Here is a 114,813-nt window from a genome sequence, read left to right as displayed (position 1 = left end):
CATCTGTCCTTCGGCTACGGCGTGCACCACTGCCTCGGGGCTCAACTCGCCCGGCTCGAGATGCAGATCGCCCTGCGGACCCTGATCGAGAAGCTGCCGGACACCCTGCGGCTCGCCGTCCCGGTGGAGTGGCTGACCTGGAAGACAGGTCTCACCGCCCGGGCGCTGGCGAACCTCCCGGTCACCTGGTGAAGGCGGGCCGACCATGACCACGTCCACGCCCCAGTGGCGGATCGCGGTGGACCGCGCGTGCAAGCGCAGCGGCATCTGCACCGCGCAGGCCCCGCGCTACTTCACAGTCGACGCCTTGCTGCGCACCCGTCCGGTCGACGAACTCGTCGACCCGGACGGTGAGTTGATCGAAGTCGTCGAAGCCTGCCCGGCGGAGGCCATCTCCGTCACCGACCAGCACACCGGTCGGTCCGTCGTACCCAACGAGGAGTGACCATGTCCGGCAGACCGTCGACCACTCGACGCCGGCTGCTCATGGGCACCGGGGCGGTGACAGCCGCCGGCCTGACCACGGCTGTCACCGCACCGGACGCCGACGCCGCCGCGTACCCGAACGCCGGAGGCCCGGCGGGCGCGTGGGCCGTGCAGGTGAGCATCGACCATCGGCCCGGCGAGACCGAGCGAGCGCACTTCTCGTTCGGCGCCGACGGGCAGCTCGTCGTACAGACCATCAACGCCTCGCACACCGGGCTCGGCCTCTGGCGCAGGACGAGCGAGACCAGATTCGTCTTCGTACTGCGCCATCTGTGGACGGACGGCCTCGGCTCCTTCCAGTACGAGGTCAGGATCCGGCACGAAGGAAAACTGACCTCGCCGACGACCTTCGTCTCGGAGGGGTCAGGGACCGCCGTCGATGCCGACGGCAAGGTCCTGCTGACGGTGCGCGCCACGGTCAAGGCCACCCGCTTCGGCATCGACGACCTTTGAGGAGAGACCAAAATGTGCGGCATCGCTGGGTGGGTGGACTTCACACGTGATCTGCGCCAAGAGGCCACCGCCGTACGGGCGATGACCGACACGATGGCACTGCGGGGACCGGACGCGGGTGACGTCTGGATCACCGAGCACGCTGCCCTCGGCCACCGGCGGCTGTCCATCATCGACCTCGAAGGCGGCCGCCAGCCCATGGTGGCCGAGGAGAACGGCCGCGTCCTGGCCGCCCTCACCTACAGCGGTGAGGTCTACAACTTCCGGGAGCTGAGGGAGGAACTGGTCGGCCGCGGCCACCGGTTCCACACCCGCAGCGACACCGAAGTGGTCCTGCGCGCCTACCTGGAGTGGGGCGAGGGCTTCGTCGAGCGGCTCAACGGCATGTACGCCTTCGCCATCTGGGACGCCCGCAGCGAAGAACTACTGCTCGTACGCGACCGGGTGGGCATCAAGCCCCTCTACTACCAGCAACTGCCCGGCGGCGGCGTTCTCTTCGGATCCGAGCCCAAGGCCATCCTGGCCAACCGGCTCGCGAGCCGCACCGTCGACGCCGACGGCCTGCGGGAGATCCTCGCCGGCACCAAGGCCCCCGGCGTCGGCGCCATCCGCGACATGCCGGAGCTGACCCCCGGATACGTACTCAAGATCGGCCGCAACGGCAGCACGCAGCGCAGGTACTGGAAGCTGGAGGCGCACGAGCACGAGGACGACCTCCCCACCACGATCCGCACCGTGCGCGAACTGCTCGAGGACATCGTCACCCGGCAGATCGTCAGCGATGTGCCGCTGTGCACCATGCTCTCCGGCGGCCTCGACTCCAGCACCCTCACCGCGCTCGCCGCCATCGCCAAAGGGCAGGACGGCAGCGGAAAGGTGCGCTCGTTCGCCGTCGACTTCGCCGGATATCTCGACAACTTCGAGCCCGACCTCACCCACCCGACACCCGACTCCCCGTACGTCCACGAGGTCGTCGAGCACGTCGGCGCGGACCACAACCACATCGTGCTCGGCAACGACGACATGATCGAGGCGTCGGTGCGCCGCGAGGTGGTCAGGGCCATGGACTGGCCGGTCCTCATCGCAGGCCCCGGCAGCATGGACATCTCGCTCTATCTGCTCTTCCGCGCGATCCGCGGCCAGTCCACCGTAGCGCTGACCGGCGAGTCCGCCGACGAACTGTTCGGCGGCTACCCGTGGTTCCACCACCCGGAGTACGGGCGGCCCGGCACCCTTCCGTGGACCCTCGCCCACAACCTCGGGCTGCCCGCGCTGTTCGGGCCGCTCTCCGCCCACCTGGACGTCCCGTCCTACCAGGCGGACCAGTACCGCCAGGCCGTCTCGGGAATGCCGAACCTGCCCGGCGAGAGCGGCCGGGACAAGCAGTTCCGCGAATGCACCTACTTCTTCCTCACCCGCTTCATGCGCACCCTGCTGGACCGCAAGGACCGCCTCAGCATGGCGCTGGGCCTGGAGGTGCGGGTGCCGTTCTGCGACCACCGGCTCCAGGAGTACGTCTTCAACGCGCCCCGCGAGTTCAAGACCTTCGACGGCCAGTGGAAGAGCCTGCTGCGCGCGGCGGTCAAGGACCTGCTGCCCGAGTCCATACTGCACCGCCCCAAGACGGGCTACCCGATCTCCAACGACACCGCCTACGACGCCTACGTACAGGAGCAGTTCGGCAAGCTCCTGGCGGCCGGCGACGCCCCGGTGCTGCCGCTGCTCAACCCGACCGTCGTCGAGGACGTCCGGCGGGACCAGACGGTGGCCGGCAAGCTCACCCGTATCGAGGTCGACATGGCCCTGCACATCAACGAGTGGCTGTCCGCGTACGACCTGGTCCTCGACTTCTGAGCTCTTCACAACAGTGCCCCCCACCTGTGGGCGGGGGGCACTGTTGTACGTACTGGTCCTCACCAGGTCACGGGCAGCGTCCGCGGCCGCTTGAACGCCGAGCCTCGTACCCACTCCAGCTCCTCCGGGGGGACCGCGAGACGCAACCCCGGCAGCCGGTCAAGCAGCGCGCCGAGCGCCTCCTGCAGTTCGATCCGGCCCAGCTGCGCGCCCAGGCAGTGGTGCAGCCCATGCCCGAAGGTGAGATGCGGGTTGTGCTCGCGGGCGATGTCGACCTCGGCGGCCTGCCCGAAGACGGACTCGTCACGGTTGGCGGAAGTGATCGCCGGCAGCACCGCCTCGCCCGCACGGATCAACGCGCCGCCCAGCTCCATGTCCTCGGTGGCGATCCGCATCGCGCCGGCGCCGCCGCCCGCCAGCGAGTAGCGGAACAGCTCCTCGACCGCGCTGGGCACCAACTCCCTGTCGGCCAGCAGCCGTTCCCACAGGTCGGGCTTGCGCAGCAGGGTGATCAGCGCGCCCACTATCTCGCCGGTCGTCGCGTGGTACCCCGCCACCAGCAGCGTGTGCCCGAAGGCGAGCAGCTCCTCCTCGGACAGCCGGTCGCCCTCCTCCCGGGCGTCGATCAGCACGGTGAGCAGATCGTCGGCGGGGTTCGCCTTCTTCGTCTCGATCAGCTCGGCGAGATAGGCGTTGAGGCTGACGCGCGCCTCCATCACCGCATCGTGCTGCGCCGCGGAGACGCTGAGCATGACATCGGTCCACTCCCGGAACCGCTCATGGTCGTCGTACGGGACCCCGAGCAGCTCACAGATGACCGTGATCGGCAGCGGCTGCGCCAGATGCCCGATCAGATCCGCGGGCGAACCTTCGGCCGCCATGGATGCGATCAGCCGGTCGGCAGTCTGCCGCACGGCCGGGCGCAGCTGCTCGATCCGGCGAGCCGTGAACGCCTTGGTGACCAGCTTCCGCAGCCGGGTGTGCTCCGGCGGGTCCATCACGAAGATGGACTTCGAGCCCTTGGCGACCGGCAGCAGCCGCGGCGCGTCCGGCGCGGTCAGCGCTTCCTTGCTGAACCGGGGGTCCGCGAGCACATGACGTACGTCCTCATAGCGGGTCACCACCCACGCCCGGTGGCCCGTGGGCAGCGTCAGCGGCGCGACGGGCTCCGACTCGCGCAGTTTCGCGAACTCCGGCGCGGGCTCCAGGGGATCGGGCGCGGGGAGCGGAAAGGTGCGCGGAGGATCCTCAGCGGTCATCGCGTGACTCCTTCGTGGTTCTGGCTGCTTGGGTCGGTCGAAGGTTGAGGGTTGAAGGTTGAGGGTCTGCTTCAGGCGGATCGTGACAGCCCCGGTTCGACCCGCGATGGAGCCCGGCTCGATGGCGGTGGTGGCATCGAGTCCGCTTCAAGCACCTCGTAAGCACCCCGTGTCAGCCTGCGCGCACATACGCGTATGAGGAGGACCGATGACTACCGATGCCACTGCCCCGGTGGCCGGCGAGCGGCAGCCCGAACCCGTCCGGCGCGGCTTCCTCGGCTGGCCGCGCTGGTTCACCACGCTGTTCGGCACCGACATGTGGGAGCGGTTCAGCTTCTACGGCATGGCCGCGCTGCTCTTCCTGTACGCCTCGGAACCCAAGGCCGACGGCGGCCTCGGGCTCGGCAACAGCACGGCGGCGGCCCTGTTCGGCGTCTATCTCTCCACCGTCTTCATGGCGTCGCTTCCCGGCGGCTGGATCGGCGACCGGATCCTCGGCGCGCGCCGGGCTGTCCTGTACGGCGGGATCGTCATCGCCCTCGGACACGTCTGCATGGCGGTGCCGACCGTGCCGACCTTCTACGGCGGCCTTGGCCTGCTGGCCGTCGGCACCGGCCTGCTCAAGCCGAACCTCGCCAGCATGCTCGCCGCGTTCTACCCGCGCGACGCGCACGCCGAGCGCGACGCGGGCTTCTCCATCTTCTATATGAGCATCCAGATCAGCGCCGTGATCGCACCGCTGGTGACCGGGGCGCTCGGCGAACTCGTCGACTGGCACCTGGGCTTCGGCGTGGCCGCGCTCGGCATGGCGATCGGCGTCCTGCAGTACGTACGCGGCAGCGCGAGCTTCGGCGAGGTCGGCAAGGAGCCGACCCGCAGGGCGGCACCGGACGAGCGGCGGCGCGTGGTGCGCGGCGGCCTCGTCATCGTCGCCGCGGTGATCCTGATCCTCGGCGCCGACGCCGCGGCCGGCACGCTGAAACTGCGTCATGTGCTGATGCTGGCCGGGCTGTTCGCGATCGGCTCGACCATCGCCTGCTTCTGGTATCTGCTGCACAGCAGGGAGGTCACGCCCGAGGAGCGCCACCGAGTAAGGGCCTACATCTGGGTCTTCCTCAGCGCCGCGATCTTCTGGATGATCTTCGTCCAGGGCGGATCGGTCTTCACCCTCTTCGCGAAGGTGTCCACCGACCGCACGGTGGGCGGCTTCACGATCCCGGCCAGCTGGTTCCACGCCGCCGTCCCGCTGTTCATGATCGCGGTGGCCCCGTTCTTCGCCCGCCTCTGGATCCGCCTCGGCGACCGCATCGCCGCACCGACCAAACTCGCCTGCGGGCTGGGCTTCATGGCCGCGAGCCTGGTGGTGATGTCCCTGGCCACGATCGTCGCCTCGGACGGCCGGGATGTCACACCGCTGTGGCTGCTCGTCGCGTATCTGCTCCAGGCGTGCGGGGAGATGTCCTTCGCCCCGGTCGGCATGAGCGTCACCACGAAGGTGGCCCCGGCGACTTTCATCAGCCAGATGATCGGCGTCTTCTGGCTGGCGGCGGCGCTGGGAGCGGGCGTCGGGGGCCAGGCGGTCCGCTTCTCTGAGGACAACTTGCCGGGGCCGGGCTACTTCCTGGTGATGGCGGGGCTGGCCGCGGCGGTGGGCACGGCCCTGGCGCTGGGGGCGGGCCGCCTGCGCCGCCGACTGGGCGTCTAGGACGCGGCGGACGAGGAGCAGATGTCCGTGGAAGGTCACCGAGCGTGGGCGTGGCTCATGCGGCTGCCTCCTCCACACGGACGGTGCGGGCGCAGACCACGAACGGCCGGAGATGACGGTGATGGCAACGGAGACTGCGACGATGGCGGTGATCGTGGTGCCGGGGGCGAGGTGCTGGGCGACGCCGCCGGCGACCGCGGCGCCGAGGCCTTGCCAGGTCATCCTGCCGGCGGACTCAACGCCCTGAACCTGGCCGCGGACCGAATCGGTGTCAGCTCGAGAAGCTGCTCCTGCAGAGGCAGGGTGGCGGCGAACCCCACACGGGCAGCGAACACTGCGGCTGCCACGACCAGGACGGGCGGGTGGATCGCGAACAGCAGGTAAGGGGCAGCGAGAAGCAGCCGCAGGGCGAACGCGTAGCGGCTTCGCCGGCCGCGCCAGCAGGAGAACCCGGACCGGAACGCCACCTTGGTGTACCAGCGGCTCGCGCAGCAGCTTGCGCAGGTCCGGGATGGGCCAGCGTTCGGCGTAGTCCACTACCAGCAGGACCCCGGCCGGTGGTGCCGGCGGCGAGGTGGTGTCCATCGGTTCCGCATCCACCTCGTTGGCAGATGCCTGCCACACTGTCCACTGCTCCCGACGGCAGAGATCGGCGAAGTGCGCGGCCAAGCGGCTCTTGCCCTGTCCACCGGGGCCGTGGACAAGCCGGATGGCCAGCTTCTCGTCCGGGTCGTCACGCCAGTGCGCCAGCTGATCAAGGTCAGTGGTGCGGCCGGTGAACGGCACCACCTGCCCTGCCCGCAGCAGCCGGGAAGGTTGCTGGGCCAGGTCACGGGGGCGTATCCGACGCGGCGCAGCGGGGAAATCCTCAATCCGATACGCGGGCTTCCACTGATAGACGAAGTGGTTGTACTGGGTGCCGTAGGGCCCGGTCTGGATCGCCGTGGGGCCGTGGAAAGTGCTGCCGTGTATCCCGTCTCCACCAGCTGTACCGGGATCAGGAGTGGTCACGCTCCAGAACCGAAGCGGTTGTCCTGCCTGTTGTGGTCGCCAACCTGGACCGCGGTGGGACCTTGGAAGGTGTTGCCGGACACCGCCCCCCGACCACTGGCCCCCGGGGCCGACTGATCGATGAGGTCCTGGAGTTCCGCTGCGGCCTGGGCACGCTCGGCCTCCGGGAGTCGCTCCAACAAGGTCTCGAAGCGGGCCTGCCAGGCAGCTTCTTGACGGGCCCCGATCCGATCCGTCTCACCCTCGTCGGCGGCCGAAAGTTCCGATGCGCTCCGGTCCAGCCGCTCAAGCTCGGCCCGCTCCACCTCGACGTCCCCACGCCCGAACCAGCGTGCCACTCGACCGCGCAGGCCTTCCCACACATCCGTTCCCGCAGCCTGCACCACCGCGGTACCACCCGCCGCAGCCAACGAGATCAACGCCTCCGCCAGCATCCTGCCCCCATGATTTCGCATGTTCCATGCCAGTTCGTCTGAGGCCGGAGCGCCCTACTGGCACGTACGCAGCGTCTTCAAAGGAATTACGCTCAGCAACAGGGAGCCGAACCTGGGGTGGAGCCCCCCACGCGGCGGAGCCGCAAATCGAAACAGCGGGAAGGGGCGGGTAGGGGGAACACGCCCGCCGCCGACGCCACCCGCCGCACGCGCCACCGCCCCCGCGGGACGCCCTCGGGTACCAAGGGGTGCGACTCACCAGCCGACGACCGCCCCACTGCGGAAGAAAACCCCACTCGGCGCCCCGTCCGGCAACGTCGCGGCATACGCGATGTCCGCAGCCGCGTCCTCGGGGGAGCGCTTAGCGTCGGGGCGCATCCGGGTCCGGACCAGCCCCGGGTTGACGGCGTTCACCAGGACCCCCGTGCCGTCCGTCTCCTTCGCCAGAAGCACGGTCACCGCATTCAGCGCGGCCTTGGACGCCGAGTACGCCGGCGCCTGTGGGAAAAGGCCGTTGGTGAAGGAGCCCGTACCGCTGGAGACCATCACGACGCGTCCCCAGCCCTGCTCGACCATGCCCGGCACAAAGGCCTGGGAGACCCGCCACGCGCCCAGCACGTTCACCGCGAGCGTGGCCTCGACCAGCGGCAGCGGGACCGCAGACGGGGGATCACCGCGGTCGAGGAACGTCCCGGCGTTGTTCACCAGGACGTCGACGCGCCCCACCCGCTCGGCCGCGCGCTTGACCGACGCGTCGTCCGACACATCGAGGACGACGGCCTCCGCGCCGAGTTCCGATGCCGCCGTGGTCACCGCCTCCTCGTCGCGCCCGCCGAGCACCACACGGAAGCCGCGCGCATGCAGCAGCGAGCCGACCGCCAGGCCGAGACCCCGGTTCGCGCCCGTCACGAGGGCGGTGCGCCGCCTCTCCCGTCCCGCCATCACAGCACCGCGTCGGCGAGGAGTTCGAGCTGGCCGGAGTCGCTGCCGCACGGCATGAAGACGATCTCGTCGCAGCCGGCCTCCTCGTACTCCTTCACCGCCCGCCGCAGCCGGTCCGCTTCCGTGAAGGCCATGCCCACGATGGACTCGGCCCGCCCGCTGAAGGCGTAGTAGTCCAGCAGATACTCCTTGGCCCGGTCCGCGGCCGCCGTGCCCAGCGAGAAGTACAGCAGCGTCACCAGATGCGGCCTGTCCGTCCGGCCGGCCTTCTCCCAGGCGGCCGTTACCCGCGCCGCGTTGGCCCGGTAGCCGGACGGCGAGCTCCCGCCGGCGATCCAGCCGCGACCGTACTTCGCCGCGCGCCGGAACGCCGCGTCGGACGTGCCGCCGACCAGCACCGGCGGCAGCGTCTCGGGGGTGGGGCCGACCGGCCGGTCGAAGCCGAGACCGTCGCCGCCCCAGATCCGTTCCAGATCCACCAGCAGCGAGTCCAGCACGGGCCCGCGCGCGGAGTGCGGAACAGCCGACACCACGAAGTCGTCCTCCCGGTTCCCCGCCGCCACCCCGAGCGTCAGACGGCCCCCGGACAGGCGGTCGAGCGACGCCAGTTGCTTGGCCAGCAACGGGGTGTTGTTGCGGTACGGCGGGGTCAGCACCGTCGTCGCGAGCCCGATCCGGTCGGTCACCGCGGCGGCCGCCGTGAGCGCGATCAGCGGCTCGTAGTTGTCGTACACCAGGCGGTCGAGTACCCCGAGCGTCGAGAAGCCGAACTGCTCGGCCTGGCGCGCCCAGTCGATGATCTCCTCCCGGCGGGCGCCTGGGACGGTGGAGGGGAGTCCCACACCTATCAGCATCAGCGGCCTCCTTCGGCCGGGGGAGTGGCCGGGCCCGCTGCCTCGAGCCCGGTGAGGACGTCGACGATCCGGGCCGGGGACGGACGCGACTGGATCTCCTGGCGCACTTCCTGTGCGGCCTTGCGGTACGCGGGCTCCTGAAGGAGATCGAGCACCGCCGTACGGATCCGCTCCGGTTCGGCCTCGTCCTTGCCGAGGCTCAGTCCCGCCCCGGTGGCCGTGAACCGCTGGGCGTTGAAGGTGTGGTCGATCAGCTGCGGAACCACCAGCTGCGGCAGCCCGGCGGCGAGCGAGGTGAGGATCGTGCCGGCGCCGCCGTGAGCCACCACCGCGTCGCAGTGGGGCAGTACGGCATGCAGGGGAACCGATTCCAGCACCTTCACCCGCTCGGGCACCTCACCCAGCAGATGCCGCTGCTCGCGGGCGACCGCGACCACGATTCCGACGTCGAGCGTCTCGAGCGCGTCGACGACCCACGGGGCGAGATACATGTCGTCGTGCAGCCGGCCCACCGTGGTGCCCCAGGTGACGCACACCCGCGGCCGGCGGCGCTCGGCCGGGGGCAGTGGGACGGGCAGCGACCCGGAACCGTTGTACGGCACCGGACGCACCGGCTGCCGCACGATCGGACGCGATGCCTGAGCCGCGGGCACCTGCATGGCGGCCGGGCAGGGATCGAGGGTCAGACTGCCCAGCAGGTCGACGCCGTCGAGGCCGAAGCGCTCGCACAGCGGAGCCATGACCTCGCGCTCCAGCTCCACGGCGCCCGCCCGGTGCATCAGATCAGCGCCCCACGGAAAACGCACCGAAGGCACCCCGAGCACCTCGGCCGCCAACGGGCCCGCGTACGCGGTGGGTTCGAAAACGATCAGGTCCGGCCGCCAGTCGCGGCCGTACGCCACCAGATCGTCCGCCATCGCCGCCGCCAGATCCGCGAACAGCGAAACCGCCCGCGGCCCCTTGGCCCGTGTCGGCCGGTCGCCCGCGGCGTCGGCCGATACGGGCGCCCGCCCGGGTATGTAGTCGCGGATCCGGGCGACGGCGTCGACGCTGTCGTCCCCGACCGCCACGGCGGGCACCCCGGAAGCGGCGATCGTCGCGCTCAGCGCGGGCGAACTGGCCGCCCGCACCTCATGGCCGGCTGCCCGCAGCGCCCAGGCCAGCGGCACCATCTGGTAGTAGTGGGTCGGCCATGCCCAGCTCGTGAACAGCACCCGCATGTGTCGCTCGCCCCTTCCGGTGCGTCACTCGTCAGTCGCCGAGACCTGCCTGCCGGTGAGCCTCGGCCGCCGCGCGCACCAGGGCCAGCTGGCCCTCCAGGGTGGGCGCGTAGGGCGAGATCCCGAGGGTGGTGACACCCGCCGCCGCGAAGTCGGACATACGGCGGGCGATCCGGTCCGGCGGCCCCAACAGCGAGGTGCTGTCGATGAATTCGACCGGCACCGCCGCCGCGGCGCCGCGCGAGTCCCCGGACTTGAAACGGTCCTGGACCTCGTCGGCCGCCTTCTCATGGCCCATCCGCACGGCCAGGCGGTAGTAGAAGTTGTTGTCCTTGTCGCCCAGGCTCATGAAACGGGCGACATAGTGGCTGATCGCCTCGGCCGCGGACCGTACGTCCGAGCCGACCGCCATCGGGGCGGATACGAACGCGTCGAAGCCCTCCAGGTCCAGTCCCGCCCGCTGACGTCCCGTACGCAGCTGGATCAGCGCCTCCTTGGCGAGCTCCGGGGAGCAGAACACCCCGACCCAGCCGTCGGCGATCTCACCGGTCAGCTGCAGACTGCGCGGGCCGACCGCGGCCAGATACACCGGCAGCCGCGGCTGGGCCGGCTCGGTGGTGAGCCGGAACGCGCCGCCGTTGCCGCCGGGCATCGGCAGCGCGAAGTGCTCGCCGGCGTAGGTGACTTCCTCCCGTGCCAGCGTGCGCCGCACCACCTCCACGTACTCCCTGGTGCGGGCGAGCGGCTTGGCGAACGGCGCGCCGTGCCAGCCCTCCGTCACATGGGCGTTGGAGATCCCGAGACCGAGCCGGAACCTGCCCCCGGACAGTCCGTCCAGGGTGGCCGCGGTCAGCGCCATGCTCACCGGCGTACGGGCCGGGATCTGGATGACCGTGGAGAGCAGGCCGATGCGACTGGTGCGCGCGGCCACCCAGCCCAGCACGGAGACCGCGTCCGAGCGGAAGCCCTCAGGGGCCGCCGCGACGTCGAAGCCCAGCCGCTCCGCCTCCTGCGCGGTCTCCGCGCAGCCCTGGGGGACAAGATTGATCCCGAGTCGCATCGCGCGTCACTCGTCCTTGTAGGCGATGACGAGCGAGTCGGTGTTGCTCAGCACCTTCGACTCGGTGCGCGAGAAGCCGGCCTTGCGCATCCAGTCGGCACAGTCCTTCGTGCTGTACTCCGAGCCGGTGTGGGTGACCAGCAGCATGTCCAGGCTGATCAGCAGGTTGACCAGATCGGTCGGCTGGTCGGCGACCATGCGGTCGTACACCAGCAGCGCGCCGCCGGGACGCACAGCCTGGTACGCCTTGGCGATCAGGCCCTGGCGCTCCTCGGCGTTCCAGTTGTGCAGGACGTGCCCCATGATCAGCACATCGCCCTCGGGCAGCGGGTCGACGAAGAAGTTGCCGCCCACAAAGCTGATGCGGTCCTGGGTGCCCAGCTTCTCCATGTGCTCGTCGAAGGCCCAGCCCATGTGCGGCAGATCGAAGACGGTCGCCTTCGGCTTCGGGTGCGCCTCCAGGAGCAGCGCGGACAGATTGCCGCGCGCACCGCCGACATCGACGAACGTCTCGTACGCCGAGAAGTCGAACGCGGCGGCGAGCTTGGGGGCGACCAGGCTGTTGAGCGAGTCCATCATGCCGAGGAACTGCCGCAGATGCTCGGGGTCGTCGCCCATCTGCCCGACGATGTCCCCCTCCTTGCCCTTGACCTGGGGCTCCCCGGTGCGCAGCGCCTCGGTGAGGTTCGTCCACGCCGGGTACAGCATCGAGTTGGCGCGCTCCAGGAACCCGCCTGCGTAGCTCCGCTTGTTGCGGTCGAGGAACCGGTCGGCGGCCGGGCTGTTGCGGTAGCGGCCGTCCTCCAGCTCGACCAGGCCGAGCGTGACCAGCGCGGTGATGAAGTCGTCGGAGCCGCGCGGGTGCAGGCCCGCCGACGAGGCCAGCTCGTCCTTGGTGACGGGTCCGGCGGCGAGGGTGGAGAAGACGTCCAGTTCAAGCGCGCTCAGCAGGATCTTGGCCGTGCAGAAGGCGGTGCCGAGCCGGATGAGCGACTCCGGGCTGGACGTGTCCGTGAGGGAAGCGTGAGTCGTCACAGACGAACTCCTTTCTCGGTTACCGGACGGGCGGGGTCGTGGCGTGCCCGGGCCATGTTTTGGCACCGGCCTCGAAGTCCTCTTGAGCGGGGATCGGCCGCGCCCCCCGAGCGGGCCGGAGCAGGCCTCGATCGGGCGTTGAGCGGCGGCGGAGACCGTGACGCCGAATCCCCGTGCTCTTGGACCGTGCTCTTGGAGGCAGACACCATGGCCGACAATCCACCGATCCGCGTGATCCTGCGGATGGAGATCCTCCCGGGCGTGCAGGAGGAGTTCGAGAAGGTCTGGTGGGAGGTGGCATCGGCGATCGCCAGGCAGCCCGCCAACCGAGGACAGACCCTGGTGCGCTCCGTCGAGGAGGACCGTGTCTACTACGTCATCACCGACTGGGCGGACGAGCCCTCGTTCCGCGCCTTCGAGCTGAGCGAGGCGCATGTCGAGCACCGGCGCAGGCTGCGGCCGTACCGCGGCGCGGGCCATATGGCAGTGACGCGGACGGTGTACGGCCTGCCGCCCGCGCCGCCGGCCGCGGAGGTGCCCGCGCAGCGGACGACGGCCCCGGACACGAAGCCGGTGGCGTTCATCGGTCTCGGCAACATGGGCGCCGGGATGGCGCACAGCCTGATCGACTCCGGCCGGTCCCTCACCGTCTTCAACCGCACCGTCGCCAAGACCAGGACGCTGGCGGAAGCCGGCGCCATGGTGGCCGCGAGCGCCGCGGAAGCCGCGGCGGGACACTCCGTCGTCGTACTCAGCCTGAGTGACGAACCGGCCGTGGAGGACGTGCTGTTCAGGCAGATCGTCCCCGTACTCGCCCCGGGCGCCGTCGTCATCGACACCTCTACCGTCTCCCCGGCCTACGCGAAGGAGTCCGCGGCCCGGCTGTCGGCCGCCGGGCTGCGCCGGGTCGAGGCCTGCGTCGTCGGCAACCCCTTCCAGGCCCGCGAAGGCAAACTGCGCGTCTACACCAGTGGCGACCAGGACGACATCGACGAGGTCCGCCCCCTGCTCGACACCATCGGCAGCGAAGTCGTCCACCTCGGCGAGCCCGGCACGGCCGCCACCATCAAGCTCATCTTCAACCTGCTGCTCGGCGCCCAGGTCGCCTCGCTGGCCGAGGCCGTCGCGTACGGAGTGGAGGCCGGACTCGACCGGGACAGCCTGCTCGGCGCCATCGCAGGCAGCGGATTCAGCTCCGTCGTCATGAGGTTCCGCGCCGAGCTGATGCGCAAGTCCTCATACGAGCCCGCCTTCTTCCGCTCCACGCTGATGGAGAAGGACCTGCGCCTTGCCATCGACGACGCGGGCCTGGCGGGCGTCGGGCTCCCCGTTCTCGACAAGGTGCGCGAGAGCTTCGCCGCGGCTGTCGCGGCGGGCGACGGCGACAAGGACGCCTCCGTACTCATCGAGCACACCACCGCCGCCGGCAAGGGGAAAGCGGCGAAAGGGGGCCGGCCGTGACCGACGACGACTGGCACCTGCGGCTCCGGGACCTCGCCGAGGCAGCGGAGGCGTCGGGTGAACTGGTCGGGGAACTCCCCCTGGACGACGACGACCGGATGCTCGACCTGGTCTTCGTATGGTTCCGCGCCTGCTTCAGGCCCGAACGCACCAGGGGCAGGGGCGGCATCTTCCACTACGAGATCAACACCCCGTCGGGAGTACGGCACCGCTATGTCACCGTCGCCGACGGCCACTGCACATCGGCCCGCGACGCCTCCACCCCGAACGCGACCATCGGGGTCGACATGCAGGACCTTCTCGCACTGGCCACAGGGGAGTTGAAAGGCACGGACGCCTTCATCGGCGGACGCCTGAAAATCTCCGGCGACGTCTTCTTCGCCATGAACTGGATCGAGTGGTTCGGATCCCGCAGCGCACAGCCGACGGCCGAATAACCGTCGTTTAGCCGCCTTCGAGCCCCCTTGCAGGGCCGAAGAGCAGCCTGGCCGCAATGCGGCACCAGGACAGCAGGACAGCAGGACAGCAAGACAGCAGGACAGCAAGACAGCAGGACAACGCGGCTACCACGCCCGGCATTTGGAGGATTCGTGTCCCTTCGCCTGTTCACCTCGGAATCAGTGACCGAGGGCCATCCCGACAAGATCGCTGACCAGATCAGCGACGCGGTCCTCGACGCGCTGCTGGCGCAGGACCCGAAGTCGCGGGTCGCCGTCGAGACGCTGATCACCACCGGCCAGGTCCACCTGGCCGGAGAGGTCACCACCAATGCGTACGCCGACATCCAGCAGTTGGTCCGCGAGACCGTGCTGAAGATCGGCTACGACTCGTCTGCGAAGGGCTTCGACGGCGCCTCCTGCGGCGTGTCGGTCTCCATCGGCGCACAGTCGCCCGACATCGCACAGGGCGTCGACACCGCCTACGAGAAGCGCGTCGAGGGGTCCGCCACAGGTGAAGAAGGTGACGCGCTCAGCGAGCAGGGCGCCGGCGACCAGGGCCTGATGTTCGGCTACGCATCCGACGAGACGCCCGAGCTGATGCCGCTGCCCATCACACTCGCCCACCGCCTCGCCAAGCGCCTCACCGAGGTGCGCAAGAACGGCACCGTCCCCTACCTGCGGCCCGACGGGAAGACCCAGGTCACCATCGAGTACGACGGCGACGCAGCCGTCCGCCTCGACACCGTCGTGGTCTCCTCGCAGCACGCGCCGGGCATCGACCTGGACTCGCTGCTCATCCCGGACATCCGCGACTGCGTCGTACGCCCGGTGCTCCAGGAGCTCGTCGAGGACGGCGTGCAACTGCGTACCGAGGGCTACCGGCTGCTGGTCAACCCGACCGGACGGTTCGAGATCGGTGGCCCGGTCGGCGACGCCGGCCTCACCGGCCGCAAGATCATCATCGACACGTACGGCGGCATGGCCCGTCACGGCGGCGGCGCGTTCTCCGGCAAGGACCCCTCCAAGGTGGACCGTTCGGCCGCGTATGCCATGCGCTGGGTCGCCAAGAACGTGGTCGCCGCGGGCCTCGCACACCGCTGCGAAGTGCAGGTCGCGTACGCGATCGGCAAGGCGGACCCGGTCGGTCTGTTCGTCGAGACCTTCGGCACCGAGACCGTGCCCGTGCCGCGCATCCAGTTCGCCATCGACCAGATCTTCGACCTGCGTCCAGCGGCGATCATCCGCGACCTCGACCTGCTGCGCCCCATCTACGCGCAGACCGCGGCGTACGGCCACTTCGGCCGCGACCTCCCCGACTTCACCTGGGAGTCCACCGACCGCGCGGAGAAGCTGCGCCAGGCAGCCATCGCCGACTGAGCGCCGATTCAGCGGCGGCGGATCAACGCACCATCCACCGCAGAACCAAGGAGCAGTGACCGTGCGCATAGCCGTAACTGGTTCGATCGCAACGGACCACCTGATGGTCTTTCCCGGCCGGTTCACCGAGCAGCTGATCGCCGGCAGCCTCGACAAGGTGTCGCTCTCCTTCCTCGTCGAAGAGCTGGAGATCCGGCGCGGCGGCGTCGCCGCGAACATCGCCTTCGGCCTCGGACGGCTCGGTATCGGCCCCTACCTCGTCGGAGCGGTGGGCGCGGACTTCGCCGACTACCAGATCTGGCTGAAGGAGAACGGAGTCGACACCGACTCGGTGCACATCAGCGAATCGCTGCACACCGCGCGCTTCGTGTGCACGACGGACGCCGACAACAACCAGATCGGCTCCTTCTACCCCGGAGCCATGAGCGAAGCCCGAACGATCGACCTGGCCCCGGTGCGGGAACGGGCCGGCGGCCTGGACCTGGTGGTGATCTCGCCCAATGATCCCGGCGCGATGATCCGCCACACCCGTGAGTGCAACAGCCTGGGGCTCGCGTTCGCCGCCGACCCGTCGCAGCAGCTCGCGTTCCTGCAACGCGACGATGTGCGCGAACTGCTCGACCACCCTGCCTATCTGTTCACCAATGAGTACGAGAGCGTGCTCATCCAGGAGAAGACCGGCTGGACTGAACAGCAGATCCTGGGCCGGGTCGGCACCTGGGTCACCACCCGGGGCGCGGACGGCGTCCACATCGCCCGCCCCGGGTTGCTGCCGGTCGAAGTGGCGGCGGTGCCGCCGAACGGGACACTCGAGCCGACCGGCGCCGGCGACGCCTTCCGGGCGGGCTTCCTCGCGGCGACCGCCTGGGGCCTGGGCCTGGAGAGCGCGGCCCACCTGGGCAGCGCACTGGCCACGACCGTGCTGGAGACCACGGGCCCGCAGCCGTCCGAGCTGAACGGCGGCGAGCTGCTGGAACGCATCCGTGGCTCATACGGAGAAGAAGCCGCAGCCGAGCTGGCTCCGCACGTGGCGGCACTGGGATGAGCGAGACGCGTGCCGATGCCCTGCGCGAGGCCTTTGCCACCCGTGTGGTGGTGGCCGACGGGGCGATGGGCACGATGCTCCAGGCGCAGGATCCGACGCTTGAGGACTTCGAGAACCTCGAGGGTTGCAACGAGGTCCTGAATGTGACGCGTCCGGACATCGTGCGGTCGGTCCACGAGGCGTATTTCGAGGTCGGCGTCGACTGTGTCGAGACGAATACGTTCGGCGCGAACCTCGCGGCGCTGGGGGAGTACGACGTTCCCGAGCGGGTCTTCGAGCTCTCCGAGTCCGGGGCGCGGATCGCGCGTGAGGTCGCGGACGAGTTCACGGCGTCGACGGGGCAGCAGCGGTGGGTGCTCGGCTCGATGGGGCCGGGCACCAAGCTCCCCACGTTGGGCCACGCCCCGTATGTGAAGCTGCGGGACGCCTATCAGCAGAACGCGGAGGGCATGATCGCGGGCGGCGCGGACGCGCTGCTGGTCGAGACGACGCAGGACCTGCTTCAGACGAAGGCCGCGATCCTGGGCGCCCGCCGTGCCCTGGACGCGACCGGCACCAACCTCCCCCTGATCTGCTCGGTGACGGTCGAGACGACCGGGACGATGCTGCTCGGCTCGGAGATCGGCGCGGCGCTGACCGCGCTGGAGCCGCTGGGCATCGACATGATCGGCCTGAACTGCGCGACAGGACCCGCGGAGATGAATGAGCACCTCCGCTATCTGGCCCGGCATGCGCGCACGAAGGTCTCCGCCATGCCGAACGCCGGCCTGCCGGTGCTGGGCAAGGACGGCGCGCACTACCCGTTGAGCCCCACTGAACTGGCCGATGCCCATGAGGCGTTCGTTCGCGAGCATGGCCTGTCCTTGGTGGGTGGCTGCTGCGGTACGACGCCGGAGCATCTGCGGCAGGTCGTCGAGCGCGTCCGTGATCTCGCTCCGACCGAGCGTGAGCCGCGTCCGGAGCCGGGCGCCGCGTCGCTCTACCAGACGGTGCCGTTCCGCCAGGACACGTCCTTCATGGCGATCGGTGAGCGTACGAACGCGAACGGGTCGAGGAAGTTCCGTGAGGCCATGCTGGAGGGCCGCTGGGACGACTGTGTGGAGATGGCCCGGGACCAGATCCGCGAGGGCGCGCACATGCTCGACCTGTGTGTCGACTATGTCGGCCGGGACGGTGTCGCCGACATGGAGGAGCTGGCCGGCCGGTTCGCCACCGCCTCCACTCTCCCCATCGTGCTGGACTCGACCGAAGTCGACGTCCTTCAGGCCGGGTTGGAGAAGCTGGGCGGCCGTGCGGTCATCAACTCCGTCAACTACGAGGACGGTGACGGGCCCGAGTCGCGGTTCGCGAAGGTCACCAAGCTCGCCGTCGAGCACGGTGCGGCGCTCATCGCGCTGACCATCGACGAGGAGGGCCAGGCGCGCACGGTCGAGAACAAGGTCGCGATCGCCGAGCGGATCATTGACGATCTGACCGGGAACTGGGGTGTGCTGGAATCCGACATCCTCATCGACACGCTCACGTTCACGATCTGCACCGGCCAGGAGGAGTCGCGCAAGGACGGCATCGCCACGATCGAGGCGATCCGTGAACTCAAGCGCCGCCGTCCGGATGTGCAGACCACGCTGGGCCTGTCGAACATCTCCTTCGGCCTGAACCCCGCCGCCCGGGTCGTCCTGAACTCCGTCTTCCTGGACGAGTGCGTGAAGGCCGGACTGGACTCGGCGATCGTGCACGCCTCGAAGATCCTGCCGATCGCGCGCCTGGAGGAGGAGCAGGTCAAGGTCGCCCTGGATCTGATCTACGACCGGCGCGCCGAAGGCTACGACCCCCTGCAGAAGCTCATGGAGCTCTTCGAGGGCGTCAATATGAAGTCGATGAAGGCGGGCAAGGCCGAGGAACTCCTGGCCCTGCCGCTGGAGGAGCGGCTCAAGCGCCGGATCATCGACGGCGAGAAGAACGGCCTGGAGGCCGACCTCGACGAGGCGCTCCAGACCCGCCCGGCTCTCGCAATCGTCAACGACACACTCCTGGAGGGCATGAAGGTCGTCGGTGAGCTGTTCGGCTCGGGCCAGATGCAGCTGCCGTTCGTGCTGCAGTCCGCCGAGGTGATGAAGAACGCGGTGGCCTACCTCGAGCCCCACATGGAGAAGACCGACGCCGATGGCAAGGGCACCATCGTCCTTGCCACGGTCCGTGGTGACGTCCATGACATCGGGAAGAACCTCGTCGACATCATCCTGTCGAACAACGGCTACAACGTCGTCAACCTCGGTATCAAGCAGCCGGTTTCGGCGATCCTGGAGGCGGCCGAGGAGCACCGCGCGGATGTGATCGGCATGTCGGGTCTGCTGGTGAAGTCCACGGTGATCATGAAGGAGAACCTGCAGGAGCTGAATCAGCGCAAGCTGGCCGCCGACTACCCGGTCATTCTCGGCGGGGCGGCGCTGACGCGGGCGTATGTGGAGCAGGATCTGCACGAGATCTACGAGGGCGAAGTCCGCTATGCCCGTGACGCGTTCGAGGGGCTGCGTCTGATGGACGCCCTGATCGCGGTCAAGCGCGGTGTCCCCGGGGCCGTCCTGCCGGAGCTGAAGCAGCGGCGGGTGGCCAGGCGCGACACTGCGGTGCTGGAGGTCCAGGAGCCGGAGGGCGCGGTCCGCTCGGATGTCGCGATCGACAATCCGGTGCCGCAGCCGCCGTTCTGGGGCACCCGGGTCATCAAGGGCATCCAGCTGAAGGAGTACGCGTCCTGGCTGGACGAGGGCGCGCTGTTCAAGGGCCAGTGGGGCCTCAAGCAGGCCCGGACCGGCGACGGCCCGACGTACGAGGAGCTGGTGGAAAGTGAGGGCCGGCCGCGGCTGCGCGGCTGGCTGGACCAGCTGCACACCAGGAACCTGCTGGAGGCGGCCGTGGTCTACGGCTACTTCCCCTGCGTGTCCAAGGGCGACGACCTGATCCTGCTCAACGAGGACGGCTCCGAGCGCACCCGCTTCTCCTTCCCCCGCCAGCGCCGCGGCCGCCGCCTGTGCCTCGCCGACTTCTTCCGCCCCAAAGAATCCGGCGAGACCGATGTCGTCGGGCTCCAGATCGTCACGGTCGGCAACCGCTTAGGCGAGGCCACGGCCGAGCTGTTCGAGACCAATGCGTACCGGGACTATCTCGAACTGCACGGCCTGTCCGTGCAGTTGGCCGAGGCGCTCGCCGAGTACTGGCACGCCCGGGTGCGCGCCGAGCTCGGCTTCGCGGGCGAGGACCCGGCCGACGTGGAGGCTGCGACATTTTTGAACGACGTGTTCGCGCTCAAGTACCGCGGCGCGCGGTTCTCGCTCGGTTACGGAGCGTGCCCGGACCTGGAGGACCGGGCGAAGATCGCCGAGCTGCTGCAGCCGGAGCGGATCGGTGTCCAGCTCTCCGAGGAGTTCCAGCTCCACCCCGAGCAGTCCACCGACGCCATCGTCATCCACCACCCCGAAGCGAACTACTTCAACGCGGGAGGGGCACGGTCGTGAGGACTCTTCGGGACGTTCTGGCGGCGGGGGAGCGGTCGTACTCCTTCGAGTTCTTTCCGCCCAAGACCGACGCCGGCGAAGAGCGCCTCTGGGACGCCATCCGCCGTATCGAGGCGCTGTCGCCGGTCTTCGTCTCGGTGACGTACGGCGCGGGGGGATCCTCCCGGGACCGGACAGTCGCGGTGACGAAGAAGATCGCCGCACAGACCACCCTGCGCCCGGTCGCCCATCTGACGGCCGTCGGGCACTCGGTGGCCGAACTGCGGCACATCATCGGCCAGTACGCGGACGCCGGCATCCGGGATGTCCTCGCCCTGCGCGGCGACCCGCCCGGCGACCCGAAGGGCGCCTGGGTGGCCCACCCGCAGGGGCTTACGTACGCGATCGAACTGGTCGAACTCGTAAGGGAGTTGGGTGACTTCAGCGTCGGCGTCGCCGCCTTCCCCGAGCGGCACCCCCGTTCTGCGGACTGGGACAGCGACATCAGGCACTTCGCGGCCAAGTGCCGCGCGGGCGCCGACTACGCGATCACCCAGATGTTCTTCGACGTCGAGTACTACCTGCGGCTGCGCGATCTGGCCGCGGCGGCGGGGTGCGACACCCCGATCATTCCCGAGATCATGCCGGCCACCGACTACCGGCAGATCAGCCGCTTCGCCGAACTCAGCAACGCGGCCTTCCCGGACGACCTGGCCAGGCGACTGCACGCCGCCCGGGACAAGCCTGATGAAGCTCATCGGATCGGTGTCGACCATGCGATCGCGATGGCGGAGCGACTGCTCGACGAAGGCGCTCCGGGACTGCACTACATCACCCTGAACCGATCGCCTGCGACGGTGGAGATACACCGGGGCGTCCACAAGACGAGGAGTACCCATGCCCTCTCAGCCCGCCACTGACTTCAAGGTGGCCGACCTTTCCCTCGCGGAGTTCGGTCGCAAGGAGATCACTCTGGCCGAGCATGAGATGCCCGGTCTGATGTCGATCCGTAAGGAGTACGCCGCCGCGCAGCCGCTGGCCGGCGCGCGTATCACCGGCTCGCTGCACATGACCGTGCAGACCGCCGTACTGATCGAGACGCTGGTCGCACTTGGTGCGCAGGTGCGCTGGGTCTCCTGCAACATCTTCTCCACCCAGGACCACGCCGCGGCCGCCATCGCCGCCGCCGGCATTCCCGTCTTCGCCTGGAAGGGGGAGACGCTGGAGGAGTACTGGTGGTGCACGGAGCAGGCGCTGACCTGGCCGGGGCATGTCGGCCCGAACATGATCCTGGACGACGGCGGCGACGCCACCCTCCTGGTCCACAAGGGCGTCGAGTTCGAGAAGGCCGGGTCCGTTCCCGACCCGTCCACCGCGGACAACGAGGAATTCCGTCTCGTACTCGAGCTGTTGAGCCGCTCCACCCTCAAGTGGACGCAGCTGGCTTCGGAGATCCGCGGGGTGACCGAGGAGACGACGACGGGTGTGCACCGGTTGTACGAAATGCACCGCGACGGTGTCCTGCTGTTCCCCGCGATCAATGTGAATGACGCGGTGACGAAGTCGAAGTTCGACAACAAGTACGGCTGCCGACACTCGTTGATCGACGGCATCAACCGTGCCACCGATGTGCTGATCGGTGGCAAGACGGCGGTCGTGTGCGGTTACGGGGATGTGGGCAAGGGCTGCGCGGAGTCGCTGCGCGGCCAGGGCGCCCGGGTGATCGTCACCGAGATCGACCCGATCTGCGCGCTGCAGGCGGCCATGGACGGCTACCAGGTCACCACGCTCGACGAAGTCGTGGAGACGGCCGACATCTTCGTCACGACCACGGGCAACAAGGACATCATCATGGCCGCGGACATGGCCAGGATGAAGCACCAGGCGATCGTGGGCAACATCGGCCACTTCGACAACGAGATCGACATGGCCGGTCTGGCGCAGATCCCGGGCATCGTCAAGGACGAGGTCAAGCCCCAGGTCCACACCTGGACCTCCCCCGACGGCAAGGTCCTGATCGTGCTCTCCGAGGGCCGTCTGCTGAACCTGGGCAACGCGACCGGTCACCCCTCGTTCGTGATGTCCAACAGCTTCGCGGACCAGACGCTGGCCCAGATCGAGCTGTTCACCAAGCCCGAGGAGTACCCGACCGACGTCTACGTGCTGCCCAAGCACCTGGACGAGAAGGTCGCCCGTCTCCACCTGGACGCGCTCGGCGTGAAGCTGACGACCCTGCGCCCGGAGCAGGCCGCCTACATCGGCGTCGAGGTCGAAGGCCCGTACAAGTCCGACCACTACCGCTACTGACCGGCTGTTGAGCAGCAGCTGATCGGCCCCCAAGACCAGGCCCCCGCCTATCCCCCGGGCGGGGGCCTGACCCATTCAGCGCATGGACGCGACGGCCCACTCGGCGACGACGGCCACCGCGACGCCGACGCCCAGAACCGCGGTGGCCACCCGCGTACGCCCTTGTCGGCTGAGGACCAGCGCGCTGCCGCAGAGGATCAGCGCGATGCCGTAGAAGCCCATGGTCAGCACCGAGTGCGTGCTGCCGAGCCGCAGCACGAGGGTGACGCCCACGGCGATCATGATGACCGCGGAGAGAGCTATCCGTATGCCGCGTGCCTGACGTGGTGTGAGCCCCTGTCGCTCCGGGCTCGAATTGGCTTCTGACATGCTCGGAAGACTAGCCGTCCCGTCCCGGCGCAGACTGTCGGGGCCGACCTTCTGCCCGCTCGCGCTCATCTGCCCGCGCGGGCTCACGCGCCGCGGGCGCTGCCCAGGCCGGCCGTCCACAGCGGAGCGGTGCCGGTGATCTGGCAGGCCATCAGATAGAGCAGGATCGGCGGGGTGTAGGGGCTGGTGCCGTCGGGCCGGCGGATGAGGCGGGGGTTGGCCGCTGGTACGTACGCCCCGCGGGCGTAGTGCGACGGCAGCGGCCAGATCAGCTCCAGGTCCGAGCCGGCCGGCACGATCCACCACCACCAGTCGTTGTCGGCGAAGACACAGCCGTTCCGCGACAGCCGCCCGAGCAGCCTGAAGCCGTACCGCGCGGGGACGCCCACGGCGTCGCAGCCCAGATCGGCCACAAGCGCGGGCGGGAGTGCGAGCCGGGTCATCCGGGATTCGCCGGTCTCGCTGTGGTGGCGGCCGCCCCGCGAGAGGAGCGTCGCCAGGACCTTCAGCACAGCCTCTCCGGTCCCGGAAGCCCAAAGCCCGCCCCGTTCGGAAAGTCCGCCCCGAAGGGAAAGTCCGCTCCGAACGGAGGGTCCGCGGGCGGCAGTTCAGCCTGCGCCGGATCGGCCCGCACCAGCTCGGCCCGCACCAGCTCGGCCCGCACCAGCTCGGCCTGTGCCAGTTCCGCCCAGACGATGCGGCCGGGGCCGTGCTTCGACTCGTACGCGCCCCAGGCGCTGCTCACGGCCTCGACCAGCAGCAGTCCGCGCCCGCGCTCCTCCTCGACGGTGTGGCAGACGCGCGGGCCGGTGGGCGTGGACCCCTGGTCCTGCACGGTGATGCGCAGCCGCTCTGCGCCGTTGAGGAGTTCGCAGGCGACCAGGTGGCCGTCGGTGTGCACGACCGCGTTGGTGACCAGTTCGGAGACGACGAGCATTGCCGTGTCGTGAACATCTCCGCCTATGCCCCAGCAGTGGAGCCGCTCGCGGGTGAGCCTTCTCGCCCTGCTGACGAATTCGGCACGCGCGGGCAGCTCGAAGCCGTATCGGTGGTGGTCGGCCCCCGAGCACGGGTCCCGCCGCTGGGCAGTGAGCGCGTCACGGTTCACCCGACCACTCTCCCGCCGCGGTGGACACCTTGGCAAGGCCCACTCTGAAAGATTCAGAGTGGGCATATTCATCGCTGCGGGGCCGTGGCACACTGCTCGCAACAGCACGTGGGGAGGTTTCGAAGTGAGTGAACCGCGGTCCGCCCCCACTGTGGGGCAGGTCGTTCTCGGCAAGCGCTTGCAGGACCTGCGGGAGCGAGCCGGGCTCAGGCGCGAGGAGGCCGCAAAGGTCCTTCGCGTTGCCGCGGGCACCATCCGCCGGATGGAAACCGCCGAGGTCGCGTTGAAAATCCCGTATGTCCAGCTGCTGCTGAACGCGTACGGGATCACCGACGACGAGGCTCGCGGTTTCATCGAGCTGGCAGAGGAGGCCAACAAACCAGGCTGGTGGCAGCGCTTTCACGACGTTCTGCCGGGCTGGTTCAGCATGTACGTCAGCCTGGAGGGCGCGGCCGCCCTGATCCGCGCCTATGAGCCGCATTTCGTGCCCGGTCTGCTGCAGACGGAGGACTACGCCCGCGCGATCATGCTCGGCGGAGCCGTCGGCCAGACCGATCCGGGCGATATCGAGCGCCATGTGGCGCTGCGGATGGAACGCCAGGCACTGCTCACCCGCCCCGACGCACCCAAGCTGTGGGTGATCATGGACGAGACGGTGTTCCGCCGGCCCGTCGGCGGCCCCGGCGTCATGAGAGCGCAGATCGACCGGCTGCTCGAAGGCGCCCAGCTGCCCCATGTCACCCTGCAGATCGCGGAGTTCGCGACCGGACACCACCCCGGCACCTACGGGCCGTTCGTCCTCTTCCGGTTCGCTGTCCCCGAGCTCCCGGACATGGTCTACAGCGAGTACCTCACCGGCGCCGTCTACCTCGACGCGCGCCCCGAGGTCGCTTCGCATCTGGAGGTTCTGGACCGCATGGCGGCTCAGGCCGCGACTGCACAACGCACGAAGGAGATCCTCAGGGATCTCCGCGAGGAGCTGTGAATGGATTACATATACAACGGCATGCCGGCCGCCGAGCTGGGCAGCGAGGGCTGGCACAAGCCGTGGAGCGGCGGCAACGGGGGCAACTGCTTCGAGACCATGAAGCTGGCGGACGGCCGGGTCGCGGTGCGCCAGTCCGCGGACCCGGACGGCCCCGCGCTGATCTACACCTGCGGCGAGTTCGCCGCGTTCATCGAGGGAGCCAAGTCCGGCCAGGCGGACTTCCTGCTCAACTGACGGCACACCCGGTCCGCACCTGGTCCGCAGTTGACTGCTCAGCTGCCCCGCACGAGACACGTGGAGCGAGAGACGACCGGTCACGAAGCCGCCGCCCTCCGGACAGACACCAGCAAGCCGCATCGTGCTCAGAAGTCGAGTGTGTGCCCTGTCGTCACGTCGACGTTGTCCGGGATCTCGTCGTGGCGGTCACCGACCGTCTGTGTCCCGGTGGGCTCGAAGAGGAGGATCGCGGCGCCGGACGGAGCGGACGGCTTGTGCTCCGTGCCACGCGGGACCGTGAAGACCGAGCCCTTGGGGAGCGAGACCGTGCGCTCCCCGGCGGGCTCACGCAGGGAGATGTGCAGCTCGCCGTCGAGCACCAGGAAGAACTCGTCGGTGTCGTCGTGGACGTGCCAGAGGTGTTCGCCCTCGACCTTGGCGACGCGTACGTCGTAGTCGTTGACCCGGGTGACGATGCGGGGGCTCCACAGGGCGTCGAAGGAGGCCAGGGCCTTGCTGAGGGCGATCGGTTCGTTGCTCATGTGCTCAACCATCCGACGTTCCGCAGTGCCGGTGTGAGTGGTAGAAATGGCTGATGTCGCAAGAATCCTCGCACCCAGGCCGTGAGGGGGGTCCGCACCGGGTCGTCGTGATCGTCGACGAGAACTCGAACCCCTTCGAACTCGGCTGCGCGACCGAAGTGTTCGGCCTGCGCAGGCCTGAGATCGGCCGTGACCTCTACGACTTCACACTCTGCTCGCCCGAGCCCCGCACGTTGATGCGGGACGGATTCTTCACGCTCACGGGAGTCGCCGATCTGGAGGCGGCCGACTCGGCGGACACCTTGATCGTGCCCAACCGGCCCGACGTCGAGGTGCCCCGCCGCCCCGCCGTCCTCGACGCCGTCCGCCGGGCGCACGCCCGAGGGGCAAGGCTGGTCGGCTTCTGCAGCGGCGCCTTCACCCTGGCCGAGGCCGGGGTCCTCGACGGGCGCCGGGCCACCGCGCACTGGCAGTGGGCGGACTCCTTCCGGGCACGCTTCCCCACCGTCCAGCTGGAACCTGACGTGCTCTTCGTCGACGACGGCGACATCCTCACCGCCGCGGGCAGCGCGGCCGCGCTCGACCTCGGGCTGCACCTGGTCCGCCGCGACCACGGAGCCGAGATCGCCAACTCGGTGAGCCGGCGCCTCGTCTTCGCCGCCCACCGGGACGGCGGGCCAGCGGCAGTTCGTGGAGCGGCCGGTGCCCGACGTGCCGGACGAGTCCCTGGCCCCGGTACTGGCCTGGGCACAGGCACGGCTGAACGCACCCCTTGCCGTGCCCGACATCGCGGCGCGCGCGGCACTGAGTCCCGCAACCTTGCACCGCCGCTTCCAGGCCCAGTTGGGCACCACTCCACTCGCGTGGCTCACCGGGGAACGCCTCGCCCTCGCCTGCCGGTTGATTGAACGGGGCGTATCCCCTCTCGACGTGGTCGCACGGCGCAGCGGCCTGGGCACCACCGCCAATCTGCGCGCTCTGATGCGCCGCGAGACCGGGCTCACCCCATCGGCATACCGCCGCCGGTTCGGGCCCGGGGCGGACGACACGCCCTGGTGAGCCCTCGTCAGCCCGTCGCGGCCTCCGGCTCGAGCAGCGTCGCCAGGAACTTCTCCGGGGCCGAGACATTCCCCGCCGAGTCGATCGTCCGGTACTCGATCGTGTGGGTGCCGTAGTCGGGGGTGGCGTCGTCCCACGGCACCGCGCGGGTCTTGCCGAGCTTGCCGTAGACGAGATCGTCGATGACCGTGCCGCCCGGGGTGAAGCGGTACGGCGCGTCCGCGTCGGTCGGCCAGCCGTAGTACGTCTGCCAGCCGTCGCCGTCGACCCGGAACTGCGACACCACATGGCCGGCCCGGTCGTCACGGGCCGTCAGCCTCATCGTGAACGGCCCGTCGTAGACGTACTCCACCGGCCTCCCCGGCCGGTGCACCGTGCGCAGCGGCTTGGAGAGCGCGTACGCCGCCGTCGCCGGAGCCGCGTCCACCGTCCAGGTCAGCGTGGTCTGCGTGCCGGCGATCCGGGCGCTCAGGGTGTGGGCGCCGGGGCGCAGCCGCAGCGCGCCCAGATCGAGATCGCGGTCGTTGCCCGGGTTGGCCACCGGGCGGCCGTCGAGCGTCCAGCGGACGGCTAGGGTCCGGTCAGCGGGGTGTGTGGTGTCGGCGTGCACGACCGTCGCGGAGCCCACCGGGGTCTCGGTGTCGGTGTGGCCGGTGAAGGCGGGCTCGACCGGCTCCGGCCGGGTGCTGACAGCCGTGTCCACGGTCCAGGCGACGGTACGGGTCAGCGCTGCGGACGCGCGGATCGCCGGGTCGCGTACGAACGGCGTCTCATCGGTGACCGTGGCCGTCAGCTCATGTGTCCCGCGGGCGAGTTGGAGCCGGCGCAGATCCAGCGTGCGGGCATCACCCGCGAGCCGCAGCGGACGCCCGTCGAGATGCCACACGACATCGAGCTCACCGCCCACCGGATGCAGGGTGTCCACCCATACCGTCCGGTCGTCGCCGATCGGGGCGGCGTTCGGGGTGTGGTCCTGTACGAGACTCACCTTTGCGGAGATCTTCTGCACCATCACCTCGCGTCCGACCTGGTCGAAGGCGTAGCCGAGGGTCTTCATGATCGAGTGCTTGCTGGGCCGCCAGACGTTCTTGGTGCTGTACATCCCGCCCTCGAACCGGCCGATGACCCCGCCCGACTCGCTCTTCTCGCCCAGCCAGCGCCACCACTTGGCGCGCTGCCGCTTCATCTGCTCCTCGGTCAGCAGGGTGTGGTGGGCGGAGTCGGGCTCGCCGCCCTCGTACGTGCCACCCGGGACACCCCGTCCGTAGTAGTCGTACTCGTCCTGCAGGTTGCCCAGCGAGTGGCCGATCTCGTGCGGGGTGATCAGCGAGGACAGCGCATTGCCGCCGGACGCCGTGGCGAAGGTCCCGCCCGCGCCGCCGTATGTGTCGCTGTTGGCGAGCGCCACGATCTGCCGGTTGGCGCTCGCGGATCCGGGCACGAGGTCGGCGAGCGCGGTCGCCGAGCTCGTGTCGACGCTGAGGAGGCGCTGCACGCTGTTCGCGTTGCAGCCGCCCCAGAAGCCCATGCCCAGCGCGGTGTCGCGGCGCGGCGACTGAAGTCCCGGGTCGCAGTCCACACCTGACTCGGTGGAGGGGACCTCCACCGCCCACACATTGACGTAACTGCGGTACGAGGCGAACGGCTCGGTGGACCAGAGCACACTGAGGTGCTTGTCGACATCGGCGCGGAAGGCCGGCATTTCCTCGGCGGTGTAGCCGTCGCCGAGGACGATGATGTTGAACCGCTTGTCGGCGGGGCCTGTTGTCTGCACGGGCACGACGGTGGCCGCTTCGGTCACCGGCGCCGCCCCCTCCTCGGCGGTGGCGGAGGGGACCGTGCCCAGCAGGCAGCCGGCCAGCAGCGCGCCCGCGGTGGCGAGCAGCGACATTGTTCGGGGTCGTATGCCGGGTGAGGTCATGAGGCGGGAGCGTACGACCCGGCCCAACGTGACGTAAAGACAGCGGAGTTGGCCAGTGGGGCGGTGACTGTCGCCGTGGCGCAGCGCGACGCGCAGCAGCTCGGCCGCTTGCCTGTCGACCCGCGCCGACGGGCGGAGCCCACGGTGGATTGGCGTGCACACCACATTGCTCGTTCCGCACCCCTTGCCGCCCCCCGGCCCCGCTTTGTAACTTGGCGCAGGCGCTGCGCGGAAGCGCTTTCTATGCCGTCCGAGCCGACGAGGTGAGCGGGATGCCCCAGCCAGGAAGAGGCCGGTTAGCGATTTCCGCGGGGGTGCTGCTGATGGCGCTGATCGCGCCACCGGCACTCGCGCAGGACGAAGGGCCGATAGCCGACCCACTGCCTGACCCGGCCGTCTCCCGGCACGGTCTCGTGCTCGAGGAGTTCGCGACCCTCCCCAAGTCGGAGTCGGTGCCGCCGCCGACCGACGCCCGGCTCAAACGCTGGGCCCGCATCAACTACCTCGGCGAACTACCGGACCACTCACACCGGTTGTACGTCCCCGACCTCAACGGCAAGCTCTATCTGCTGGACCGCAAAGGCGGATCGCGCGAGTACCTCGATGTCGGCACCGCGATGGGACCGGACTTCTGGTCGCACAAGGGACTCGGCAGTGGCTTCGGATTCGTGGCCTTCCACCCGCGCTTCGCCCGCAACGGCATCTTCTACACGGTGCACACCGAGGCCCGTGACGCGCTCACCACCAAGCCCGTAGACCTGGCCGCCCCCACAACCACCCGCATCCACAGCGTGATCACCGAGTGGACCGCCGACAACCCCCGCGCGAACACCTTCAGCGGCACCCGGCGCGAAGTGATGCGCCTCGGCTTTCAGGACACGTACCACGACATTCAAGAGATCAACTTCAATCCGAACGCCCGCCCCTGGGACAAGGACTACGGCCTCCTCTACGTGGCGGTCGGCGACGGCGCGGCGGGCGCCGGCGGCACCGTCCCGCAGGATCTGACCGCGCCCCAGGGCAAGATCCTGCGGATCGACCCGCTCGGCCACAACGGCCCCGGCGGCAAATGGGGAATCCCCGCCTCCAACCCCTTCGCCGGTCAGCAGGGCAGACTCGGCGAGATCTTCGCGTACGGGCTGCGCGACCCGCACCGCTTCAGCTGGGACACCGGCGGCCGCCACCAGATGTTCATCGGCCACATCGGCGAGCACCGGGTCGAGTCGGTGTACGACGCCAAGGCGGGCGACAACTTCGGCTGGAGCAACCGCGAGGGCCCGTTCGCCTATCGCAAGGCCGACAACCCCACCTGCGGAGTGTTCCCGCTCCCGGCCGACGATGCCAAGAACGGCTACACCTACCCGGTCGCCGCCTTCGACCACAACCCGCCGCCGGACAAGCCCTGTTCGGACAGCGGTAACGCACTGATCGGCGGCTTCGTCTACCGCGGATGGCAGGTGCCCGCGCTGTACGGCAAGTACATCTACTCCGAGGGCGTGAGCGGACGGATCTTCTACTCCGACGTCCGGGAGATGCGCCGCGGCGGCCCGCTCGCCACGGTCCACCAGCTCCAGGTCTTCGACGCGGGCGGTGCACCGACCTCGATGCAGGCGCTGGCCGGCGACAAGCGGGTCGACCTGCGGTTCGGCACCGACCGCGCGGGCGAGCTGTATGTGCTCTCGAAAGCCAACGGCCGGATCTGGAAGGTGTCCGATGCGAAATAGTCCAGTCGGCCACCGCGGCAGAGGGCTTCTCGCGGCAGTGCTCGCCGTCGCCCTGCTGCCCCTGACCCTCGCCCCGGCAGCCGCGAGCGCCCAGCACGGCCCGGTACTGCCTTCGCTGAAGCGGAATCTCGTCGCGTACTACGACTTCGGTCATCCGGTACGCGACAAACCCGGCTGGGAGGGCGACCGCGGGCGGTCCGGCACCGACATCCAGCTCGTCAACGGCGGCGCCCGGATGCGGGCATGGGACAGGGACCGCGGCCATGTCCTCCAGACCCGGCAGAACACGCCCACCGCCCCGGGCAACGACGACTGGAAGGCGGGCGTCTACGGCCCCGACGGCGTCCCCACCCTGCACGCATTCAACGGCGTACGCGAGACGACCGTCATGGGCTGGTTCAAGATGACCGGGGAGAACCCCAGCCCCAATTCGGGCTCTGCCAAGCCGGACGACCGCTATGGAGCGATCGGCCTGGCCGGAGTCCTCTCCGGCACCTCGCAGGGCCACGATGTGCGTGCCCTCCTCGAACTCATCACGGTCAACGGCGAGATGAAGGTCGTCGCGCTCGGCCGCCGCGTCGACGGCGCCAGTTCGCAGACCTTCGCCGCCGACGCCGACTGGAAGACGCTGCTGCCGCAGGACACATGGGTGTTCCTCGCGGCAACCTTCGACTACGACGACGGTACGATGGCGCTCTACCGCAACGGCCGTGCCGTGCCCGGCTTCTACACGCTCACCGGCGACCCGTGGGCCGTCGAAGGGCCGCCCGAGCCGGACGCCGCATCGCCGAGCGACCCGCGCGGCATCAAGATCGGCGGCAGCTATCCGCAGAACACCAAGGAGGGCAACCCCTGCAACTGCCGGATGGACGACCTGATGTTCCTCGACCGGGCGCTGACCCCCGGCGAGGTCATGGCCCAGTACCGACGGACCAGGTAGGAAGCGCCTGCGGTTCGTGACGACGACGCCGCGCACGACGACGCAGTACGCAGCCGACGAGCACCGCGCCGGCTGCGACCGCGTACACGACGGTCCCCACGGTCTGCGGGTCGGCGTCCATCTTGACGGTGACGTACTTGGCCGCGCCCGCGACCGCTACCGCGAGCCACTCCCACCGCCCGTCCAGGGCCACCAGCGCGACCAGCAGCAGGGCGTACCAGGAGTAGCCCGGAGTCAGCAGCAGGAACGCCGTGCCGGTGACCAGCAGAGCGCCGCTCCATGGACGTTCCGGATCGCCGCGCCACAGGACGTGGATGGCGACCGCCAGCATCCCGGCGATCACGGCGGGTAGCGCCCAGTCGCCCGGCAGCACCAGCCGGAGCAGCGCATAGCGATTACTGGCCGAGGGGTCGTCGTACCCCTCCTCCTGCGTATAGCCGCCGAGAAAACCGAAGACCGAGCTGTCGGAGACGAGGACATAGGGGAGATAGCTCAGCGCGACGACCGCGGCGGCCGGCAGCAGTACGGCCGCCGCGTCCCGCACCCGCCGCACACCCGAGAGCGCGCCGGGCAGCACCACGGCGGGCAGCAGCTTGGTCGCGACCGCCGCGCCGAGCAGCGCCCCGCCCACGATGCGCCGCCGCACCAGCACACCGAGGCCCACGACCGCGAGGAGCGCCCCGAGCACATCGGCATGCGCGTTGTTCACCGCCTCGACCGGCACGATCGGACACCAGGCCCAGTACGCCGCACGGCGCGGATCGCCGCGCCGCCGCAGCACCAGCAGCAGCGCGGCGGTGGTGCCCAGCACCAGCAGCGCGCCGCCCGTCTGAAGGGCCTTGTGCCGTGCCCCGTCGGGCGAGAGCGCGTGGACGAGCAGGAAATACCCCTCGGCCACCGGCGGGTAGATGGTGTGCACCTGCGGCCGGTTGATCCGCGTGCAGTGCACCTCGCCCTCGGGGCCGGGGATCCGTGCCCGGCCGGGGCCCACGCACTGCGCCCCGGTGGGGAACAGCCAGCCGTCGCGCAGCCCGGCGAGCGCGGGATCGGCGGGGGCGTGGTCGTACGGCGAGATCCCGGCCGCCTGCACCCTGCCGTCCCAGGCGTAACGGTACGAGTCGGTGCTGGTGCGCGGCGGAGCGAGGAGCCCGGTCGCCGCCACCGCGACACCGCCCGCGACGACGAGGACCACGGCGTGCCGCACCGGGGCCTTGCGTACGGCGACGACCGCGGCGACGAACAGCGCCCAGCAGGCGGCGTACCACCAGGACAGCCCGAGGGCATCGGTGAAGTAGCCGTCCTTGCGGATCGTCACGGCGAGCACGGCCGTCAGGGCCGCCAGCAGGGCGCCGGCGGCGAGAGTACGCGGGTTGATCACAGGCTCAGCGTCGCAGCCGGAGGCGGCGCGGGCCGTGCGCCGCCCCCTGACGTCCGCATTCCGTAAGGTGTCGCGACCCTCCGCGGGGGCCGCCCGGGAGGTCTCATGGAAGACATGAAGCTCCGACCGCCACGGCTGCCGCGACCGCACCGGCTGCCCAGGATGATCCTGCCGCGACCGCCCAGGATGCCCCGGCTGCCGGCACCGATTCTGCCGACGTTCAAGGGGAAGCTGCACGACCCCCGTACGGCCACCTCCATCGGCCGCTGGCTGGGCGGGGCGATCGCCGTCTGCTTCGTGACCGGGGTGACCAGCCACTATCTTCAGCACCCGCCGGACTGGCTCGTGAACGTACTGCCGAGCCGGCCGACCTGGGGCTACCGGCTGACCCAGGGCCTGCATGTGGCGAGCGGTATCGCCGCCATCCCGCTGCTGCTCGCCAAGCTGTGGGCGGTCTACCCGCGGCTGTTCGTGTGGCCCGCGCTGCGGTCGGTGCGGCACGCGCTGGAGCGGCTCTCCGTCGCGGTGCTCGTCGCGGCGGCCGTCTTCCAGCTCTTCACCGGGCTGCTCAACATCGTGCAGTGGTACCCGTGGCCGTTCTCCTTCGTACCCGTGCACTTCGCCGTCGCCTGGCTCCTGCTCGGCGCTGTGGTCCTGCATGTGGCGGTCAAGTACCCGGAGATCAGGGCGCATTGGAGCCGACGCTCGCCCGGCACACTGGAGCTCCCGGCGGCGGACGGACCCGACCGGCGCTCCCTGCTGACCGGCATCGCAGCCGCGGTCGGTGCGGTCACGCTCACCACCGTGGGCCAGTCCCTCACCCCGCTGAAACGCTTCGACCTGCTCGCGCCGCGCCACCCGGACCACGGCCCGCAGGGCCTGCCGGTCAACCGCACGGCCGCCGCGGCCGGACTGGCGGGAGTGAGCACCGCCCACTGGCGGCTGACCGTGCTCGGCAGGGACTCGTACCAACTCACCCTCGACGATCTCGCGGCCATGCCCCAGCACACCGTGACCCTGCCCATCGCCTGCGTGGAGGGCTGGAGCAAGTCGGCCCAGTGGACCGGCGTACGCGTACAGGACCTGCTGGAACGTGCCGGAGCGCGCCCCGACGCGGCGGTACGGGTGGTGTCGCTGGAGCGGCGCGGCACATACCGAGTGATGGAGATGGGCAGCGGCTACACCCGCGATCCGCTCACCCTGCTCGCCCTGCGCCTCAACGGCCAGGTGCTCTCTCTTGACCACGGCTTCCCGGCGCGCATCATCGCGCCGAACCGCCCCGGTGTGCTGCAGACCAAGTGGGTCACCAGGATGGAGGTCCTGTGATGCGGATCGTGGCGGGCGCACTGGGCCTCGCACTGATGGCCGTCGGCGCGACGCTGCTGCTCACCGGCGGCCAGCTGAAGGACGTGGCGCTGTGGCTGGCGGGCGCGATCGTCCTGCACGACGGGATCATCGCGCCGCTGGTGCTCGGCGTCGGCCTGCTGCTGGCGGCAGTCCCGGCCCGCGGCACGGTCCGCGGGGCGCTGGTGGTGGCCGGCTGTCTGACGATGATCGCGCTGCCGCCGCTGCTGCGGCCGGGGGCGCCGACCAATCCGTCGGCGCTGCCGCTGGACTACCTGCGCAACTGGCTGCTCGTGCTGGGGGCGGTCGCGGTGGTGACGGGGGTACTGCTGGCGGTGCGGTGGTTGCTCCGCAAGGTGCCGCGGCGTTGAGCATCTGACGAACGCGTCCGGCGGGCCGGTCGATCCCCGACCGTGCGTGGGAATAGTGAGTTCGGGGGCCCGTCCATGGGGGGCCACGGGGCCACGGGGCCGAGCGCGGCAACGGCGACGACAAGGCCGACTACCTGGTGGTCTATGACGGCGGAGCCGTCCGCGCCTGGCTCAACAGAGGTGGAAACACCGGGCCTGGCTAAGCCTGTGAGGAGGCGGTCATCGTGATCTCCTGTCCGTCGCTGACCCGCAGGGCGTCGTAGACCCAGGTCTTCTCGGGCCCGCGGCCGTAGTCGACTTCGGACTTGATGCGATGACTGTCCATCGACCAGCCCGGCGCCGGCGGAAAAGTGTGTGGGTTCACCGGTCCGAGCTCGTCGGCGCAGACGATCGTCGCGCCGCCGGGCGGGCTGGTGTAGAGGCCGATGATCCGCGTCCTCTTCCCTCGAAGTCCGGATCCGTCGAGCGGGTCCAGGACTTGGTGCACCCCGCCACCAGGCACATACCCAGCGAGAGAGGAATCCAGCACTAGGGCGTGAGTCGCCTATCCCAGGAACGCCGCGGTGGTCGCCACGAACCGGTCGGGATCGTCGAGCCACGGGAAGTGTCCGGCTCCTGGCTGAATGACCAGCCTGGCGTTCGGAAGCAGCCCGGCGAACTCGGGCATCGCGCGAGGAGGAGAATTCAGATCGACCTCCCCAGCGAGCAGGAGCACCGGCGCTTCGAACCGTGCGAGCGCCGCACGGGTGGCGTCCGGGTCGAAGGCGCCTTCGGCGCCGAAGGCAGTCGCGGCCTCGTTGTTCTTCTGCCTGTCCTCGGCAGCCTGATGGGCTTGAGACACCTCGTCCCAGCGGCCATAGAAGAACGGCGCGATGGCCTGCCAGCAGTCGTCCGTCGCCTGGCCGGCAGTGATTGCTTCCAAGGCCGCGAACGCCGCCGGGAACCACGGCTCGTCCTGGCGGAGCTGCGCCGTCTCGCGCCGGACGTCTCCAGTGATCGCGATCCCGGCGGCCATGACGCTCGGCGTGATCAGCGCGAGTTTGCTGACGTGTTCCGGGTGGCGGCCCACATACAGCGCCGCCAGATTCGCGCCTGCGGAATGCGCGAGCAGGTCCATCCTTTCCAGGCCAAGGTGCTCGCGCAGGGCGTCAACGTCATCGACAAGTTGGTCGCAGCGGTACGAGGCGGCGTCCTCCGGAATCGCTGACCGGCCGGTGCCCCGAAGATCCAGCATGACCAACTGTCGGTGCGCGGAAAGGCCGCCGAGGTCGCCGAGGTACACGGAAGCCTGCATCGGCCCCCCGGGCAGGCAGACCACAGGAGGGCCGTCTCCGAACACGTGGTACGCAAGCTTGGTTCCGTCATACGCGGAGAAGGTAGGCATGGCCAAGACCCTGTCAGCGGCGTTCAGACAGAGCAACTGGGTTCCCCGGCATGCTCGAAGGACCCGTGCGAGGCAGCCTTGACGTGCCACCTTCTGGAGCAGTCGCTCATGTCCGGAGCCAGGCCCTAACCGGGCCCGGCCGCGAACGCGGACCTCGTGATTCCCAGCGTGTCGAGCTGCTGTAGGCCAACGCCTCCGCTGCCGGGCCCGGATCCGGTCTCGCGGCGGTGCCCGGCGCCGGCGCGGTGGCCCGCCGCCGTATCGCTCAGCAACAACGGAACCCCTCGCGCGGATCGGCTTCCCTGGCGTCCATGCGGCTGCGCTCGAACTCTCGGCGCGACATCACCTTCGCGCCCGGGTCGTGGGACCTGGCGTGCGTGACGTAGCGGTCGTACCCCGACTCGCCCGAAACCTCGCCCACGTACCAGCGGATCCAGTCCACCGCGCGTCGCACGCCACTCACCGCTGTCATACCCGTCACGGTACTCACGCCTTCCCGCTTCCCGCAGCCGCGCGGTCCGCACCGCCGGGTCCGGCCGCCGCCAGCTCGGCCTTCTCCTCCTTGGTGGGAATCAGCCCGGCCGGTGCGACCAGCTTCGACTCGACGTACGGGACCTCGGCGAGACGGATGCCCTCCGGGGCGCGGATCGACTTCACGCAGACCCTGGCCGCATCCGCGAGAACCACCACGATGAGGACGGCGAAGAGGGCCGAGAGAATGCCGTCGACGGTCGAGTTGGTCACGATGGTCTGCATCTCCTCCATGGTCTTCGCCGGCGGCAGTACCTGGTCGGCGTCGATGCCCGCCTGGTACTTGTCGCGCTGGGTGAAGAAGCCCACCTTGGGATCGCCCGAGAAGATCTTCTGCCAGCTCGCGGTGAGGGTGACCGCGGCGTCCCAGGCGAGCGGAACGGCCGTCACCCAGGCCCACTTGAGACGCCCGGACTTGATCAGCAGCGTGGTGCAGACGGCGAGCGCGACGGCGGCCAGCAGCTGGTTGGCGATGCCGAAGAGCGGGAAGAGCTGGTTGATGCCGCCGAGCGGGTCGTGCACACCGACCCAGAGGAAGTAGCCCCAGCAGCCGACCACGACAGCGCTCGCGAACCAGACACCCGGCTTCCAGCTGACCTGCTTCATCGGCTTGTAGACGTTGCCCAGCATGTCCTGGAGCATGAAGCGCCCGACCCGGGTTCCCGCGTCGACCGTGGTGAGGATGAAGAGCGCCTCGAACATGATGGCGAAGTGGTACCAGAACGCCTTCAGACCGGCGCCGCCCACGACCGCCGAGAAGATGTCCGACATACCCAGGGCGAAGGTCGGCGCACCGCCCGTGCGCGAGAGCAGAGTTGCCTCCTCGACGTCCCTGGCGGCCTGTGTCAGCTGATCCGGGGTGATGGTGAAGCCCAGGTTGGCGACCGCCTGCGAGGCGGATTCCACCGTGGTGCCGAGGACGCCGGCGGGGGAGTTGATCGCGAAGTACAGGCCGGGGTCGAGGATGCAGGCGCAGATCATCGCCATGACCGCGACGAAGGACTCGGTCAGCATCGCCCCGTAGCCGATCATCCGGATCTGGGTCTCCTTCTGGATCATCTTCGGGGTGGTGCCCGAGGCGATCAGGGAGTGGAAGCCGGACAGCGCGCCACAGGCGATGGTGATGAAGACGAACGGGAAGAGGGATCCCGCGAAGACCGGCCCCTGGCCGTTGCCCGCGAACTCGGTGACCGCCGGCATCTTCAGGGTCGGCGCCGCGATCACCACGCCCACTGCGAGCAGCACGATGGTGCCGACCTTCATGAAGGTGGAGAGGTAGTCGCGCGGCGCCAGCAGCATCCAGACCGGGAGTACGGAGGCGAAGAACCCGTACACCACCATCCAGATGACCAGGGTGCTCGGCTCCAGGGTGAAGAAGTCGGCGAGTGAGGACTCGGCGACCCAGCCGCCCGCGATGATGGCGAGCAGCAGCAGCGCGACACCGATGAGCGACACCTCCGGGACCTTGCCCGGCCGCAGCACCCGCAGGTAGAAGCCCATGAAGAACGCGATAGGGATCGTCATGCCGATGGAGAAGACGCCCCACGGCGAGTGGGCCAGCGCATTGACGATCACCAGCGCCAGCACGGCCAGCAGGATGATCATGATGACGAAGACCGCGATCAGGGCCGCGGCGCCACCGAAGGGGCCGATCTCGTCCCGCGCCATCTGACCGAGCGAACGGCCGTCACGGCGTGTGGAGAAGAACAGCGTGATCATGTCCTGGACGGCGCCGGCGACGATGACACCGACGATGATCCAGATCGTGCCCGGCAGGTACCCCATCTGCGCGGCGAGGATCGGGCCGACCAGCGGACCGGCCCCGGCGATCGCCGCGAAGTGGTGGCCGAAGAGCACCCGGCGGTCGGTCGGGTGGAAGTCGATGCCGTTGTTCAGCCGCTCGGCGGGGGTGGCCCGCGTTCTGTCGACCTTCAGTACGCGGTTGGCGATGAAGCGGGAGTAGAAGCGGTACGCGATGGCGTACGAGCCGAGAGCGGCCGCGAGCATCCAGACGGCGGAGACCTGCTCGCCGCGGGCGAGGGCGAGCACGCCCCAGCCGGCCGCGCCCACCAGGGCGACGATCACCCAGACGACGATCGATTGCGGACTCATCCTCCGCCGGGAGGTGGTCGGTGGTGCCGGCTCGGCCATGGTGTGGCTCCCGTCCCGTCGTGATCACCTGTGTCGCGCAGGAGATTGTGGGGACCGTGTCACCAGCGTACCCGCGCGCCCGGCGAAGCTCTTGCCGGTGACGAGATCTCTTCCCCGGGCGCGTGGGCACGATCGACTGGACCACCGGCATGGCCTACCTGGGCCGGATTCGGCCGTCGCCTGACGGTGCTGCGGGACGGACCTGTGAAGGCTGGAGCGATGGCTTCAGGCTGTCCGTCGGCCAAGACGACGAGTACCCCGACGAGGACACCGTGCCGCTCGTCGAGGGACTCCGGATCGTCCGTCACATCCTCGCGGTCGCCACGCCGCCGGCCGATGCGGCTTGGAAAGTCGATCGCTGACTGGGCAGGCTCTGACACCGGGCCCAGACGAGGATGGCGGCGAGATGGAGTGCGGCCTGGTAGGCCATGGCAAGTTTGTCCGTTCGCATGGCCAGGCCGCGGCGACTGAGTATTCAGTTGGTTCTGGCCAGTCTGAGCACTCTCGTTGGCGACTATCCGCTGTCGGCGTCGCTCGCGCCGTCCTCGACATCGCCACTGTCGCCGTCAAGCCCCGCCCCGGCACCCGCCCTCCCGTCCACCGAGCCGCCCGCGCCGCCCCAATCCGGGGCCGCGCGGCGTTTCATGTCCGCCGTGGCCGCGGGCAAAGGGGAACCGATCGCTGTATTCGACGTACCCGTGATCAGCGAAACCCACCCGCTCCGCTAGCATGTTCGAGCTCGCAACGATCACGTTGAAATATCACAAATCGGCTGAAAATTGATATCTACGATAACGCGAGGGTTTTCGCGAATAGGCGGCAGCCTTCGGTTGGCTGCATGGCGTCAACCACGCGTCATGCTGTGGGTCGCGGTGAGTGTGGTGGGCCTCGGATTCCTCATTGCACTGGAGATCGCCGCGCGTCGGTACGGCGTGCCGGGGCCGATGACCAACCAGGTGCGAGAGGTGATACTCGCCCCCAAATCAGGGCCGCTGCTGTACGCCGGTATGGCGTTGATGATGGTGGCGCTCACCTGGCGGCAGCGGTTCGTCGCGGTCGGCGCCGCGATCGGCATCGACGTCGTGTTCTGGCTCGTGCGGTGGGCGGTCGACGCCGAGATGATGGCCGGCAACGGCGCGTTGTGGGTGGTCCTGGCCCATGCCGTCATTGCTTTCACGCGCCGCACCGGCCGGGACCGTGTCCTGCTGCTGAAAGGCGTCGGACTGGGCCTGCTGCTGGTGGCCGGCCGCAAGACCGGCGACACCTGGCTGCTGATCACGTCGAAGACCCGACCGGTGGTGCTCGACCAGTACATGGCAGCCGCCGATCACGCGTTGGGCAGCCCGTCGTGGCTGATGGGCCGGATCGTCGAGGCAACCGGCCCGGTCGGCGCCCACGTTCTCGACTGGGTCTACGTTCAGCTGGGGGTGGCCGCGGTCGTCGTCGCGCTGTACCAGTTGCGCAATGTGGCGGTCGAGCGCCGCTTCCCCGGCCATCACCTGGTGCGCACGTTCCTGGTCATAGGTCTGCTCGGGCCGGCCATCTACATGATCTTCCCGGTGGTCGGACCGGTCTTCGCCTACGGCGCCGACGGCGGGCACTGGGCGGTGGCCAACCTGTGGCCGGACACGCCGCCGCCGGTCACTACCCCGCACCCGATGTTCTTCGACGGGATCACCCCGCGCAATTGCATGCCCAGCCTGCACACGGCGTGGGCCACCGCGATCTTCATTCATTCCCGCAAGGGCCCACGGGCTCTGCGAGTCGCAGGCGCGTTCTGGCTGATCGCCACGCTCGGCGCAACGCTGGGCTTCGGCTACCACTACGGCGCGGACATCGTCGCCGGTGTGGTGTTCACGCTCACGATCGAGACGGCGCTGCGCTCGCTCGACCGCGGCTGGGACCGGCCGGGAATCCAGCTCGTCGTCTACGGCGCCGCGGTCTTCGCTGCCCTCTTGGCGTCGTATCGCTATCTGTCGATGGAGATGGCCGAACATCCGTGGGTGTTCGGGCCGCTGCTCATTCTGGCGATGACCTCAGTGGTCTACGGCTACGTACGGACCACCAAGCTGTGGGAACGGAAGCCCGCGTCGGCGCATCTGCCGGAACCGCGACGCGAACCGCAGCCCGAACTGGTTTGAGTCAGGTTGCAGGGCACCGGCTCTTCTCGCACATCACCATGAACTGGCGCGGCCGCCCGCTGACCAGCCACGAAGTCATCGTCCAGTCCATCGCCGCGACCACCACCCGCACCGGTCTACGCGTGAGTGCCGCACTCGACACCACCGCCTGTCCCACCGGAGTCCGTATCGGTGACGCCGAGATGGCGGCAATGCCGCTGACCCGGCACGCATTCCATGGCGAATGGAACTACGCCCCGCACCCGCAGCCATGCCCTGACGTCCCGGCGGCCCGGGCGCCGGCCCCGCAGTGGGACCAGGCCCTGCTGTCCGATCCCGCCCTGACTGGGATGTCCCGGCAACAACTGGACGCCCTCAAAGAGGCTTTGGCGCTCAACGGCGATACTCGGCGCGGCCGTCCGCCCCGGCTCGACTTCCCCGAACAGGTCCTGGTCACCGTGCTCCATCTGCGGGTCGCCCTGGCCGCGGAACCTCTCGCCGTACTGTTCGGCAGCAGCCGGACCACGATGCACCGCACTCTACCGTCCGCGCTTTCACCTGCCCTGGAAGGGCGCCCGCAAGAGCTTCGCCTGGACCGACTACCGCGACCTCGCCGTCCGCGCTCACCTGCAGCTCGGCGCCCCCATCGTTCTGGTCTGGGACAATCTGAACACTCACCGGGCAGCTGGGATGCGCCAGTACGCCGCCGACCACGACTGGCTCGCCATCTTCCAGCTCCCCAGTTACGCACCCGATCTCAACCCGGTGGAAGGGATCTGGTCGTTACTTCGGCGCGGAGCCCTGGCCAACGTCGCCTTCACCGACCCCGACCACCTCACCCGCACCCTGCGCCGGGCACTGAGCCAGATCCAGCACCGCCCCGACCTCATCGACGGCTGCCTGACAGAGACCGGACTGACCATCACCCCAAATCTGACGCTAATACGAAAAGCTCAGTACCCGTGAACCGGCCGCCCGCGAGGGCATGACGGCCGCACACAAGACACAGGGGCCGGCCGGCTCAGGGAGCGCATCCCGTCGGCCGGCCCCTCACCCATGTCGCGGGCGCGCCCCGGCCAGGCCCTGTCAGGCCATCGCATGCGGGACGACCCGAAGGGCGCACTTCCCGCGGGTTGCCAACTCCGAGCGCTCCACCGTTCGGGTGACGTGCCGTCAATATGCTTGTCAACGATGTGGTGCAAATGGGTTACTGTACGCATCCGAACAGGTGGGCCGCCCATCCCTCCACGGGAGAGTGGCAGCTGGCCCACCGTCGGCCCCAGGGACAGCGTTCCAGGACGGTGTGCCGGGCCGGGGTTCGGCTGCTGTCCTGACCGTTTTCCTGAGTGCCCGCAGAGGCAGCGGGCCGGCGTGTTCCCTCACCACTGTTTCGATCGGCCTGAGCGGGAGGGCCGTCCGCGTTCTCGGCGACAGAGCGCTGGCCCCTTCCCAGGCCCATAGGCCGATGTGGCCACGTCGGCTGATCGGGCTCCCGGGCGGCTGTGAGCCGCCGACTCCAGGCCCCGGCAAGAAAATCCACGGCAGCGCCCACTGATCGCTGACGAGCGTCGGTGAAGCACGGGTCGCCGAGGACAGACCGTTCCTACGCACATCCAGTCCGTCTGAGCAGGAGGCACATCATGCCTTTCATCCAGCAGAGCACATCGGGCCCAGTGGCAGGCTCCGCCGAGTACTTCGTCCCCATCACGGTCACCGGCGAGCAAACCGCCACACTGCTGCCCGGTGAAACCGCAGACGTCACCCTCACCTTCACCAACCCGAACAGCAATGTAAGGGCCCAACTGATCTCCATTGCCGCCGGCGATGTCGTTGTCGACACCGTTGCGAACGCCGACGACATGACGTACTGCCACGATCAGATCGAACTGTCCACGGCCGGCGTGGGCCCCCTGCCCACGCTTGACCTCAGCCAGGCCAACCTGCCATTCGTGCTGGCTGGCGCTGTGAAGTTGAAGGAAGACTCCGACATCCGCTGTCAAGGGATGACGTTTCACACCACGTGGACGGTCCAGGCCCAGGCCGTCCGCTGAGCGCGGTCCTCATCACCTACGCCATCGAATGAGCCGCGCGATGGACTGCGTCCCGGCGTAAACCGAAGGTCTGGCGCACGCCGTCATTCCCAGTAACCAGCGACAGGCCTGTTGATCGTCCTCACGAGATACGTGCCTGAGCCCGGTTCAACCGCCGCCGAAAGGGGTGCGGGAGGCCCCCACAAACGCCACCGGCAAGGACCAGCCGTGGTCCGCAGCGCGCTGCTGGAGACTGCCGTCGCGCTGCGCGGGCGGCTGCGTTCATGTCGGAAGTCGCTTTCGCCGACGGTTCCACCGACCGCTCGCTCACCCGTAAGTCCTTCGCGATCACCGAGGTCTTCTCACCCCGCGCGAACCGCTCGCCGGCCTCCCGCCGGACACCCTCACGAAAGGCCCGCCGCTCAGCGGTCAGGACCCCTCCCTGCGCGTATCGCATACAACCGGCGTAGCGCAGGGATCACCCCCGACGCCAACCCGAAAACGTCAGTAACTGCCACGGGCTAGGCGCGGCGTAGTGCCACGAACGGGCGCCCCGCCACCATCCAGTGGTCCGCCTCTTCCGCCTCCCAGCCCGCGGAGTGCGCATAGTCCAGCAGCGCGGGGGTGCCGACGCGGGCCCAGGGGAAGGCCGAGCCCTGGGCGCTGCCGCCGTCGAAGACGCGTACCTGTACGCGCTCGTCCACGTCGAGCGGGGAAGTCTCGGCCAGCAGCACGCCGTCGTCGGCAACCAGGTGGGCCACGCGGCCGAGCAGCGCGCCCGGGTCCCCGCCGATGCCGATGTTGCCGTCGATGAGCAGGGCGGTGCCCCAACTCCCCTCGCGGGGAAGCGGATCGAAGACGGAACGGTGCAGCGCGCTGCCGCCCGTCCGCACCGTGCGGGCCACCGCCTCCGGGCTCACATCGATGCCGAGCGTCGGCCGCCCCAGCGCGGCGAGGGCAGCGACCAGGCGGCCGGGGCCACAGCCGATGTCCAGCACTGTGCCGCGGCAGCGCTCCAGTACCGTCAGATCCGCGGTGTCCGGCGCCGCGCACCACCGCTCGACCTCCAGCGGCAGCAGCCAGCCGTCGGGTCGGCGCAGGAAGAGCGGGCCGTGGCCGGTGCGCAGTGCGTCGGTGTACGGATCGGCCTGCCAGGCGGGCGCGGTCATCGTGCCCCTGTCCCGGCGAGCGCGGCAAGAGCCGCGGCGAACCGGGTGCCCGGCGCCTCGGCCGCGACAAGACGCGCGTCGGCCGCGGTGTCGACGTCCCGCAGCACCGGCAGCTCACGCACCGTCAGCCCGGCCCGGACGAGCCGGTGCCGCTGCACGGCTCCGGTCTCCGGCACGGACATCGGCACGCCTCGCAACAGCGCGGGATCCGGCTCGGCCATTCCGAGCGCCCAGAACCCACCGTCGGCGGCGGGCCCGAGGGAGGCCTCGCCGTCGCCCAACTCCAGCCCGGTGCGGAGAAGTTCGGCCGTGATCTGTGGTGTGTCCATCCCGACCAGCAGCGCAGGCCCCTCGCAGAGCCCGAAGGCATGCGCCAGCCGCGCATCGAGCCCACCTGCGCACTGCGGCACGACCTCGAAGCCGTCCGGCAGCCAATCGCCGGGTACACCGTCGAGTACGAGGACCCGGCGGCGTACGGGAGTGGCCAGCACGACGTCCAAGGTGTCGCGGAGCGAGGCCTCGGCGAGCCGAGCGGCCTCTTCGGGGGAGTACGCGGGACAGAGCCGCGTCTTGACCCGCCCGGGCACGGGCGCCTTGGCAATGACGAGCAGTGTGCCGTGGCTCTGCGCCGCCCCGGGGATTGCCCGCTGCCGCGCGCCCACCGCGCCCACCGCACCCGTCGCACCCGTCGCACCCGTCGCGCCGGTTGTGCCCGTCGCACTCGTCGCGCTCATCGAACACCGCTCCCCACCGGCCGCCCCGACAGCACCGACCGCATGTCCCGGACCGCCTCCCACGTGCCCCGCCATGTGCCCGTCACCTTCGACTTTCCCGACCTCGGCAGGTACGGGACGTCCACCTCCGTCACCCGCCAGCCCGCGTCCGCCGCGCGGACCACCATCTGGAGCGGGTAGCCGCTGCGGCGGTCGGTCAGGTCCAGGGCCAGCAGGTCGTCGCGGCGTGCCGCCCGCATCGGGCCCAGGTCATGGAGCCGCAGGCCGGTGCGCCGGCGCAGCATCCGGGACAGGGCCAGATTTCCGGCCCGGGCGTGCGGCGGCCACGCGCCCCGGCCCTGCGGACGTCGGCGGCCCAGCACCAAGTCACTGTTCCCCTCCGCGACTTGGCGTACGAAACCGGTCAGCAGCCCCGGATCCAGCGAGGCGTCGCAGTCGCAGAAGCACACATACTCCGCCTCGGCAGCCAGCAGCCCCGCATGGCACGCGGCGCCGAAGCCGCGCCGCTCCTCGTGCACCACCGTCGCGCCCAGCTCCCGGGCGATCCGGTCCGAGCCGTCCGTCGAACCGTTGTCCACGACGATCGCGCGCCAACCGGGCGGGATCCGCTCCAGTACCCACGGCAGCGCCTCGGCCTCGTCCAGACAGGGAAGGACGACGTCCACGTCCGCGGTCATGACGCCGCACCCCGCAGCCCGCTCGTGGCGAACTCCGCCATGCCCTCCACGAAACCGACCTGCGCCTTCCAGCCGAGTTCGGCCCTCAGCCGCCGCGAGTCCGCGGTGATGTGCCGTACATCGCCCAGCCGGAACTCCCCGGTGACCACGGGCGCGGGACCGCCGTGCGCCGAAGCCAGCGCGGCCGCCATCTCGCCGACCGTGTGCGGCGTGCCGCTGCCCGTGTTGTACGCGGTGAGCACCCCCGGCTCCCGGTCGCGCACCGCCTCCAGGGCGATGGCATTCGCGTCCGCGACGTCCCGTACATGTACGAAGTCCCGCCGCTGCCGCCCGTCTTCGAAGACCCGTGGCGCCTCGCCCCGTTCGAGCGCGGACCGGAAGAACGAGGCCACGCCCGCGTACGGGGTGTCCCGGGGCATCCCCGGCCCGTACACATTGTGGTAGCGCAGGGCGACGGCCCGTCCGCCGCTCGCCCTGGCCCAGGCCGCGGCCAGATGCTCCTGCGCCAGCTTCGTCGTCGCGTACACATTGCGCGGGTCCGTCGGCGCGTCCTCGCCCACCAGCCCCGGGGCCAGCTCCGCCCCGCACTCGGGGCACAGCGGCTCGAAGCGCCCGGCCGCGAGATCCGTGGCGGCGCGCGGGCCCGGCCGTACCCGGCCGTGGCGCGGGCAGTCGTAGCGGCCCTCGCCGTAGACGACCATCGAGCCGGCCAGCACGAGGTTCGCGACCCCCGCCTCGGCCATCTCCGCGAGCAACACGGCCGTACCGAGATCGTTGCAGCCGACGTACTCCGGTGCGTCCGCAAAGTCCTTGCCGAGGCCGACCATCGCCGCCTGGTGGCAGACCGCGTCCACGCCGCGCAGCGCCCGCGCCGTCAGCACACGGTCCCGTACGTCCGCCAGGATCCACTCGGCGTCGGGCAGCGGCGGCGGTTCCGGATGTGCCGCCGGGAGCAGGGCGTCGAGTACGACCGGGTCATGGCCGCGCGCGGCAAGGGCCGCGACGACCTGCGAGCCGATGAAGCCCGCGCCTCCTGTGACGAGTACACGCATACTGGCGACGCTATGGCCGCAAACCCCGCTGATCGTCGTCGCGCGCCGTGCCGTCACAGGTACGTAAGGACTTCAGCCACACGGAGTCGTCGTACGGAGTCGTCGTACGGAGTCGTGGGCCGCTCGTCGGCCATGGTCCGGCCGGCCTCGTACTCTGCTACTTTCCTGGGGCGAGAAACCGGTTTCTCAGCCGTGCGTGCCAAAGGAGAACGTCCTGATGGTTGCCTCGAAGCGTGCGAAAAGGGTCACGATCGCCGATGTCGCACGGGAAGCCGGGGCCTCCGTCGCCACCGTCTCCCGCGTCCTGAACGGCGTGGACACCGTCGCCCCCGTCCTCGCCGAGCGGGTCAGGACGGCCATCGGCGACCTCGGCTACCGGCCGAGCGCCGCCGCGCAGGGCCTGGCGCGCGGCCGCTCCGGCACCATCGGCGTGCTTGTCCCCGATCTCGCGAACCCCTACTTCCACGACATCATCAAGTCGGTCTCCATCGTGGCCCGCGAGGCCGGCAGCCGCGTTCTGGTGATGGACTCCAACGAAGACCCTGACGTGGAACGGGAGCTGACAGAGGACCTGATCCGTTACGCGGACGGCCTGCTGCTCTGTTCGCCCCGGATGCCGCGCGCCGACCTCGCCGCGCTCGCGGGCCGCGGCACCCCCATGCTGGTCACCAACCGCCAGGTCGCGGGCCTGGCGCTGCACTCGATCACGGTGGACTTCTTCCGCGGGATCATGGCCGTGTGCGGCCATCTCGCCCAGCTCGGCCACCGCAAGGTCGTCTATCTCGAGGGCCCGGAGCACGCCTGGGCCAACGGCGAGCGGCTGCGCGCTCTTTCGGGCGCGGAGGCCTTCGGCCTCGAAGTGCACGCGGTGCCCTGCGGGTCCACCACCGACGAGGGGTACGCGGCAGCCCCCGCGGCCCTGGAGAGCGGCGCCACGGCCGTGATCGCGTACAACGACTTCGTCGCGCTCGGCGTCCTCGCCCGCTTCTCCGAACTGGGCGTGAAGGTGCCCGACGACATGTCGCTGACCGGCTTCGACGAGATCGACATGGCCCGCTTCTCCGCGCCCCCGCTGACCACGGTAGCGGTACCGCGCGACCGGCTGGGGCAGATCGCGGGTGAGGCACTCGGCCGCATCATGGGCGGCGACGAGGACATCGAGCCCGCAACTGTCCCCGTTGAACTGCGCGTTCGCGGTTCCACCGGCGCACTCTCTTGACACGGCTCCTGGCGGGGTGGACCTTGTTCGGGCACAAGGCCGAGTAAGCGCTATCTCACCAGAGGGGTGCGAGTCGCCATGTCCCGTCAACTGCGCCACCGTTCAGCAAGGATCGCGCTCGCGGGACTGCTGCTCGCGGTGGCAGCCGCCGGCTGCGGTGCCCCCGACTCCGGGAGTACGGAGTCCAAGGACAAGACCCCGCAGAAGATCCCGGCGAAGCCGGGCAAGCCGGTGACGCTCGACATCCTGGATGTCGCCGGGAACCTCCAGCTGACCCAGGGCATGATCGACGAGTTCGTCGAGGAGCACCCGGACATCATCGGCAAGGTCACCTACTCCAAGGCCCCGGCGCCCGACCTGGCCGGCAAGATCAAGGCGCAGCAGCAGGCCGGCCGTGTCCAGATCGACCTCGTGCTCACCGGGACGGACGGTCTGGCCGCCGGACTCTCGCAGAAGCTGTGGAGCTCCATGGCGGAGCACCAGTCGCTCATCGGCACGCCGGACTATCTGGAGCCCGCCGCCGAGATGCAGAAGCTCGCGCAGGGCCAGGGCACCGCGATCGTCTACTACCCCTCAGGCCCGCTCATCGAGTTCAACCCGGACAAGGTCAAGAACCCGCCGAAGTCCCCCCAGGAGCTGCTCGCCTGGGCCAAGGAGCACCCCAAGAAGTTCCAGTACGCCGACCCGGCCAACTCCGGTCCGGGGCGCACCTTCCTGATGGGCCTGCCGTATCTGCTCGGCGACAAGGACCCCGGCGACCCGGTCAAGGGCTGGGACAAGACGTGGGCGTACCTCAAGGAGCTCGACAAGTACGTCGGCGTATACGGCTCCGGCACCACCGAGACCATGAAGAACCTGGCGTCCGGCCAGCACGACATGGTGATGTCGACGACCGGCTGGTACATCAACCCGCGGGCGCTCGGCACCGTTCCGAAGAACATGAAGGCCGGGCACTTCGACAAGATGACCTGGGTGACCGACGCGCAGTACGCGGTGGTCCCCAAGGGCGTCGACGCCGACACCATGTCCGCGACGCTCGCGCTGATCAAATGGATGCTCACACCCGAGCAGCAGGCCAAGGCGTACGACGACGGGTACTTCTACCCCGGTCCCGCGATCAAGAACGTGCCGCTGACGATGGCGCCGGAGAAGTCGCAGAAGGTGCTGAAGGAGTTCGGCGTCCCGGAGTTCGACCAGTGGATCGACCAGTTCCCGAAGAAGCCCTCGCTGCCGGCGGAGCAACAGGTCAAGGCGTTCGACATGTGGAACCGCGAGGTGGCGGGTCGCTGATGTCCCGGTTCTCGACGCTCAGGCTGGACAAGGTCTCCCGCAGCTTCGGACGCCACGCGGCGCTGCGGGATCTCGAACTCGAGGTCAGGGGCGGCGAGTTCGTCGCCCTTCTCGGGCCCTCCGGCTGCGGCAAGTCCACCGCCCTGAACTGCCTGGCCGGCCTCCTGCCGCTCACCGGCGGCGCGATCAGGCTCGATGACGAACGCATCGACCATGTCGCGCCGGAGCGCCGCGGCTTCGGCATGGTCTTCCAGAACTACGCGCTCTTCCCGCACCTCACCGTGCGCGGGAACGTGGCCTTCGGCCTGAAGATGGCCAAGGTGCCGAAGGCGGACATCGCCCGCCGGACGGACCGTGCGCTGGAGATGGTCCAGTTGACCGAACACGCCCACAAGCGGCCCGGGCAGCTCTCCGGAGGGCAGCAGCAGCGCGTCGCCATCGCCCGCGCGATCGTCCTGGAGCCGCGGCTGGTCCTGATGGACGAGCCGCTGTCCAACCTGGACGCCGCGCTCCGTCTCGAGATGCGCACCGAGATCCGGCGGCTGCACCAGAGTCTCGGGCTGACCACGGTGTACGTCACCCACGACCAGGAGGAGGCGCTGTCGCTCGCCGACCGCCTGGTCGTGCTCCGCGACGGGCTCATGCAGCAGGTCGGCACGCCCGAAGAGGTGTATGGCAGGCCCGCGAACCGCTATGTCGCGGGCTTCATGGGCTACCGCAACATGCTCAACGTCACGGTCACGGCGACGGCCGGCGGCGAGCTCTCGCTCCGGCTCGCGGACGCGCGGCTGACGGGCCTGGACCGCGACTCGCTCGCGGCGGGCGGCCCCGGCATCGCGGCGATACGTCCGGAGGACCTGGACGTCGCCGGCGAGAACGCCACCGGGCGCATCCCGGCGGACATCGAGGTCGTCGAGTACCACGGCCGTGAACTCGCGGTCCAGGCAAGGCTGTCGGACGGCCAGCAGGTCCACTTCCGCACGGCGGGCAGGCTGGCCCCGGGCGACCGGGTGGACCTCGCGGCAGCGCCGGAGAGGGTGCTGGTCTTCGCCCCGGAGGGCACGCAACCGCCGACGCCGGTGAAGGACGTACCGCGCCAGAAGGCGGTGACGTCGTGACCGCGCGGGTTCTGCGGGACCCGGTCCGCTGGTGGGGGCGAGGTATCCGTCTCGCCACCGGACGCTTCAACGCCCGGTGGCGACTGGCGTCGACCCACCGACGAGTACCGAGTGCCGGTCCGTGCGGGCCGGGCCCAGCCGCATCGGGCCCAGCCGCATCGGGCGCAGCCCGGTCGACGCCCGCCGCTGCCCGTCGGCATGTTCGGCCTCGACGAGGCATCGTGACGTCGGCTCAGTCGGCCCTGCGGCCCAGCGCCGTCGCGGTGGGCGGCCCCGCAAGGGGGACCCCATGACCACCACCCGCGCACCTGCGCCGCCCGTCGGTCGAGGCGCCCGGCCCGCGCTGCGGCACCGCCTTGCCGAACGTGGAGTTGACCGGACGCTGCTCCTCCTCACTCCCGGTGCGCTCTTTCTCGTACTGCTCTTCTGCTACCCCTTTCTCTACGGGCTCCAGCTCTCCTTCCAGCCCCAGGAGGGCGATGGCGCGCTCGCCAACTACCGGGAGTTCTTCTCCGACCCGTATCTGCGCGAGACGATCTGGATCACCCTCGAACTCGCCGTGCCCGTCGCCCTGGTGAACTGCCTCGCCGCCGTCCCCGTCGCCTTCCGCACCCGCGGCCCCTTCCGCGGCCGACGGCTGATCACCACCCTGCTTGTCATGCCGATCACCCTCGGCACGGTCCTCACCGCACAGGGCCTGCTCGGTTACCTCGGCCCCAACGGCTGGCTCAACAAAGCTCTGTTGGGGATCGGCCTCATCGACCAGCCGCTGAACCTTGTGCACAACTACTGGGGCGTGTTCGCCTCGCTGGTGATCACCGGCTTCCCCTTCTCGTATCTGCTCACGCTCTCCTATCTCACCGGCATCGACCCAAGCCTCGAGCACGCGGCGGCGACGCTCGGGGCGAACCGGCGGCAGCGTTTTCGCCATGTGATGCTGCCGCTGCTCGCCCCGGGGCTTGCGATCACCTTCTGCCTCTCGTTCGTCCTCGCCTTCGCGGTCTTCCCGTCGGCGCAGCTCGTCGGCGACCCGCGGGGGAGTACGCACGTGATCTCGATCGAGGCCTACCAGGCGGCCTTCCAGAAGTTCGACTACTCCCTCGGCTCCGCGATCGCGATGGTGATGGCCGCGGTGATGATGGCGGTCGTGATCCTGGTGCTGGCCTGGCGCTCGATGCTCTACCGCGGCTCCACGGGAGGCAAGGGCTGATGGCCGACGTCCTGGACACCCGCGACCAACGCACCGCACCTGAAGACCCCGAGCGCACGAAGCACCGTTTCGGACGGCCCGTCACCTGGGTGACAGCCCTCGTCTTCGGCTTCTTCTTCATCAACCTCGCCGGGGTCATCGGCGTACCGCTGGTCGACTCCTTCGGCACCCGCTGGTTCACCAGCTGGCTGCCGGACGGCTGGACGACGAAGTGGTACGGATCGGCCTGGCGGGAGTTCTCCCTCGGCCAGGTCTTCTGGACCACGGCCCTCGCTTCCGTACTCGTCGTCGCCGTCTCGGTGGTCGTCGGCGTGCCCGCCGCGTACGCACTCGCCCGGCGCGACTTTCCCGGCAAGCGGCTGGTGCTGCTGCTGTTCCTGCTGCCGATCCTGGTCCCGCCGATCACGTACGGCATTCCGCTCGCGACCGTCCTCTACAAGTTCCAGCTGGCGGGCACGCTGACCGGCGTGGTGCTCGCCAATCTGGTGCCTTCGGTGCCCTTCGTGGTGCTCACGATGACGCCGTTCATCGAGCAGATCGACCCGCGGATCGAGGCGGCGGCCCGGATGTGCGGGGCCGGGACCAGCGCGGTCCTGCTGCGCATCCTGGCCCCGCTGCTGGTGCCGGGAATCCTCGCAGCCTCCGTCCTCGTCCTGGTCAGGACGGTCGGCATGTTCGAGCTGACCTTGCTCACCGCGGGCCCCGACAGCCAGACCCTCATCGTGGCGCTGTACTACGCGGTGTTCTCCGCCGGAATCCGCACACAGCAGTCGATCGACGCGATGGCCGTGATGTACACGCTGTCGATGCTGGTTCTGCTGGTGATCGCGCTGCGTTTTGTGAACCCGACGCAGTTGGTGACCCGCGTGAAGGAGGACCGGACCGCCCGCTGACCTCGCCCGCGCCCCTTTCCCCACCCCCCTATGGAGAGGTGATGTGCCATGCATCCGCACAATGCAGACCACTCGCGCCACTCGCAACACGCGCACGACTCGCAACACGCGCACGACTCGCACGATTCGCACCACACGCGCCGCTCGGCCCTCAAGGCCGGCGGAGTGCTGGCAGCGGGCACGCTGCTGCCCACCGCCGCCGCCGGTTCCGCCGGGGCGGCACAAGCCGCCGCCGACGGCTGGAGACAGGTCCCGCGCATCCTCGCCCGTATTCGCCCGCCGAAGTTCCGCCGACGCTGTTTCGACGTCACCGACTTCGGCGCGGTGGGCGACGGGCTGACGAAGAACACCGCAGCCATACGCGCCGCCATCGCCGCCTGTCACCAGGCGGGCGGCGGCCATGTCGTGGTCCCGCCGGGCACCTTTCTCACCGGCGCGATCCATCTGCGCAGCAATGTCGACCTGCATGTAGGCGAGGGCGCCACCCTCGCCTTCAGCCCCGACCCGGCCGACTTCCTGCCCGCCGTGCTCACCCGCTGGGAGGGCACCGAGTGCTACAACTACTCGCCCTTCATCTACGCCTACGGACAGCACGACGTCGGCGTCACCGGCCGCGGCACTCTCGACGGCCAGGCCCGCCTCGGACCGTGGGAGAGCTGGTACCGCACCAGTGGCCTGCAGGGCCCAGATCAGAAGCTGCTGCGCCAGATGGGCTCCACCGGCGTACCGGTCAAGGACCGGGTCTTCGGCGCGGGCCACTATCTACGGCCGAAAATGGTGCAGTTCAACCGCTGCCGCAATGTGCTCGTCAGCGATCTGACGATCGTCGATCCGCCGATGTGGACCGTGCATCCGGTCCTCTCCACCAATGTGACGGTGCGTGACATCACCGTTGAGAGCATCCTCTACAACACCGACGGCTGCGACCCGGAGGCGTCCAGCTACGTCCACATCACCGGCTGCCGTTTCAACACCAATGACGACTGCGTCGCGGTGAAGTCCGGGCGGGACGAGGACGGCCACCGGGTCGGTGTGCCGAGCGAGAACATCGTCGTCCAAGACTGCGCCTTCTCCGGCCGATGGGGCGGCATCACGGTCGGCAGCGAGATGTCCGGCGGCGTACGGAACGTCTTCGCCGAGCGCTGCTGGGTCAACCCCCTTGATTTCCCGGGCCATTACCCGGTGAAGTACCCGCTCTACGTCAAGGCGAGCAAGAAGCGCGGCAGCTTTGTCGACGGCGTCTACGTGCGTAAGTTCACCGGACGCGCGGTGGAGCGGGAAGTCGCCTTCGTCAATATGAACTACAACAACGGCGAGGGCGGCACGCTGCCCGTCTCCGTACGGAACATCCATCTCTCCGAGATGGAGATCGACGGCGCACGCGCGGTCCTCAATCTGGTGGGCCTGGAGACGGACCGGCTGCGCGGCGTCCATCTCTCCCACTGCACCTTCACCGGGGTCCGCGGCCCCGACGCCATCGCCTTCACCGACGACCTGACCTTCCACAAGGTCTCCGTGAACGGGGTTGAGATGTCATGATCATGACTGCTCCGACAGGCCGGGCAACGGTTCGGCGCTTGGTGACCCTGCTCGCCGTCCTCTGCCTCGCCCTGGCCGGCGCCGTCCAGCCCGTGGGCGCCAAGGGCCGTCCCGATCCGCAGGATCACAGCGTCTCCCCGGTCCGCGGCTGGACGATCCTCTCCGACAGCGACAAGGGCGCAGACGAAGTCATCGCCGCCGCCCCGAAGTACGACATCAGCCACCTCCAGATCAGCCATGAGATCGTGCACGACCTGCGCGAGGTGCGGGAGGAGAAGAAGCGCGTCCAGGCCAACCGCATCACCGCCGCCGCACACCGGGCGGGCATCGGCGAAGTGGCCATCTGGGACCACGCGCTCTACAAACTGGACTACTATCCGGCCGAGTTCCGCACCGGCCCCGACGGCACCATCGATCTGGACAACCCCGCCTTCTGGGAGTGGTTCAAAGACGACTACCGGCAGATGCTCGACATGGTCCCGGACGTCGATGCCGTCGTCCTGACCTTCATCGAGACCGGGGCGCGCGTCGAGCGGCAGCACTCCACCAGGCTCAGGACCGAGGAGGCCAAACTCGCCTACCTCGTCGACCAGGTCGCCGACGTGGTGAACGAGGAGCGCGGCCTGGGCCTCTATCTGCGGACCTTCGGCTATTTCCCGCAGGAGATGGAACGCACCATCAAGGCCATCGACCTGGTCACCAACAAGGCCGCCCGGGTCATGATCAAGGCCCAGCCGCACGACTTCTTCCTCACCCACCCCGTCGACACCACCGTCACCCGCATCAAGCGCCCGGTGCTCGTCGAGTACGACACCACCGGTGAGTACAACGGCCAGGGCAAGATCGCGAACGCGTTCACCGAGGAACACGTCGACCGGATGCGGTACTTCCAGAAACAGCCGAACGTCATCGGCTATGTGGCGCGCACCGACCGCTACAAGGAGTCGAGGATCGTCGGCACCCCCACCGAGATCAACCTCTACGCGCTGGCGCGGGCCGACAAGGACCGCCGGGCGCGCCCCGAGGACATGTACCGCGAATTCGCCGCTCGCACCTACGGCAAGAGAGCGGCGCCCAAGGTCGCCTCCGCGCTCTCGAAGTCGTACGACATCGTCACCTCGACGCTGTACACGCTCGGCACCAACAACGCCAACCACTCGCGCCTGGACTACGACCCGTACTGCTCCAGCTATGACCGGAGCATCTCCGGCAAGTGGATCGACCCGCCCGTGACGTATGTACGCCACACGGTGAACAAGAAGTTCCACTTCTGGACCGGGGTCATCGAGCATCTCGCGCCGGCCTACTGCAAGACGTCGGCGACGATGAAGCGGGAGAACCCGTACGTCCTTCAGAACGGCTGGCTCACCGACAAGAACACGATGAACCAGGAGTACCTCCGGTATGTGCTGAAGGAGAAGGCGTACGGAGTGCGGCTGGCGCGCGCCGCGCTGCGCGACATCCAGCGGGCCGAGCCCCAGCTGTCCGCCGTCCACTACCGGCAGCTGAACGCCTACTTCGAGCGGACCCTGCTCACCGCCCGCCTCCATCTCGCCATCACCTCCGCCTACTTCGGCTACCGCGTCTACGTCCAGGGACCCGAGCAGCAGACCGAGCCGATGAAACGGCTGATCTGGAGCGGACTCGACGAGTCCAAGAAGATCGCGGACGAGATGCGTGCCTACCCGGACAAGGCGGAGACCGGCGAATGGGACTGGATCCGCGACGCGGCCGAGGCGGACAAGTACTACACCCGCATTTCGCAGGGCTGGGACCGCTACGACCTGATCGCCGTACCCCGCCCGAATGCCTGAGAGGTGACATCCGTGCAGCCGTTCCCCACCAACAGACGCTCCTTTCTCACCTACGCGGGCACTGTGGCCGCGGCCGCGCTCCTCCCGTCGGCGATCTCGGCCGACACGGTCGCGGCGGCCGAGGCCACCGTCTCCCGTCTCGCCCGCGACCCGTGGGAAAAGGTCCCGCAGATCCTTGCCCGGATCCGCCCGCCGGCCTTCCCCAAGCGGCGCTTCGACATCACCGACTACGGCGCGGTCGGCGACGGCGTCATCAAGAACACCGAGGCCTTCGGCGCCGCGATCAAGGCCTGCAACCGATCGGGCGGCGGCCATGTGATCGTGCCGCCCGGCCGCTTCCTCACCGGCGCGATCCAGCTGCGCAGCAATGTGGACCTGCATGTCGAGGAGGGGGCCACGGTCCTGTTCTCCATGGATCCGGCGGACTATCTGCCGGTCGTTCTCACCCGCTGGGAAGGCACCGAGTGCTACAACTACTCGTCCTTCATCTACGCCTACGGGCAGAAGAACCTCGCCGTCACCGGCAAGGGCACCCTCGACGGCCAGGGCATGGCCGGGCCCTGGAAGAGCTGGCGCGACCCCGGCGGCCACGCCCTGGTCGACCAGGCGGAGCTGCGCCGGATGGGCACCGAGGGCGTCCCCGTCAAGGAACGCGTCTTCGGTGCGGGGCACCATCTGCGGCCCAACATGATCCAGTTCTACAAGTGCCGCAACATCCTGCTGCGCGACATCACCGTCCTCGAACCGCCCATGTGGACCATCCACCCGGTCCTGTGCCGCAATGTGACGCTCAAGGACGTCGACGTCATCGGCCGGATCAACAACAGCGACGGCGTCGACCCCGAATGCTGCTCGGACGTCCTGATCACCGGCTGCCGCTTCCACACCGAGGACGACTCCATCGCCGTCAAGTCCGGCCGTGACGAGGACGGACTACGGGTCGGCGTGCCCAGCGAGAACATCGTCGTACGCGACTGTGTCTTCTCGGGCCGCTGGGGCGGCATCGCGGTCGGCAGCGAGATGTCGGGCGGCGTACGCAACGTCTTCGCCGAGGACTGCCGGATCAACCCGCTCGACTTCCCCGGCCGGTTCAACCCCCGCCACCCGGTCTTCATCAAGACCAACAAGAAACGCGGCGGCTATATCGACGGCGTGTACGTACGGAGATTCACCGGCCGCGCCATCGACCGGGACTGCATCTACCTCACCACGCGCTACAGCAACCAGGAAGGCAGCCGGCCGGCGGTCATCCGCAACATCAAGGTCGAGGACATGGCCCACGACGGGGCTCGCCGCGCCATCAACCTCGAGGGCCTGGAGTCCGATCCCTTCGTCGGCGTCCATATCGAGCGCTGCGAATTCACCAGCATGGCGAGCCCCAACATCATCGGTCCCGCACGGGACTTGACCATCCGCAAGGTCTTCGTCAACGGAACCGAGGTGACGTACCCATGAGACGCCGCACCGTCTGGGCGGTCTTTGCAGCGGTCCTTTCGCTCCTGTGCGGGCTGCTGCTGTCGGCCCCGTCCGCCGCGCAGCCCCAGCCCCGGCCGGAGCCGGCCGCCGTCGATGCTGCCGCGACCTCAGCCCCCAGCCCGCCGCGCGAAGCGATGCTGCGCAATGCCACCGCCGGACTCTTCCTGCACTGGGGCATGTTCACCCGCCCCATCCACAAGGACTGCCGAGAGTGGGAGAAGGCCGTCACCGACGGCGGCTGGAGCGCCGACTACTGGGTCGACGAGGCCAAGAAGCTCAAGGCGAGCTACATCGTCCTCGCGACCTTCCACTCACGCCTCGGCTACGCCCGCCCCTGGCCGTCCAAGATCCCCGGCAGCTGCTCCACCCAGCGCGACATCCTCGGTGAGCTCATCAAGGCCGCCAATGCCAAAGGCCTCAAGGTCATCCTCTATATGACCGACGACCCGCAGTGGCACAAGGAGCAGGGCTTCGAGACGCTCGACTCCCAGGCCTACTCCGCCCACAAGGGCAAGGACGTCGACCTCACTCAGCGCCCGGGCTTCGGCGAGTTCAGTTACGACAACTTCTTCGAGGTCATGACCAACTACCCGAAGCTGTCCGGCTTCTGGATCGACAACGACAACGCGTACTGGGAGGAGCACAAGCTCTACGAGCAGATCCGGGAGCAGCGCCCCGACATGACGCTCAGCAACAACAATGAGGACACCCCGATCATGGACATGGTGTCCCATGAGCAGAAGACCGGGATGACGCCGCCCTACGACCAGCCGTCGGCGATCTGGACCCCGATGCCGCGGCTGACAGAGTCCTGCTACAAGGTCCCGGACACCGGCTCCTGGTGGTACGACGGCCAGGACCGGCCGGTCACCACCTCACTCAATGTCGGCCGCTATGTCGCCAACGCAGGCACCTCCATCAAGTCTCTGATGAACCTCACCGCCATGGTGAACGGCAAACTCCCGCCCCAGCAGCAGAAGTTCACCGACTTCATGCAGGGCTACCTCCCGCCGATCTGGAAATCCCTCTCCGGCGTCGAGGGCGGCGGCTATATGTACGGCGGGATGCAGCCGGGAGCGTGGAACAGCGGCGCGTTCGGCTACCTCACGATCAGCAAGACCGACCGCACCCGGCAGTACGTGCATGTCACCACCCGGCCGACGAGCGGTGACGAGGTCAGGATCCGTGACAACGGCTATCGCGTCAAGCGCGTCACGGACCTGCGCACCGGCAAGCGCATGGCCTTCGACCAGCAGGGCGGCAGCCTCACCATCAAGGGCATCAGCGCCTGGGACGCGTACGACACCGTCTTCACCGTCGACACCGGCCGGCATCGCCAGGGCGTCTACCCGACGGGCTCGGTCAGTGCAGGCGTCCCGGCCCTCACCGACGGCGACTTCACGACGTACTACGACAACGCAGGCGCCCTGCCCGCTTCGCTCACCCTCGATCTCCGCAGGGTGCGCAAGGCTCAGTACCTCGCCCTCAACCAGCGCGAATGGTCGCCCACCTACAACCGGGAGACCTTCGGCAGGGCCGAGGACTCCGCCCGCATCAAGGACTACACGGTCTCGGTGAGCAACGACGGCGCGACCTGGCGTCAGGTGAAGGCAGGCGTCCTGGAGAGCGCCCGCGGGACCCGCTTCCTCGACCTCGGCGTCCGTGCGCGCTACATAAAGCTGGAGATCGACAGCACCTGGGCGAAGGAGACGGTGCCGCGGTTCTACAAGCAGCTGCAGATCGACGAGATCCAGGTGGGGTACGCGTACCCGCGCAGCCACGGCCACCACTGAGGGGGTGGGTGCCGGTGTGCCCGGGGGTGGGTCCCGGGCACACCGGCCGTCTGGATTTCTCCCGCTCGATGAACGTCTGCCGGCTCACCTCGGTGTGTGCGTACATAGGGGAGTGGATCAGCCCAGGTCGAAGGCGTTGCGCAGCCCCAGCCGGTAGCGGGTGCGGTCGTGACGCTTCATCAGCTCGACCTCGGGGGCACGGAAGAGCGGCTTCACCGTGCAGCGGGCCGCCGGTGAACCGGTCCGGTCCAGCAAGGCGTTGACGGCCGCGCGGGCCGAGGCATTGGCGCCCTCCATCGTCGCCAGGTCGATGTCGACGGCCACGTAGTCCCCGGCCAGAAAGAAGTTGGGGATCCGGGTGGCGGCCTCGGGGCGGTTGTGGAAGGTGCCGACCGGGTGGATGAGGAGCTCGTCGTCATTGGTCGGATTCGGGGTGCCGAGGCCGTCCACGCCCGGATCGAGGAACCAGGAGTGCAGCGCGCTGTCCTTGAGGACCGTGCGGCCCGTGTCGTTGACGGCCGCCTTGAGCTGGGCCCACACCTCCCGCGCGACCTCTGTACGGGTGCACTGCTTGGCGGTCTTCCCGTACAGGATGCCGGTCTTGTCCCACTCGGAGATGTCGACCGACAGGCAGTCCACCGCGACGCCGTCGCCGTAGTCGGCAGGGAAGTTGTGGGCGGGCCAGTGCCCGGCCTGCTGAATGGCAGTCAGGGACCAGGGCGAATCGATGCAGTTGAGGTGCCCGTGCAGCAGCGGCGCGCTCTCGGTGAGATAGAACTGAATGCCCGTCATCCAGTCCGTCCGAAGGTTGTCGCACCGCCCCAGCTGCGGGTCCGCCGCGCGCAGTTCGGCGCTCCAGGTCCGCCGGGCATGCTCCACCGGCATCGCGGAGACGTACTGGTCGGCGCTCACCGACTGGCGTACGCCCTGCGGGTCCTCGATCACCGCCGCGGTGACCCGGCCGGTGCCGTACCTCACTTCCCGTACCGTCCAGCCGATACGGAACTGGACGCCCAGCTTCTTCAGATGGTGGACCCAGGGGTCGATCCATGCCTCGTTGGTGGGGGCGTTGAGAATCCGGTCGAGCGGTCCGTCGGCGCCCCGTCCGAGCGCGTTGAAGACGAAGGCTTCGAGGAGGGTGGCGACCGTACGGGTGCTGGCCTCCTCGGCCTTGGTCGCGACGATGTTCCGGGTGAGGCCGACGGCGAGGATGCGCTGGTAGTCGTAACTCATCCGCTCGGCCCTGATGAACTCCCACCAGGGCGTGCGCTCCCATGTCTCGTCGCGCCGCTCGTCGCAGCTGGTGAGGAAGACCAGACCCCGGTTCACGAAGTACGCCGTCTCAAGGGCCGGAATGCCCAGGACGGTGTCGAGCGCGGCGGTCAGCGCGCGGCGGATCTCGTCGAGGGTGAGTTCGGCCGGCTTGTGCCCCGGCCAGGGCAGCGGGATCCGTAAGTCCTCGCGCCCGGTGCGGGAGAAGGACATCTCGGACGGCGCCACCAGGTTGTCCCAGACACCGTTGGCATTTCCCGGGAACGGGATGCGCCGCATCGTGTCCGGCAGGTTGTGGTAGATGCCGGGGATGAAGCGGAAGCCGTGCTCGGCGGGCAGCGGTCGGCGGCCGCCCCTCGCGCTGCCCGGGACGTCCATGCTGCGGGCCTTCCCGCCGAGCGCCCTGCGCTCGTAGACGGTGACCTTGAAGCCGCGTTCTGCCAGCTCGTGCGCGGCGGTGAGTCCGGCGACCCCGCCGCCGAGTACGGCGACAGACTGCGCGGCGCGGGAGCCGCCGTCCGCCGCTGAATCGGCGGCTGCGGCTGCGGCTGCGGCTGTGGCCGCTGTGGCAGCCGTGGCCAGCGCTGCCGTACCGCCGGCCGCGGCGGCCCCCGCCATGAAGGTGCGTCGCGTGCTGCCGACCCGGTCCATCCCCACCCCTTACCGACGGTAACTGTCGCGTCCGGCGCAGGAGCATACGGAGATCCCCCATGACCCGGAAGCCACGCGTGGGCCTATTCGTTCAATGGCTGGAAAATGGACCCATGCCCCGACGCAGCTCCCGCCCCGGGCGCGGCCACGCGCCCGCCCTCACCGACACCTCGCCCTGCCCCTGCGGGCTGCCCGCCGCCTACGGCGAGTGCTGCGGCCGCTTCCACTCGGGCGAGCACGCAGCCCCCACCGCCGAGCTGCTGATGCGCTCCCGCTACAGCGCCTTCGTCGCTCAGGACGCCGCGTATCTGCTGCGCACCTGGCACCCGGCGACCCGGCCGCCGCACCTCGAACTCGACCCCGGCATGCACTGGAAGGGGCTGGAGATCCTTCAGACCACGGACGGCAGCCCCTTCCACTCCTCCGGTACGGTCACCTTCCGGGTCCGCTACCGGCACCACGGCAAGCGTGGCGAACTGCACGAGCGCAGCAGCTTCGAACGGCACGGCGGAGCCTGGGTGTACGTCGACGGTGTCTTCCTGGAGTGAGCGCGGCGGGCCCACCGCCCCGGGCCGCACGTATGCGGAGGCGGTCAGGGCGGGTCACGCCCCGGTGGTGGATCCGGGCCGCACGATCATCAGGATCGTGACCGTCGCCCACAGCAGATCGAACGCCCCCGTGGACATGGCGAGCCTGGCGGGTGCGACGGCCCCGAGATCCTCCAGGACCGCACTCTGACCAGGCAGCACCAGCAGTCCGAGGATGCCGGCGGCCAGCGCGGTGAGCACGATCGAGACGATCAGCCAGGTGTCGCCGAGGACATGCAGGCTGTTGGCGGTCGCCAGACCGAAGACGGGCACGACGACACCGACGACGGCGTACACCCGGCAGATGCGGTGCAGGTTATGTACGACACCGTGCGCCCCTTCGCTGTCGGGCTCGGCCCGCGCCCGTCGGACGGCGGCGGGGAACGCGCCGGCCGCGACCGTGACCGGGCCGATCGCGATGATCGCGGCCAGTACGTGAACGATGAGCAGGAACTTGGTCACGCCGGCCGGCCTTCGAGGACGGGGACGGTGCCGCGGGCACCCCGGACCGTGCCGCGGCCGGCGGCCATGCCGCCGGCGCCGAGCACTCCGTACGGAGCGACGACGTCCAACGGGTCGAAGCCGTCGAACAGAACGGTCTGGACGAGCATCCGGCGCCAGTCCTTGCCTGGGGAGGGGCAGCCCCGGCTGGGGCGCCGGTCCGACGGCCAATGAGCGCGGCAGGGGGCGGGGCAGTGGCATGAATGCCACTTTCCAACGGATTCTCGCCAGCGCGATCGACTCGGGCAAATGGCAGGCCCGCGCTGTTGGGGGCCCTTGGCCGGAAACCGGTCGGCGATTACGTTATGGCCATGCACACCGTGGCCGTACTCGCCCTGGACGGCGTCATCGCCTTCGACCTGTCCACCCCGCTCGAAGTGTTCGCCCGCACCCGGCTGCCGGACGGCAGGCCCGCCTACCGGGTCCGCGTCTGCGCCCCTTCGGGCGAGATCGACGCGGGCGCGTTCACGCTGCGCGCGCCGTGGGGCCTGGAGGCGCTGGCCGAGGCCGACACGATCATCCTGCCCGGCTGCGCAGACCCGACCGTGCCGGTACCGCCCGAGGCGCTCGACGCCCTGCGGGCCGCTGCGGCCCGCGGCACTCGTATCGCCTCGATCTGCGCCGGGGCCTTCGTCCTCGCCGCCACCGGCCTGCTGGACGGGCTGCGGGCCACCACCCACTGGCTCGGCGCGGGCGCGCTCGCGGCCCTGCACCCCGAGGTCGAGGTGGACCCGGATGTGCTCTATGTCGACAACGGCCAGTTCCTGACCTCGGCGGGCGCCGCCGCCGGACTCGATCTCTGTCTGCACATGATCCGCCGGGACCATGGCTCGGCGGTTGCCGCGGACGCGGCGCGGCTCTCGGTGATGCCGCTGGAACGCGAGGGCGGTCAGGCGCAGTTCATCGTCCATGAACAGCCGCCGAGCCTGGACGGCGCGACCCTGGAACCTCTGCTGCACTGGATGGAGGAGAACGCCCGGCGTGAACTCAGCCTCGGCGAGATCGCCGCGCGGGCGGGCATGAGCACCCGTACCCTCAACCGCCGCTTCCGTGAACAGACGGCCACCACGCCCCTGCAGTGGCTGCACCGCGCCCGTATCCGCCAGGCGCAGTATCTGCTGGAGACGACAGCGCACTCCGTGGACCGCATCGCGACCCAGGTCGGCTTCGGCTCACCGACCGCCTTCCGCGACCGCTTCAAACGCCAGGTCGGCACCAGCCCGCATGCCTACCGCCGCGCCTTCCAGGGTTCGTCCGTGGGGTGAGCCCGGTCAGTGGGCGCGCCCCGGCTTGAGGATGAGCAGCGGGTTGTAGGCGGCCAGCACCTTGTTGGCCAGGGCCAGCGCGGACAGCGCGTGCTCCCGGTCCGTCCGGTCCTCGGCGCACAGCGGGCCGCGGAACTGGTACACCTCACGTGCCGCAAACTCGGCGTCGATCTCCGCCTGCAGGACGTGGATCGGCATGCAGGACCCGATCAGCGCGGCGACGCGATCAGGGATCGGTACGGGGATCAGGGGCGACGCGGTCACGTGTAGTTCCTTCTCTGTTTCTGTGTCGGGCGCCGGCGGTCGGCGGCCACCCCTCCATACGTACCGGACGAGGTCGGGTAAGTGCTGAGGTCCCGTCAACTCCCCGTCCGCGAGCGGCGAAGGGAGCAGACCATGCGCGTACGCAGGGATCTGAAGAGGGCGAGACGGCGCGGCGATCTCGCCGACCGCGTCCCGGTCGACATCGTCAGGGACAACGGCGCCGGCCGCCTCCGGCGGCACCGCCGACATACCTTACGCGAACGCGGGCCCGGCCCCCGAATCGGCCGTCCTGAGGCGCAAGGACGGTGACGGACGGTGGCGGCCCGTCACTGCTGTCGAATGCGCGGCCGAAGTGACTCCGGTCGACGAACTTCCCACGCTGGGCGGTGAGTTGCCCCGGCGGACCCGGGTCACCTCAGGGAGCCAGCACCTCTGAGAGGTCGTACCGCACCGGCTCCTCCAGCTGTGCATAGGTGCAGTCGGCGGGCTCGCGGTCCGGACGCCAGCGGCGGAACTGGGCGGTGTGCCGGAACCGGTCGCCCTCCATGTGGTCGTATGCCACCTCGACCACCCGCTCGGGCCGCAGCGCCACCCACGACAGGTCCTTCTTGCCCGTCCAGCGGCTCTGCGCGCCGGGCAGCCGGGCGCTCTCATGGGCGGTCTCGTCCGTCCACGCCGCCCAGGGATGGCCGGCGGGGGGATCCATCCGCAGCGGCTCCAGCTCCTCGATCAGCTCCTCGCGCCGCTTCATGGAGAAGGCGGCGCAGACGCCGACGTGCTGGAGCGCGCCCGAGTCGTCGTACAGGCCGAGGAGCAGCGAGCCGACGACGGGGCCACTCTTGTGGAAGCGGTAGCCGGCGACGACGGCGTCCGCCGTGCGTTCGTGCTTGATCTTGAACATCAGCCGGGCATCGGGCCGGTAGGGCAGGTCCAGTGGCTTGGCGATGACCCCGTCGAGTCCCGCGCCCTCGTACCGCTCGAACCACTCCTGCGCCAGCGCGGCGTCGGTGGTGGCGGGCGCGAGATGCACGGGCGCCCGCGCGCCCGCGACCGCCTCGGCGAGCAGGGCGCGGCGCTCGGCGAGCGGGGTGTCGAGCAGGGACTCGTCACCGAGCGCGAGCAGATCGAAGGCGACGAAGCTGGCCGGGGTCTGCTCGGCGAGCAGCTTCACCCGGGACTCGGCCGGGTGGATGCGCTCGGTGAGCCGGTCGAAGTCGAGGCGTCCCTCGTGCGCGATGACGATCTCGCCGTCGACGACACAGCGGTCGGGAAGGTTGGCGAGCAGATCGGCGGCCAGCTCGGGGAAGTAGCGGGTGAGCGGTTTGCCGGTCCTGGAGCCGATGACCACCTCGTCGCCGTCCCGGTGGACGATCGCCCGGAAGCCGTCCCATTTGGCCTCGTACTGCATGCCCGGCGGGATCTTCTTCACGGGCTTGGCCAGCATCGGCTTCACGGGTGGCATCACGGGCAGATCCATGCTCCAGATTCTGCACGATATGCGGCATATCCGCGCTCGGCCTACCGTGGCGCACATGGGTGCAGCGGTGGAACTGGAAGCCGGCGGACGTGTCGTAAGGCTGTCCAGTCCGGACAAGGTCTACTTTCCCGAGCGTGGTTTCACCAAGCTGGACGTGGCCCGCTACTACCTGGTCGTGGGGGAGGGGATCACCCGCGCCCTGCGCAACCGCCCCACCACCCTCGAGCGCTACCCCGACGGCGTCGGCGGCGAGTCGTTCTTCCAGAAGCGCGCCCCCAAGAACCTCCCCGACTGGATCCCCACGGCCCATATCTCCTTCCCCAGCGGACGCTCGGCCGACGAGATCTGCCCCACCGAGGTCGCCGCCGTGATCTGGGCGGCGAACCTCGGCTGTCTGACCTTCCATCCCTGGCCGGTACGGAGGGACGGCGTCGACCACCCCGACGAACTGCGCATCGACCTGGACCCGCAGCCCGGCACCGACTTCGCCGACGCGGTCAGGGCCGCGCACGAGCTGCGCGTCATCCTCGACGAGCACGGACTGCGCGGCTGGCCCAAGACCTCGGGCGGCCGTGGTCTCCATGTGTTCGTGCCGATCGAACCGCGTTGGGACTTCACCCGGGTACGGCGCGCGGCCATCGCCGTCGGCCGCGAACTGGAACGGCGCATGGAGGGCAGGGTGACCACCGCCTGGTGGAAGGAGGAGCGCGGCGCGCGGATCTTCGTCGACTACAACCAGACCGCCCGCGACCGCACCATCGCCTCCGCCTACTCCGTACGCCCCCGCCCGCACGCGCCCGTCTCGGCGCCACTGCGCTGGGACGAGATCGACGACGTCTCGCCGCTCGACTTCGACATCGCCACCATGCCCGTGCGCTTTCTTGAACTGGGCGATGTGCACGCGGACATGGACGACCACGCCTTCTCCCTGGACAGCCTGCTGGAGCTGGCCACGAAGGACGAGCGCGACCATGGTCTGGGCGACCTGCCGTACCCGCCGGACTATCCCAAGATGCCGGGCGAGCCGAAGCGGGTGCAGCCGAGCCGCGCGAAGAAGCCCCCCTCCTAGGCGCGGGAAGGGGGCCTTCGTCGGTCAAGGTCCGGCAGGACCGGCAAGGACCGGCAAGGTCCGGTGTCAGAGCTCCTTGACCCGGATGTCGCGGTAGGAGATCACATCCGTCGTGCCGTGGACCTGGAGCCCGATGTAGCCGGAGGCGTACCGCCGGCCGTCGGTGCCCGGGTCGTCGCCGCGCGGCGGGACGAACTCCTGGCCGCCGGCGTTGTCGAACTCATTGATCAGGACGCCGTTCCGGTAGACCGAGTAGTGCTGGTCGACCACCCGGATCTCGTAGTCGTTCCAGGTGCCCTTGGGCGTCACACCCGCACCGCCCAGACCCACCCGGTCGAAACCGTAGATCGAGCCGGTCTTGTACATGTCGCCGTCCGGCCGGTCCAGAACCTGAACCTCGTGGCCGTACTTGATGGCGACCCACTCCGGACGCGGCTCCTCCGGGTTGTTGTGGACGTACGGGAAGCGCACAAAGACACCGCTGTTGGCGTTGCCGGAGCCCGGCGCGTCGTCCCGCCACTGGAGCTTCAGCGAGAAGTCCCCGTACTGCCGCTGCGGGAACCACAGCATGCCAAGGCCACCCTTGGTGGTGCCGCTGATCATCGAACCGTCGGCGTTGAGCCCGAACGAACCGCCGCCCACATGCTGCCACTTGCCGAAGGACGCCTGCGTACCGTCGAACAGATGGCGGTAGCCGGTGTTCTGGCCCGGCTTGCCGATGCCGGACTGCTTGGCCGCCCGGTAGATCTTCTTGTGCTCGCGCTGGTCGATGACGCCGTCCGCGAGGAGCTTGTCGAGGACCTTGTCCACGTGCTTGAGGAACAGCGCGTGCGAGGACCAGTCCTTCTCGTCCTCGATCAGCTCGTTGATCGTGCAGCGGCTGCGCGTGATGCGGTTGGGCACACCCGTGTCGACCGTGCCGACGATCACCGTCAACCGCTCGTCGAACTCCGGGCAGTTGGGCGCCGGAACCCCGCCGCCCTCCGCGATCGTGAACGACACCTTCTGAGCCTCGGAAGTGTTGCCCGCCTTGTCGGTCGCCCGGTGCAGCACGGTGTGGAACCCAACCCGGTCGACGATGACGGGAGAGGTGTACGCGAGGTACGGGCCGCCGTCGAGGGAGTACTCGACCTTGTCGACCCCCGAGTCCGCGTCGGTCGCGGTGAGCGTCACCTTGGCGCTGGTGATGTACGCGCCGTCGGAGTTCTTCTCACCGCTCACCCCGGCCGAGGTCACCGGCGGGGTCTTGTCCTCGGCGGGCGGCGTGACGACAGTGAAGTCCACGGCCTTCTCCGCGGCCGCGTTCCCGGCCTTGTCGGTCGCCTTGTAGCGGACCTTGTGCGTGCCCGCCTCGTGCACCATCACCGGGGCGGTGTACGGCTGCCAGGCGCCGGCCGCACCGATCGCGTACTCAATGGTGTTGACGCCCGAGCCGGTGTCCGACGCGGTCACGGTGACCGTGGCCATCCCCAGATACTGGCCCTGCTCGTTCTTCTCGCCGCTGACCGTCGCCGAGGTCTCCGGCGGTGTCTTGTCGTCGGTCGGCGGGGCGACGACCGCGAAGTCGACCGCCTTCTCCGCGGCGACGTTCCCCGCCTTGTCACTGGCCCGGTAGCGGATCTTGTGCGTGCCGACCTCGTTGACCACGACCGGCGCGGTGTACGGCTGCCAGGGGCCGTCAGCCCCGACCACGTACTCGATCTTGTCCACGCCCGATCCCGCATCGGTCGCCGACACGGTCACGGTGGCCTGGCCGACGTATGCGCCCTCCGCGTTCTTGTCGCCGTCGACCTTCGCGGTCGTGTCGGGCGCGGTGGTGTCCTCGCCGCCGCCTTCGGTGACGGTCAGGATCCCCTGCATGGAGCCGTGGCCGGGGATGGTGCAGTGGAAGCGGTACCGGCCGGGAGTCAGCGTGACCTCGGCGGTGTGCCTGCCGCCCTGGTCGTCACCGGGATTGGCGAGGATGTTCAGCGGTACGTCGTTGTTGTACTCGGGATCGGAGACGTCGAAGGTCAGCGTGTGCGGCATACCGGTGGTGTTACCGGTCGCCTTGCTGTTCTCGAACACGATCGTCGTCCTGCCCGCCACCGCGGTGGTGGGGAAGGAGAGATAGCGGTCGGTCGGATCGCCGGCCGTCCAGGTGAGGACCTGGTCGGCGACCCGGTCGTCGCTCTGGCCGTAGGCGACTGCGGACGTCAGCCCCAGAACCATCGTCACCGCGGCCAGCAGGGCCGTCCAGAAGCTCGCCGTTCTGTGTCTCAGGTGTCTCACCGTGCTGCCTTCCGTGCCAGCTTTTCGGCGGACGGCGTGGGCTCGCCGCCCTTGTACGTCACGTGCCACAGCGCCGACCTGGAGTCGGAGGTGAAGAATCCGCGCCCGTAGTCCAGGACGTAGAGCGAGCCGTCCGGCGCGAACTTCCAGTCCATGAGGTTGCGAATGCCGCTTGCCCCCACCGGGATGATCTTCTTCAGGGATTCGGCGTGCACCGGGATGCCGCCCATGCCCACGGTCTTCGGGTCGGTCAGCACCGCGTGCCGCGGCTGGTCGCCGTCGTAGAAGTCACCGACGAACCACTTGCCGTCCCAGTACGAGGGCCACTTGTCCTTGCTGGTGCCGGCCGCGTCGTAGCGGTAGACCGGACCGTTCATGGTCGCCTGGCCGCCGCCCTTGAGCCACGGCATCAGGATCTTCTGCTCCTCCGTCTTGTAGCTCGGGATCCCGTTGGCGTCGCGCGGATAGTCCACGCCGCCGCCCTGCGGCGAGTACCAGATGGTGTTGGAGGTGATCGGCGGCAGATTCACCAGGCCGTCGTTGTTGGGCGACTCGTTCTTCGGGGCGTCGCAGTTGTACCAGCCGAGCGGCTTGCTCGGATCGGGCAGATTGCGGTCGCGGTAGGGCTGCTTGTTGCCCATGCAGTACGGCCAGCCGTGGTTGCCCGGCTTGGTGATGGCGGCGAAGGTGTCGTACTTCGCCGGACCCCAGGTCGTCGACGGCGCGCCGGCGTCCGGGCCGACCCAGCCCGCGTAGAGGATGTCCGTCGATTTGTCGATGAAGATACGCGCCGGGTTGCGCACGCCCATCACATAGATCTCGCCACGGGTCTTGCCGCCGCCCTCGTCGGGTTCCTTGCCCGTGAAGAGGTTGCCTGCCGGGAGCGTGTACGTTCCGCCGTCCTCGGGGTGGATCCGCAGGATCTTGCCGTTGAAGTTGTTGGTGTTGCCCGCGGTGCGGCGGGCGTCGGCGAAGGACACGCCCTTGAAGTTCGGCTCCGGGTTGTTGCCGGAGTAACCGCCGCTGAAACCGGAGGAGTTGTTGTCACCGGTGGCGATATAGAGATTCTGCTGCGAGTCCCAGGCCATACCGCCGCCCGCGTGGCAGCAACTGTGGATCTGCACCGGCCACTTGAGCAGCACCTTCTCGCTCGCCAGGTCCAGCTTGTCGGTGGCCAGGTCGAGCGTGAAGCGGGAGACCCGACGCTCGGCCATATGCGTGTCACGGTTGATCCTGGAGTGCGGTGTGTAGTGCAGATACACCCAGCCGTTGGTCATGAAGTCGGGATCCAGCTCGATGCCGAGCAGACCCTCCTCGACCTTGATCAGCTCATCGCCGCCGCCCTTGTTGCCGAAGATCGTGAGGGCTCCGGCGAGCGTGACCTTCTTGGTCTTCGGGTCGTAGACGTGGATCTCGCCCTGGCCCTTGCCCATGTCGGGGTTGTTCCAGTCGGTCACGACGGGCTTACTGGAGTCGGCGCCGCCGCGCCCGATGTAGAGCACCCGGCCGTCGGGGGCGGTGACCAGGCCGTGCGGCTCGCCGATCTGGTCGTTCTGCCCCGGCTGGTTGGGCTGGGTGACGCGCTCGGCGGTGTAGTTGGCGTTGATGGTGGCCTTGCAGTCGGCGCGCGAGAGACGGGTGGTCCAGGCGAGGGCGCCGCGCAGATGGTCGCGGAAGTCGGTCTCGGCGAAGCTGTCGACCGTACCGCCCATGCCGGTGTAGAAGGAGCGGCCGCCGTCGTAGTCACGGCACCAGGAGACGGGATGGTCCCAGCCGTTGGCGCCGGTGCCGGGCTTGTACGAGTTCTCCTTGACGCGGGCCACCGTGTGCACGCTGCCGGACGGGTTGGCCGCCCAGTTGAACCACTTGTCGGGCCGCTTCCACTGGAGCGGAAGCGACTTGGTGGCCGGATGCTGACGGTCGCCGACCTCGACCGTCGCGCGCTGGACCGCGCTCGGGGCGCCGGCCGGCCGGGCGCCGATCAGCCCGGTGAACCAGTCGGAGTACGGCTCGGTGCGTGCCGCGTCATGGATGCCCAGGAAACCTCCGCCGGCCTCCAGATACGTCTCGAGCCCGGCTTCCTGCTCCGGGTCGAGCACATCGCCGCCGCCCGTCAGGAAGACGATCGCGTTGTACCTGCCGAGCTTGGTGGCATTGGTGAACACAGAGGCGTCGTCGGTGGCTTCGGTCTTGAACCGGCCCGCGGCCGGACCGGTCTGCCCGATGGTCTCGATCGCCGCGATACCCGCGTTGACGGTCGGCGACTCCTCGGTGGCGGAGGCGTGGAAGACGAGGACCCGTACATTCTGGCCGCCGGGAGGCGACGGCAGAGACAACGTTGTCGAGGGCAGCTCCGGATAGGGCCTGGCCGCGGCGACATCGCCGCCGCCGAGCAGGGACACGGTCAGTGCGCCGACCCCAAGGGCCGCCGCCAGTCCGCTTCTTCGGGATCTCGACCTGTGATGTGGTGCGCGCTGCATGTGGTCACGTACCCCTCTTTGGTCACAACAACAGCCTTGGAAACTAGACCCCTTTTCGCGGTTCGCCAATAGGTAAGACCGCGATGGCACGAACTTTGTCCTTGGTGTGGATAAACGAAGATCCCCCGGCTACCGTGTGGTCGTCCCCGGGGTCAGTTGCGCCCCGTCAATCTCCGTACAGAACTGGAGAGTTCGGCATGGACAGACGGAGCTTCAACCGGCGACTGCTGGCGGGGAGCGCGGTCGCGGCGACGGGTGTGACATCGTTGTCACTAGCTTCGGCCCCGAGCGCGACCGGCGCCGTGTCGGCGGCTGGCGCACCGAAGACTGCCCCGGCCGGCGGCCAGATACGCCATCTCAAGCTGTACGCGGAGAAGTTGCCGGACGGTCAGATGGGCTACGGCCTGGAGAAGGGCAAGGCGTCGATCCCGGGTCCGCTGATCGAACTGGTCGAAGGCGACACCCTGCACATCGAGTTCGAGAACGCGATGGACGTGCCGGTGAGCCTGCACGCCCACGGCGTGGACTACGACATCGCCAACGACGGCACCAAGCTGAGCAAGAGCCATGTCGAACCCGGCGCCACCCGCACGTACACCTGGCGCACCCACACTCCGGGCAAACGTGCGGACGGCACCTGGCGCGCGGGCAGCGCGGGCTACTGGCACTACCACGACCATGTGGTGGGCACGGACCACGGCACGGGAGGCATCCGCAAGGGCCTCTACGGCCCGGTGGTGGTCCGCAGGAAGGGTGACATCCTCCCGGACAAGCAGTTCACCATCGTCTTCAACGACATGACGATCAACAACAAGCCGGCGAACGCGAGCCCCAATTTTCAGGCCACGGTGGGGGATCGCGTCGAGATCGTCATGATCACGCACGGCGAGTACTACCACACGTTCCATATGCACGGTCACCGCTGGGCGGACAACAGGACGGGCCTGCTGGACGGCCCGGCCGACGTCAGCCGCGTGATCGACAACAAGATCACGGGCCCGGCGGACTCGTTCGGCTTCCAGATCATCGCGGGCGAGCACGTGGGGGCGGGGGCCTGGATGTACCACTGCCACGTCCAGAGCCACTCGGACATGGGGATGGCGGGGCTGTTCCTGGTGGCGAAGCCGGACGGGACGATTCCGGGGTATGAGCCGCACCATCCGGAGGGTTCGGCGGCGGGCGTGAAGTCAGACGCCGGGGCGGGTGGGCACGGCCATTAGCTCTGTCCGGGCGATCATGCGACACATGATCGCCCGAACCGAACCTAGTCGGCCTGTAGTTGCTGGAGGAGGCCAAGCCGGTCGATGACGGCGTGCCGTTCGCTTATGCGGTCGCCCACGAAGCGGAACAGGGCGAAGGCCTCCATACTCACCTGCCGTCCGGTGGCGGGCACGCCCATCAACTCGCCGCTGTGGGTCGCCCGCATGCATCAGCGCACCATGACCCGGACGTCCTCGGCCACCATGTCCAGGATCTCGAAGCTCGGATCGGCGTGGGTGGCATGCACCTCGCGGATGGCGTCCTTGAAGCCCTGCGGTCCGATGACGTTCTGGTGCCGGCCTTCGCTGGTGACGAAGGCCGGAGTGAACAGCTCGTCGGCCAGATCGAGGTCGCCGCCTTCGAGTGCCTTGTAGAGCCGTCGACCAGCGACCTAGTCCAGCGGCGCCCCCCGCGTAGAGCTGCTCCGTCGCGTCCTCGATGTATGGCCAAGAAACTGTGCGAACGATCGTGCTAATGTCTTCGACATCATAGGCCGATCAAGGAGAACCGGGTATGCACCCCATGGCTCCGCTGCTTCGTACCGCCCTCAACGCGACCTCTCATGTCGCGCCCCGCCTGGCCGGGCGCATGGCATTCGCGGTCTTCGCCCGCCCCCTCGGGCGCAGCCGGCCGCGATCGTCCGAGCGTGAACTGCTCTCCAAGGCGCGCACCGGCCGGCTGGCCGTCAACGGCAAGAGCGTCGTCACCTATTCATGGGGAGACGGCGACCGCCCCGTATTGCTGGTTCACGGCTGGTCGTCACGAGGCTCCCGGCTCAGCGACTTCATCACCGCGCTGCGCGACAAGGGCTACAGCCCCGTCACCTTCGACGCGCCGGGGCACGGGGATTCCGAGGGCCGTGCCACCACGATCCTCGAATACCGCGAGATCATCCAGCAGTTGCACGCACGACACGGCGACTTCGAGGCCGTCGTCGCCCACTCCTTCGGGGTCCTCGCGGCATTCTTCGCGCTGCGCGACGATGTGACGGCACGCCGGATCGTGGGGATCGGCGGCGTCGGCGAATTCGACTTTGTCCTCGACGGGTTCTGCGACGGCCTCGGGCTCCGCGACAGGGTGAAGGACGAACTGCGCGGCCGCATAGAGGGCTTGCTGTTCCCGGGCGAGCCCGGGATATGGCGGCGCTTCAGTGCCAACTACCGGCCCGAGGAGGTGGGCGTTCCCGTCCTGCTCTTCCACGACGAGGTCGACGACATGGTGCCGTCGGCACAGTCGCAGGTCATCGCGGCTGCTCACGGGGAGCGCGCCCGGCTTGTCACTACCCGGGGCCTTGGGCACCGCCGGATACTCAATGACCCCCAAGTCGTGGCCGAGGCCGTGGACTTCGCGGTGTCGGGTCGTGGCGAGGCGGCCGTGGTCCACGAGGGGCGGACGTAGAACCCGCACGCTGTGGCCGTTGCGCCGCGCGCCGTGTGAGTCCGCCGGGCTTGTGCGTGGTCGGCGGGCTTGTGTGTGGTCGGCGGTCAGCTGCTCCGGAGCTGCTGCGGCACCTCCGCCGGGTCGGTCGCAGCGGCCCGCAGGCGGCTCAGGATGCCGCGCCCGGCCTTGTCGTACGCCGAGTCGTCGTCATGCAGCACCGACTCGGCGTTGGCGGCCTCCATCAGCGCGATGATCTCGAACGCGAGCTGCGGAACGTCGAGTTCCGCGTCGAGGCCGCCGGTGAGCCGCGCCTCCTCGATGGTCCGCTCCACATAGCGCACCCAGTCCGCCCGGGCCTGGGCGATCGCGTCGTGCACCGGACCGCTGCGGGCGTCGAATTCCGCGGTGACGGCGTGGAAGAAACAGCCGCCGGTGAAGACGCGGCTCGCGGAGTAGTCAAGCCAGTGCCTGCACAGCGCCCCTACTCGGGCGGCCCCGGGCGGCAGCTCGCGGGTCGGCCGTACGACATGGTCGACGTACACGTCTACCGCCGCCCGTACCGTCGCCAGCTGGAGCTCCTCCTTGGAGCCGAAGAGGGCGAAGACGCCGCTCTTGCTGAGCTTCAGCTCGGTAGCGATACGGCCGAGGGAAAGCCCCTCCAGGCCCTCCGCGGAGGCGATGTTCGTCGTGCGCTCGAGGACCAGCCGCCGGGTCTGGTTGCCGCGCTCGACGCGTCCGTCCGTGCGTGTGCTGCCGCTGCTCATGCCCGCCATGGTACTGAACGCACGATCGTGCGGATATCCACTGCTCGGCTGCTCCCGAGAGTCGGGGTCGGGAAGCCGGCATGTGCGGAGGGTGGTCGCGTAATGGAACATCCGGCTTCTGCGGTGTACGGGGACGTGTCATCGCGTACTGGGGCGTACTGGGTGCGGTCGTCAGGGTTCAGTAGCAGACTCAGCACGACAGGGCCGCGGGATCACCTCGAAGGAGCGCACCATGCTCACCACCCGTTTTGTCACAGGCACCCCGAACTGGCTCGACCTCGGCACGCCCGACATCGAGGCGGCGAACGCCTTCTACGGCGGCCTGTTCGGCTGGACCTTCCAGTCTGCGGGCCCCGAGGCCGGCGGCTACGGCATGTACCAGCTGGACGGCAAGACCGTCGCGGGCGGCATGACGGTCAGCCCCGAGCAGGGCGGCCCGGGCTGGACCCTCTACTTCCAGTCGCCCGACGCCGACGCCACGGCCAAGGCGGTCGAGCAGGGCGGTGGCGCGGTGCTGTTCGAGCCGATGGACGTCTTCGACATGGGCCGCATGGCGGTCTTCACCGACCCGGCGGGCGCGGGCTTCGCGACATGGCAGCCGGGTCAGATCAAGGGCCTGGATGTCGTCAACGACCCCAACACGCTGTGCTGGGCGGAGCTGTACACCGACGACCCGGGCGCGGGTCTCAACTTCTACAACGGAATCTTCGGCTGGGAGACGTCCACGATGCCCTTGCCGGACGGTACGGGCTCGTACACGATGGTCAACCCGGCGGGCGCGGGCGCGGAGGCGATGTTCGGCGGCATCGTCCCACTGGCCGCGGACCCGGTGGAGACGGACGGTCCCTACTGGCTGCCGTACTTCGAGGTCGAGGACTGCGACGCGTCGGTGGCCAAGGCGCAGCAGCTGGGCGGCAAGGTCAGGATGGCTCCGGTCGACATGGAGGGCGTGGGCCGCTTCGCCAAACTGGCGGACCCGGCGGGCGCGCGCTTCGCGGTGATGCAGGGAGTGCAGACGGAGGGCTGATGCGGGGGCGGTGGCCGAAAACCATGGGGTCGTTGATGCTTCATTGACCCGGCGTTTATCGGTACGGGGGAACGTGTCCCGCATGCCGATCAACACCACCACTGACCAAGAACTCTCCTGGCAGGAGACCGCGCTGTGCGCCCAGGCGGGCCCGGAATTCTTCTTCCCGGCCCCTGGCTCGTCGACGCGAGAGGCGAAGCAGCTGTGCGGGGCGTGCGAGGGGCGAGTGGCGTGCCTGGAGTACGCGCTGGCTCATGACGAGAGGTTCGGGGTGTGGGGCGGGCTGTCGGAGAAGGAGCGGTACCGCCTCAAGCAGGCGCAGAACTGAGCCCGGCGGAGGCGGCGGACCTCGGCCCGCCCGCCTCGTCCCGCCGCCGCGTTGCGCACCCTCGATCTCGTACAGACCGGACTCGCCCCGGCCGGTCTCGCGGTGCTCGCCCAAGCGCTGCTGATCGCGTTCGGTGTGTTGGCGAACTCCTAGGCGTCCGCAGCCCAGTTGAGCGGCCGAGGCGCGCTGCCGCTCGTCGACGCCCTGCGCCGCGCACCGTACGGTCGGTTGGCCGGCCTCCGGGACCCCGCCACGAACGCGGCCATCCCCCTCGTCCTCGCCATCGCCGCGCTCACGCTGCGCCTGGCGACGACCTGACCGCCCGCCGTGACGACTCAGCAGGCAGAATCCCTCCATGGCTCACACTCCCCTGCACCAGGCGGACCGCCTGCTGGACGCGCTCGATCCCCTTCCGTACCCGCTGCGCATGAGTGAACTCGCCGCGAAAGCAAGAGAGATGGACCCGGCGGAGCTGCGACCGCTGGTGGCCGAGCTCGATGAGCGCGGCCCCTATGAGCGTGGTGTCGCCGTCGTCGCGGCCGCCGTGGGCGGGGACGCCGAGTGGGTCGGAGCCCGGCTCGCGGACCCGGACTCGTTCGTCCGCGGCCAGGCCCTGCGTGTGGCCACGGGCCTCGGCGTGCCCGACGACGCCTTCGTCGCCGCTCTCCACGACGCCCCCGCCGCCGTACGCAGGCAGCTGCTGCACGCGATAGTCGCCGCGCGCCGCTCCGCGCTCGCCGACCGCGTCATCGACGGGATCAGGGAGACCTGGGGCGACGTCGAGGCGGCGCGGCTGCTGCCGGGGTGCGGGGCCGGGACCGTCGCGCGGCTGCTGCCCGCCCTGTTCCATGCCGTACGCGGCTGGACGGGGCTCGGCACCCGCCATCCCGGCGTTCTCCTCGACACCGCGGAACGTGAACTGTCCGCGCTCCCCGAGGCGCTGCGCGACGGCTGGTGGCAGCGGTACGCCGATGCCGTCGCCGCCGTCACCACTGCCGACCCGCTGCGCGTCCTCGATCTGCTCGTACGGCACGGACCCGCGGCCCTGCCCGTCCGGCTGCGCCCGAGCATCCCGGCGCTGACCAGGGCCGACCCCGCGCGCGTAGTCCGCATGCTGCTCGTCCCCGAGGGCCACGCCATCCGCCGCGGCACATCGCTGCGTCCGGCCGTCCTGCGGCACCTGGCACGCCACGCACCGCAGGATCTGCTCGTCGAGTTGGGCCAGGTCATGGCAGCCCACTACGACGAGTACGCCCGGCTCGTCAAAGCCCACCCGCCGGCCCGCCGCGGAGCCTTCCACGAGGCCGTGCTCGCGGAGCGCGGGTCCGAGGCGGGCACTGTGAACGCCGAGCTTCTCGACGTACTGCCGCGCAGTTATGTGGCGGGGGAGGCGCGCCGGACGGCGGACCGGGCCAAGGAGCGTGGAGCGGGCTGGAGTTCGGTGCTGCTCGCCGAGTCCTATCTGCCCGTCGCGCAGGCGCGCGAGCAGCTCGTGGCGGCCACGCAGCGTGCGTCGGCGGAGGATCGTGCCGAGGCCTGGCCGCTGCTGATCCGCAACGCCGGGCGCTCCGGTGACCCCGATGCCGTCACCGCCGTACTGCACGAGATGTCTCGGCTGTGCAATGAGCAGGACCCGGTGCGTTCGGCCGCGATGCACGCGCTCGCCGCCACCCCGCCCGCACTCTTCACCGAGGACGCGGAGCCGCACCTCGATCGCGTTGCCACCGACGCCGTGGCAGCCCGCGACTCCTCCCCGGACACCCGCCAGGCGCTGAGCCGCCTCGCCATCGCCGTGCTGCGCGAGCATGCCGCAACCGGCCGGCGGCAGTTGGTGAACTGGGCGCTGCGCACCCTCGTACGAATCTCGGGAAGCACCGGCGGCGCCGATCTCGGCCGGCTGGACCGCACCCTGCGCCGCGGCCAGGAGCACGCGGTCTTCGAGGCGCTGCGCCCCTGGATCGAGGCGGGCGCGGAGAAGGCCGACTTCAGCCTCGCCTTCGCGCTCGCCCGCGCGGTGGGCCGGCGCGCGGCCGGAATGCCGGAGTTGCAGGATCTGCTCTGGCAGGCCGTCCGGTTCGGCGACAACTCCACCGCACAGACCGCAGTTGGGCTCTGGCTCGAACCGCCTGGTGGACGTGACCAGCGAGTGGAGAGGCTTGTCAACCACGAGCCCTCGGCCGCCGCACTCCCCGCTGTCGTACGGGTGTTGAGCACGCGCCGCACCGATCTGCTCGACCGGCTGCTGGGTGACACCCCGCCGTACGGGCGATTCCTGACCAGGGGCACCCACTGGACCGTGCCGGTGGGCGTCGATGTCCGGCGCTGGACCGCACGTCAACAGCGTGCAGCCGCACGCCAGTTGGAGCGCGCGGCGTACGACGAATCGCTTCCGCTGTACGCGCGTGCGTCCGCTCTCATGTCCGCCGCGCGGATCCCGGACGTGGGCGCCGACGTGGCGCGCCGCTGGACAGGGTCGCAGGATGTGGTGCTCGCGGAGGCGGCCATCGCCGCACTGGCGTGGACCGACCGGCCCGCCGAGGTGCTGTCCGAACTGCTCGCGCACGCGGGCGGCGACCGGGCGCGCGTCGCCGTGTACGCGGCCACCCGCGCCTCCCGGTACGCAAGGCCGTCACTGCTCGGCGCGCTGCTGAGCGGCGTACTGGCGCCCGGCACCACCAAGGTGACCAGCCGAAAGGAGGCCGTACGGCTGGCGGCCACCCGGCTGCCGTTGCCCGAGGCGGCCGGAGTGCTGGCCGACGCGTACGCCGTGCGGGACCAGCACCGGGATGTGCGGGCCGCGTGTGTGGCCTTCTCCGCCCCGCTGCTCGGCGACGAACGGACCTGGCAGCTGCTGAAAGAAGCGGCGGCCGGCGACACGGTGCTGCGTACCGCCGTGCTCCGGGTGCTGCCGATGGATCTGCCGGAGCCGGACCGGCCCCGCTACGCCCGCCTGGTCCGGGAGGTGTGCGACACCGAGGACACGGAGCTCGCCGCGCTCGCGTACGAGGCGGTCGCGCGCTGGGTGCCCTGGTCGCCCGATGCCTCGGCCGTCCTGGTGGCTGCGGTCACCCGGCTGGACGCGCGGCAGTCCTGGCACGCCGCCGCGGACGGGCTCGCCTCCGCCGCGCCTTCCGGCCCGGAAGCAGGCCGTGCCGTGGAGCGCGCGCTCCAGGCGCTGGTAACGGCCGATACGGCGGCCGCGGACGAGGCGTACGACGCGTACGACGTGGACGACGCGGGGACGGACCGGGACCGGCCCGCCCGCCGCCGTGTCGAATACCTCGTGACGAGGCTCTCCCGGGAGACCGTGTCGCGGCCCGGCGCGCTGCGTCCGGTACTGACGGCTGCCGCGGAGCTGCTGGCGCGCCACGACGCCTTCGTCCCGCAGGCCGCGGCCCTGCTGGTGGAATCCCTTGACCTGAACGCGGAACCGGCAGAGCTGCACGCTGCTTTCGGCCGACTGGTCAGCCTCCATGAGGGCCGCCCCGCACTCGCCGTGCGCACCGCCGGCGTGCTGGAGAAGCGGATCGGCGGCAGGCAGATGCCCGGCGACACCGGGACGCTGCTCGCCGCCGCCAGGCAGCTCGCCGATGCCGGCGGCCACACGGAAGGCCTCCTCGCCGTCACGGTCGTCTCGGCCGCCGGCTCACGCACCTCCTGGACCGAGCCGTGGCGGGTACAGCTGCGGAAGCTGCGCCGCCATGTGGACGCGGACGTGCGCGATGCGGCCCTGGGCAGGGTGACGGCGTACGAATGACCCGAGCGGCCGTGGGAGCGGCCGGGACGGTCAGCCTGCCGCCCGCGCCGCCATCCGTGCCTTGCGCGCCGCGAGCTTCTCGTCGAACTTGCTCGCCTCGGAGTCCAGCCCGCCCATGTACAGGCCGAGCTCCTCCTGCGCCTTCAGGCCCTCCGGGCCGAGACCGTCGATGTCCAGGACCTTGAGGAAGCGCAGCACCGGCTGGAGCACGTCGTCGTGGTGGATCCGCATGTTGTAGATCTCGCCGATCGCCATCTGCGCGGCGGCCCGCTCGAAGCCCGGCATGCCGTGTCCCGGCATGCGGAAGTTGACCACCACGTCACGCACGGCCTGCATCGTCAGGTCGGGGGCGATCTCGAAGGCCGCGCCCAGCAGATTCCGGTAGAAGACCATGTGCAGGTTCTCGTCGGTCGCGATCCGCGCCAGCATCCGGTCACAGACCGGGTCGCCCGACTGGTGGCCGGTGTTGCGGTGCGATACGCGCGTGGCGAGCTCCTGGAAGGCGACGTACGCCACCGAGTGCAGCATCGAGTGGCGGTTGTCGGACTCGAAGCCCTCCGCCATGTGCGCCATCCGGAACTCTTCCAGCTTGTCCGGGTCGACAGCGCGCGAGGTGAGCAGGTAGTCGCGCATCACGATGCCGTGCCGGCCCTCCTCCGCCGTCCAGCGGTGCACCCAGGTGCCCCAGGCGCCGTCGCGGCCGAAGAGGCTCGCGATCTCGTGGTGGTAGCTGGGGAGGTTGTCCTCGGTCAGCAGGTTCACGACCAGCGCGATCTTGCCGAGGTCGGTGACCTTGGACTGCTCGGGCTCCCAGGCCTGGCCGTCCTCGAAGAAGCCGGGGAAGTTGCGGCCGTCGCTGAACGGGACGTACTCGTGCGGCATCCAGTCCTTGGCGACCTTGAGATGGCGGTTGAGTTCCTTCTCCACCACCTCTTCCAGCGCGAACAGCAGTCGGGCGTCTGTCCACGCTTCCGAACTGCCGAGGTGGGGAGAGGTGATCGTCACGGGTGCTCCTGGGGACGGGAGAGTTACTTACGGATTCGTAGGTTACGACACCGTAGGTTAAAGCCGCAGTAAGCCGTGGGCCAAGCCCGCATGACGGATGTCCGGTTACGTTCTGTTATGCGTACAGGTCACGAAGGCGTACGGAGAGGCAGGTCACGCAGCCTTCCAGCTTCTCGAACTCACTGATGTCCACCGGCACGGGCTGGTAGCCGAGATCCGTGAACAGCTCCGCCGTCTTCGGCGCGCTTGCCGCCATCAGCAGCTTCCCGCCGCCGAGCAGCACCACATGCGCGCCTGACTCCTCGGGCACCGGGAGGTGGCGGGGGAAGACGGACGGGATGTCTACCAGCGGCGGGTAGCCGATGACGGTGGAGTCCGGCAGGGCGGTCACGGCCGACTTCAGGTGCAGCACCTTGCTCACGGGCACGGCCACGACGCGGGCGCCGAGCGGTTCGAAGGCGGCGCGCAGCTGCTGCACCCCCGCCGCGTTCGTCCGGCCGCCGCGGCCCACATAGATCGTGTCGCCGATCTTGAGGACGTCACCGCCGTCGAGGGTGCCCGGCTCCCACACCCAGTTCACCGAGCAGCCGAGACGGGCGAGGGTCTCCTCGACGGCCGTCGTCTCCGGCCTGCGGGACTCGGCGCCCGGGCGGGCGATCAGCGCGACATTGCGGAACATCACCACGGTGTCCTCGATGAAGACGCTGTCCGGGCAGTCGTCGGCCGGCTCCGTCTCGACGGTCTGCCAGCCGTGCTCTCGCAGGGTCTCGGCGTACGTCTCCCACTGCTGGAGCGCCAGATCGACGTCGACCGGGGAGCGCTCGATATGGGTGACCAGGCCCTCGGCGAGGCGCGGGCCGGGGCGGCGGATCAGGGCTTTCCTGCTGGGCACGGGGGGTTCTCCAGGGGGTATACGGTCCGGTCGGCCCATCATGACCCGCCGCCCCGGGGCGATGGAATCCCCGGCGCGAGGCGCGTGGTCACGCCCTCGGCAGCTCACCCTCCCGTACCTCGTCCGCAGTGATGTCACGGAGTTCGCCGTCCAGCAGCAGCCAGCGCGTGATGCCGATCGACTCCAGGAACGGCACATCGTGACTCACCACGATCAGCGCCCCCTCGTACGACTCCAGTGCCGCCGTCAGCTTCCGCACACTGGCCATGTCCAGATTGTTCGTCGGCTCGTCGAGCATCAGCAGCTGCGGCGCCGGCTCGGCGAGCAGCAGTGCGGCGAGCGCCGCGCGGAACCGCTCCCCGCCCGACAGCGTCCCGGCGAGCTGGTCGGCGCGCGCGCCCCGGAACAGGAAGCGCGCGAGCCGCGCCCTGATCCGGTTGTTGGTGGCGTCCGGCGCGAACCGCGCCACGTTCTCCACCACGCTCAGCCCGTCGTCCAGCACATCGAGCCGCTGCGGCAGAAAGCGCAGCGGGACCTCGGCCACCGCCTCTCCGGCGTCCGGCGCCAGCTCGCCGGTGATCGTGCGCAGCAGAGTCGTCTTGCCCGCTCCATTGCGGCCGACCAGCGCGATCCGCTCGGGGCCGCGGACCTCGAACTCTCCCTTCACCTCGGCTCCGTAGCGCAGCCGCAGCCCACTCAGCCGCAGTACGCCCCGGCCCGGATGGACCTTGGTGTACGGCAGCTCGATACGGATCTCGTCGTCGTCCCGGACCGCGTCCACGGCCTCGTCGAGCCGCTCCTTCGCCTCGGTGAGCTTCTCCGTGTGCATGATGCGGTGCTTGCCCGCCGACTCCTGGGCCGCGCGTTTGCGCGCACCCATGACGATCTTCGGCTCACGCTTGGAGTCCCACATCTTCTGTCCGTACCGCTTGCGACGGGCCAACTTGATCTGGGCGTCGGCCAGTTCACGCTTCTGCCGCTGTACGTCGGCCTCGGCGACGCGCACCATGCGCTCCGCGGCCTCCTGTTCGACGGCGAGCGCCTCCTCGTACGCGGAGAAGTTGCCGCCGTACCACGTGACCTCCCCGTCGCGCAGATCGGCGATCTGGTCGACCAGCTTGAGCAGTTCACGGTCGTGGCTGACCACGACCATCACGCCGGACCAGGCGGCGACCGCTTCGTACAGCCGTCTGCGCGCGTACAGATCGAGATTGTTGGTCGGCTCGTCGAGCAGCAGCACATCCGGCCTGGCCAGCAGCAGAGCGGCCAGCCGCAGCAGGACGCCCTCGCCGCCCGACACCTCGCCGATGGTGCGGTCGAGGCCGACATGGCCGAGCCCGAGCTGGTCGAGGGTGGCGCGCGCCCGCTCCTCGACGTCCCAGTCGTCGCCGACCCCCGTGAAGTGCTCCTCGCTCGGATCGCCCGCTTCGATGGCGTGCAGCGCGGCGCGCGTCGCGGCGATGCCCAGCACTTGGTCGACCCGCAGCGCGGTGTCGAGCACCAGGTTCTGCGGCAGGTAGCCGACCTCGCCCGCGGTGCGGACCGTTCCGTCCGTCGGCGTCAGATCACCGGCGATCAGCCTCAACAGCGTTGATTTTCCTGATCCGTTGAGTCCGGTAAGGCCGGTTCTGCCGGGGCCGACCGCCAGTTGGAAGTCGTCGAGTACCCCGGTGCCGTCCGGCCAGGCGAAGGTGAGGGAGGAGCAGGTGATGTGAGTGGGGGCAGTAGACATACGGGTCTCCCGGTTGCGTGGAAAAGGGCATGGGCAACGGGTGGAGACACCGCGGCGCGGGCGACGGCCGCCGGGACAAAGAGGGAAAGGGCCCGGTCGGGGAGGACGGCTCGAATGCCGAGGACGGCTCGAACGCCGAGGTCGCACGCGAAGCGCACAGCATGGTTGAAGAAGCTGTGACGCACGGTGTCTCAGGACCTCAGACGAGCAACGTCCTACTCCAATCGACGACAACAGGACCGTGTACACCGTACGAGGGGGCTCTGGCGGCGTCAACGAATTATCGTCCGACGGCCAAAGCCGGCAGAAGTCAGCAGGCGTCGCGCAGCAGCTCGGCCAGATTGTGGTCGAGATCCAGGTAGAGATGCTCACGGCCGTCGGGGACCATGCCCTGGACGCGCCTGAGGAAGCGGCGCAGGTCGCTGGTGCGGACATGCACCATCGCCACCCCCTCCGAGGCGTGGAACTCCACCACCGTGCGGTCGTAGCCGTAGGGCCTGACGCGTACGTCGCCGACGCCTGCCGGAGCGTCGATGCCCGCCGCGAGCAGCTCACGCGAGAACGCCCAGGACACTTCGTTGCCCTCCAGCGTCGCCGGGGGCGGGAAGGCCATGCGTACGGCGAAGGGATCCTCGCGGTCGTAACGCAGCGTTATCGGAACAGACTCCATCTGGGGCGCGGAGGCGACCAGGCGGGCCTGCACGGCCTGCTCGATGACGGTGGACAAGGCCTGCTCCTTCTTGCGCGGCTCGCTGACGTCTCCCTTACACCGGGAGAGACGACAGACAGACGGATTCCGTGCATCGGGAGAGAGGGTGACCTGCGTCACCGCTCGGCGCAGGGCCCCGAATGGTCGCAATACGGCTCATTGCCGCTCGCGCCGCAGCCGCACAGCGTCACTCGCGTCTCGTGCCGGTCGCCGTGCGCGGTGCGGATGTCGAGATCGCCGCGCATGACGAGCTGCCCGGCGACGGCCCGGCTGACGGTGGTCGGCCGGTCGGGCTCCTCCGCGGCGCCGTCGGACAACCGGTACTGCAGGGCGCCGGACGGGCAGCGGCGCACCACCTCGGCGACGCGGTCGGCGGCGGCGCCGTCGGGCTGCACCCACGGCCGCCGGTCGAGGTCGAAGACCTGCGGGAGACCCCGTACGCATTCGGCCGCGTGCAGACAGCGCCGCGGCTCGAAGGTGACGGTGGCCTCCCGGCCCTCGTACTCCTTGGGTTGGGACATGGGCCCAGCGTATGAACGTGGGCCACCGGCCGCACCCTGGACGGGGTCCGGCCCGTGGGCTAGCTTCCAGCGCCATGACGTCCATGGGGAAGACGAGACGAACGGTGTCGGTGGGACTGTGCGCGGCGGCGGTGGCCGCGGCGCTGGCCGCACCGGCGCAGGCGGCCGAGCAGAGCGGTAGTGGTGTGGGCAGCGCGAAAGGGCCGAGCTGGAGCCTGAAGGACACCGGTGCCGACGTACGGTTCAGGGGCCTCGCGGCCGTCAGCCGCAAAGCCGCCTGGGTCGCGGGCTCGAAGGGCACCGTGCTGCGCACCGCGGACGGCGGCGGCAGCTGGCGGAACGTCTCCCCGCCGGGGGCGGGCGAGCTGGAGTTCCGCGACATCGAGGCATTCGACAGCCGGCGCGCGGTGGTGCTGGCAATTGGGGAGGGCGAGGCGTCCCGGGTCTTCCGCACCGAGGACGGCGGGGCGAGCTGGACGGAGTCCTTCCGCAATACCGACCCGAAGGCCTTCTACGACTGCGTCACCTTCTTCGACAGCCGGCACGGCCTCGCCATGAGCGACCCGGTGGACGGCAAGTACCGCATCCTGTCCACCGGCGACGGCGGAAAGTCATGGAAGGTGCTGCCGGATGCCGGTATGCCGGCGGCGCTGCCGGGCGAGGCGGCCTTCGCCGCCAGCGGCCAGTGCCTGGTCAGCTCCGGGCCGAAGGACGTCTGGCTGGCGACCGGCGGCGGCGCCACCGCGCGCGTGCTGCACTCGGCCGACCGCGGCCTGAACTGGACCGTCGCCGAATCGACCGTCCCGGCCGGGGACCCGGCGCGTGGGGTCTTCGGGCTCGCCTTCCGTGACCGTGCTCATGGCATCGCCGTCGGCGGCGACTACCGCGCCGGCCAGGCGTCCCCGGACGCCGGAGCGGTCAGCGGGGACGGCGGCCGCAGCTGGCAGCAGTCGAAGACACCGCCGCCGGCCTACCGTTCCGGCGTGGCCTGGCTGCCGCACAGCAGGTCGGCCGCGCTCGCCGTCGGACCGACCGGGACCGATCTGACACTGGACGGCGGCCGCAGCTGGCGCACGGTCGACACCGGTTCGTACGACACGGTGGACTGCACGCCCGACTTCGGGTGCTGGGCATCGGGCGAGAAGGGCCGCGTCGCGCGGCTGGAGTTCTAGCCCCTAGGAGGGCAACTGCTGCTTGTACGGGGCGAGTTCGGGCGCCGTCTTCGTCGCGATGAACTCCGTGATCCGGTACTCGCACACGCCGCCGACCGTGAAGGGGTCGGCCGCCGCGATCTTCTCGATCCGCGCGCGGTCGTCCCCGACGGCCAGGATCACCCCGCCGTCGCGCGGGTTCTTGCGGCCCGACGCGATGAACACGCCGTCCTCGTACAGCGCGTCCAGCCACGCCACATGCGCCTCGAGGAGCTCGTCGACGCGCTCGACCGGTGCGGTGTAGGTCAATTCCAGTACGAACATGATCGCCAGGCTACGTCAGGTCGATATCGAGCGGCGGTCGTAGGGTGGACGGCATCATGAAGATCATCGAGACGCCCGCCGACTGGCCCGTCGACGAGACTGCGGCCCTGGCCGTACAGGACGAGCTGCGCACACGCGTCGTCCTGGACGAGCCCGGCCCGGAGCCGGGTACGGGCCTTGTGACCGGCGTCGATGTGGCGTACGACGACGAGCGCGATGTCGTCGCCGCGGCGGCCGTCGTCCTGGACGCCGCGACGCTCACGGTCGTCGAGGAGGCCACCGCGGTGGGCAGGGTCGCCTTCCCCTACGTGCCCGGACTGCTGGCCTTCCGGGAGATCCCGGCCGTGCTCGCCGCCCTGGAGTCCCTCACCCGGGACCCCGGCCTCGTCGTCTGCGACGGCTACGGCCGGGCGCACCCCCGCCGGTTCGGGCTCGCCAGCCATCTCGGCGTGCTGACAGGGCTGCCGGTGATCGGTGTCGCCAAGAACCCCTTCGCCTTCAGCTACGGCGAACTCGGGCCGAGGCGAGGCGACTTCGCGGCGCTGCGCGCGGACGACGGCGAGGAGGTCGGCCGCGCGCTGCGCACCCAGGACGGCGTCAAGCCGGTCTTCGTCTCCGTCGGCCACCGCACGACGCTCGACAACGCCTGCGCACACACCCTCCGCCTTGCGCCCGGCTACCGGCTCCCCGAGAGCACGCGGCTCGCGGACCGGTTGTGCCGGCGCGCCCTTGCGGAGGCGACTGCGTAAGTGCCCAGGCAGTGAAGTGAGTACCTGGGTACCAGCGCCTGCGAACTGAGTATTCAGGTACCACCAGCGTCTGCGAACTGAGTATCTGAGCGGATGTCAGGAGCCGGGCGCGATCGGCATCCTCCCTGGCATGACGACTCAGACGACGCACAGCGCGACCGAGATCACCACCCACCCCGTCGAGCGCATCGTGACGGCCGTACTCATCCTGGCCGCCCTCGCGGGCTTCGGCTGGGTGGGATCGATGGTCTACGCGGCGCTGACCGGCTGACCTGCCGCACATGTCCGCGGCCCGGCTCCCTGGCTCCTCAGCGCGTGGCGGCCACCCGGAACCGGATGCCGGCCGCCTGCAGCCGCTCCAGCAGCGCATCACCCATCGCGACCGCCGTCGTGACCTGCCCCGCGGCGCCCGGCAGTTGGTCGAAGGCCAGGCACAGCGCCGACTCGGCGAGCATCTTCGCCGTCTCGTCGTAGCCCGGATCGCCGCCCGAGACCTCCGTGAACACCGTGCGGCCGCCGCCTTCGCCCACGAAACGCACCGAGAACCAGCTCTTCGCCCTGCGCCGCTCGTCCGGACCCTCGCCCGGCTTGATCCGGTCCGACAACCAGCGCCGGGCGGGGGGTAGTTGAGCCAGACCGAAGAGCGCTCCCACGGCCGCCGTACCACCCGCCGCCATGGGAAGCGTGCGGACCGCCGCGTAGTGCCGGTAGCGGAAGTCCGGACCGTACCGTGGCAGGGCCCGCGCCGAGCGCGCCACGATCTGCCGGTCCACAGTCGGCAGCGGCAGCGCCCACGCGCCGGTCTCCCGGCTGAACCGCGGCCCGCCGAGGGGGGCCCGCGCCCGCCGTCCCACCAGCCGCGGCTCGTGCAGCCGCCGGTCGTGCGCGGCCCGCAGCATCTGCCGGCCGCGGCCCATCGCGGTGAGCGCGGAGGCGAACGTCCCGCCGGAGAAGGTGGCGTTGGAGCGTACGAACCCGTCGACGCGCAGCGGCACGTCCTCGGGAAGGTGCTGGACGGTGAAGTACGCCCCCAGGTCGTGCGGGACGGAGTCGAAGCCGCAGGCGTGGACGAGCCGCGCCCCGGTCTCCCGGGCCCGCGCGTCATGGCGTACGTACATCAGGTCCACGAACTCGGGCTCGCCGGTCAGATCGACGTAGTCGGTCCCGGCTTCCGCGCAGGCGGCGACCAGCGGCTCGCCGTACCAGATGTAGGGGCCGACCGTCGTGGCCACCACATGGGTGGACTCGGCGAGTTCGCGCAGCGCGTCGGGGTCGTCCGCGTCCGCCTCGATCAGCGGCAGCTCGACGCAGCCGGGATGCTTGGCGGCAAGCCGCTCACGCAGCCGCTCCAGCTTCTGCCGGCTGCGGCCCGCGACGGCCCAGCGGCATCCGTCGGGCGCGTGCGCCGCGAGGTACTCGGCGGTGAGCACGCCGACGAAGCCCGTCGCTCCGAAGAGCACGATGTCGTACGGGCGCTGCGCGCGACCGGTCCCGTTCTGCCTGTTCAATGGCCCCTCCGCCGTTGCCCCCGCGGTCGTGTCGGTGGCTGAGGCTAGCGTGCGAACGGGGTCGGGAAGAAGATGCGTTTCCCATCGGTAACATGCCGGGCCGCGCGGCCCGGATCGTCCGCCGCGCCGGGGCGCAGCGGCGATCTGGGCGTGCTGCCGTATGGGAGTAGTCTGCGGACAATTCTAAGCGCTTGCTCGGCCCGGGGCCTTGTGCCGAGTGGAACGCGTTCTTACCATCACTGGTGTTACATCAGTTGTGTCACAGTGCTGGGGGCTTGATGGCAGCGATGGGCACCGGCCCGCTGGCCGGAGTGCGAGTGGTCGAACTGGCGGGTATCGGGCCCGGTCCGTTCGCCGCCATGCTCCTGGCCGACCTCGGCGCCGATGTCGTACGGGTCGACCGGCCCGGCGGCTCGGGGCTGAGCATCGATCCGGCGTACGACCTCACCAACCGCAACAAGCGCTCCGTGCTGATCGACCTCAAGGCGGCGGACGGCCCCGGCCAGGTACTCGATCTGGTCGAGCGGGCCGACGTACTGATCGAGGGCTACCGGCCCGGCGTCGCCGAGCGGCTCGGCGTCGGGCCGCAGCAGTGCCTCGCCCGCAATCCGCGCCTGGTGTACGGGCGCATGACCGGCTGGGGCCAGGAGGGGCCACTCGCCCAGCGCGCCGGACACGACATCGCGTACATCGCCGTCACCGGCACCCTCGGCATGATCGGCAAGCCCGACGAGCCGCCGGCCGTCCCGGCCAACCTCGTCGGCGACTACGCAGGCGGCTCGCTCTATCTTGTCGTCGGAGTGCTCGCCGCCCTGCAACACGCCCGCAGCGAGGGCGGGGCCGGCCAGGTCGTGGACGCGGCGATCGTCGACGGGGCCGCCCATCTCGCCACGATGATCCACGGCATGATGGCGGCCGGCGGCTGGCAGGACCGGCGGGGGGCGAATCTGCTCGACGGCGGCTGCCCCTTCTACGGAAACTACGAGACTGCCGACGGCCAGTACATGGCGGTCGGCGCACTGGAGCAGCAGTTCTACAACGAGTTCATCGAGCTGCTCGGCATCAAGGACGAGGCTCCGGCGCGTAAGGACTTCGCCCGCTGGGGTGAGCTGCGCGCCGCCGTCGCCGCCCGCTTCAAGACCAGGACGCGCGAGGAGTGGACCGCCGTCTTCGAGGGCTCGGACGCCTGTGTCGCCCCGGTGCTCTCATTGCGGGAAGCCCCCTCGCACGCGCATCTCGCGGCCCGCGGAACGTTCGTCGACCACGGCGGACTCACCCAGCCCGCGCCCGCGCCCCGCTTCTCCGCCACACCCGGCTCCGTGTACCGGGGCCCCGCCCAGCCGGGCGCCGACACCGCAGAAGTGGCCCGCGACTGGGACCTGCCCGGCCTCGCCGAGCCCGCCAAGGAGGGCGAGAGTTGAAGCGTCAGATCTTCACCGCCGAACACGACGCGTTCCGTGAGACCGTCCGGACCTTTCTCGCCAAGGAGGTCCTGCCGCACTACGAGCAGTGGGAGAAGGACGGCATCGTCAGCCGGGACGCCTGGCTGGCCGCGGGGAAGCAGGGGCTGCTCGGACTCGCCGTGCCCGAGGAGTACGGAGGTGGCGGGAACGCCGACTTCCGCTACAGCGCCGTGCTGGCCGAGGAGTTCACCCGGGCGGGCGCGGCCGGGCTCGCGCTCGGACTGCACAACGACATCATCGGCCCCTACCTCACCGGCCTCGCGACCGATGAGCAGAAGCGGCGGTGGCTGCCAGGCTTCTGCAGCGGCGAGATCATCACCGCGATCGCGATGACCGAGCCGGGCGCGGGCTCCGACCTCCAGGGCATCCGCACCGCCGCCGAGGACCGTGGTGACCACTGGATCCTCAACGGCTCCAAGACCTTCATCTCCAACGGCATCCTGGCCGACCTGGTGGTCGTCGTCGCCAAGACCACCCCAGAGGGCGGGGCCAAGGGCCTCTCACTGCTGGTCGTCGAACGCGGCATGGACGGCTTCGAGCGCGGCCGCAACCTCGACAAGATCGGCCAGAAGTCCCAGGACACGGCCGAGCTGTTCTTCAATGACGTGCGCGTCCCCAAGGAGAATCTGCTCGGCGAGCTGAACGGCGCCTTCATCCATCTGATGACCAATCTCGCGCAGGAGCGGATGGGCATAGCGGTCGCCGGAATCGCCGCCGCGGAGTATCTGCTCGAGATCACCACCCAGTATGTGAAGGAGCGCGAGGCCTTCGGGCGCCCGCTCTCCAAGCTTCAGCACATCCGGTTCGAGATCGCCGAGATGGCCACCGAATGCGCTGTCACCCGTACGTTCCTCGACCGCTGCATTGTGGATCACTCGAACGGGGAACTCGACGCCGTACACGCGTCGATGGCCAAATGGTGGGCCACCGAACTGCAAAAGCGCGTCGCCGACCGCTGCCTGCAATTGCACGGCGGCTACGGCTATATGACGGAATACCGCGTCGCCAGGGCTTTCACGGATGGCCGTATCCAGACGATCTACGGTGGCACGACCGAGATCATGAAGGAAATCATCGGCCGTTCTCTTCTCGCCTGACCCTCATTGAAAGGCTGCTGTCTTGAGTACCGAAGCGTATGTGTACGACGCGATCCGCACCCCGCGCGGGCGCGGTAAGGCCAATGGTGCCCTGCACGGCACCAAGCCGATCGACCTCGTGGTCGGTCTGATCCACGAGATCCGCAACCGTTTCCCCGGCCTCGACCCGGCGGCGATCGACGACATCGTGCTCGGTGTCGTAGGCCCTGTCGGGGACCAGGGCTCCGACATCGCCCGTATCTCGGCCATCGCCGCCGGGCTGCCCGACACGGTCGCGGGCGTACAGGAGAACCGCTTCTGTGCCTCGGGGCTCGAAGCCGTCAACATGGCCGCGATGAAGGTCCGTTCGGGCTGGGAGGACCTGGTGCTCGCGGGCGGCGTCGAGTCGATGTCGCGGGTGCCGATGGCCTCCGACGGCGGCGCCTGGTTCGCCGACCCGATGACCAACTACGAGACGGGCTTCGTCCCGCAGGGCATCGGCGCCGACCTCATCGCCACCATCGAGGGCTTCTCCCGCCGCGATGTCGACGAGTACGCCGCGCTCTCCCAGGAGCGGGCGGCGGAGGCATGGAAGGACGGCCGCTTCGACCGCTCCGTCGTCCCCGTCCGCGACCGCAACGGCCTGGTCGTCCTCGACCAGGACGAGCACCTGCGCCCCGGCACCACCGCGGACAGCCTCGCCGCGCTCAAGCCCTCGTTCGCGAGCATCGGCGAGATGGGCGGCTTCGACGCGGTGGCGCTGCAGAAGTACCACTGGGTGGAGAAGATCGACCACGTACACCACGCGGGCAACTCCTCCGGCATCGTCGACGGCGCGGCGCTCGTCGCGATCGGCACGAAGGAGGTCGGCGAGCGGTACGGCCTGACCCCGCGCGCCCGGATCGTCTCCGCCGCGGTCTCCGGCTCCGAGCCGACCATCATGCTCACCGGCCCGGCGCCGGCCACCCGCAAGGCGCTCGCCAAGGCCGGGCTCACCATCGACGACATCGACCTAGTCGAGATCAACGAGGCGTTCGCCGGTGTCGTCCTGCGCTTCGCCCGCGACCTGGACCTCCCGCTGGACAAGATCAACGTCAACGGCGGCGCGATCGCCCTGGGCCACCCGCTCGGCGCCACCGGCGCGATGATCCTCGGCACGGTCATCGACGAACTGGAGCGCCAGGACAAGCGGTACGGCCTGGTCACGCTCTGCGTCGGCGGCGGCATGGGCATCGCGACGGTGGTCGAGCGCCTGTAGCCCTACGGCCCCGGCGCACCGTCCACAGGGACGCGCGTGCGCGGCGGCCGCCTCGCGACCTTCCGGGCCCCGGCCCGACCAGACCTCATGGAGACTTCGCAATGACCGAGAGCACCACCATCCGCTGGGAGCGGAGCGACGACGGCGTCGTCACCCTCGTCCTCGACGACCCCAATCAGTCCGCCAACACGATGAACCAGGCCTTCAAGGACTCCATCGCGGCGATCGCCGAGCGCGCGGAGGCCGAGAAGGACTCCATCCGCGGCATCATCTTCACCTCCGCCAAGAAGACCTTCTTCGCGGGTGGCGACCTCAAGGACATGATCAAGGTCGGTCCGGAGAACGCCGAGCAGGTCTTCGACACCGGCATGGCCATCAAGCACGCCCTGCGCAAGATCGAGACCCTCGGCAAGCCCGTCGTCGCGGCGATCAACGGCGCGGCGCTGGGCGGCGGTTACGAGATCGCCCTGGCCTGCCACCACCGCATCGCGCTCGACGCGCCCGGCTCCAAGATCGGCCTGCCCGAGGTCACCCTCGGCCTGCTGCCGGCGGGCGGCGGCGTCACCCGTACCGTACGGCTGATGGGTATCGCGGACGCGCTGCTGAAGGTGCTGTTGCAGGGTACGCAGTACTCCCCGCAGCGGGCCCTGGAGAACGGCCTGATCCACGAAGTGGCCGCCACCACCGACGAGATGCTCGCCAAGGCGCGCGCCTTCATCGATGCCAACCCCGAGTCCCAGCAGCCCTGGGACGTCAAGGGCTACAAGATCCCCGGCGGCACCCCGTCCAACCCGCGGTTCGCCGCCGACCTCCCCGCCTACCCCGCGAATCTGAAGAAGCAGACCGCGGGCGCCCCCTATCCCGCCCCGCGCAATATCCTCGCGGCGGCCGTCGAGGGCTCCCAGGTCGACTTCGAGACCGCGCAGACCATCGAGGCGCGTTACTTCACCGAGCTGGTCACCGGCCGGATCGCCAAGAACATGATCCAGGCGTTCTTCTTCGACCTGCAGGCGGTCAACTCCGGCGCCAACCGCCCCGCGGGCATCGAGCCGCGCCCGGTCCGCAAGGTCGCCGTCCTCGGCGCGGGGATGATGGGCGCGGGCATCGCGTACTCCTGCGCCCGGGCGGGCATCGAAGTCGTCCTCAAGGACGTGTCTCTGGATGCTGCCGAGAAGGGCAAGGGCTACTCCGAGCAGCTGCTCGCGAAGGCGCTCTCCCGGGGCCGTACGACCGAGGCCAAGCGGGACGCGCTGCTCGCCCGCATCACGCCGACCGCGGAACCCGCGGATCTCGCGGGCTGCGACGCCGTGATCGAGGCGGTGTTCGAGGACACCGCACTCAAGCACAAGGTGTTCCAGGAGATCCAGGACGTCATCGAGCCGGACGCGCTGCTCTGCTCCAACACCTCGACCCTGCCCATCACCGTGCTCGCCGAAGGCGTGTCCCGGCCCGTCGACTTCATCGGGCTGCACTTCTTCTCGCCCGTCGACAAGATGCCGCTCGTCGAGATCATCAAGGGCGAGCGCACCGGTGACGAGGCGCTGGCCCGCGCCTTCGACCTGGTCCGCCAGATCAACAAGACCCCGATCGTCGTCAATGATTCGCGCGGTTTCTTCACCTCGCGCGTGATCGGCCAGTTCATCAACGAGGGCGTGGCGATGGTCGGCGAGGGCGTCGACCCGGCGTCGGTCGAGCAGGCCGCCGCGCAGGCCGGGTACCCGGCGAAGGTGCTCTCCCTGATGGACGAGCTGACGCTCACCCTGCCTCGCAAGATCCGCAACGAGACGAAGCGCGCGGTCGAGGAGGCCCGCGGCACCTGGTCCGGGCACCCGGCGGACGCCGTGATCGACCGGATGGTCGACGAGTTCGGGCGTACGGGCCGCAGCGGCGGTGCGGGCTTCTACGAGTACGGCGAGGACGGAAAGCGGACCGGGCTGTGGCCGGGCCTGCGCGAGCACTTCACGCGTTCCGAGGTGGACGTGCCCTTCGAGGACATGAAGGAGCGGATGCTCTTCTCGGAGGCGCTGGACTCGGTCCGCTGCCTGGAGGAGAACGTGCTGACGTCGGTCGCCGACGCCAACATCGGTTCCATCATGGGCATCGGCTTCCCGGCCTGGACGGGCGGCGTGCTGCAGTACATCAATGGCTACGAGGGCGGTCTGCCCGGCTTCGTGGCGCGCGCCCGGGAGCTCGCCGAGCGGTACGGCGACCGCTTCGACCCGCCGGCGCTGCTGATCGAGAAGGCGGAGCGGGGCGAGAAGTTCAGCGACGAGGCCTGACCGTCGCGGCCGGGGCCGCGTCAACCGCCGAGTGGTACGAACGCCGGGTGGTACGCCTGCGCCGTACCACTCGGCGGTACTACTCCGTGGCGAACGCGGCCCGCAGCTCCTCCTTCAGCGACCGCTGGAACGCGGTCACCAGCGCCTGCACCACCATCGGCTGCATATGGGCGGACAGCGACTTCATCGCCGCGACATGCTCGGGGTCCGACTCCCGCTCCCGGTACGGGCTCCACACCTCGTCCCGGAACAGCCGGGTGAGTTCGTGCGCGGCGGAGCGGGTGTGCTCCAGCAGGACGGTACGGGCGGCGAGGATCGTCTCGTGCGCGATCGGCACGTCCAGCAGCTGCACACCGAGCCGCAGCAGCCCCGGGTCGAGCCGGTAGCCGTCGGCGTCGCCAGCGCGCTCCAGGACACCCATCGCCGCGAGCCGGTCGATGTCCTCCTCGCTCAGCGACCGCCCCGCGCGGCGCTCCAAGTCGGCATGGGACGCCTCCTCGGCCGAATCCGGAGCCCAGGAGGCCACCAGCGCACGGTGGACGGCGAGATCGTGCGCGCTCAGGTCCTCCGGCAGCTGCTCCAGATAGCGCTCGATCGCTGCGAGAGTCATGCCCTGGTGCTGAAGCTCCTCGATGAGGGCCAGCCGGGACAGATGACCCGGGCCGTAGTGCCCGACCCGCCGCGGCCCGATCGCCGGGGGAGGCAGCAGCCCGCGCGTGCTGTAGAAGCGCACGGTCCGCACGGTGACCCCGGCCCGCGCGGCCAGCTCGTCGACGGTGAGCGTCGGCTCCTCGGTCTCGGTCGCCATGGGTGCGCCTCACTTTCTCCTCACGCGGTGCAACAGTATTGCTGTCTCACCAGTGTTGTGAAAGTGCCCTGTGGATCTGGGCGCGCAGTCGGAGTGGCTGCACAGCGCGGCGGGCGTGCCCACTTGGTGGGCACGCCCGCCGCGTCGGTCCTCAGTCCAGGTTCACGCCGTACGCGCTGAGCACTTCCTTCACCGGCTGGTGGATCGCCGAGCCCCTGGTGCGGGAGCAGCCGGAGCTGCCCGAGTGGATGCCCAGCGCGGTGGCACCCGCGAAGTGCGCGCCGCCGCTGTCGCCGCCCGCCGAGCAGGCGGTGGTGCGGACCAAGTTGTAGACCGGCCCCTCGCCGTAGTTGGCGGTGACGTTCACCGCGGTGACCTTGCCGCTGGTCACCTTGGACGTCGAGCCGCTCTTCCTGATGGCCTGGCCGACGATGGCGTCCGCCGCGGACGTGATGTCCTGGTACCTGCCGTTGTAGAGGTTGACGTCCCCGGCGGACTGCGAGCCGTCCGTGTACCGGACGATGCCGTAGTCGTTGGTCGGGAAACTGGTGCCCTCGCTGGTCCCGATGGCCGCGCCGTCGGACGTTGTCGACCAGCTTGTGGCCGTGTTGGTGCAGTGGCCCGCCGTCACGAAGTAATGGGCCGTGCCCTTCGAGACGTTGAAGGCTGCCGAGCAGCGGTAGCCGCCGCCGTGGATCGCGTCTCCGCCGACCACTTCCTTCTTGAGGACTCCGGAGACACGCTTGATCCGCACGGCATCGCCGAGACTCGCGGCCACCGTCTTCAGCAGCGCCATTGAGCGCGTGGAGACGGTCCGGTCGGCCTCGATCGCGATCCGGTTCGTCGAGGGGTCGATACCCCAGGAGGTGCCGGTGATCTTCGCCCGGGCATCCAGGACGGCCATGGCGGATTCAAGCTCGGCCGTGCTGCGCTCGACGCGCTTCGCGTGTGCGCCGGCGGCCCGGACCTGGCCGGCCGCGGCCTCATCGGTGACGGTGACGACCAGTTCGCCCGTGTCGGCGTCGAGATATGAACCGGCGGTGCGGTCGCCGAGCGCACGTTCGAGAGTGCTGCGCAGCTGGTACTGCATCGCCGAGGGAGTGACGCCCGGATGTGGTTCCGGGGCGGCCGCGGCGGTGCCTGGGCCCAGACCGGCGGCAGGCAGGACGAGGAGGACGGAAAGACAGATGCGCGCGCGGAGCGTGCGTCTCATGGGGGGGCTTCTCCTTCGTACGAGTCCGTAGTGGGGGTGCCGAGAAGCAGTTTGGACTGGACCAGTCCGGTGTGCCGGATTAAATCCGGCATGGCCCTGTCACGCAGGCAGCCGCGCGAGAACGCCGGAGCACCCGTTCGGCGGAAGGGGGTCGAGGGGTGTCAGGGATGGATCTGGACGGTGGCCGCGGTGAGCCGGCGGACCCTGCGCAGCAGCACGTGTTCCGCGGCAAGCGCCACGGCGTGCGCCTGCGCCACCGTCAGCGCGGGGTCGACCGCGATCGACGTCTCGGCCCGCAGATCGTGCCCGAGCCAGCGCATTCGTACGTCCCCCACGGCCCGTACGCCCTCGACATGACAGAGCGCGTGCTCGGCCTGGTCGACCAGCGCCGGGTCCACCGCGTCCATCAGCCGGTGCCAGATCTCGCGCGCCGCCCCGCGCAGCACCAGCGCGATCGCCCCCGTGATCGCGAGCCCGATCAGCGGATCGGCCCACCGCCATCCGAGTGCAGCTCCGCCCGCGCCCAGCAATACGGCCAGAGAGGTGAATCCGTCACTGCGGGCGTGCAGTCCGTCAGCGACCAGCGCGGCCGATCCGATCCTGCGGCCAGTGCGGATCCGGGCCACTGCCACCCACTCGTTGCCGGCGAATCCCACCAGACCGGCCGCGGCCACTGCCGCCAGATGGCTGACCTCCTGCGGCTCGAACAGCCGCCGCAGCGCCTCGTAGCCGGCAAAGACCGCGGACGCGGCGATCACCAGCACCACGAAAACGCCCGCCAGATCCTCCGCCCGCCCGAAGCCGTAGGTGTAGCGGCGGGTGGCGGCCCGCCGGCCGAGGACGAAGGCGAGGGCGAGCGGCAGCGCGGTGAGCGCGTCGGCGGCGTTGTGGACGGTGTCGCCGAGCAGCGCCACCGACCCCGACACGGCCGCGATCACCGCCTGGACGGCTGTCGTGGCGGCGAGCACGCCGAAGGAGAACCACAGCGTCCGCAGCCCCTGCGCCGACCCTTCGAGGGCGGCGTCGACGCGCTCATGAGCGTGGTGATGGTGGTGACCATGAACGTGCCCGTGACCGGTCATGGTCACCACCGTGACATACCAACTCCCTTGCAGCCACTGCCGAAAAGCGGCCTCTGACCAGCTGCGAAGGGCTTGCGACTACTGTCCGGACGCGACGACGGGGTAGTGGTCGGAGAGGTTGGTGTACGTGTAGCTCGTGCCCCAGCTGGAGACCGTCCAGGGCGCGCTCTGCTCCTTGATCACTTCATTGGTCCAGCCGGCCGGCTTCGCGTGCCCGGCGCGGTGCAGGACGTAGTCGAGGTCCTCGATCGGGTCGTCCGGGTAGCGATCGGACGCGATCGAGTTCTGCTCGGTGTCGAAGGAGTACGGGTGTCCGGTGCGGGCGTCCGCACCCGCGAGACCCGCGTCGGCGAGCATCGTGGCGTACTCCGGCGTCCGCGAGTCGACGTTGAAGTCGCCCGCTACCAGCACCTGTTCGGAGGCCGGGATGTTCTTGCCGTCCAGGAAGGCGTCGATCGCCTTGAACTGGCGGCTGCGCATCTGCGCCGCCTCGCCCGCGCCGCAGCCGGAGTCGGTGGACTGCGCGTGCGTACCCACCACATGCACCTTCGCGCCGTTGACGTTCAACACGGCATAGACGAAGCCCTTGTTGGACCACCAGTCCGCCCCGCAGGCGTCCTTGTAGACGAACTGTTCCTTGCGGACGATCGGCCACTTGCTGAGCACCGTGACCCCGCCGTCCTCGGGCGTGGTGGCCGAGTACGACCCGCCGGTCGCGTCCCAGCCGTCCTTGCTCCGCCCCATCACCGGGGTCTGGTACGGGTACTGGGCGGCGGCCTTCTGCATCAGCGCGCCCGACGAGGAGTTGTCGAAGGCCTCCTGGATCACGACGACGTCATTGCCCTGGAAGAACGAGGTCGCGGGGATCGCCGCGGCCCGGTGGTCCTGGCCCCAGTTGGGGTACAGCGTCTTGCTGAAGAGGAAGGCGTTGTACGTCAGCACCCTCAGGGACGGCGTCGCGGCCGCCGGGGCGGCGGAAGCTGTCGGAGCCGTCCCGGTGAGGACGGCCGCGGCGAGCGCGGTGGAAAGAGCTGCGCCAGGGATACGGCGGAGCGCGGAGTGCGGCACAAAGACTCCCGGATGTGGTGGGGGGTGGACCGGCGACGCACATCAAATCAGCCGGAGTTACCACCTGGTAATGGCCAGGTGCCCACTTTCTTTCCGCAGCCGTACGATCTCACCAACACTGGTGCCGCCGTCTTCGCCCTGCTGCCAGGCAGGGGCGGCAGAAGGCCTGCTCGACCCCATGAAAGTTACGATGGTCAGATGACCGGGCCCGCGGCTGATCCCGTACCACCACCGCCCGGCGGAGTGCTCTGGACCCTCGCCGGTGACATCCGCGGTCTGCTGATGCTGCCTGCCGCCCTCACCCTCCAGGTCGCCCACCCCGCCGTCGGCGCCGGCGTCGACGAGCACTCCGTCTTCCGCACCGACCCCTGGGGCCGCGGCGAGCGTTCGCTGCGCTCGCTCCAGCTGTGGGTGTACGGGGGCGATGCGGCGGCCGAGGAGGGGCGCAGGCTCCGGGAGCTGCACAAGACCATCCAGGGCACGGACGCCCACGGCCGCAGGTACCACGCGCTCGATCCGGCCTACTACTCCTGGGTCCACGCCACCGGCTTCCCGGTCTACCAGCACGCGCTGCGCTATCTGGCGCGCCCGCTCACCGAGGCCCAGGAGCGCAAGCTCTACGCCGAGTGGCTCCAGGTCGGGCGGGTCCTCGGCATCCACGACCGGGACATGCCCCAGACGATCGAGGAGTTCTGGCCGTACTACCGCAAGGTGCTCGCCGACGAACTGGAGGCGACCGTCGTCGTACGCGAACTGATCGCCACCGACCCGGCGATGCCGCCGCCCGACCGCGGGCCGCTGGTGCTCAGAGTGCTGCTCAGGACGGCGTGGCCGGTGCTGCTGCCCGCGTTCGCCCGCTTCCGCCGCTTCATGACCATCGGGCTGATGCCGCCCGACGCGCGCGAGGCGATCGGCCTGGAGTGGACGGACGAGCAGGAGCGCAGACTGCGCAGATTCGCCCGGGTCGTACGGGCCGTGGTTCCCGTACTCCCCGAGCGACTGCGGTACCTCCCGCTGGCGCGCGAGGCGCGGCGGGCCGCCCGGATCAGCCGGTCAGACCGCCCCGTGCGATGACGTCCCCGTACCAGCGGGCGCTGTCCTTGACGGTACGGCGCTGGGTCGCGAAGTCGACGTGGACGATGCCGAACCGCTTGCTGTAGCCGTACGCCCACTCGAAGTTGTCGAGCAGCGACCACAGGAAGTAGCCACGCACATCCGCGCCGGCCCCGATCGCCCGGTGTACCGCCGAGAGATGGGCCCGCAGATACTCCACCCGCTCCGGGTCGTGGACCTCGCCGGACGGGTCGGCGTAGTCGTCGTACGCGGCCCCGTTCTCGGTGATCACCAGCGGCACGCCCGGCAGGTCGTCGCGCAGCCGGGTCAGCAGCTCGTACAGACCGTCGGCGTCGACCGGCCAGTCCATCGCTGTGCGCGGCCCAGGCGCGGGCAGGAAGCGCACATGCTCCTCCGCACCGGCCCACGGCGACGGCGAGTCCGACGAGCCGGCGCCGACGACGGTGGGGGAGTAGTAGTTGATGCCCAGCGAGTCGATCGGCGTGGAGATCACCTCCAGATCGCCGTCGTGGACGAAGGCCCAGTCGGTCACCGCGGCCGTGTCACGGACCAGATCTTCCGGAATCCGGCCGTGGAACACCGGATCGAGGAAGATCCGGTTCCCGACGGCGTCGATCCGGCGCGCGGCATCGAGGTCGGCCGCGGAGTCGGTGAGCGGACGCACCGCGTGCAGATTGAGCGTCAGCGAGATCTCGGACGTCGAGGGCAGGGCGGTGTGCAGCACTTGAGCCGCCAGGCCATGCGCCAGGTTGAAGTAGTGGGCTGCGCGCAGCGAGGCACTCGCGCTGGTGCGCCCCGGCGCGTGCACCCCGGAGCCGTACCCGAGAAACGCCGCACACCACGGCTCGTTCAGGGTGGTCCAGGTCGCCACCCGGTCACCGAGCGCATCCGCCATGATCCCGGCGTAGTCGCCGAACCGCCGGGCGGTCTCGCGCTGCGGCCAGCCGCCCGCGTCCTCCAACTCCTGCGGCAGATCCCAGTGGTAGAGCGTGGCGACCGGCCGGATACCCGCCTCGAGGAGTTCGTCGGTGAGCCGGCGGTAGAAGTCCAGCCCCTTCTGTACGGCGGGACCGCGCCCGGTCGGCTGCACCCGCGGCCAGGCGACGGAGAACCTGTAGTCGGTGACGCCCAGCTGCTTCATCAGCGCGACGTCCTCGCGCATCCGGTGGTAGTGGTCGGCGGCGATGTCGCCGGAGTCACCGTTGCGGACCTTGCCAGGCGTGCGGCAGAAGGTGTCCCAGATGGACGGCGTACGGCCGTCCTCGGTGGCGGCGCCCTCGATCTGGTACGCGGCGGTGGCGGTGCCCCAGCGGAAACCGGCCGGGAACCGGAGCTCCGTCGTCGTCTCGGGGCGTGCGTCGACAGCGGTCATGAGGTGGGACTCCCAGGAAATAGAGATGAGGCGGTGGGGGACGGGTCAGCCCTTGACGGCGCCCTGCATGATGCCGCCGACGATCTGCCGGCCGAGCAGCCCGAAGACCAGCAGCACGGGAAGAGTGCCGAGCAGCGTGCCGGCCATGATCACGGACTGGTCGTGGACATAGCCGCCGCCCAGCTGGCGCAGCGCCACCTGCACGGTCGGCTCCTGCGAGGAGAGCGCGACGATCGGCCAGAAGAAGTCGTTCCACGCGGCCATGAAGGTCAGCATGCCGAGCACGGCCATACCGGGCCGGGCGATGGGCACCACGATCGACCAGAAGATCCGCGCGGTGGACGCACCGTCGACCCGGGCCGCCTCGATCAGCTCGTCCGGCAGCGACTGCACCAGGTACTGCCGCATGAAGAACACGCCGAAGGCGGAGACGAGGCCGGGCAGGATCACGGCCTGCAGCTGATTCACCCACTGCAATTCGGCGATCAGCATGAACAGCGGGATCACACCGAGCTGCGGCGGGATCATCATCGTCCCCACCGTGATCGCCAGCAGCGCGCCGCGGCCACGGAAGCGCAGCTTGGCGAAGGCGAAACCGGCGAGCGTGCAGCACAGCACTGTGCCGATCGTGATCGAGCCGGAGACGATGAAGGAGTTGAGGAGGGCCTTGCCGATATCGGCCTCCTCCATCACCGCCTCGAAGTTGCGGATCAGATTCGACCCGGGCAGCAGCGTCGGCGGCACCTTCGCCAGATCGGCGTTGGAGCGGCTGGCGGCGACGATGGTCCAGTAGAACGGGAACGCCGAGATCAGGACGGCGACGATCAGGATCGCGTACGCCAGTTTGCCGCCCTGCATCGTGCGGCCCGCCCGGCTCCTCCGCCGGCGCGTGGACTGAGGTCGTGGGGCCGCGGCAGGCGGTTTCGTGGGCGGGTCGGCGAGCGCGGTCATCGGCCGGCCTCCTTGCGGGAACGGCGGTGCGCGATCAGGGCGTTGACCCCGACCAGCACCAGGATCAGCAGGAACATCACCCAGGCGATGGCGGCGGCCCGGCCCAGATGGAAGAAGCCCCAGCCCTGTTCGTACATATAAAGGCCGAGCGTCTGGTACTGGTGCGAGATGCCGCCGGAGATGGAGCCCTCGAACAGCAGCGGTTCACCGAAGAGCTGCGTTGCGCCGATCGTCGAGACGACGACCGTGAACAGGATCGTGGGACGCAGTCCCGGCAGCGTGACATGGATGAACTGCCGCCAGCGCGAGGCCCCGTCCATCTCGGCGGCCTCGTACAGCTCGCTCGGAATGGACTGCATGCCCGCCAGATAGATCAGCGCGTTGTATCCGGTCCAGCGCCAGATGACGATGGTCGATACGGCGATCTGCGAGGAGACCGTGCCGGCCTGCCAGTCCACCGGACCGAAACCGACAAGCCCCAGCACATAGTTGATCAGCCCGAAGTCCCGGCCGAAGAGCTGCGCGAAGACCAGCGTCGCGGCGGCGACCGAGGTCGCGTAAGGCAGCAGCATCGCCGTACGCAGGAAAGTCCGGCCGCGCAGCCGGTAGTTGAGCAGATGGGCCAGCCCGAGCGCCATCACCAGCTGCGGGACGGTGGACAGCACCCCGATCGTGAAGGTGTTGCCCAGCGCGGTCCAGAAGATCTCGTCGCCGAAGAGCGCGGTGTAGTTGCCAAGGCCCCGCCACTCCATCTCGCCCGGCGTCTGCAGCTCGACCCGGTAGAGCGAGACGAAGGCCGTGTAGATCAGCGGGAAGAGCCCGAAGGCGGCGAACAGGGTGAAGAACGGGGCGATATAGGCGTACGGCGAGAGCGTGCGCCAGGTCCGGTACGCGGCCGACGGCCGGGCCCCTGGCTGCGGGGAGACCGGCTTCGCGGTGGCGGTGAGGGTCACGGTGCGGCCCTTCGAGGAGTCGTTACGGGAAGCTGAAAGACCAGGAGCCTTCAGGCCGGTCCGGCCGGGAACCTGGGACCGGCCTGAAGGAGCTGTGCCGACCGAGGGGTCAGCCGGTCGCGTTCTCCACGTTCTTCTTCGCGGTCGACCAGGCCTTGTCGGGCGAGGTGCCCTTGCGCTCCACCTCGCTCAGCGCGTTGGTGATCTGGTCGGCCACGCTCTTGTCGTGGACGCCGAGCACCTGGACCGGCGCGGCCTTGGCGGCGTCACCGAAGATCTGGCCGATCGGGGCGTCGGAGAAGTACGGGTCCTTGGCCGCCGCGACCTTGGCGATGGCGCCGGTCGAGGAGGGGAAGTTGCCCTGCTTGGTGAAGAGCTTGGCCTGCTGCTCCGGGGCGGTGAGCCACTGGATCAGCTCGTACGCCTCCTTCTTGTGCTTGGCCGCCCGCGGGATCGAGAGATACGAGCCGCCCCAGTTGCCGGCGCCTTCGGGCAGCTTGGCGATGTCCCACTTGCCCTTGCCCGCGTCACCGGCCTGGCCCTTGATGTAGCCGAGCATCCAGGCGGGGCAGGGCATGGTGGCGAAGGAGCCGGCCGAGAACGCCTGGTTCCACTGCGGCGACCACTGGTCGAGCTTGGCGCTCAGACCTGACTGCGCCGCCTCGGTGGAGGCGTCCCAGGCAGCCTTGATCGCCGGGTTGTCCTCGTAGATCAGCTTTCCGGAGGCGTCGTAGTACCGCTCCTTCTGCTGGCCGACCATGATCGCGTAGAGGCTGCCGACGCTGTCCACCCAGGCGCTCTTGGCCGGGGCCTTCTTCTTGTACTCCTTACCGAGCGCCAGATAGCCGTCCCAGGTGGACCACTTGGCGGCCAGCTGAGCGCGGTCGGTGGGCAGACCGGCCTGCTTGAAGAGGTCGGTGCGGTAGCACATGGCCTCCGGGCCGACATCCGTGCCCAGGCCCAGGATCTGGCCGTCCTTGCCGGTGGCCGCCGACCACTTGGCCTCGGCGAACTGGTCCTTGAGCTTGTCGGCGCCGTACTTCTTCAGGTCCTCGAACTTGTCGGCCTGCTGCTGGGTGACGGCGGCGATCCGGCCCACCTCGATTCCCTGCACATCAGCGAGGCCACCACCGCCGGCGAGGCGGGTCTGCAGCGACTTCCAGTAGTCCTGCTCGTCCTCGGTGTCGCTCTGCTTGATCTTGATGTTCGGGTGGAGCTTCTCGTACTCCGCGTAGAGCCCGGCCTCCTTGTAGCCGAAGGATCCGAAGAGGTCGACGGTGAGCGTGACCTTGCCGCCCGCACTGTCGGATGCGCCGTCCGACGATCCGGATCCACAGGCGGCGAGCAGTGCCCCGGCGAGCGCGACCGCACCCAGGCGGACGGTGGCCCTTTTGGCGGCTCGGGCGATGGGCATGAGAAGCCTCCCTTGGCTTCGGTGGAGCGAGACCGCCCGATTGAGAGCGCTCTCAAAGATGCGTCTGGAGAGTGCCCCGGAGGTACTCGTCCCGTCAAGTCCCGAAGGCGTAACGGCTTGGACTCGGCCTGAACTGCCGCCTGTGTCTCAACTATTGACACCTCTGTTTCAGGAGTTTTACGTTCCTTGGACATCTGAGAGCGCTCTCGGCCGCCCCATCCCGTGATGACTTCGAGGTGCCGTCCATGCCAGCCACCCGCACCAGACCAGCTGCCGCGCTGGTCCTGGTCTCAGCCCTGGCCGCCTTCGGCCTGGGCCCGGCCGCCACTCCGGCGGCGGCCGCCACCGTCCCCGTAGGCTCTGGCAGCTACTCCGACACCCGCCCCGCAGGGACGTCGGGCCCGACCACCAACACCGGCGCGCCGGTCACTCCCAAGGTCACCCCCGCCGCGAAGGACAAGCCCGTCCCCACCAACGACTGGTGGTCGTCCCTCGCCTTCCAGCGGTACGGCGACAACCCGTACTCCACCCCCATGTACGGCCACCCGCTCACCTACCAGGCCACGGCCGGCGGACTCGAAGTCGGCTACCCCACAACGCCTGCGGTCGTCGGCGAGGGCCGCCAGTACGAGTACGCCCACAAGCGCGACCTCACCCTCGGCCTCACGGGTCTCAACTCACCGGACACCAAGGCCGACGACTGGTCCGACTGGACGGTGACCCCCTACTGGTCGGACGGCGCACGCACACTGCGCACCACCATCGGCCATGGCCTGCCGTTCGTATACGCCAAGGGCTCCGGCGGCAACGCCGAGATCACCACTGCCGCCGCGCCCGCCGTCTTCGCCGACCAGGGCAATGTCCTCGGTATCACCGTCGCTGGCCACCACTACGCCCTCTTCGCGCCCAGTGGCAGCGACTGGACGGTCTCCGGCTCGACCATCACCGCGGGCCTCGGCGCCAAGGACTACTTCTCGCTCGCCGTACTGCCCTCCGCCGACGCGCTTGCGACGTACAAGAAGTACGCGTACAGCTTCGTCACCGGCTCCAAGGCGACCTGGAGTTACGCCGGCGGCACCGTGCAGACCACCTACAGCCTGACCACCGAGGCCAAGGAGGGCACCGAACGCGGCACGCTCCAGGCCCTCTACCGCCATCAGTGGCTGCACAGCACCGACCCGCTCACCGCCTACACGTACGTCTCACCGCGCGGCACCATGAAGGTCCGCGAGGCGGCCTCCTTCACCACCAGCCAGAAGGCGTCCGCGGTGCTGCCCGGGCTGCCGAAGTCGAACGGCGTCGACCAGGCCCGGCTCAAGGGCTATCTCGACCAGGTCGCGAACGACCCGGACCCCTTCAAGGGCTACACGGACACCTACTGGACCGGGAAGGTGCTGGGGCAGCTCGCCCAACTGGTGCCCGCTGCCGACCAGATCGGCGAGACGGCCACCCGCGACAAGCTTCTCGGTCTGATCAAGGGCCGTCTGCAGGACTGGTTCACGGCGGGGGGCGCGAACGAGTTCTCGTACGACAAGGCATGGAAGACGCTCACCGGCTACCCCGCCTCGTACGGCAGCGACACCGAACTCAACGACCACCACTTCCACTACAGCTACTACGTCTACGCGGCCGCCGTCGTCGCCCAGTACGACCAGGCCTGGGCCGCCGACTCCGCCTGGGGCGGCATGGTCAAGACCCTGGTACGGGACGCGGCCAACTCCAGCCGCACCGACACCGCCTTCCCCTTCCTGCGCGGCTTCGACGTGTACGCGGGTCACAGCTGGGCCTCCGGGCACCAGGGATTCGCCGCGGGCAACAACCAGGAGTCGTCGTCGGAGTCCACCAACCTCAGCGCGGGCCTCGTGCTGTGGGGCTCGGCGACCGGCGACACCGCGCTGCGCGACCTCGGGACGTATCTGCTGACCACCGAGTCGGAGGCGATTGCCCAGTACTGGTTCGACGCCGACGAGCAGGTCTTCCCGTCCTCCTTCGGCCATGACACGGCCGGCATGGTCTGGGGCAGCGGCGCGGCGTACGCCACCTGGTGGACCGCCAACCCGGAGGAGATCCACGGCATCAACGTCCTTCCGGTAACGGGTGGTTCACTCCACCTGGGCGGGGAGAAGGCCGCGATCCGGCGCAACATCGCCGAGATGGAACGGGAGAACGGTGGCCCGGCCGTCGAATGGCGCGACATCCTCTGGGAGTTCCAGTCGCTCGCTGACCCGGCGGCGGCGAAGGCCAAGTGGGACGCGGGCAACGCGGGCTACACCCCCGAACAGGGCGAGTCCAAGGCGCACACCTACCACTGGATCAGCACGCTCGACGCGCTCGGCGCCCCCGACGCGACGGTGACCGGGGACATTCCGAGCTCCGCGGTCTTCACCAAGGGGACGGTACGGACCTACGCCGCGCACAACTACGGCGCCACGGCCCGTACGGTGGCCTTCTCCGACGGAAAGACGCTCACCGTCCCGGCGCGCTCGACGGCGACCGGCACGGGGACCGGGGGAGGCGACCCGGACCCGGATCCTGATCCGGAGCCGCCCACGGGCAACACCTTCCAGCTCCGTACGGGAGGGGTGCTCACCACCGCTTCGGGCGGTACGGCGGGCAGTGACACGATCGCCTCGGCGGCCGGTGGCAACTACGACGGCACCCCGCACCAGCCCCTCGTCTACGAGATCAGACACGTCAACGGCACACCCACCCCGGGCGCCGCGACCGCGTTCCGCCTTCAGCTGGACGCGGGCACCACCGTCGGCCTCGGCCAGCAGGCCCGTATCAGCTACGACTTCACGGGCGACGGCACCTTCGACCGGACCGAGACCTACCACTACTTCGCGACCGACCCGGTGGCGGGCTGGGAGGAGTACGCACAGTCACGCGGCCTGAAGGCGTCGACCGGAACCGTCGGCGATCTCAAGGGCGGCACCGTACGACTGGAGGTGTGGAGCGCCATCGGCAATGGCACCGCGAAGCTCCAGACCGGCACGGACAAGTCGGTGGTCGTGATCCCCTTCAGCTGATCCCCTTCAGCTGACCCCCTTCGGCTGACCCCCTTCGGCTGACCGCGCGGTGTGCGGCGGGCAGCGGCCTCTCAGGCCGAGGCCCGTCGCACCAGCGTGGTCGGAGTGATCACGGAGGCGGGAGCGCCGGCCCCGGGCTCGCCCTCGTTCAGTACGCGCATCAGCAGCCGGACCATCAACCGGCCCATCCCCTCGATGTCCTGACGGACCGTCGTCAGCGCCGGATCGGTCGTCTCCACCACCGACGCCATGTCGTCGAAGCCGACCAGCGCCACGTCCTGCGGCACCCGCCGCCCCCGCTCGCGCAGCGTCCGCAGCGCTCCCGACGCCATCAGGTCGTTGGCGGCGAACACGGCGTCCAGTTCCGGGCGGCGGTCCAGCAGTTCGGCCATCGCGCGGGCGCCGCTGTCCGCCGTGAAGTCGCCCTGGCAGACGAGCTCCGGGTCGGCGTCCAGCAGGACGTCGCGGTAGCCGTCGATCCGGTCCTGCGCGGAGGTCTGGTCGCGGGGGCCGGCGATGTGCGCGATGTGCCGGCGGCCCAGGGAGACCAGATGACGTACGGCTTCCCGGGCGCCGCCGCGGTTGTCGCAGTCGACATAGGGGACGGCGAGCTCGGAGGCGGCGCCGGGCCAGCCCGGACGGCCGCCGAAGACGGTGGGCACCTGCACCCGGCGGATTATGGCGGGCAGTTCGTCGTCGTTGTGCAGTGAGAAGGCCAGTGCGCCGTCGACATGGCCGCCGCCGAGATAGCGGGCGATCCGGTCGTAGTCGCCGGGCCCCTCCACCCACAGCAGCACCAGCTGGGAGTCGTATGCCGTCAGCTCGCGGCTGATGCCGCGCACCTGCTGCTCGAAGAAGGGGTCCGAGAAGATCCGGAACTCCGGCTCGGCGATGATCACGGCGACCGCGCCGTTGCGCCGGGTGACGAGGGTGCGGGCCGCGTGATTCGGTACGTATCCGAGCTCCTCGACCGCCTGGCGCACCTTGTCGACCAGCGGGGGGCGAACCCCAGCGCCGCCGTTGACGACCCGCGATGCCGTGGCCCGGGAGACGCCGGCGCGGGCGGCGACGGCTTCCAGGGTGGGGCGGGACCCCGTGGTCTGCTCGGGCAAGGCGGGCGCTCCTCGTCGGCTTCAGTCAGCTGCGTCGGACGACAGCGGGGGAGAACGCTGCCGGGTACAGGATATCCGGTCCCGGCGATCTTCTGAGAGCGCTCCCACCCCGGCCGACCAGGAGCCTGCCCATGTCCACCAGCGGCCTGCCCGGGCCGCCCGGAGCCGTCCCGGTACCGGGGAGCGCCGCCGTCCTCCCGGCCGGGGACGGCGGCGCCTCGCGACTACGCCTCGCGACTGCGGCTCAGTGGTGGTCGTGCTCGTGAATCGTGTTCGTGGCGGCGATCTTCTTCCACGACTTCGGCTGGGCGTGCTTGCCGTCGGCCTCAGCGATCCGGGCACCCGCCGCGGCCGGAGCGCCAGGCTTGGACGGCTGGTAGAGCCAGGTGTCGAACAGACCGGCCAGCGGCTTGCCGGAGACCTTCTCGGCGTACTTCACAAAGTCGCCGACCTTGGCGTTGCCGTAGGCGTGCTCGGTCGGCCAGCCCTTGAGGATCGCGAAGAAGTCCTTGTCGCCGACCTCGCCCCGCAGCGCCTGGAGCGCCAGCGCGCCCCGGTCGTAGATGGCGATGTCGAACTGCTTGTCCGGGCCCGGGTCACCGGGCTTGACCGTCCAGAAGGCGTCATCGGCCGGGTGCTGGGCATAGACCCAGTCCGCGAGCTCCTGCGCGGTGCCCTCGCCCTCCTTCTCCGACCAGAGCCACTGGCTGTAGCGGGCAAAGCCTTCGTTGACCCAGATGTCCTTCCAGCCGTCGACGGAGACACTGTCGCCGTACCACTGGTGGGCCAGCTCATGGACGACCACGGAAACATTCGCGCCGTTGGCGAACTGCCGCGGGCTGTAGAACGGACGGGTCTGCGTCTCCAGCGCGTAGCCGCTCGTCACATTGGGGACGTAGCCGCCGAGAGCATTGAAGGGGTACGGGCCGAAGACCCCGGTCAGCCACTCGGCGACCTCACCGGTCCGCTCGACGCTCGCCCGCGCCGCCCCCGCGTTGTCGCCGAGGTCCTTGCTGTACGCATTGAGGATCGGCGGCCCGTCGGCCGTCTTGTCGGTGGTGATGTCGAACTTCCCGACGGCGAGCGTGGCGAGATACGACGCCTGCGGCTTGTTGGAGCGCCAGTTGTAACGCGTCCAGCCCAGCCTCGAACTCTGTGACTGCAGGACACCGTTGCTGATCGCCTGGGTCCCGTCGGGCACCAGGACCGAGATGTCGTAGGTCGCCTTGTCCAGCGGGTGGTCGTTGCTCGGGAACCACCACACGGCCGAGTCCGGCTCCTGGGCGGCGACTCCGCCGTCCGGAGTACGGAGCCAGGCCGTGAACCCGCCGATGTTCAGCTCGGAGGGCTTGCCCGCGTAGCGGACGACCACTGGGACGGGCTTGCCCTTCTCCAGCGGCGCGGTCGGAGTGATGACCAGTTCCTGGTCACCCTCCTTCTTGAACTGCGCCTTCTTGTTGTTGACCCGCACCTCGCTGACGTCAAGACCGAAGTCGAGGTTGAAACGGCTCAGGTTCTGCGTGGCGGTGGCCAGGATCGTCGCCGTGCCCTCGAGCAGATCCGTGGCGGGCTGGTACTTCAGCCTCAGGTCGTAGTGAGATACGTCGTATCCGCCGTTTCCGCTGGCCGGGTAGTAGGTGTCGCCAATGCCCGGGGCGCCCGGCGCGGAGTCGGCGGCCGATGCCGGGATCGCCAGCAGCAGTGAGGCCGCGATCGCGCTCGGGACGATAAGTCTGCGGTGCACGGATGCTCCAAGTCGTAGGAATTGGTGATCTCTTGAACCCTATTCAGACCCGGCGCCCGCAGTCATGAGCGCCGTTCGGCCTTTCACGTGATCGCCATTCGGCCGACATGCGGCTGCGGCCCTCACCGATCGGGCCCATCGGTACCGCGCGGGCCGCGGGGTGTTCCGCTCAAGGGGCGTCCTTGAATACACCCGCTCAGACGGCTCATCAACGGTGCGGACGCAGGACGGCTCGGAAGTTCTCTCCGCCGTACAGGGGTGGGCCCCTTGCCGAGGCGCCGTCCTTGGGTTCAACGACGGCCGAGGCTCCGATAGGCCCATCCGGCTTCGCGCCAGGTGTCGGGGTTGAGGGTGCCGCGTCCATCGATGATCAGGGGCTTAGTGGGGCGGTGGGCAAGGCGGTGCGGGTCGATGTGACCGAACTCGGCCCATTCGGTCAGGTGCAGCAGAAGGTCGGTGTCCTGGACGGCGGCGATAGGGTCCTCGATGTAGTCGAGTTCGGGGTGGAGTTTGCGGGCGTTGTCGAGGGCCTTGGGGTCGGTGACGGTGACGGTGGCGCCGAGCTCGTGGAGTTTGTGGGCGACGGCGAGGGCGGGCGAGTCGCGGATGTCGTCGGTGTTCGGTTTGAAGGCGGCGCCCCAGATGGTGATCCGCTTGCCCATGAGATTGCCGTCGAGCTGTTCGCGGGCGAGGTCGACCATGGCCTCGCGGCGGCGGTGGTTGACCGCGTCGGCCTCCCGGAGGATGCCGGTGGCTGTCTCGGCGCCGAGCACTACCGCCTGGGCGATGAAGCCGCGGATGTCCTTGGGCAGGCAGCCGCCGCCGAAGCCAAGACCCGGCCGCATCCCGCGGCGCCCGATGCGGAGGTCGTGGCCGAGGATCTCGGCGAGCTGGTGGACGTCGGCGTCGGACTTCTCGCAGATCTCGGCCATCGCGTTGATGAAGGAGATCTTGGTGGCGAGGAAGGAGTTCGCGGCTCCCTTGGCGAGTTCGGCCGTCGCCCAGTCGGTGACGATCGTCGGGGTCCCGGACTCGATGATCTTCGCGAAGCACTGCCGCAGCATGACCTCGGCCCAGGTCTGCTCCTTCTGGAAGCCGAGAACGAGCCGGTCGGGGTGGAGGGTGTCCTCGATGGCGAGCGATTCGCGCAGGAAATCTGGGTTCCAGGCGACCTCGACCTGGTCGCCGGCCGGGGCGAACTCCCGCAGGATCTCGGCGACGCGAGGTGCGGTGCCGACCGGGACGGTCGACTTGACCGCGATCACCGCCGGACCGGTCAGACGAGGGGCGAGTTGTCGGACCGCGGAATGGAGGTGAGTGAGGTCGTAGATGTCCATGCCGGGCGTCTGCGGGGTGCCGACCCCGATGAAGTGCAAGTCGGCGAAGTGGGCGGCCTCCGCGTAGGAGGCGGTGAACTTCAGCCGGCCCGAGGCGGTGTGCTTGGCCAGCAGCTCGTCCAGGTCGCGCTCGAAGAACGGGGCCTTGCCGGAGTTGAGGACGCTGACCTTGTCCATGTCGGAGTCCATGCCGAGGACTTCGTGGCCGAGTTCGGCCATGCAGGCAGCGTGGGTGGCGCCGAGGTAGCCGCAGCCGACGACGGTGAGCTTCACGAGCGTGTCCTTCCAGATGGGGCCGCCGCCCGGCGGCCCCATCCCGGGAAGGGCTCAGGCGGGCCGGGCGGCCAGATAGAGGTGGATCCCGTCCCGGATGAACGGCGGGATCGTGAGGACGTCGAGGTGTTCGGGGGCAAAGAACTGGAGCTTGACGCCCTCGGCCAGCGGCAGCGTGGTCTCGTCGCCGTCCCAGTCGGCGGCGAAGAAGCTGATCAGCTGGCCGGAGCCGTGTTCGTCGCGGAGCTCGAAGAGCTCGGTGAGATTCCTGGGGACGAGTCCCGCTTCCTCGTAGAGCTCGCGGACAACCGTCTCGGTAGGGCTCTCCCCCTCGTCGGCGCCGCCCCCGAGCAAGCTCCAGTGGGCGGGCCAGGCGATATTGGGCAGGTCGTCCCGCAGGTGCAGGAGAAGTTCGCCGCGCCGGTTGGTGATGATGGCGACCGCGCCGCGGGCGGTGGCCGGGCGCTCGGGACGGGTGGTGGCAGAGTGCATCCCGTCACCGTAGTAAGGGAGTTGAGGATCATGCGGCAGCCCTCACCGACTGGTGTGAAAACCAGGCGGCTGCCAGCAGGGCCTGCATCCTCGTCCGGTCGAACCGGCCGCCAGGCTTGAGGCCGTCCGTCAGCAGCGGCCGCAGCGCGGCCGGGGCCTCGGCGAGCGCGGTGCGGATCTGGGCGTCTGCCCAGGTCGCGAGGGGGCCGTTGAGCCAGGTGGGGACAGGGGAGGAGAAGCCGAGCTTGTCGCGGCTTCCCCAGACCTCGCGGGGCAGGCCGAGGGCCTTCGCGGCATCCCGCAGGATCCGCTTGCCCGACGCCGGATCGGCGATCTTGTGCTCGACCGGGAGTCGGTAGGACAGCTCCACCAGTTCACGCGCTAGGTAGGGGGACCGGCGCTCCAATGCGTGGGCGGAGGCGAGCTTGTCGCTCGTCATCACCAACGGCCGCCAGGCCGTTGCCAGATCGGCCAGGGTCAGCCCCCTAGCCAGGTCGCCGCCAGCCCGTTCCATGGCGTCGGCGACCAAGGCCCTGAGCCGCATCTCGGGGTCCGGTCCGCGCAGGATGAGCCGGGTGACCGACTCGCCAGGCTCCAACTGCTGGCCCGCGGTGTGCAGGAGCTTGGCGGCAAGCGGCCGGTAGGCGTCCAGGCCCGCCTTGAGGACGGCGTCAGGACCGAACAGGACCAGGGCATGGCGGACGTAGCCCATTAGGAATTCGTCCGGACCGAGCCCACCGACCACCACCTTCAGGCCGAGGTCGGAGACCTTCCGGTAAGCCATGTGCTCGGAGAACGTGGACGCGTTGCCCATCGGGTAGTCCAGCGCGGACATCATGTGCGGCAGGATCTTGGTGAAGTCGATGTGATCCGGCTCGACCACCACGAGCTCGGCCCCGATGTCCCGCGCGATCCGGGCCGCGACATCCGACTCGTCCAGGCGGTCCTGGCCCGGGTAGGAGACGGTGACGCAGACCGGGGGCCGCATCAGATAGGCCAGAACCGAGGAGTCCAGGCCGCCGGACAGCAGTAGGGCGAAGTCGCAGCCAGGGGCCCGAAGCGGGACCTGCTCGGCCAGCACGACCGAGAAGGCGGCCAGGGCCTGGCGGTAGTCGCCCCCAAACGGCAGCCGGTTCTCCAGACGCCACCAGATGGTCTGTTGCAGCGAGGCGGTCACGACGTCGAAGGTCAGTAACGTCGCCGGGGCCAGCAGTTGGATGCCCTGAAACGGGGTGTCGACGCCGACCGGGGTCTCGATCGCCAACATCTCCGGGCGGACGATCAGCGGTGCCGAACCGTAGCCGATCAAGGAGGTGACCTCGGAGGCGAACGCGAGCCGGCCGCCGTCCAGGCGCCAGTAGAGAGGCTTCTCCCCCAGCCGGTCGCGGGCCAGGAACAGCTTGCCGACGCGGGGGTCATAGACCGCGAGGGCGAACATGCCGTCCAGCCCGTCCAGGCAGGACGGTCCGAGCTTCGTCCAGGCCTTGAGGACGAGGTGGGCGTCGGTCTCTTTCTCAGCGAGCTCGATGCCCCAGGCTGTGGCCCGCTGACGGTAGTTGTAGATCTCTCCGTTGAAGGCCAGCAGCACCCCCGAGGGGCGGTCGAGGTAGGGGCCGGGGTGGGCCAGCGGGTCCACGATCAGCAGCGTGTTCATGGCCAGCACCGCCCACCCGTCGCTGGATGCGGCGTGCATGGTGCCGTCCGGTCCGCGGTAGTGCTGGGCGATGCCCATGGCCTTCACCGTCATCTGGTGCCAGTGGGCGTCCGGTCCGGCCAGTCCTGCGATTCCGCACATCTGGTTCACCCCCGAGAGTGAGTGGTGCCTGTCGGCGGCCACCGCCGGAAGGAGCCTCGTCCAGTTCCGGCGGTGGCCTGGGCCCTCATCACAGCGGTCGGGAACAAGATCGGGGAGGGCTCGCAGGGGGGCTCACAACTCGCGTGCGCGGTTCACTGTGGGCCCGCAGGCAATACCCTCGGTGACCCAACACGCGTATCGCGTATGACTCTTCGTGCCCAGCGGGGGTTCGCGTACGACTGAAAATCTTCAGTCCGCCCGCGTACCACTTTCTGTAGCCAGTCGAGTCGACCTCGTACGCAACACTCCAGTACTGGTCAAGGGGGACGTCGTGGCATCGACAGTCCGTCGGACCCGTCCGCCCAATACGGACCTGGCCCGGCTCATCGAAGACTCTGGTGCGAGCCACAAGTCCCTGGCTCTGCGCGTCAACCAGCTCGCCCACCAGGCCGGGATAGAGACGGACTACTCGCATACCTCCGTGGCGAACTGGTGTCGGCGCGGGATGACCCCGAAGCTCCCGGTGCCCCTGCTGCTGGCCCAAGCTCTTGGGGAACGGCTGGGGCGGCCAGTCAATCTCGCGGAAATCGGTATGGGCGAGGCGGAGACAATCGATGCTTCGGTGGGGTTGGATTTCTCGCGAGATCCCGCCGACGCCGTCCGCGTCGCCACTTCGTTCTGGAGCTCCGTGAACCGCCGCGACTTCCTCAAGGACACCGGGTCCGGCTTCGCCGTGTCCGCGTTCACCGTCCCCGTCACCCGCTGGCTCGTCAGCCCCGCCGATGAGACCGCCAACCACCAGGGCGGCCAGCAAGTCGGCCGCTCGGACCTGGACGAGCTGCGCGAGGCAGCCGACCACGCCCGTCACTGGGACTCGAAGTATGGCGGCGGGAACTGGAAGTCCAGTTCCGTCACCGACTGTCTTGAGCACAGGGCGGCCCCGCTCCTGCAGGGCACTTTCTCCGACGATGTCGGCAGTGAACTCTTCAGCGTGACGGCCGAGTTGTCGCGGCTGGCGGGGTGGACGGCGTTCGACGTCGGGCAGCACAACGCCGCCCAGCGGCACTTCATCCAGGCTCTCCGCCTGGCCCGCGCGGGCGGAGATGTGCAGCTGGGCTGCTATGTCCTGACCACGATGGCCATGCAGTCCCTGATGCGGGGCTTCGCGTCCCAGGCCGTGGACATGGCCCAGGGCGCCTTCGAACGCGCCAAGGGCCAGGCGGCGCCCAGGGTGCTGGCGTTCACCAAACTGATCGAGGCCCGCGCTCACGCCCGCGAGAACGACCCCAGGTCCGCCTCACGGGCCCTCGCAGCCTCCGAGGATCTGCTGGGCCAGGCCAAGACCGACAACGGCGACGAGCCCGGATGGATCGACTTCTATCACCACGCCCGCCTGTCGGCGGACGCCGCTGAGGTCTTCCGCGACCTGAAGAATCCCAAGGCCACTCTCGCCTGGAACAAGCAGGCTGCCGCCATGCCGAC

General features: G+C 69.5%; 99 protein-coding genes and 3 pseudogenes (2 of these 102 cut by a window edge). 51 read left to right on the top strand and 51 right to left on the bottom strand.

Going from position 1 to position 114,813, the window contains the following annotated elements; translation table 11 throughout:
- The 4 genes in view from QFZ67_RS06125 to asnB are tightly spaced (at most 13 nt apart) and all read left to right on the top strand, a layout consistent with a single transcriptional unit that may run on beyond the window.
- Positions 1-192: the end of a cytochrome P450 gene (locus tag QFZ67_RS06125; RefSeq protein WP_307660068.1), read on the top strand. The gene continues 1,017 nt to the left of window position 1, outside the view; the window shows 192 of its 1,209 coding nt (coding positions 1,018-1,209); its start codon lies off the left edge, out of view; its stop codon occupies positions 190-192.
- Between the two features lie 13 nt (positions 193-205).
- Entirely contained in the window at positions 206-445 is a 240-nt protein-coding gene (locus QFZ67_RS06120) for a ferredoxin (protein WP_307660067.1), read from the top strand.
- Between the two features lie 2 nt (positions 446-447).
- A complete protein-coding gene (locus QFZ67_RS06115) occupies positions 448-939 on the top strand; it encodes a hypothetical protein (RefSeq protein WP_307660066.1) in 492 nt (163 codons plus the stop codon).
- A gap of 12 nt (positions 940-951) precedes the next feature.
- On the top strand, positions 952-2,793 hold the full coding sequence (gene asnB / locus QFZ67_RS06110; RefSeq protein WP_307660065.1) for an asparagine synthase (glutamine-hydrolyzing): 1,842 nt from the start codon (positions 952-954) through the stop codon (positions 2,791-2,793).
- A 59-nt stretch (positions 2,794-2,852) separates the two neighbouring features.
- Here the strand turns inward: asnB and QFZ67_RS06105 are convergent, their stop codons facing one another.
- Entirely contained in the window at positions 2,853-4,052 is a 1,200-nt protein-coding gene (locus QFZ67_RS06105; RefSeq protein ID WP_307660064.1) for a cytochrome P450, read from the bottom strand.
- Positions 4,053-4,260: 208 nt separating this feature from the next.
- On the opposite strand from QFZ67_RS06105, the gene QFZ67_RS06100 reads away from it, so the two are divergent.
- Positions 4,261-5,757, top strand: a complete 1,497-nt coding sequence (locus QFZ67_RS06100) for a peptide MFS transporter (protein WP_307660063.1) — start codon at positions 4,261-4,263, stop codon at positions 5,755-5,757.
- A gap of 1,007 nt (positions 5,758-6,764) precedes the next feature.
- Here QFZ67_RS06100 and QFZ67_RS06095 read toward each other — a convergent pair.
- From QFZ67_RS06095 to QFZ67_RS06070, 6 genes are all read right to left on the bottom strand, one after another.
- The gene (locus QFZ67_RS06095; RefSeq protein WP_307660062.1) at positions 6,765-7,202 is read right to left on the bottom strand and encodes a hypothetical protein; all 438 of its coding nucleotides are present in this window, start codon (positions 7,200-7,202) and stop codon (positions 6,765-6,767) included.
- Positions 7,203-7,457: 255 nt separating this feature from the next.
- Positions 7,458-8,144, bottom strand: a complete 687-nt coding sequence (locus QFZ67_RS06090; protein ID WP_307660061.1) for an SDR family NAD(P)-dependent oxidoreductase — start codon at positions 8,142-8,144, stop codon at positions 7,458-7,460.
- Positions 8,144-8,998 carry an LLM class flavin-dependent oxidoreductase gene (locus QFZ67_RS06085; RefSeq protein ID WP_307660060.1) on the bottom strand — a complete coding sequence of 285 codons (855 nt, stop codon included), beginning with the start codon at positions 8,996-8,998 and terminating at the stop codon, positions 8,144-8,146. The genes QFZ67_RS06090 and QFZ67_RS06085 overlap by 1 nt, the downstream gene beginning before the upstream one ends.
- Entirely contained in the window at positions 8,998-10,218 is a 1,221-nt protein-coding gene (locus tag QFZ67_RS06080) for a nucleotide disphospho-sugar-binding domain-containing protein (protein ID WP_307660059.1), read from the bottom strand. The genes QFZ67_RS06085 and QFZ67_RS06080 overlap by 1 nt, the downstream gene beginning before the upstream one ends.
- Positions 10,219-10,249: 31 nt before the next feature.
- Positions 10,250-11,278, bottom strand: coding sequence for an LLM class flavin-dependent oxidoreductase (locus tag QFZ67_RS06075; RefSeq protein ID WP_307660058.1), 1,029 nt, complete (start codon positions 11,276-11,278; stop codon positions 10,250-10,252).
- A gap of 6 nt (positions 11,279-11,284) precedes the next feature.
- A complete protein-coding gene (locus tag QFZ67_RS06070) occupies positions 11,285-12,313 on the bottom strand; it encodes a methyltransferase (protein ID WP_307660057.1) in 1,029 nt (342 codons plus the stop codon).
- Positions 12,314-12,520: 207 nt separating this feature from the next.
- On the opposite strand from QFZ67_RS06070, the gene QFZ67_RS06065 reads away from it, so the two are divergent.
- The 7 genes from QFZ67_RS06065 (at position 12,521) to ahcY (ending at position 22,434) form a co-directional block, all read left to right on the top strand.
- The gene (locus tag QFZ67_RS06065) at positions 12,521-13,774 is read left to right on the top strand and encodes an NAD(P)-binding domain-containing protein (protein WP_307660056.1); all 1,254 of its coding nucleotides are present in this window, start codon (positions 12,521-12,523) and stop codon (positions 13,772-13,774) included.
- Positions 13,771-14,211, top strand: coding sequence for an SCP2 sterol-binding domain-containing protein (locus QFZ67_RS06060; RefSeq protein WP_307660055.1), 441 nt, complete (start codon positions 13,771-13,773; stop codon positions 14,209-14,211). The genes QFZ67_RS06065 and QFZ67_RS06060 overlap by 4 nt, the downstream gene beginning before the upstream one ends.
- A 153-nt stretch (positions 14,212-14,364) precedes the next feature.
- The gene (gene metK / locus QFZ67_RS06055; protein ID WP_307660054.1) at positions 14,365-15,591 is read left to right on the top strand and encodes a methionine adenosyltransferase; all 1,227 of its coding nucleotides are present in this window, start codon (positions 14,365-14,367) and stop codon (positions 15,589-15,591) included.
- Positions 15,592-15,652: 61 nt separating this feature from the next.
- Positions 15,653-16,636 carry a carbohydrate kinase family protein gene (locus QFZ67_RS06050; RefSeq protein WP_307665739.1) on the top strand — a complete coding sequence of 328 codons (984 nt, stop codon included), beginning with the start codon at positions 15,653-15,655 and terminating at the stop codon, positions 16,634-16,636.
- The gene (gene metH, locus QFZ67_RS06045; RefSeq protein ID WP_307660053.1) at positions 16,633-20,148 is read left to right on the top strand and encodes a methionine synthase; all 3,516 of its coding nucleotides are present in this window, start codon (positions 16,633-16,635) and stop codon (positions 20,146-20,148) included. Before QFZ67_RS06050 ends, metH begins: the two co-directional genes overlap by 4 nt.
- Positions 20,145-21,047: a methylenetetrahydrofolate reductase [NAD(P)H] gene (gene metF, locus QFZ67_RS06040; protein WP_307660052.1), complete on the top strand. Its 903-nt coding sequence runs from the start codon at positions 20,145-20,147 to the stop codon at positions 21,045-21,047. The genes metH and metF overlap by 4 nt, the downstream gene beginning before the upstream one ends.
- Positions 21,025-22,434 (top strand): adenosylhomocysteinase, encoded by a 1,410-nt coding sequence (gene ahcY / locus QFZ67_RS06035; protein ID WP_307660051.1) that lies wholly within the window; start codon positions 21,025-21,027, stop codon positions 22,432-22,434. The genes metF and ahcY overlap by 23 nt, the downstream gene beginning before the upstream one ends.
- A 75-nt stretch (positions 22,435-22,509) precedes the next feature.
- Here ahcY and QFZ67_RS06030 read toward each other — a convergent pair whose 3' ends face one another.
- The 3 genes from QFZ67_RS06030 to QFZ67_RS06020 all read right to left on the bottom strand — a co-directional run bounded on the left by QFZ67_RS06030 (position 22,510) and on the right by QFZ67_RS06020 (position 23,911).
- On the bottom strand, positions 22,510-22,803 hold the full coding sequence (locus QFZ67_RS06030) for a hypothetical protein (protein ID WP_307660050.1): 294 nt from the start codon (positions 22,801-22,803) through the stop codon (positions 22,510-22,512).
- An 83-nt stretch (positions 22,804-22,886) separates the two neighbouring features.
- Positions 22,887-23,246 carry a hypothetical protein gene (locus tag QFZ67_RS06025; RefSeq protein WP_307665738.1) on the bottom strand — a complete coding sequence of 120 codons (360 nt, stop codon included), beginning with the start codon at positions 23,244-23,246 and terminating at the stop codon, positions 22,887-22,889.
- Between the two features lie 62 nt (positions 23,247-23,308).
- Complete coding sequence (locus QFZ67_RS06020) at positions 23,309-23,911, bottom strand: ATP-binding protein (protein ID WP_307660049.1); 603 nt, start codon at positions 23,909-23,911, stop codon at positions 23,309-23,311.
- A 124-nt stretch (positions 23,912-24,035) separates the two neighbouring features.
- On the opposite strand from QFZ67_RS06020, the gene QFZ67_RS06015 reads away from it, so the two are divergent.
- Both QFZ67_RS06015 and QFZ67_RS06010 read left to right on the top strand, forming a co-directional pair.
- On the top strand, positions 24,036-24,896 hold the full coding sequence (locus QFZ67_RS06015; protein ID WP_307660048.1) for a helix-turn-helix transcriptional regulator: 861 nt from the start codon (positions 24,036-24,038) through the stop codon (positions 24,894-24,896).
- Positions 24,897-25,133, top strand: coding sequence for a DUF397 domain-containing protein (locus QFZ67_RS06010; RefSeq protein WP_307660047.1), 237 nt, complete (start codon positions 24,897-24,899; stop codon positions 25,131-25,133).
- 128 nt (positions 25,134-25,261) lie between these two features.
- Here QFZ67_RS06010 and QFZ67_RS06005 read toward each other — a convergent pair whose 3' ends face one another.
- Complete coding sequence (locus QFZ67_RS06005) at positions 25,262-25,657, bottom strand: cupin domain-containing protein (protein WP_307660046.1); 396 nt, start codon at positions 25,655-25,657, stop codon at positions 25,262-25,264.
- A 53-nt stretch (positions 25,658-25,710) separates the two neighbouring features.
- Between QFZ67_RS06005 and QFZ67_RS06000 the strand changes: the two are divergent.
- Positions 25,711-26,716 (top strand): annotated as a pseudogene (locus QFZ67_RS06000) (GlxA family transcriptional regulator).
- 7 nt (positions 26,717-26,723) lie between these two features.
- On the opposite strand, the gene QFZ67_RS05990 reads toward QFZ67_RS06000, so the two are convergent.
- Positions 26,724-28,637 carry a M64 family metallopeptidase gene (locus tag QFZ67_RS05990; protein ID WP_307660043.1) on the bottom strand — a complete coding sequence of 638 codons (1,914 nt, stop codon included), beginning with the start codon at positions 28,635-28,637 and terminating at the stop codon, positions 26,724-26,726.
- A 323-nt stretch (positions 28,638-28,960) separates the two neighbouring features.
- On the opposite strand from QFZ67_RS05990, the gene QFZ67_RS05985 reads away from it, so the two are divergent.
- On the top strand, positions 28,961-30,361 hold the full coding sequence (locus QFZ67_RS05985) for a sorbosone dehydrogenase family protein (RefSeq protein ID WP_307660042.1): 1,401 nt from the start codon (positions 28,961-28,963) through the stop codon (positions 30,359-30,361).
- A complete protein-coding gene (locus tag QFZ67_RS05980; RefSeq protein WP_307660041.1) occupies positions 30,351-31,301 on the top strand; it encodes a LamG-like jellyroll fold domain-containing protein in 951 nt (316 codons plus the stop codon). Before QFZ67_RS05985 ends, QFZ67_RS05980 begins: the two co-directional genes overlap by 11 nt.
- On the opposite strand, the gene QFZ67_RS05975 is transcribed toward QFZ67_RS05980, so the two are convergent.
- Complete coding sequence (locus tag QFZ67_RS05975) at positions 31,273-32,679, bottom strand: glycosyltransferase family 87 protein (RefSeq protein WP_307660040.1); 1,407 nt, start codon at positions 32,677-32,679, stop codon at positions 31,273-31,275. The two genes, QFZ67_RS05980 and QFZ67_RS05975, sit on opposite strands and share 29 nt — an antisense overlap.
- A 186-nt stretch (positions 32,680-32,865) precedes the next feature.
- Here QFZ67_RS05975 and QFZ67_RS05970 point away from each other — a divergent pair, with 186 nt between their 5' ends.
- Together QFZ67_RS05970 and QFZ67_RS05965 are read left to right on the top strand one after the other, a co-directional pair.
- Positions 32,866-34,005, top strand: coding sequence for a molybdopterin-dependent oxidoreductase (locus QFZ67_RS05970; RefSeq protein WP_307665737.1), 1,140 nt, complete (start codon positions 32,866-32,868; stop codon positions 34,003-34,005).
- Positions 34,005-34,394 carry a hypothetical protein gene (locus QFZ67_RS05965; protein ID WP_307660039.1) on the top strand — a complete coding sequence of 130 codons (390 nt, stop codon included), beginning with the start codon at positions 34,005-34,007 and terminating at the stop codon, positions 34,392-34,394. The genes QFZ67_RS05970 and QFZ67_RS05965 overlap by 1 nt, the downstream gene beginning before the upstream one ends.
- A gap of 199 nt (positions 34,395-34,593) precedes the next feature.
- Here the strand turns inward: QFZ67_RS05965 and QFZ67_RS05960 are convergent, their stop codons facing one another.
- The 4 genes from QFZ67_RS05960 to QFZ67_RS05945 all read right to left on the bottom strand — a co-directional run bounded on the left by QFZ67_RS05960 (position 34,594) and on the right by QFZ67_RS05945 (position 38,460).
- Complete coding sequence (locus QFZ67_RS05960) at positions 34,594-34,881, bottom strand: hypothetical protein (protein ID WP_307660038.1); 288 nt, start codon at positions 34,879-34,881, stop codon at positions 34,594-34,596.
- Between the two features lie 57 nt (positions 34,882-34,938).
- Positions 34,939-35,778, bottom strand: a complete 840-nt coding sequence (locus QFZ67_RS05955) for an alpha/beta fold hydrolase (RefSeq protein WP_307665736.1) — start codon at positions 35,776-35,778, stop codon at positions 34,939-34,941.
- A gap of 265 nt (positions 35,779-36,043) precedes the next feature.
- A complete protein-coding gene (locus QFZ67_RS05950) occupies positions 36,044-36,250 on the bottom strand; it encodes a YbdD/YjiX family protein (RefSeq protein ID WP_307660037.1) in 207 nt (68 codons plus the stop codon).
- Positions 36,251-36,264: 14 nt separating this feature from the next.
- Positions 36,265-38,460, bottom strand: coding sequence for a carbon starvation CstA family protein (locus QFZ67_RS05945; protein WP_307660036.1), 2,196 nt, complete (start codon positions 38,458-38,460; stop codon positions 36,265-36,267).
- A gap of 122 nt (positions 38,461-38,582) precedes the next feature.
- Here QFZ67_RS05945 and QFZ67_RS05940 point away from each other — a divergent pair, with 122 nt between their 5' ends.
- The gene (locus QFZ67_RS05940) at positions 38,583-38,822 is read left to right on the top strand and encodes a hypothetical protein (protein WP_307660035.1); all 240 of its coding nucleotides are present in this window, start codon (positions 38,583-38,585) and stop codon (positions 38,820-38,822) included.
- A 152-nt stretch (positions 38,823-38,974) separates the two neighbouring features.
- Here QFZ67_RS05940 and QFZ67_RS05935 read toward each other — a convergent pair whose 3' ends face one another.
- A complete protein-coding gene (locus QFZ67_RS05935) occupies positions 38,975-39,106 on the bottom strand; it encodes a hypothetical protein (protein WP_307660034.1) in 132 nt (43 codons plus the stop codon).
- 211 nt (positions 39,107-39,317) lie between these two features.
- On the opposite strand from QFZ67_RS05935, the gene QFZ67_RS05930 reads away from it, so the two are divergent.
- From QFZ67_RS05930 to QFZ67_RS05915, 4 genes and pseudogenes are all read left to right on the top strand, one after another.
- The gene (locus tag QFZ67_RS05930) at positions 39,318-40,601 is read left to right on the top strand and encodes a phosphatase PAP2 family protein (protein WP_307660033.1); all 1,284 of its coding nucleotides are present in this window, start codon (positions 39,318-39,320) and stop codon (positions 40,599-40,601) included.
- A gap of 14 nt (positions 40,602-40,615) precedes the next feature.
- Positions 40,616-41,122: pseudogene (locus QFZ67_RS05925) on the top strand (ISAzo13 family transposase); the annotation flags it as partial.
- On the top strand, positions 41,046-41,546 hold the full coding sequence (locus QFZ67_RS05920) for a transposase (RefSeq protein WP_373430209.1): 501 nt from the start codon (positions 41,046-41,048) through the stop codon (positions 41,544-41,546). The pseudogene QFZ67_RS05925 and the gene QFZ67_RS05920, both read left to right, overlap by 77 nt.
- Before the next feature lie 707 nt (positions 41,547-42,253).
- Positions 42,254-42,631, top strand: coding sequence for a hypothetical protein (locus tag QFZ67_RS05915; RefSeq protein WP_307660032.1), 378 nt, complete (start codon positions 42,254-42,256; stop codon positions 42,629-42,631).
- A gap of 500 nt (positions 42,632-43,131) precedes the next feature.
- Here QFZ67_RS05915 and QFZ67_RS05910 read toward each other — a convergent pair whose 3' ends face one another.
- From QFZ67_RS05910 to QFZ67_RS05895, 4 genes are read right to left on the bottom strand one after another with little or no spacing between them, the layout of a single operon-like run.
- Positions 43,132-43,779 carry a methyltransferase domain-containing protein gene (locus QFZ67_RS05910; RefSeq protein ID WP_307660031.1) on the bottom strand — a complete coding sequence of 216 codons (648 nt, stop codon included), beginning with the start codon at positions 43,777-43,779 and terminating at the stop codon, positions 43,132-43,134.
- Positions 43,776-44,513 (bottom strand): DUF2064 domain-containing protein, encoded by a 738-nt coding sequence (locus QFZ67_RS05905; protein WP_307660030.1) that lies wholly within the window; start codon positions 44,511-44,513, stop codon positions 43,776-43,778. The genes QFZ67_RS05910 and QFZ67_RS05905 overlap by 4 nt, the downstream gene beginning before the upstream one ends.
- The gene (locus QFZ67_RS05900) at positions 44,510-45,190 is read right to left on the bottom strand and encodes a glycosyltransferase family 2 protein (protein ID WP_307660029.1); all 681 of its coding nucleotides are present in this window, start codon (positions 45,188-45,190) and stop codon (positions 44,510-44,512) included. The genes QFZ67_RS05905 and QFZ67_RS05900 overlap by 4 nt, the downstream gene beginning before the upstream one ends.
- Positions 45,187-46,242 (bottom strand): NAD(P)-dependent oxidoreductase, encoded by a 1,056-nt coding sequence (locus tag QFZ67_RS05895; protein ID WP_307660028.1) that lies wholly within the window; start codon positions 46,240-46,242, stop codon positions 45,187-45,189. The genes QFZ67_RS05900 and QFZ67_RS05895 overlap by 4 nt, the downstream gene beginning before the upstream one ends.
- Positions 46,243-46,459: 217 nt before the next feature.
- On the opposite strand from QFZ67_RS05895, the gene QFZ67_RS05890 reads away from it, so the two are divergent.
- The 9 genes from QFZ67_RS05890 to QFZ67_RS05850 all read left to right on the top strand — a co-directional run bounded on the left by QFZ67_RS05890 (position 46,460) and on the right by QFZ67_RS05850 (position 58,594).
- Positions 46,460-47,461 (top strand): LacI family DNA-binding transcriptional regulator, encoded by a 1,002-nt coding sequence (locus tag QFZ67_RS05890; RefSeq protein WP_307660027.1) that lies wholly within the window; start codon positions 46,460-46,462, stop codon positions 47,459-47,461.
- A 78-nt stretch (positions 47,462-47,539) separates the two neighbouring features.
- A complete protein-coding gene (locus QFZ67_RS05885) occupies positions 47,540-48,751 on the top strand; it encodes an ABC transporter substrate-binding protein (protein ID WP_307660026.1) in 1,212 nt (403 codons plus the stop codon).
- Positions 48,751-49,869, top strand: coding sequence for an ABC transporter ATP-binding protein (locus QFZ67_RS05880; protein WP_307660025.1), 1,119 nt, complete (start codon positions 48,751-48,753; stop codon positions 49,867-49,869). Before QFZ67_RS05885 ends, QFZ67_RS05880 begins: the two co-directional genes overlap by 1 nt.
- A gap of 289 nt (positions 49,870-50,158) precedes the next feature.
- On the top strand, positions 50,159-51,079 hold the full coding sequence (locus QFZ67_RS05875; RefSeq protein ID WP_307660024.1) for an ABC transporter permease: 921 nt from the start codon (positions 50,159-50,161) through the stop codon (positions 51,077-51,079).
- Positions 51,079-51,972 (top strand): ABC transporter permease, encoded by an 894-nt coding sequence (locus QFZ67_RS05870; RefSeq protein WP_307660023.1) that lies wholly within the window; start codon positions 51,079-51,081, stop codon positions 51,970-51,972. The genes QFZ67_RS05875 and QFZ67_RS05870 overlap by 1 nt, the downstream gene beginning before the upstream one ends.
- A gap of 48 nt (positions 51,973-52,020) precedes the next feature.
- Positions 52,021-53,511: a glycoside hydrolase family 28 protein gene (locus QFZ67_RS05865; protein ID WP_307660022.1), complete on the top strand. Its 1,491-nt coding sequence runs from the start codon at positions 52,021-52,023 to the stop codon at positions 53,509-53,511.
- 2 nt (positions 53,512-53,513) lie between these two features.
- Positions 53,514-55,325 (top strand): hypothetical protein, encoded by a 1,812-nt coding sequence (locus QFZ67_RS05860; protein ID WP_307660021.1) that lies wholly within the window; start codon positions 53,514-53,516, stop codon positions 55,323-55,325.
- 12 nt (positions 55,326-55,337) lie between these two features.
- The gene (locus QFZ67_RS05855; protein WP_307660020.1) at positions 55,338-56,780 is read left to right on the top strand and encodes a glycoside hydrolase family 28 protein; all 1,443 of its coding nucleotides are present in this window, start codon (positions 55,338-55,340) and stop codon (positions 56,778-56,780) included.
- Positions 56,777-58,594, top strand: coding sequence for an alpha-L-fucosidase (locus QFZ67_RS05850; RefSeq protein WP_307660019.1), 1,818 nt, complete (start codon positions 56,777-56,779; stop codon positions 58,592-58,594). Before QFZ67_RS05855 ends, QFZ67_RS05850 begins: the two co-directional genes overlap by 4 nt.
- Positions 58,595-58,711: 117 nt before the next feature.
- Here the strand turns inward: QFZ67_RS05850 and QFZ67_RS05845 are convergent, their stop codons facing one another.
- On the bottom strand, positions 58,712-60,517 hold the full coding sequence (locus QFZ67_RS05845) for an FAD-dependent oxidoreductase (protein ID WP_307660018.1): 1,806 nt from the start codon (positions 60,515-60,517) through the stop codon (positions 58,712-58,714).
- A gap of 113 nt (positions 60,518-60,630) precedes the next feature.
- Between QFZ67_RS05845 and QFZ67_RS05840 the strand changes: the two genes are divergently transcribed.
- A complete protein-coding gene (locus QFZ67_RS05840) occupies positions 60,631-61,065 on the top strand; it encodes a YchJ family protein (protein ID WP_307660017.1) in 435 nt (144 codons plus the stop codon).
- A 54-nt stretch (positions 61,066-61,119) separates the two neighbouring features.
- On the opposite strand, the gene QFZ67_RS05835 is transcribed toward QFZ67_RS05840, so the two are convergent.
- Positions 61,120-61,566 (bottom strand): hypothetical protein, encoded by a 447-nt coding sequence (locus QFZ67_RS05835; RefSeq protein ID WP_307660016.1) that lies wholly within the window; start codon positions 61,564-61,566, stop codon positions 61,120-61,122.
- The gene (locus tag QFZ67_RS39050; RefSeq protein WP_373429950.1) at positions 61,563-61,715 is read right to left on the bottom strand and encodes a hypothetical protein; all 153 of its coding nucleotides are present in this window, start codon (positions 61,713-61,715) and stop codon (positions 61,563-61,565) included. The genes QFZ67_RS05835 and QFZ67_RS39050 overlap by 4 nt, the downstream gene beginning before the upstream one ends.
- Positions 61,716-61,916: 201 nt before the next feature.
- Here QFZ67_RS39050 and QFZ67_RS05825 point away from each other — a divergent pair, with 201 nt between their 5' ends.
- Positions 61,917-62,870, top strand: coding sequence for a GlxA family transcriptional regulator (locus QFZ67_RS05825; RefSeq protein ID WP_307660015.1), 954 nt, complete (start codon positions 61,917-61,919; stop codon positions 62,868-62,870).
- Positions 62,871-62,876: 6 nt separating this feature from the next.
- On the opposite strand, the gene QFZ67_RS05820 is transcribed toward QFZ67_RS05825, so the two are convergent.
- Entirely contained in the window at positions 62,877-63,134 is a 258-nt protein-coding gene (locus QFZ67_RS05820; RefSeq protein WP_307660014.1) for a hypothetical protein, read from the bottom strand.
- A gap of 415 nt (positions 63,135-63,549) precedes the next feature.
- Positions 63,550-64,611 (bottom strand): ATP-dependent DNA ligase, encoded by a 1,062-nt coding sequence (locus QFZ67_RS05810; protein WP_307660013.1) that lies wholly within the window; start codon positions 64,609-64,611, stop codon positions 63,550-63,552.
- A gap of 55 nt (positions 64,612-64,666) precedes the next feature.
- Here QFZ67_RS05810 and ligD point away from each other — a divergent pair, with 55 nt between their 5' ends.
- On the top strand, positions 64,667-65,680 hold the full coding sequence (ligD, locus tag QFZ67_RS05805; RefSeq protein ID WP_307660012.1) for a non-homologous end-joining DNA ligase: 1,014 nt from the start codon (positions 64,667-64,669) through the stop codon (positions 65,678-65,680).
- Positions 65,681-65,746: 66 nt separating this feature from the next.
- Here ligD and QFZ67_RS05800 read toward each other — a convergent pair whose 3' ends face one another.
- Both QFZ67_RS05800 and QFZ67_RS05795 read right to left on the bottom strand, forming a co-directional pair.
- The gene (locus QFZ67_RS05800) at positions 65,747-67,891 is read right to left on the bottom strand and encodes an OmpL47-type beta-barrel domain-containing protein (RefSeq protein ID WP_307665735.1); all 2,145 of its coding nucleotides are present in this window, start codon (positions 67,889-67,891) and stop codon (positions 65,747-65,749) included.
- Between the two features lie 56 nt (positions 67,892-67,947).
- Positions 67,948-70,431, bottom strand: coding sequence for a ThuA domain-containing protein (locus tag QFZ67_RS05795; protein ID WP_307660011.1), 2,484 nt, complete (start codon positions 70,429-70,431; stop codon positions 67,948-67,950).
- Positions 70,432-70,628: 197 nt separating this feature from the next.
- Between QFZ67_RS05795 and QFZ67_RS05790 the strand changes: the two genes are divergently transcribed.
- Positions 70,629-71,651, top strand: coding sequence for a multicopper oxidase domain-containing protein (locus tag QFZ67_RS05790; RefSeq protein ID WP_307660010.1), 1,023 nt, complete (start codon positions 70,629-70,631; stop codon positions 71,649-71,651).
- 44 nt (positions 71,652-71,695) lie between these two features.
- Here QFZ67_RS05790 and QFZ67_RS05785 read toward each other — a convergent pair.
- Positions 71,696-72,061, bottom strand: a pseudogene (locus tag QFZ67_RS05785) (ester cyclase); the annotation flags it as partial.
- 143 nt (positions 72,062-72,204) lie between these two features.
- On the opposite strand from QFZ67_RS05785, the gene QFZ67_RS05780 reads away from it, so the two are divergent.
- Positions 72,205-73,089 carry an alpha/beta hydrolase gene (locus QFZ67_RS05780; RefSeq protein WP_307660009.1) on the top strand — a complete coding sequence of 295 codons (885 nt, stop codon included), beginning with the start codon at positions 72,205-72,207 and terminating at the stop codon, positions 73,087-73,089.
- An 86-nt stretch (positions 73,090-73,175) separates the two neighbouring features.
- Here QFZ67_RS05780 and QFZ67_RS05775 read toward each other — a convergent pair whose 3' ends face one another.
- Positions 73,176-73,835, bottom strand: a complete 660-nt coding sequence (locus QFZ67_RS05775; protein WP_307660008.1) for a TetR/AcrR family transcriptional regulator — start codon at positions 73,833-73,835, stop codon at positions 73,176-73,178.
- A gap of 232 nt (positions 73,836-74,067) precedes the next feature.
- Between QFZ67_RS05775 and QFZ67_RS05770 the strand changes: the two genes are divergently transcribed.
- The 3 genes from QFZ67_RS05770 (at position 74,068) to QFZ67_RS05760 (ending at position 78,947) form a co-directional block, all read left to right on the top strand.
- Positions 74,068-74,862 (top strand): VOC family protein, encoded by a 795-nt coding sequence (locus tag QFZ67_RS05770; RefSeq protein ID WP_307660007.1) that lies wholly within the window; start codon positions 74,068-74,070, stop codon positions 74,860-74,862.
- A gap of 82 nt (positions 74,863-74,944) precedes the next feature.
- Entirely contained in the window at positions 74,945-75,190 is a 246-nt protein-coding gene (locus tag QFZ67_RS05765; protein WP_307660006.1) for a WhiB family transcriptional regulator, read from the top strand.
- Between the two features lie 355 nt (positions 75,191-75,545).
- Positions 75,546-78,947 (top strand): hypothetical protein, encoded by a 3,402-nt coding sequence (locus tag QFZ67_RS05760; RefSeq protein ID WP_307660005.1) that lies wholly within the window; start codon positions 75,546-75,548, stop codon positions 78,945-78,947.
- A 30-nt stretch (positions 78,948-78,977) separates the two neighbouring features.
- Here QFZ67_RS05760 and QFZ67_RS05755 read toward each other — a convergent pair whose 3' ends face one another.
- The 5 genes from QFZ67_RS05755 to QFZ67_RS05735 form a co-directional block, all read right to left on the bottom strand.
- Complete coding sequence (locus tag QFZ67_RS05755; RefSeq protein WP_307660004.1) at positions 78,978-79,952, bottom strand: acyl-ACP desaturase; 975 nt, start codon at positions 79,950-79,952, stop codon at positions 78,978-78,980.
- Positions 79,953-80,067: 115 nt separating this feature from the next.
- Positions 80,068-80,844: a dimethylargininase gene (gene ddaH / locus QFZ67_RS05750; RefSeq protein WP_307660003.1), complete on the bottom strand. Its 777-nt coding sequence runs from the start codon at positions 80,842-80,844 to the stop codon at positions 80,068-80,070.
- An 88-nt stretch (positions 80,845-80,932) separates the two neighbouring features.
- Positions 80,933-82,576 carry an ABC-F family ATP-binding cassette domain-containing protein gene (locus QFZ67_RS05745; RefSeq protein ID WP_307660002.1) on the bottom strand — a complete coding sequence of 548 codons (1,644 nt, stop codon included), beginning with the start codon at positions 82,574-82,576 and terminating at the stop codon, positions 80,933-80,935.
- Positions 82,577-82,886: 310 nt separating this feature from the next.
- Positions 82,887-83,303 carry an SsgA family sporulation/cell division regulator gene (locus QFZ67_RS05740; RefSeq protein WP_307660001.1) on the bottom strand — a complete coding sequence of 139 codons (417 nt, stop codon included), beginning with the start codon at positions 83,301-83,303 and terminating at the stop codon, positions 82,887-82,889.
- Positions 83,304-83,401: 98 nt separating this feature from the next.
- Positions 83,402-83,806 (bottom strand): (4Fe-4S)-binding protein, encoded by a 405-nt coding sequence (locus QFZ67_RS05735; protein ID WP_307660000.1) that lies wholly within the window; start codon positions 83,804-83,806, stop codon positions 83,402-83,404.
- 74 nt (positions 83,807-83,880) lie between these two features.
- Between QFZ67_RS05735 and QFZ67_RS05730 the strand changes: the two genes are divergently transcribed.
- Positions 83,881-84,978: an oxidoreductase gene (locus QFZ67_RS05730; protein WP_307659999.1), complete on the top strand. Its 1,098-nt coding sequence runs from the start codon at positions 83,881-83,883 to the stop codon at positions 84,976-84,978.
- Between the two features lie 3 nt (positions 84,979-84,981).
- Here the strand turns inward: QFZ67_RS05730 and QFZ67_RS05725 are convergent, their stop codons facing one another.
- The gene (locus QFZ67_RS05725) at positions 84,982-85,281 is read right to left on the bottom strand and encodes a YciI family protein (protein WP_307659998.1); all 300 of its coding nucleotides are present in this window, start codon (positions 85,279-85,281) and stop codon (positions 84,982-84,984) included.
- A gap of 56 nt (positions 85,282-85,337) precedes the next feature.
- Here QFZ67_RS05725 and QFZ67_RS05720 point away from each other — a divergent pair, with 56 nt between their 5' ends.
- Both QFZ67_RS05720 and mmpA read left to right on the top strand, forming a co-directional pair.
- Positions 85,338-86,030, top strand: coding sequence for an endonuclease V (locus QFZ67_RS05720; protein WP_307659997.1), 693 nt, complete (start codon positions 85,338-85,340; stop codon positions 86,028-86,030).
- A 130-nt stretch (positions 86,031-86,160) separates the two neighbouring features.
- On the top strand, positions 86,161-86,301 hold the full coding sequence (gene mmpA, locus QFZ67_RS05715) for a morphogenic membrane protein MmpA (RefSeq protein ID WP_307659996.1): 141 nt from the start codon (positions 86,161-86,163) through the stop codon (positions 86,299-86,301).
- A gap of 37 nt (positions 86,302-86,338) precedes the next feature.
- Here mmpA and QFZ67_RS05710 read toward each other — a convergent pair whose 3' ends face one another.
- Positions 86,339-87,538, bottom strand: coding sequence for a trans-acting enoyl reductase family protein (locus QFZ67_RS05710; RefSeq protein WP_307659995.1), 1,200 nt, complete (start codon positions 87,536-87,538; stop codon positions 86,339-86,341).
- Positions 87,539-87,816: 278 nt separating this feature from the next.
- Between QFZ67_RS05710 and QFZ67_RS05705 the strand changes: the two genes are divergently transcribed.
- The 4 genes from QFZ67_RS05705 to QFZ67_RS05690 all read left to right on the top strand — a co-directional run bounded on the left by QFZ67_RS05705 (position 87,817) and on the right by QFZ67_RS05690 (position 93,614).
- Positions 87,817-88,959: a CaiB/BaiF CoA-transferase family protein gene (locus tag QFZ67_RS05705; protein ID WP_307659994.1), complete on the top strand. Its 1,143-nt coding sequence runs from the start codon at positions 87,817-87,819 to the stop codon at positions 88,957-88,959.
- Positions 88,956-90,098 (top strand): acyl-CoA dehydrogenase family protein, encoded by a 1,143-nt coding sequence (locus QFZ67_RS05700; RefSeq protein WP_307659993.1) that lies wholly within the window; start codon positions 88,956-88,958, stop codon positions 90,096-90,098. The genes QFZ67_RS05705 and QFZ67_RS05700 overlap by 4 nt, the downstream gene beginning before the upstream one ends.
- 22 nt (positions 90,099-90,120) lie before the next feature.
- Entirely contained in the window at positions 90,121-91,335 is a 1,215-nt protein-coding gene (locus tag QFZ67_RS05695; protein WP_307659992.1) for an acetyl-CoA C-acetyltransferase, read from the top strand.
- A gap of 101 nt (positions 91,336-91,436) precedes the next feature.
- Complete coding sequence (locus QFZ67_RS05690) at positions 91,437-93,614, top strand: 3-hydroxyacyl-CoA dehydrogenase NAD-binding domain-containing protein (protein ID WP_307659991.1); 2,178 nt, start codon at positions 91,437-91,439, stop codon at positions 93,612-93,614.
- Between the two features lie 79 nt (positions 93,615-93,693).
- Here the strand turns inward: QFZ67_RS05690 and QFZ67_RS05685 are convergent, their stop codons facing one another.
- The 4 genes from QFZ67_RS05685 to sph form a co-directional block, all read right to left on the bottom strand.
- Positions 93,694-94,422: a MerR family transcriptional regulator gene (locus QFZ67_RS05685; RefSeq protein ID WP_307659990.1), complete on the bottom strand. Its 729-nt coding sequence runs from the start codon at positions 94,420-94,422 to the stop codon at positions 93,694-93,696.
- A 151-nt stretch (positions 94,423-94,573) separates the two neighbouring features.
- The gene (locus QFZ67_RS05680; protein WP_307659989.1) at positions 94,574-95,635 is read right to left on the bottom strand and encodes a S1 family peptidase; all 1,062 of its coding nucleotides are present in this window, start codon (positions 95,633-95,635) and stop codon (positions 94,574-94,576) included.
- Positions 95,636-95,796: 161 nt separating this feature from the next.
- The gene (locus tag QFZ67_RS05675; protein WP_307659988.1) at positions 95,797-96,717 is read right to left on the bottom strand and encodes a cation diffusion facilitator family transporter; all 921 of its coding nucleotides are present in this window, start codon (positions 96,715-96,717) and stop codon (positions 95,797-95,799) included.
- 78 nt (positions 96,718-96,795) lie between these two features.
- Positions 96,796-97,785: a sphingomyelin phosphodiesterase gene (sph, locus tag QFZ67_RS05670; protein WP_307659987.1), complete on the bottom strand. Its 990-nt coding sequence runs from the start codon at positions 97,783-97,785 to the stop codon at positions 96,796-96,798.
- Between the two features lie 198 nt (positions 97,786-97,983).
- Between sph and QFZ67_RS05665 the strand changes: the two genes are divergently transcribed.
- Positions 97,984-98,859, top strand: a complete 876-nt coding sequence (locus tag QFZ67_RS05665) for an oxygenase MpaB family protein (protein ID WP_307659986.1) — start codon at positions 97,984-97,986, stop codon at positions 98,857-98,859.
- On the opposite strand, the gene QFZ67_RS05660 is transcribed toward QFZ67_RS05665, so the two are convergent.
- From QFZ67_RS05660 to QFZ67_RS05645, 4 genes are all read right to left on the bottom strand, one after another.
- Positions 98,831-100,231: a GH1 family beta-glucosidase gene (locus tag QFZ67_RS05660; RefSeq protein ID WP_307659985.1), complete on the bottom strand. Its 1,401-nt coding sequence runs from the start codon at positions 100,229-100,231 to the stop codon at positions 98,831-98,833. The genes QFZ67_RS05665 and QFZ67_RS05660 overlap by 29 nt on opposite strands.
- Positions 100,232-100,276: 45 nt before the next feature.
- Complete coding sequence (locus tag QFZ67_RS05655; protein ID WP_307659984.1) at positions 100,277-101,182, bottom strand: carbohydrate ABC transporter permease; 906 nt, start codon at positions 101,180-101,182, stop codon at positions 100,277-100,279.
- The gene (locus QFZ67_RS05650; RefSeq protein WP_307659983.1) at positions 101,179-102,135 is read right to left on the bottom strand and encodes a carbohydrate ABC transporter permease; all 957 of its coding nucleotides are present in this window, start codon (positions 102,133-102,135) and stop codon (positions 101,179-101,181) included. The genes QFZ67_RS05655 and QFZ67_RS05650 overlap by 4 nt, the downstream gene beginning before the upstream one ends.
- Before the next feature lie 109 nt (positions 102,136-102,244).
- Positions 102,245-103,549, bottom strand: coding sequence for an ABC transporter substrate-binding protein (locus QFZ67_RS05645; RefSeq protein WP_307659982.1), 1,305 nt, complete (start codon positions 103,547-103,549; stop codon positions 102,245-102,247).
- A 245-nt stretch (positions 103,550-103,794) separates the two neighbouring features.
- On the opposite strand from QFZ67_RS05645, the gene QFZ67_RS05640 reads away from it, so the two are divergent.
- The gene (locus QFZ67_RS05640) at positions 103,795-106,578 is read left to right on the top strand and encodes a glycosyl hydrolase (RefSeq protein WP_307659981.1); all 2,784 of its coding nucleotides are present in this window, start codon (positions 103,795-103,797) and stop codon (positions 106,576-106,578) included.
- 71 nt (positions 106,579-106,649) lie between these two features.
- Here QFZ67_RS05640 and QFZ67_RS05635 read toward each other — a convergent pair whose 3' ends face one another.
- The 5 genes from QFZ67_RS05635 to QFZ67_RS05615 form a co-directional block, all read right to left on the bottom strand.
- Entirely contained in the window at positions 106,650-107,690 is a 1,041-nt protein-coding gene (locus QFZ67_RS05635; RefSeq protein ID WP_307659980.1) for a LacI family DNA-binding transcriptional regulator, read from the bottom strand.
- Positions 107,691-107,934: 244 nt separating this feature from the next.
- On the bottom strand, positions 107,935-109,434 hold the full coding sequence (locus tag QFZ67_RS05630; protein WP_307659979.1) for a M1 family metallopeptidase: 1,500 nt from the start codon (positions 109,432-109,434) through the stop codon (positions 107,935-107,937).
- Positions 109,435-109,724: 290 nt separating this feature from the next.
- Entirely contained in the window at positions 109,725-111,044 is a 1,320-nt protein-coding gene (locus tag QFZ67_RS05625; RefSeq protein WP_307659978.1) for a UDP-glucose/GDP-mannose dehydrogenase family protein, read from the bottom strand.
- A 54-nt stretch (positions 111,045-111,098) separates the two neighbouring features.
- Positions 111,099-111,536: an NUDIX domain-containing protein gene (locus QFZ67_RS05620; RefSeq protein ID WP_307659977.1), complete on the bottom strand. Its 438-nt coding sequence runs from the start codon at positions 111,534-111,536 to the stop codon at positions 111,099-111,101.
- A 28-nt stretch (positions 111,537-111,564) separates the two neighbouring features.
- The gene (locus QFZ67_RS05615; RefSeq protein WP_307659976.1) at positions 111,565-113,331 is read right to left on the bottom strand and encodes an asparagine synthetase B; all 1,767 of its coding nucleotides are present in this window, start codon (positions 113,329-113,331) and stop codon (positions 111,565-111,567) included.
- 331 nt (positions 113,332-113,662) lie between these two features.
- On the opposite strand from QFZ67_RS05615, the gene QFZ67_RS05610 reads away from it, so the two are divergent.
- A protein-coding gene (locus QFZ67_RS05610) for a sporulation protein (RefSeq protein ID WP_307659975.1) crosses the window boundary here: on the top strand, positions 113,663-114,813 show its 5' portion. Its footprint extends 247 nt past the window's final position; the window shows 1,151 of its 1,398 coding nt (coding positions 1-1,151); its start codon is at positions 113,663-113,665; its stop codon lies off the right edge, out of view.

Source organism: Streptomyces sp. V1I1 (assembly GCF_030817355.1).
Lineage (GTDB): Bacteria > Actinomycetota > Actinomycetes > Streptomycetales > Streptomycetaceae > Streptomyces.
Note: the sequence above shows the minus strand (reverse complement) of the source record. Positions and strands in the feature narration are given on the sequence as shown.

Bases quoted from the DNA above. Each gene is read 5' to 3' on its own strand.
- QFZ67_RS06120 (WP_307660067.1), top strand. From the start codon at position 206: ATGACCACGTCCACGCCCCAGTGGCGGATCGCGGTGGACCGCGCGTGC.
- QFZ67_RS06115 (WP_307660066.1), top strand. From the start codon at position 448: ATGTCCGGCAGACCGTCGACCACTCGACGCCGGCTGCTCATGGGCACC.
- asnB (WP_307660065.1), top strand. From the start codon at position 952: ATGTGCGGCATCGCTGGGTGGGTGGACTTCACACGTGATCTGCGCCAA.
- QFZ67_RS06105 (WP_307660064.1), bottom strand. From the start codon at position 4,052: ATGACCGCTGAGGATCCTCCGCGCACCTTTCCGCTCCCCGCGCCCGAT.
- QFZ67_RS06100 (WP_307660063.1), top strand. From the start codon at position 4,261: ATGACTACCGATGCCACTGCCCCGGTGGCCGGCGAGCGGCAGCCCGAA.
- QFZ67_RS06095 (WP_307660062.1), bottom strand. From the start codon at position 7,202: ATGCTGGCGGAGGCGTTGATCTCGTTGGCTGCGGCGGGTGGTACCGCG.
- QFZ67_RS06090 (WP_307660061.1), bottom strand. From the start codon at position 8,144: ATGGCGGGACGGGAGAGGCGGCGCACCGCCCTCGTGACGGGCGCGAAC.
- QFZ67_RS06085 (WP_307660060.1), bottom strand. From the start codon at position 8,998: ATGCTGATAGGTGTGGGACTCCCCTCCACCGTCCCAGGCGCCCGCCGG.
- QFZ67_RS06080 (WP_307660059.1), bottom strand. From the start codon at position 10,218: ATGCGGGTGCTGTTCACGAGCTGGGCATGGCCGACCCACTACTACCAG.
- QFZ67_RS06075 (WP_307660058.1), bottom strand. From the start codon at position 11,278: ATGCGACTCGGGATCAATCTTGTCCCCCAGGGCTGCGCGGAGACCGCG.
- QFZ67_RS06065 (WP_307660056.1), top strand. From the start codon at position 12,521: ATGGCCGACAATCCACCGATCCGCGTGATCCTGCGGATGGAGATCCTC.
- metH (WP_307660053.1), top strand. From the start codon at position 16,633: ATGAGCGAGACGCGTGCCGATGCCCTGCGCGAGGCCTTTGCCACCCGT.
- ahcY (WP_307660051.1), top strand. From the start codon at position 21,025: ATGCCCTCTCAGCCCGCCACTGACTTCAAGGTGGCCGACCTTTCCCTC.
- QFZ67_RS06030 (WP_307660050.1), bottom strand. From the start codon at position 22,803: ATGTCAGAAGCCAATTCGAGCCCGGAGCGACAGGGGCTCACACCACGT.
- QFZ67_RS06025 (WP_307665738.1), bottom strand. From the start codon at position 23,246: ATGACCCGGCTCGCACTCCCGCCCGCGCTTGTGGCCGATCTGGGCTGC.
- QFZ67_RS06010 (WP_307660047.1), top strand. From the start codon at position 24,897: ATGGATTACATATACAACGGCATGCCGGCCGCCGAGCTGGGCAGCGAG.
- QFZ67_RS06005 (WP_307660046.1), bottom strand. From the start codon at position 25,657: ATGAGCAACGAACCGATCGCCCTCAGCAAGGCCCTGGCCTCCTTCGAC.
- QFZ67_RS05990 (WP_307660043.1), bottom strand. From the start codon at position 28,637: ATGACCTCACCCGGCATACGACCCCGAACAATGTCGCTGCTCGCCACC.
- QFZ67_RS05985 (WP_307660042.1), top strand. From the start codon at position 28,961: ATGGCGCTGATCGCGCCACCGGCACTCGCGCAGGACGAAGGGCCGATA.
- QFZ67_RS05980 (WP_307660041.1), top strand. From the start codon at position 30,351: ATGCGAAATAGTCCAGTCGGCCACCGCGGCAGAGGGCTTCTCGCGGCA.
- QFZ67_RS05970 (WP_307665737.1), top strand. From the start codon at position 32,866: ATGCCCCGGCTGCCGGCACCGATTCTGCCGACGTTCAAGGGGAAGCTG.
- QFZ67_RS05965 (WP_307660039.1), top strand. From the start codon at position 34,005: ATGCGGATCGTGGCGGGCGCACTGGGCCTCGCACTGATGGCCGTCGGC.
- QFZ67_RS05955 (WP_307665736.1), bottom strand. From the start codon at position 35,778: ATGCCTACCTTCTCCGCGTATGACGGAACCAAGCTTGCGTACCACGTG.
- QFZ67_RS05950 (WP_307660037.1), bottom strand. From the start codon at position 36,250: ATGACAGCGGTGAGTGGCGTGCGACGCGCGGTGGACTGGATCCGCTGG.
- QFZ67_RS05945 (WP_307660036.1), bottom strand. From the start codon at position 38,460: ATGGCCGAGCCGGCACCACCGACCACCTCCCGGCGGAGGATGAGTCCG.
- QFZ67_RS05935 (WP_307660034.1), bottom strand. From the start codon at position 39,106: ATGAAACGCCGCGCGGCCCCGGATTGGGGCGGCGCGGGCGGCTCGGTG.
- QFZ67_RS05930 (WP_307660033.1), top strand. From the start codon at position 39,318: ATGCTGTGGGTCGCGGTGAGTGTGGTGGGCCTCGGATTCCTCATTGCA.
- QFZ67_RS05910 (WP_307660031.1), bottom strand. From the start codon at position 43,779: ATGACCGCGCCCGCCTGGCAGGCCGATCCGTACACCGACGCACTGCGC.
- QFZ67_RS05905 (WP_307660030.1), bottom strand. From the start codon at position 44,513: ATGAGCGCGACGAGTGCGACGGGCACAACCGGCGCGACGGGTGCGACG.
- QFZ67_RS05900 (WP_307660029.1), bottom strand. From the start codon at position 45,190: ATGACCGCGGACGTGGACGTCGTCCTTCCCTGTCTGGACGAGGCCGAG.
- QFZ67_RS05895 (WP_307660028.1), bottom strand. From the start codon at position 46,242: ATGCGTGTACTCGTCACAGGAGGCGCGGGCTTCATCGGCTCGCAGGTC.
- QFZ67_RS05890 (WP_307660027.1), top strand. From the start codon at position 46,460: ATGGTTGCCTCGAAGCGTGCGAAAAGGGTCACGATCGCCGATGTCGCA.
- QFZ67_RS05885 (WP_307660026.1), top strand. From the start codon at position 47,540: ATGTCCCGTCAACTGCGCCACCGTTCAGCAAGGATCGCGCTCGCGGGA.
- QFZ67_RS05880 (WP_307660025.1), top strand. From the start codon at position 48,751: ATGTCCCGGTTCTCGACGCTCAGGCTGGACAAGGTCTCCCGCAGCTTC.
- QFZ67_RS05875 (WP_307660024.1), top strand. From the start codon at position 50,159: ATGACCACCACCCGCGCACCTGCGCCGCCCGTCGGTCGAGGCGCCCGG.
- QFZ67_RS05870 (WP_307660023.1), top strand. From the start codon at position 51,079: ATGGCCGACGTCCTGGACACCCGCGACCAACGCACCGCACCTGAAGAC.
- QFZ67_RS05865 (WP_307660022.1), top strand. From the start codon at position 52,021: ATGCATCCGCACAATGCAGACCACTCGCGCCACTCGCAACACGCGCAC.
- QFZ67_RS05860 (WP_307660021.1), top strand. From the start codon at position 53,514: ATGACTGCTCCGACAGGCCGGGCAACGGTTCGGCGCTTGGTGACCCTG.
- QFZ67_RS05850 (WP_307660019.1), top strand. From the start codon at position 56,777: ATGAGACGCCGCACCGTCTGGGCGGTCTTTGCAGCGGTCCTTTCGCTC.
- QFZ67_RS05845 (WP_307660018.1), bottom strand. From the start codon at position 60,517: ATGGACCGGGTCGGCAGCACGCGACGCACCTTCATGGCGGGGGCCGCC.
- QFZ67_RS05840 (WP_307660017.1), top strand. From the start codon at position 60,631: ATGCCCCGACGCAGCTCCCGCCCCGGGCGCGGCCACGCGCCCGCCCTC.
- QFZ67_RS39050 (WP_373429950.1), bottom strand. From the start codon at position 61,715: ATGCTCGTCCAGACCGTTCTGTTCGACGGCTTCGACCCGTTGGACGTC.
- QFZ67_RS05825 (WP_307660015.1), top strand. From the start codon at position 61,917: ATGCACACCGTGGCCGTACTCGCCCTGGACGGCGTCATCGCCTTCGAC.
- QFZ67_RS05810 (WP_307660013.1), bottom strand. From the start codon at position 64,611: ATGGATCTGCCCGTGATGCCACCCGTGAAGCCGATGCTGGCCAAGCCC.
- ligD (WP_307660012.1), top strand. From the start codon at position 64,667: ATGGGTGCAGCGGTGGAACTGGAAGCCGGCGGACGTGTCGTAAGGCTG.
- QFZ67_RS05800 (WP_307665735.1), bottom strand. From the start codon at position 67,891: ATGGTTCTGGGGCTGACGTCCGCAGTCGCCTACGGCCAGAGCGACGAC.
- QFZ67_RS05795 (WP_307660011.1), bottom strand. From the start codon at position 70,431: ATGCAGCGCGCACCACATCACAGGTCGAGATCCCGAAGAAGCGGACTG.
- QFZ67_RS05790 (WP_307660010.1), top strand. From the start codon at position 70,629: ATGGACAGACGGAGCTTCAACCGGCGACTGCTGGCGGGGAGCGCGGTC.
- QFZ67_RS05780 (WP_307660009.1), top strand. From the start codon at position 72,205: ATGCACCCCATGGCTCCGCTGCTTCGTACCGCCCTCAACGCGACCTCT.
- QFZ67_RS05775 (WP_307660008.1), bottom strand. From the start codon at position 73,835: ATGAGCAGCGGCAGCACACGCACGGACGGACGCGTCGAGCGCGGCAAC.
- QFZ67_RS05770 (WP_307660007.1), top strand. From the start codon at position 74,068: ATGCTCACCACCCGTTTTGTCACAGGCACCCCGAACTGGCTCGACCTC.
- QFZ67_RS05765 (WP_307660006.1), top strand. From the start codon at position 74,945: ATGCCGATCAACACCACCACTGACCAAGAACTCTCCTGGCAGGAGACC.
- QFZ67_RS05760 (WP_307660005.1), top strand. From the start codon at position 75,546: ATGGCTCACACTCCCCTGCACCAGGCGGACCGCCTGCTGGACGCGCTC.
- QFZ67_RS05745 (WP_307660002.1), bottom strand. From the start codon at position 82,576: ATGTCTACTGCCCCCACTCACATCACCTGCTCCTCCCTCACCTTCGCC.
- QFZ67_RS05735 (WP_307660000.1), bottom strand. From the start codon at position 83,806: ATGTCCCAACCCAAGGAGTACGAGGGCCGGGAGGCCACCGTCACCTTC.
- QFZ67_RS05730 (WP_307659999.1), top strand. From the start codon at position 83,881: ATGACGTCCATGGGGAAGACGAGACGAACGGTGTCGGTGGGACTGTGC.
- QFZ67_RS05725 (WP_307659998.1), bottom strand. From the start codon at position 85,281: ATGTTCGTACTGGAATTGACCTACACCGCACCGGTCGAGCGCGTCGAC.
- QFZ67_RS05720 (WP_307659997.1), top strand. From the start codon at position 85,338: ATGAAGATCATCGAGACGCCCGCCGACTGGCCCGTCGACGAGACTGCG.
- mmpA (WP_307659996.1), top strand. From the start codon at position 86,161: ATGACGACTCAGACGACGCACAGCGCGACCGAGATCACCACCCACCCC.
- QFZ67_RS05705 (WP_307659994.1), top strand. From the start codon at position 87,817: ATGGCAGCGATGGGCACCGGCCCGCTGGCCGGAGTGCGAGTGGTCGAA.
- QFZ67_RS05690 (WP_307659991.1), top strand. From the start codon at position 91,437: ATGACCGAGAGCACCACCATCCGCTGGGAGCGGAGCGACGACGGCGTC.
- QFZ67_RS05685 (WP_307659990.1), bottom strand. From the start codon at position 94,422: ATGGCGACCGAGACCGAGGAGCCGACGCTCACCGTCGACGAGCTGGCC.
- QFZ67_RS05680 (WP_307659989.1), bottom strand. From the start codon at position 95,635: ATGAGACGCACGCTCCGCGCGCGCATCTGTCTTTCCGTCCTCCTCGTC.
- QFZ67_RS05675 (WP_307659988.1), bottom strand. From the start codon at position 96,717: ATGACCGGTCACGGGCACGTTCATGGTCACCACCATCACCACGCTCAT.
- QFZ67_RS05665 (WP_307659986.1), top strand. From the start codon at position 97,984: ATGACCGGGCCCGCGGCTGATCCCGTACCACCACCGCCCGGCGGAGTG.
- QFZ67_RS05660 (WP_307659985.1), bottom strand. From the start codon at position 100,231: ATGACCGCTGTCGACGCACGCCCCGAGACGACGACGGAGCTCCGGTTC.
- QFZ67_RS05655 (WP_307659984.1), bottom strand. From the start codon at position 101,182: ATGACCGCGCTCGCCGACCCGCCCACGAAACCGCCTGCCGCGGCCCCA.
- QFZ67_RS05645 (WP_307659982.1), bottom strand. From the start codon at position 103,549: ATGCCCATCGCCCGAGCCGCCAAAAGGGCCACCGTCCGCCTGGGTGCG.
- QFZ67_RS05640 (WP_307659981.1), top strand. From the start codon at position 103,795: ATGCCAGCCACCCGCACCAGACCAGCTGCCGCGCTGGTCCTGGTCTCA.
- QFZ67_RS05620 (WP_307659977.1), bottom strand. From the start codon at position 111,536: ATGCACTCTGCCACCACCCGTCCCGAGCGCCCGGCCACCGCCCGCGGC.
- QFZ67_RS05615 (WP_307659976.1), bottom strand. From the start codon at position 113,331: ATGTGCGGAATCGCAGGACTGGCCGGACCGGACGCCCACTGGCACCAG.